The following is a 115,343-nucleotide window of genomic DNA, read 5'->3' on the forward strand; positions in this document are numbered from 1 at the left end:
TTTTCTCTCAGAATTCTTTCGGCGATGCTCACGGACAAGACTCCGATTTGGGTTTTGATGTCTGCCATAGCAGCATTTTTTTCCGCTTGGATGGATTGCCTTGCCGCTTCGATCATTTTTTCGCCTTCTATTTTGGCACTATCTTTAGCTTGGCTGATGATTTTATCTTTCATATCTCTTGCTTCCTTCAAGATGAGGTCTCTCTCGGCTCTTGCTTCGCGAATGATTCTTTCGTTATCTTCTTTCAAATGAGCCATTTCCTGCCTAGCCAATTTGGCCTGATTCATAGCATCGATGATGGAGGTCTCTCTTTCATCGATGGATTTCAGAATTGGTTTCCATGCAAACTTACCCAAGACGAACAGCAAGATCAAGAAAATGACAGATTGGATAATAAACAATCCGGATGAAAACTGATTAATTAATTCCATTATATAACTTAGATGATTTTTTTAAATTTAAATTAAAAATATTGCTGCAGCCAACCGCTGCAACAATATTTTTGGTTTTCAATTAGTTCACTGCGAACAATGCAGCAAATGCAACACCTTCTATAAGTGCCGCAGCAATAAGCATCACAGTTTGGATCCTTCCGTACTGCTCCGGTTGTCTGGCGATCGCTTCAAGAGCTGCCGCACCAATTCTTCCAATACCGATACCGGCACCAAGTACAGCTATACCTGCACCAACAATTTTAGGCATTTCCATAAAATATATAATTTAAAAAATTTGTTTCATTAATTTATTAATGAGCATGCTCGTGCTCTTCTACCGCCATCCCAATAAAAAGTGCAGACAGCATCGTAAAAATATAGGCCTGTAAAAACGCTACCAACACCTCCAGCAAATAGATGACAAACGTGAGAAAAGGGAAGGCAATTCCTGCAATCACATTTTTGAAAACATAGATCAACCCGATCAAGCTCATTATTACGATATGTCCGGCCGTCATATTAGCAAATAGACGGATCATCAATGCAAAAGGCTTTGTAATGGTTCCCAGCAATTCTATCGGCATCATAATCAATTTCATCGGCACAGGCACGCCGGGCATCCAGAAGATGTGCTGCCAGTAATCTTTATTTCCAGAAAAAGTCGTAATAAGATACGTCAAAACCGCCAGGAAAAATGTAATCGCAATATTGCCTGTGACGTTGATCCCGAAAGGCAACAAGCCTAAAATATTCAAAAATAAAATGTAGAAAAACACAGTCAGGAGATAACCCATATAGCGCTTGTACTTATGACCAATGTTTGGGATGGCAATATCATCTCTTATAAAAACCACCACCGGCTCAAAGAACTTGGCAACCCCTGCCGGCACCAAAGATTTCTTGTAAGACCTTGCCATTCCTACGAAAATAAACACCATCAACACAGACACCAACAAAATTATCAGAACACTTTTGGTGATGGATAGATCCAAAACTCTGTCCACAGTCGGGTGGTTGTTTTCATCGAGTTTTAAATCGCCCGAAGCGTCGGTTCTATAGATTTTTTCGTGATAAAGCTTGTAATATTTGCCTTTACTTTCTATCGGATATCCGTGTATAAATTCGCCACCTTTACCCTCAGCATTACTCATAAAAACATGAAAGCCTTCATCATAAATAATCACAGGTAGCGGAAAACCTATGTGATGACCCTCTTTATCAACCATCAACGTAAAATCATGAGCATCAAGAATGTCATGATCTATATACTCCTTGTTTTCTTGGGATATCTTCTCTTTTTCAGAAAGCGCAGAAGTTTCAGTCACAGCTCTACCCTGCTGATTACCAGCATTATCGTGCTGCGCAAAGGCGAGCACAAATGTCATAAAACTGTAAAATAAAATAGCCGTTTTCTTTAGCATTGATGATTTTTTTTCGTTGTGCAAAAATAGCTTATTTTTTTTCTTTTCAAGAATAAATTTACTGTTTTTTGTCATAATTAATAAGCTGTATTGCATAATATGTAATCAGCGCAGTAAGAACCAAATAAGGCAAAATAAAATGAAATTTGTAACCCGGGATTTCGTCAAAATGGAGTTTGTTTTTGATAAGATACATCAAAAAGAATTTTATTAAAATCAAACCCAGAACGGAAAGTCCCACAAATTGCGGCGCTGTCTTGTTGATAATCAAAAGAAGCGTTACCATCATCATAAAAATAAGACTGAGGAAAAGGTAGAACTTGATGATAATGACTTCGTCCAGATGAAACATAAACTTCCACAAACAAAAATGAATGATAAATGTCGAGAAAAACAAGACACTGATGACGGTATTTTTCCTGTTCTGCATCTACGGTAATATTCTTTTAATGGTAAGGCTAAAAAATTTCTCGCAAAATAGACCAACTGATTATTTATGTGCTTCGTTTTCTTCCTCTTTATTCAAAACTTCCAATCTTTTCAAAGTGGTATAAAGCGAAAGACAAAGCCCACTAAGGCCGATAACTAAAGCCAAAACACTAGAGCCGGTTTCGAAATAAAGATCCAACCGGTGACCTCCCCAAAAGGAAATCCCGATGATGAAGAGCATTTGGAAAACTATGGAAGAATAGAGCCCGTATTTCCGTAGCGCATTGGTGTTTCTACTTTGCTTGCCGTCCAAAATTATATTTTTTACAAAAGTAAACAATCTCGGCCAACTAAAACCTGATAATTATCTATCTCATTCTCAAAGCGAATGCGCCAAGGTTTTTAATTTTCAAGCTAAAATAAAATTATTTTTAATTATTTTTCCATTTTACGGTTTCCCGTAAGGAAATGTCATTTTATGTATTTACCTTTGTATCAAATTAATAATCGTAAGAACACAAGTGATGAATTATAAAGGGTTCCAAAGAGTCTGAAGGACAACTTTAGGCTCTTTTTATTTTCTTAGCATTTCGATATGGGGAATGTCGTCTTCCAAATATTTTTTCCCGGTCTCTGCAAATCCAAAAGCGGAATAAAACTTCAAAAGATAACTCTGTGCAGAAATCCGGATTTCGGCGGTACCCAACCGATTTTCTATAACCTCCAAGGCAAATTTTATCAACTGCTTTCCCAAACCACTGCCGCGCATCTTTTTGGTGGTGACGACCCTTCCTATAGATGCTTCGGGATATTTGATACCTTTGTCGAAAATCCTGCAGTACGCCAAAACTTCGTCCCCGTTCTCTGCCCATAGATGAAGCGCCAATTGGTCGTAATCGTCCAAATCCGCATACGGGCAATGCTGCTCTACGACGAAAACATTAATTCTGGCTTTGATGATTTCATAAAGTTCCGTCGTGGTAAGTTCCGAAAATGTTTTGATCTTCCACTCAATATTAGTCATCGAAACGCACTTTGTTTTTGATGAGAAACTGATTGGTATCTTGGATAAATTTGAGAATCTGCTCCGTTCCCGTTTTTTTTTCAGCAGACGTGACATAGATTTCCGGCAAGTCTTCCCAGGTTTTCAGAAGTTCCATTTTGTATGCATCCACATTTCTGTCTGCTCCGCCGGGTTTCAGTTTGTCGGCTTTGGTAAAAACGATGGAAAATGGGACGCTGCTCTCCCCACACCACTGCATAAACTCGAGATCGATTTTTTGGGGCGAAAGACGCGTGTCCACCAAAACAAAAAGATTGACCAGATTTTGCCGATTCAGGATATAATTGGTAATTAATTTTTCAAAATCCTTTCTCATATTTTTGGAAACTTTGGCGTAGCCGTATCCCGGCAAATCGGTAAGAAACCAGCTTTCATCCACCAAAAAGTGATTGATAAGCTGCGTTTTTCCCGGCGTTTGCGAGGTTTTCGCAAGATCTTTATGATTGGTCATAGCATTGATGAGCGATGATTTGCCCACGTTGGAACGTCCGATAAATGCATATTCCGGCAATGCCGGCTCGGGACAGTCTTGCCATTTTTGGCTACTTTTGACAAATTCTGCGCTTTTGATGACCATTTGTTTTTATATGAAAACCATCTACAAATCAAATTACTTTTGGATTAAAATTCAATGGCTTGATGGTTCGGAAGATTTATTAAGTTCAGATATTAATTCACTCTTTTTAGCCAGCTGTAGAGGATTTCATTGAACTCGTCGGGCTTTTCCATCATGGCCGCATGCCCGCATTTTTCGATCCAATATAACTCCGAGTTTTTAATGTACTTGTGCATATCTTCGGCCACTTCCGGCGGCGTCACATTGTCTTGCCTTCCCCAGATGATGCAGGTGGGGCAAGTTATTTTGGGAAGATCATTCAGCATATTGTGTTTGATGGCACTTCTCGCCAGCATCACCGTTTTGATGCCTTTCATTCGGTCATTGACAACAGCGAAAACCTCATCTACCAACTCATCGGTTGCGATAGCCGGATCGTAAAATACCTCCTGCGTCTTCCTTTTGATATACACTTTGTCGCTTTTTCTGGGGAAGCTATCTCCAAAAGTCCGTTCATACAAGCCGGAGCTCCCCGTTAAAACTAAATTCTGAACCAGCTCGGGTCGGGAGATCGTAAGAATAAGCCCAATATGTCCGCCCATAGAATTACCCACAACGGTTGCAGGTGTGCCAATGACATCGGTGATAAACTTGGCAACAAACTTCGAAATGGAAGTGAGATTGGTATTCAGAATGGGCAGGTCGTAGATTGGCAGTTGGGGGACGATCACCCTATAACCTTTCTCGGCAAAAAAATTAATCATTTTATCGAAGTTGCTCAGGCCTCCCATCAAGCCGTGCAGAAGCACCATAGGATGGCCTTCACCCGCTTCCACATAAGTATATTTCGTGTCTTTTTTGGTTTTAAAAATCATAATGCTATCTCGATCGCCGCTTAAAATACAAATAAAAGATTAATTTTTGTTTTGCACTTTATTAAAGCTAAATTTTAATTTATATTTAACACTCCTTTCAGTTCATCGATACGGTTGATGACCGGCATTGAGAATATTCCGCTGGTTCGCAGATATAGTTCGTAAAATGTTTTTGCCTTTTCCGCAAAGTCTTTTTTGCCTACTGCCATATAATGAAACATAAAAACATTCGCCAGCATTTCATAATAATGCGGATGGTCTTTTGGTTCGCGCAGTTTTACCATTTCTACGATTTCTTCAACGGATTTGGAGGATAAATCAGCAAAATCAATTTTGAAAATATCCTTCATCAAAGAATCGAAATCCAGTTCCTTCTGCATCAGACTTTCTTCCGGTTTCCCGAGAAGTAATTTTTCCAAAGCCTGCGTGAGTTGTCTTATTAATCTGAGTGTGAAATCTTTGTCCTGAATCATTTTAGAATTTTTTATCCGAAGAACAAATAGGCCAATATAATCGAAACAATGATGCCCACAAGATCTGCCAACAACATCGATCCCACTGTGTATCTTGTATCTCTGATGCCGACTGCGCCAAAATAAACGGCAATCACATAAAACGTCGTGTCGGAACTTCCCTGCAAAATGGCTGATAATTTCCCCGCGAAACTGTCTGCCCCGAAGGTTTTCATCGTGTCCACCATCATTCCTCGCGCACCGGAGCCCGACAAGGGTTTAATCAAAGCAGTGGGCAATCCGTCAACAAATCTGGTGTCCAGATGAGACGCACTCGCCATCCATTTCATACCGTCTATTATCACTTCGAAAACACCGCTCGTTCGCAATAAGGAAATGGCTATCAACATCCCTACCAAATATGGAATAATCTTGATGCAGACCCAAAAACCTTCCTTAGCACCATCGATAAAAGCATCAAATACGTTAATTTTTTTATAAACTGCGCCAACAACGATCGCTAAAAAAATCAATAGGATAATACCGTTGCTCATCACTTTGCTGAAAGAATCTAACTCGTCCTTACTCAATTGAACTAAATAAATGACCAGTAAGGCAATAAGGGCAGAAATACCACCAACATAAGCCAAAATAACCGGCTGAAAAAGATTAATTTTTTGTCTGATCGAAACAATTGTCATTGCGGCCAAAGTGGCGCAGAACGTCGCAATCATACACGGCAGGAAAATATCCGTTGGCGTCTGAGATCCCATCGAGGAGCGGATGGCGATGATGGAAACCGGAATCAATGTCAATCCGCTGGCGTGGAGACAGAGAAACATAATTTGCGCATTGCTGGCTCTGTCTTTATCGGGATTCAGGGTTTGGAGGCTTTCCATTGCTTTGAGTCCGAATGGGGTTGCCGCATTGTCCAGTCCTAATAGATTTGCGCTGAAATTCAGCATCATATGACCAAATGATGGATGGTTTTTCGGGATGTCGGGAAATAATTTGGAGAAGAAGGGCTGAATCAATCGGCTGAGGAAATTGATGCCGCCTGCTTTTTCGGCAATGCTCATAAAACCCATAAATAAGGCCATTATTCCTATCAATTTCAGACAGATATTGACCGCTGTTTCGCTGGTCCCGATGACGCCGTCGGTTGCTTGAATCCTATAAGTACTCACATTTTGAAGCGAGTCCATTTTGTAGTGAATATGACTTTCTTCAAAATCAGGATTAGCCTGCAAAGATTTCTGAATATGTGCTGGAAACCGAGCCAAAGGTTCCTGAGAGATTTGAATCGTATCGCCACCTTTTCCAACCACCATATCGTTGAAAATCTGCTTGTAGTGATCTGAACTCAAATATTTGACGGAAGCCACTGCAATCGCTACGATGATGAAGGCGGACCAAATCCTGCTTAGAACCATTGATTAACCTATTTTTTTAGTAAATGTATGAAAAAAGCAAGCTAAAAAGAAATTCCGCATAAAACCTTTATTATTCCAGATAGATAAGCTTTGTTTTGTCAACTTCTTCGTCGGCAGAAGTTATTAGAACGGCATCTTTCGCTTTTTTCTGAAGCTCTTCTATGAAGAAAGAACTTTCGAAGAATTGGCGGTGAACCCCCTGCAGGAGACTCATAAAATAATCCATTCCCACCCGATTGTTGTGAAGATCCATCTTAGTTTCCAATGCTTTGTTGGGGAACAATTCTTCGTGCATATCGGTAAGTTTTTGACACCATTTCAAAGCCTTTTCCGGCGAAGAAATTTTACAGAAATACATCATCATGAGGCAGCACCAATAGGCGTGGCGGAAAGCATTGCCTATGCCGCTGTTGGTACTGGAATTGGGGTACAGTTCCTTTGCTTTTCCGAATGCTTTCAAACTGGCATAAGTGTATAAAAACGCAAAAATAGGATGCTTGATCCCAATGGAAAAAACACGGAACAATTTACGAAAAGTCAGCGATCGTAAAGCTCTGAAAAATATGCTGATAAATCTCATAAAAAACTCTCCCAAAGCTGAGAGAGTAACTATTTTTTAGCTCATAAACCGAGGTTAATGATATTCGTGCATCAAAAGTTTGAAGGCTCGGGAAACGGACTGCTTGATTTCGGTTCTTTTCACAATGAAATCTACAAAGCCTTTTTCCTGCAAAAACTCCGAGGTTTGGAATCCTTCCGGAAGGTCTTTCCCTATGGTTTCGCGGATCACTCTTGGGCCGGCAAATCCGATCAAGGCGCCCGGCTCTGCCATGATGAGGTCTGCCGTCATGGCGAATGAAGCGGTGATGCCTCCAAAAGTTGGGTCTGTCAAATACGCGATGTAGGGCAAACCGGCATCCGAAAGCTGAACCAATTTGGACTGCACTTTTGCCAGCTGCATCAGAGAGTAAGCCGCCTCCTGCATCCTTGCACCGCCAGATTGGCAAATGATGATATAGGGCAACTTGTTTTTGATGCAATAATCTACGGCTCTGCGGATTTTTTCGCCCATCACAGATCCGAGAGATCCTCCGATAAATGCAAAATCCATACAGGAGACCACCATCTCGACGCCATCTACCTTTCCGGTTGCGTTTCGGATAGAGTCGGTGAGTTTGGTTTTGGATTTCACTTCTTTCAGGCGATCCGCGTAAGATTTGGTATCCTTAAATTTCAGCATATCCACGCTTTCCACATCGGCATCCAATTCTTTGAAGTTATGATCGTCAAAGAGCATATCGAAATATTCTTTGCTTCCGATTCTCACGTGGAAACCATCTTCCGGAGAGACGAAATTATTCGCTTTCAGCTGTTCGGCTTCTATAATTTTCCCGGTTGGCGTTTTGTGCCAAAGTCCTTTCGGGACGTCTTTTTTCTCCTCCGTAGAAGTCGTGATGTTCTGCGTTCTCCTTTTAAACCAATCAAATGCCATTTTCTTAGTATTTACGTAAAATGTATTAAGTAAACACTACAAAGGAAATGCGATTACACATTATACTTTGTACATTTTACTTTTTACAAAAAATTAAAGTGTGTTAATATTGTTCAGGTCTTCAAACGCCTGAGTCAATCTCTTGATGAAAGTTTCTTCGCCTTTCCTTACCCAAACTCTTGGATCGTAGAATTTTTTATTTGGCGCATCGGCTCCCGTCGGATTTCCGATTTGATGACGCAGATAATCGATTTTTTCTGTCATATAATCTCGGATTCCTTCTGTGTAGCCAAACTGGAGATCGGTATCGATGTTCATTTTTACAACACCGTAGCTGATCGCTTCGCGGATTTCCATCAAAGTAGATCCCGATCCGCCGTGGAATACGAAATTTACCGGTTTGTCTGCGGTTCCGAATTTTTGCTGGACATATTTTTGAGAATTGTCGAGGATTTTCGGGGTTAGTTTTACATTTCCCGGTTTGTACACGCCGTGAACGTTTCCGAAAGCGGCAGCGATGGTAAAATTGTCCGACACATTTTTCAGAACTTCGTAAGCGCGAGCTACTTCTTCGGGCTGGGTGTAGAGTTTGGCACTATCGATATCCGAGTTGTCCACGCCGTCTTCTTCTCCACCGGTTACGCCCAATTCTATTTCGAGTGTCATTTCCATTTTTGCCATTCTTTCGAGATATTTTGCAGAAAGTTCCAAATTTTCTTCGATAGGTTCTTCCGAAAGGTCGAGCATGTGAGAAGAGTATAGCGTCTTGCCGGTTTTCTTGTAGTGTTCTTCGCTGGCATCCAAGAGGCCATCTACCCAAGGCAATAATTTTTTGGCGCAATGATCTGTGTGCAGAATTACCGTCGCTCCGTAAGCTTCTGCCAAGGTGTGGATGTGCTTGGCGCCCGCTATTGCGCCGAGAACCGCCGCTCGTTGATTTTCGTTGCTCAATCCTTTTCCTGCGTTGAAGATGGATCCGCCGTTTGAAAATTGGATGATGATGGGCGCGTTCACTTTTGCGGCAGTTTCCATGGCTGCATTCACATTACTTGATCCGATGACGTTGGCCGCAGGAAGTGCAAACTGCTTCTCTTTGGCGTATTGGAATATTTCTGTTACTAAAGAACCGGTGGCAACTCCTGCCGGAAATTTTCTGCTCATTTCGATTTATTTTTAAAATTTTTTATGGACGGTAAAGTTACGAAATTATTAATTATTAGTATTCCGATTTTCACATATTAAGTAGAAGCCGCTATTCTTTTGTTAATTCCTTTTGTCATTTCCCCAAAGCAACTTTTGCCGAATGGTTTCATAGAAACTGAAATTTTTCGGTTTGATGAGAAATAGGGAGAAATCTGCTTTCTCAATGGTAATTTCGCTGCCGACTTGCATATGATAAAGTCGGGAATCTAAGGCCAATGTATATTCCTCGACACGGCTTTCTACGATTAATCTGATCTTGACATCATCTTTAACGATGAGTGGCCGAACGTTGAGATTATGCGGCGCAATCGGGGTGATGACGAAGTTGTCGTTAGCCGGCGAAATAATGGGTCCTCCGCAACTCAAGGAATAGGCCGTAGAACCAGTTGGTGTGGAAACGATCAAGCCGTCGCCCCAGAACACATTCAGGAAATAATCATTGATGTAAGATTCTACCGTAATCATCGAGGTCGTTTCCTTTCTGGACAAGCTGATGTCGTTGAGTGCGAAGGGAAAATCGATGTTGTTTTCTGTATTGGTGCTGATTTTGATGACCGATCTTTCGCTGATGTTGTAATTTTTGTCGAGAATGATAGAATCCAATTCGTCAAAAATCTGTTCTTTTCTGAAGTTTGCAAGGAATCCCAAACGTCCTGTGTTGACGCCGATAATGGGAATTTCGAGATCTTGGATGAAGGTCATCGCATTGAGAATGGTTCCGTCTCCGCCGAAACTGAAAACGATATTGACGTGTTCCCTCTCAAGTTCTTCTTTGCAGGAAAAAGTGTCGAATTCTTTAGAAAAATTGAGCCTTTCCGCCGTTTCTGCGTGCAAAATTACAGAGACATCCCTTATGGCCAGCTCGGTAATGAATTGGTTGAGGTACAGAAATGTATCTACATCTTTTTTTTGGGAATAGATGGCCGCCTTCATCGTTTATATTTCCAAAAATTTTTGAAAAAACCCGAAGCGGTCTTTCAGCAGTTCTTCTTTCTCATCGTCGTAGTGCTTGTTGACCACGTTGTAACCATATCTTTCGAAGGTCTCGTCTATGGAACTCAGATTTTCGTTGCTGATTTTGAGTGTGATTTCGATGCTGTCTTCTTTGATGGCGCTGATGAAGATTCCGTAGATTTTAGCATTGTTACTTTCCACGATCTGCGAAATTTCTGTCATCGAATAATGCAAACTATTGGTTTCGATCGTAAGAATCGCGCCACTTTCAGAATATAAAGGATATTTTGAAAACTCACTGAAGATGTCTTCGGAGGAAATATAACCCAGATATTTCTCTTCCTTAGAAATGACGGGGATAACATTGGCATTAAAAGTATGAAAAAGCTTGATGCTGTCGAGAATACTGTTGTCCTCGATGATCGCAAACCTTTCGTAGTGAATGCTAAGCGAATTCAATGTGCCTTCCGGGCTATCTTCTAAAAAAGGCTGGCTGAGACCTCCGAGGTAAACCCCCTTGCTTACGATAAAAACGTGCGAGTATCCGAATTCCTTGGCAGCCTCCGAAGCTTCTTCTATAGAGTCCTTGCCGGAGAAGACAGGGTAATCCTTGGAAATGTAGTCTTTTATAAACATTATGCTAATTTACAAAAATTCCGTTGCCGGCAAAGATTTTAAAAATTTTTATGAAATTTTATAAAAAGTATTGCTTTGTATTATCCAAAAAATATATCTTTGTCGCCTTTCATTTTTACTTTTTATTAGATTTATTTCAAACTGCGGCACTGTAAGGTGTTTGCAGTTTTTTTATTTTAGGCTTTCAAGGTTTTTGGCAAATTCCCACATTACAATGCCGCCGCAGACACTTACATTCAAAGAATGCTTGGTGCCCAATTGGGGAATTTCTAAGAAAATGCCAATGTTTGGAAGCGCTTCTTCGCTGATTCCATCGACTTCATTTCCTAAAATCAAGGCGTATTTTTGATCAGATTTAATTTTAAAAGCAGAAATTAATTGGCTGTCTGATGTTTGCTCAATTCCAATAATATTGAAGTTTTCTTTTTTAAGATTTTTAATCGCAACATTAATATCCTGCTCATAAATCCAGTCCACACTTTCCGTGGCGCCAAGCGCGGCCTTATGAATCTCTCGGTGAGGCGGGCGTGGCGTGATACCACACAAGACTACCTTCTCAACCAAAAAAGCATCGCCAGTTCTGAAGATCGCGCCCACGTTGTGCATGCTTCTCACGTTATCAAGGATAACAACCAATGGAATTTTCGGCGTTTTTTTGAAGGTATCAACGTCGATGCGCCCCAGCTCTTCGAGTTTTAATTTCTTTGTCACAATCAGGCTTTATTTATTATTAAATCCACGTTCCTCCCGATGTTTTTGGCAATAGATTCCATCGGAATATCATTTTCGTCATTGTTGAATGGATCTTCGATTTCTTCAGCAATCAGCTCTAGACTCATTAATACATAATAAACAAACATTGTAATCGGTATCATAAAATATCCGAGGTTCACGACATTCGCCACAGGAAGCGCCAAGACATAGAAAACAACAAATTTCTTGATGAATGAGGAATAAGAATAAGGAATCGGTGTGTTTTTGATCCTTTCGCAGCCACCGCAGACATCTAGAAAACCGGAAAGTTGGGCGTCAAGAAACAACATTTCCGTATCGGAGATTTTCCCTTCTTTTTTCATTTGATAAAGTTTTTTGGTCAGCAAGAAAATCACTTCTGCGGGTGGATGATGTTTCAATTCGTTGGCGAGATCGGCAAAATCTGCATCCAAAATTAAGCTTGTGGATTCCTTGGAAAGATGGCCTGCCAAGAAATGAGGAAAAAACTTGATATATTTTGCAATCTGAGCTTTTGTTTTAAAATCTTTTTCATCCAGAATTCCGCAAATCTTGATGATAAAGTTTCGGCTGTCATTGACTAGTTTTCCCCAGAGTTTTCGCCCTTCCCACCATCGGTCGTACGCCGTATTGGTCCTGAAAACCAATAGCATAGACAACACAAATCCCAGCAAAGAATGGAGCATACCGATATGGCTTACGGTTGATTTTGCAGTGAGCCGCAGATATTCGAGTTCGAAAAAATACACTGCAAGCGAATAGGCACCCACGAGCAATATTGATGGGAAAAGAATCTTCAAAGTATCTGATTTATGAAGACTCACCAGAATTTTGAGAAAGTTTTTGGTGTTGTAGGCGCGCATAAAGTGCTTTTGAGCACAAAGGTAACCGATATCAAATAAAAATTCGGATTTACGCTACAATTAATAAAGTTTTAAAACCGTTTCTGAAAATTATTTTTAAATTTAAACTTTTAAAAAATACGTGCCGGCTATGACAGAAAAATATGACCCCGAGGATAAAAAACGAGACGAAAGTCGAATAAATGCAGATGTATTCAGTAATAGATATAGAAAGTAACGGCGCGCCTTTCCGTAAGGAAAGCATCATAGAAATTGCGATCTATCGCTTTGATGGTCACGAGATTACAGACCAGTTTATCTCGCTCGTGAATCCGGAAGACGAGATCTCCGTTTTTGTTCAAAAGCTTACGGGAATCTCAGCGAAAATGGTTTTGACTGCTCCAAAATTTCACGAAATTGCAAAACGAGTGGTCGAGATCACGCAGGATTCTACCTTGGTTGGCCACAACATCGAGTTCGATTACCGAATGCTTCGCCAATCGTTCAAACGCCTTGGTTATGATTTCAAGATCAATACTTTAGACACAATTCCATTAGCCCAAAAACTGATTCCCGATGAGAAAAGCTATTCATTGAGCAAACTCTGCAAATCCATCGGAATTCCGCTCACAGAAGCGCACCGAGCGAGTGGTGATGCGAGAGCGACTTTGGATCTGTTTAAGTTGCTGATGATCAAAGATCAAAACAATGAAATCATCCAATCTCAACACGAAGAAAATCACGCGAAAAGTTATCTTAATAAAATCCAATCGCTAACAGAAGACCTTCCAAACGAGCGCGGAATCTTATATTTCCAAAATTCTGAAGGGAAAATCATCTATTCTGATGTCGTGGAAGACCTTTACAAATCTGCCAAAAAAATCCTTGAATCGGATTCAAGGAAATACAAGAACATTCAGGAACATTCAGTTCTGACTTCCTACGAACTGACGGGAACCGACCTGATTGCCAAACTGATGATGAAGAATAAAGGCATCAGTAAAACGCAACCTTTGCCTTTCGGATTGTTTCACAGAAAGAATAAATTCATTCTTGAGAAAATCAAAAAAGAGCAGGAAGAGAGACCTTATTTAAGATTCAAAAGTTTTACGCAAGGTTTGAAAGCCATCAATTACATCAAATCCAAACCGGAGTTGAGAGAAAATCTTGAAGAATTCACGCAGAAAATCAATCTTAAAAAAAGAAACGAAATCTGGACCTCATCCGGAAGAACTTTGGGCGAAAAGTCTTTCCTCATCTTAGAAAACGGAAAACTGACAGGATTTGGATTTTACGATTTGTATCATCAAATCCAATCTTTGGAGAAAATTAAAAAACTGATGCTGCCTGTTACCAGATTCTCTCAGGATTTGCAGAATGATTTGCAATTGGCGCTTTTGAGGAATGAGTTTGAGGTTTTGGAGTTGCCGAAAGTTTGATTTAAAAATAATTTCAAACACAAATATGATTATGAATTTTCTAAAAAAATTATTTGGAAAAGCTGAAAAGCCAGTAGCAAAGGAATTTTCTGAAGAATATTACGAATTGGACTATGAGCGGAAATTGCAAGGACTTGAAAATGTTCTTGGAAAAATGCACAACTTAGTTGGTCACGCCATCATTCCCTTTTCAGTGGGTGGAGCTGTAGATAAAAACCGAATCCTCGCAGCCCGACTTGAGTGGAAATTCTTTTTTGTGGCTGGAAAAGCGTGGGCAAAAAGATTGGGAACGGAAGGCGGAAAAGCTGCCCAAATAATTATAAAAACTTCATTAATCGACAAAATTACTTTTCAAATTTTTTGTAAATTCGTAGAAAAGATACAGCATTATGGAAACATTCGCAATGGAAAAACTGAAAATTACAACTTGGATTAATGGTTTGCAAGATAAAAATGTCTTAGATCAACTTATAAAATTGATGAACAGCAAAGCTTTCGATGCAGATTATGAAGCACAGTTAAGTGATGAGGAAAAGGTAGCATATTGGGAGAAAGTAGGCATCTCTGGTGATGAATTATTCGATTCCGTCAAAGAACATATCAAGACATTGCCTTGGAAAGAAAAATAATCTTTGCGCCCCAAGTCACGTCCTACTTAGTAGATTTAATCAATATTCTGTTCGAGAAAGAGTATTTTGGTTTTCCTAAAAGTGCGGAAGAATACGTTAATAATATTCGGAATTTTATTGAAGAAAAATTGGGTATTTATCCACCGAAAAGTACACCAAAAGAATGGCTAAAGTTTGGCGAGAATTATCTCCGCTACGAAGCCAATGCAAAAACAAGCTGGTATATTTTCTATTCACAAATTGGACAAACGTATTTCGTAAAATTTATTACAAACAGCCATTCCGGATTTTTATCGGAATTCAATATTTATTAAATCATGAATTTTTTTATATTCTCAGTAGTTATTAATTTGCGAAGGAGATTTAAGATTATAAAAAATTGCAAGGTTTACAGATAAACTCTAATTTTGCCAAAATTTTATCAACAACAAGCCATGCCATATTTTAAACAAAGCAAAATCGGAAAAAAGGGAGCTGTAAGGTTTTCCAAGGTTTGGAATGTCTAAGGAGTGGCGTGCATAAGATACTTATTGTGGCAGACTCTTTATACAAGAATCTGCCTTTTTATTTTTAAAAATCGAGATTATGACCAATCAGGACTTGCTAAGTATAGCAAAAGAATTCGGGACGCCCGTGTATGTTTATGACGTTAATTCCATCAGCGAGCAGTATAAAAAGCTGACCTCTTCTTTCTCGAAGACCACGCGTTTTTTCTACGCTGCAAAGGCTTTGACCAACATCAATATCCTGAAGTACGTAGAAAAACTGGGCGCTTCTTTGGATTGCGTTTCTATCAATGAGGTGAAATTGGGACTTAAAGCTGGTTTCTCCAACGAAAGAATTCTATTCACGCCAAATTGTGTGGATTTGGCTGAGATCGAAGAAGCAATGTCTCATAATGTTCATATTAATATTGACAATATTTCGATTCTTGAGCAATTTGGAACCAAATATGGTGGTGCTTATCCGATTTTTGTGAGAATCAATCCGCACATTTATGCCGGCGGAAATCACAAAATTTCGACCGGACATATCGATTCTAAATTTGGAATTTCGATTCACCAAATGCGTCATATCGAACGTGTGATGAAATCTACAAACCTGAATGTGGAAGGTCTTCATATGCACACGGGAAGCGAAATCAAGGATCCGGACGTTTTCCTCCAAGGTCTTGAAATTATGTTTGAGTTGGCAGAGCATTTCCCAAATCTGAAATATCTGGATATGGGAAGCGGTTTCAAAGTGCCTTACCAAGATGGCGAAATCGAAACAGACGTAAAATCGCTTGGGAAAAAAGTAGGAAACGCGATTAAAAAATATGAGGAAGAGACCGGGAAAAAATTCCAGCTTTGGTTTGAGCCTGGGAAATTTCTGGTAAGCGGCAGCGGTCATTTCTTGGTAAAATCGAATGTCATCAAACAAACCACTGCAACGGTTTTCGTGGGCGTCAATTCTGGTTTCAATCATTTAATTCGGCCGATGTTCTACGATTCTTATCACATTATCGAAAACTTATCCAATCCTAAAGGTCCGGAAAGAATCTACACGGTTGTCGGAAACATCTGTGAGACAGATACTTTCGCTTGGGATCGGAAAATAAATGAAGTAAGAGAAGGCGACATTATCGTTTTCAGAAATGCCGGAGCATACGGGTTTGAGATGAGTTCCAATTTCAACTCCCGACTGAAGCCTGCAGAAGTGATGTTCTTGGACGGAAAAGCGCATCTCATTAGAAAAAGAGACGAGTTTGAAGATCTGTTGAAAAACCAGATTGAAGTGTTGTAAATAAGTTGCAAATCGCTTCGGTTTGGCACAGATTTTCTTTCATCTTGAGAAATCAAAAACTATGAAATTACTATTACTCTCGGTAAGCTTATTGATGAGTTCCCTCGCTTTTGCCCAAAACAGCGATGTGGAAGAGTCTCTTAACATCGAAATTCCAATGATGGACAATTCCCTTAGCGCGGTGGCCTACAACGTTCGGGGAATTTATCAAATCAAAGACAATTCTTGCGACCCTTCTAAGTTCCAAACACTGAAATATCCCGGAGGCTCGGAGGCTTACATCAAAGATCTGAAAGAAAAATTGATGGAAAACGTGAACTGGAAAACCTATGTGATCAACGGTTTATTTTTTGTAAAAATGGATATCACCAAAGAGGGTGTTCTTTCGAAATTGGAGGCGGGACCAAAAGTTGAAAACAGCGAAGCGTTTCTAGAGGATCTGAAAGACGCGGTGAAGAAAGTCAACAAAACGTGGACGCCGGCCAAATGCAATGGCGATCCCATCCCTTCTAAAGCCATTGTCAAAATCGATTTTTCATCGATGGCTTACGATAATGCTTTTAATTAAGATTGTACAAAGTAAAAAACAGGATGAACAAAGTATAAACCGCCTTCAATTGGCGGTTTTTTTATTTTTTGGATAATTTGACGAGATATTGATCATTCTCATCTTCAAAAATCAATTCTGATTTCCATCCTTCGTCCGAAGTGATTTCCTCTAAGGTTTTGAAATCCAGATAAAGCCAACCGAACCAGTCTGTGAACTGCTTTTGATATTCGTATCTGCAAATTACTTCGCCGTAATATTTATCCTTCGGAAGTTCTTGATTTTCAAACATATAACCGATATCCGAAGAATCGAAAATTAAAATTCCGTTTTCATTGAGCAAAGTCTCAGCTTTTTTGAGGAATTTTCTAAAACCAATCAAATCTCCGCATAATCCTATTCCGTTCATCAATAACAAAAGTGTATCGAATTTCTCATCATCAAATTGGAAAACATCTTCGCAGATCACTTTTTTTAGACCCCTTTTTGTCATCACATCGCAAGCGGCCGGCGAGATTTCCAACGCCGTGACGTCCAGATTTTTGTTTTGCAAAATCAGCGCGTGGCTACCTGCGCCTGCACCGATATCCAGAGTTTTGCCTTTGCAAAGCCGAAGCGCTATTCTTTCGAGTTTTGGCAATTGTTTTTCGTTTCGGAAGTAGAGAGAAATCGGCATTTCTACTTTTGGGCCAAAAGTGTCGTGAACGTAGAGTTTTCCCCTGCCGGTTTTTTGGTAGAAATTTTTGATGGCAAGGCCCGGCAGATCTGTCATAGAAATTTATTCATAGATTTTGGTCAGTCCGTCCATATATTCGTACGCTGTCAAATCGAATTTGACCGGAACGATGCTGATGAATCCGTTTGCCAGAGCGGTTTCGTCGGCATCTTCAGACTCGTCCATATTGTTGAAGTATCCCGTGAGCCAGTAATATTTTTTTCCGTGCGGATTGGTTCTTTCGTCGAAGCTTTCTTCCCACTTGGCATTGGCCTGTTTGCAGACTTTGATTCCCTTTATTTCATCTTTCTTCAGATTTGGGATGTTCACATTCAGCACCACACCTTTGGGCATAGGATTTTCTAAAGTTTTGAGAATAATGTCTTTAACGAAATCCTCGGACTGATCAAAATCGGCTTCCCATTTCAAATCGGCTAAAGAAAAGCCAATGGACTGCAAACCTTCTACGCCCGCTTCTACCGCGGCAGACATCGTTCCGGAATAAATGACATTGATGGAGGAATTGGCGCCGTGATTGATGCCCGAGACTACCAGATCCGGTCTTCTTGGCAAGATTTTGTCCAAGGCCATTTTCACGCAGTCCACGGGCGTTCCGGAGCAAGAAAAATCCTTTTGCGGCCCGTCCAGATGCAGTTCTTCGAAACTCAAAGTAGAGTTGATGGTTATGGCGTGGCCCTTGCCGCTTTGCGGAGAGTTGGGCGCTACGACGATGACTTCGCCGATTTGATTCACTATGTTTACTAATTTTCTAATTCCGGGAGCTATGATGCCGTCGTCATTGGTTACCAGTATCAATGGTTTGTTCATAATTTCGTTTATTTTTTATCTTTTTACAAGATTTTCAAAAATATCTCAAAAATAACCAATTTATAACGAGTAAAATAAAATAAGGTGTTAAATTTGGTTTCGTTTTTGAATACCACCGTAACATTCAAAAGAAAAATTTGACTAATAAGTAAGTATCGATTAAATTTATGTTCAAGAAAATCAAGTTCAAAAAACTGCTGATGTTTGCGCCACTGATGACGCTGATGTTCTGTTTCAACTCGCCACAAAATGATGATGAAAAAATGCAAACCATAATGGTAAGCGTTAAAAATACTCTTTCATATCTGCATTACAGCCCCAAACCTATAAACGACGCCTATTCTCAGGACGTTTTTGATAAATATATGGAAGATGTGGACGCGTCTAAAAGATATTTCCTCCAATCCGACGTGGATGAGTTCAAAAAACATTATACAAAACTCGATGATTATCTGAATGATGGCAATCTCGTTTTTTATAAATTGACGATTGACAGGCTTTATCAGCGTGTAGATGAGATCGATAAAATGACTCAGGATATCCTTTCGAAACCTATTAATCTGGATGAAGATGACGAATTGATCCTCGAGCCCAAGAAAAGGACGAATCCTGCTGATGCCAAACAGCAGTACAACGAATGGAAAAAGTACATCAAGTACAACATCTTGCAGGAAATGGAAACGCTCACCAGCAAAGAAGAAGCCCAGAAAAAGAAAAAAGATTCTGTGATTGCCAACAAACTTCCTGATACCATCAAATATGCACCGCTTTCTATGGAAAAGAAGCGCGAAAAAGCTACCTTGGAAGTGAAAGATCTGATCACCGACTCTTTCCGAAGATTCAAGAAAAGAAAAAAAATGGACTGGTTCTCTGTTTATATGAATGCTTATACAGAAACATTTGATCCGCATACCAACTATTTTTCACCCAAAAATAAGGAGGAATTTGATATGCAATTCACCGGAAAAGTAATCGGAATCGGGGCGATCATTCAGGAAAAAAAGGGCTATCTCTACTTAGGACCGTTGACAATCGGAGCCCCAGCTTGGAAATCCAAACAATTATCCGAGGGCGATAAAATCTTAAAAGTGAAATCTAAGCCGGACGAAGAACCGGTAAATGTGGTCGGGATGCTGTCCGACGAGGCTGTGAGACTCATCCGCGGCGAAAAAGGCACACCCGTAACCCTGACCGTTGAGAAAAAGGACAAAACCGTAAAAGAGGTGACGATGATCCGCGAAGAAGTGGCGATAGAAGACACGTTCGCAAGAAGTATCATCGTGAATTCTAAAAGCGGCAAAAAATACGGATTCATCTATCTGCCAAGTTTCAATGTCGATTTTGCCGATCCGCAGGGCAGAAATGCCTCCGATGACATCAAAGCGGAACTTATCAAACTGAAAAAAGAAAATGTAGAAGGCATCATCTTGGATCTTAGAAATAACGGCGGTGGATCGCTAACCGAAGTGGGCGACATTATGGGACTGTTTATGAACGCGGGGCCTTATGTACAGGTCAAAGACGGGCGTGGCAAAGTGCAGGTTCTTAGCAACAAGTCCAATAGTCCTATCTGGACGGGGTCATTAATTATTATGCAAAACGAGTTATCGGCATCGGCATCGGAAATCCTTGCAGGGGCAATGCAAGATTACGGTAGAGCCGTCATCATCGGTTCACCAAGTTCTTTCGGGAAAGGCACGGTTCAGACCTTTGTCGATCTCAACAGATTCCTGAATACCAATGAAGACTTTGGCTCGCTGAAACTGACGATTCAAAAATTCTACAGAATCAGCGGAGAATCTACACAGAGAAAAGGAGTCGAATCTGACATCAAGATGAAAGATTTCTATACCTATGCTGAAATTGGAGAACGCTATGATCCTTATGCTTTGCCTTGGGACAAAATAGAAACCGCAAGCTATAAAAAGTTGGCTCCTCTTAATATTCCTCAACTAAGAGCAGAAATAGAAAAGCAACTCGCCAATAATAACAACTATAAGTTGCTGCAAGAATCTGCCGAATGGAAAGAAGCGCTGGACAAAGAGGAAACCATCACGCTCAATCAAACCAAATTCAATGAATTGATGAAAACGCGTAAAGCGCAGATCGAAAAGTTCAAAAGTTTGGACGACTTCAATAACGGACTGAAATTTACGTTGCATCCCGAAGAAGCCATCAGAATCAAAAAAGATGAGGCCTTTGCCAAAAAAACAGAAAACTGGAGAAAAAATCTGGAACGCGATTTCTATCTCGAGGAGACGGTGGATGCGTTATCCAAGATTAAATAAAAATCAAAAAGGCGATACTTCATCTGCGAAGTACCGCCTTTTTTTATGGGTGACTGAGGATTTTCTCGATGATTTTATGAGTGATCATATAAGTCGGTTTTACACCCGTAAGCCCCAGCCCGCCCGAAGACAGCGTGCTGCCGGTTTCCAAAGGATTGTCCGAAGCGTAATAAGCATACATCACAAAGAGATCCGGAGAAATGTGATGCCGAATTTTACTCGCCACCTGAATCGCTTTTTGGTAATGTGCTCCTTCCATTTCCAGCCCGATGGCCTTCCAAGAAGTGGTCATAAAGTAAGACAGAATGTCTTTATTTTGGAGCGATGTTCCCAAAACCGTCACCATTGGACCTTCAAAAGCTTTGATCTCATCGTCTGCAAAATCTTCTAGTTTCAGAGCATTTTCGAAGGTGTAATTATCGGCAGTTCCCTCGAAGATGTGCGCTGTCGGAATCATTATATCGCCTTTGCTTCCCGTCAGGATTCCGGCTTTTCCCATTATGGAAATCGATTTTACTTTCATCATATACACTTCCTCGTGAACTTCGTAGGGTCTCAATAATTCATCCATTACCTCAAAAGCCTGCTCGCCGAAAGCATAATCGAAAACCAAAATCACATCGTCCCCTGTATATTTTTGTCCCGCGAAAATTGTATTTTTAAGTTCCGTTTTCGTTAGATCGATGATTTGCACATCGATATTGCTACCGCTGTGATCATCGATGTAGATCATTCCTTCCTGCAAGGCGTGATCCAGCACTTTGGTCTGCAGCTCCTTGCTGTTGCTGATGTCTGCAAATAGCTTATAATCAACTTGGTTGTTTCCTTTTTTGCTAAGGGCGTCATTGGCAAATAACATATTTTTTACCGAGTGCATATTGGCGCTGATGATGTGAAGCGGACGCATATGCAGATTATTCTCTACCAAAACCTGCTTGATTTTATTGGCCCATTTTTCCCCGAAAAGGTGGTGACCAACTCTTTCCTGAAGAATAGAGGAGAAATAAATTTCGCGTTCGTTGATCTCTTTCCAATCCATCAGACTGACATGTCCCAGCTGGTAGATGATTTTGAATAAACGGTCGGGATTGCTTTCATCTCCAAAATTATTGTAGGCATCAAGCGTTTCGTCAAAAGTGCGTCCCAAAAAAGAGGATAAATGTATCAGGGCGACTTCTTTCTCTTTTCGGCTGTGCTTTTTCCCGCCTTTTGCCACTTCTTCTATGATTTTCCAAAGGCGCCTTGGGCGGCCTTCATCCTCCAAATCAAAACCCAAATTTCTGATTTTGTCGGCTTCCAAATAGAGAAACGTAAGATGTGTAAGGATGTCATATATTTCCGAACGGCCCAGCAGGACTTCGATATTCATTTGGTGTTCATCGATTCGGTAGCAGTTTCTTCGGCGCTTTTTCGGAACGATTGGTTCAAAACTTCCCTTATCAAAACCCTCGTCGGAAGTCAAGTGAATGAAAGAACACTCCTCGATGCCTTCGGGAAGACGGTCTAGAACATACAGCAATCCGTTCAGTTCTATTTTGTTGGGAATGCTCATGCTGCCGTAGATTTCGGGATTGATGACCATCAGGAGTTTTCTCAACGATTCCCCCGAAACGCCTGCAGGTTTGAAAAACCCACGGTAGAATAAGTGTCTCATCGAGATGTACAATCTTTCGATAGCTTCGGTGGTTTCTCTTGCTCGTGAATTTACCATATATTTGAAATTTTTATAAAAGTGTGCGAAGATACAAAATTTAAAATAAATTATATCATATTGATACTCAAATGATTAATCGATTTGATTGAAAATATTAAAGCCTTTGTTAAAATTAATCTTTCTCAAAAGGTTCTAAAAATAATTCCCGGAATAAATTTTATTCATATTCGGATAACAATCATTAAACAAAGCTTTTTTCTTTTTTTTAGAAATCATTAGATTTTTTTAGGGTTATCGGATCTTAAAGAAATTATTTGAATTGATACGGCTGCATTTTTTTAGGGGTTACATTATTTCGATTTATATTTTGTGTAAATTTGCCTCGTTAAAACAACAAAATTTTATGTCAACATTAAGATTTAAAGCCTTAGCCGAACTTCCGTTCCGAAATTACCGAAGAGATAATTTCGTAGAAGTTCCCGCAAAACTATCGGAATTGTTTTGTCAAAACGTCTTCTCCGAAGAAACGATGAGAGAATATCTTACCAAGGAGGCCTTCCAACTGCTGATGGAAGCTTCTAAAAAAGGAACAAAAATCCAAAGACACATCGCAGACCAAGTGGCTGTGGCTATGAAGGATTGGGCTATGTCCAAAGGCGTGACCCATTACACGCACTGGTTCCAGCCGCTTACGGGAGCCACGGCAGAAAAGCACGATTCCTTCTTCACACCCATCGAGGGTGGCCGGGCGATTGAGAGATTCAGTGGCGGGATGTTGATACAGCAAGAGCCGGACGCTTCCTCTTTTCCAAATGGGGGCATCCGAAATACTTTCGAAGCAAGGGGTTACACCGCCTGGGATCCAACGTCGCCGGCGTTCATTATGGGAACCACCCTTTGTATTCCATCGATTTTTATTTCTTACACCGGCGAAACCTTAGATTATAAAACACCGCTTTTGAGAGCGTTGAATGCGGTGGACGAAGCGGCTACCGACGTTATGAAATCTTATTTTGACAAGAATGTATCGAAGGTTTCTCCAACGCTGGGATGGGAACAAGAATATTTCCTCGTCGATTCAGCTTTGTACCAGTCCCGTCCGGATTTGGTTTTGACGGGCAAAACTTTGCTGGGGCATTCTCCGGCGAAAGGTCAGCAGCTGGACGATCACTATTTCGGCTCCATTCCTACCCGAGTGATGAACTTTATGAAAGATCTCGAAATCGAATGTATGAAACTGGGGATTCCCGTCACCACAAGACACAATGAGGTGGCTCCGAACCAGTTCGAGCTGGCTCCGATGTTCGAGGAAGTCAATGTGGCGGTAGATCATAATTCATTATTGATGGACATTATGGCGCGCATTGCCCACAAGCATCATTTCCATATCTTGTTCCACGAAAAACCATTTGCAGGCATCAACGGAAGTGGAAAACACAACAATTGGTCCCTGGGAACGGATACCGGTGAAAACCTTCTTAGTCCGGGAAAAAATCCTAAGAAAAATCTTCAATTTTTGAGTTTTTTTGTTAATACCTTGAAAGCCGTTCACGATTATGCAGATCTATTAAGAGCATCCATTGCCTCGGCCAGCAACGATCACAGATTAGGTGCCAATGAAGCACCACCGGCCATTATATCGGCTTTTATAGGAAGTCAGCTATCGGGCGTATTGGAAGAGCTGGAAAAAGTGACCGACGGAAAATTATCTCCCGAGGAAAAGACAGAATTGAAACTGAATGTGGTTGGAAAAATTCCTGAAATCCTTTTGGACAATACCGACCGAAACAGGACTTCTCCTTTTGCCTTCACCGGTAACAAATTCGAGATCAGAGCCGTAGGATCCTCCGCCAACTGTGCCGAAGTGATGACGGTAATGAATGTCATCGTCGCAAAACAATTGAAAACTTTTAAAACCGAGGTAGATGCACTAATAGAAAGCGGCCTCAAGAAAGATGAAGCCATTTTCAATATCCTGCGAGAATACATCAAACAATCGAAAAAGATTATGTTTGAAGGGGATGGATATTCCGACGACTGGGCTCAGGAAGCCAAGAAACGCGGTCTTAGCAACCTGAAAACGACACCGGAAGCACTAAAAAAAGAAATGGACAAAAAATTCGTTGCGCTGTATGAAGAATTGGGAATCTATTCGCACCGCGAGTTCGAGGCAAGGAACGAAATCAAACTCGAGAAATATTCTGCAGTCATAGACATCGAGGCACGTGTGCTGGCTGACATCGCGAGAAATCATATTATCCCTGCCGCGCTCAATTATCAAAACCGATTAATCGAGAACGTCAAAGGCCTGAAAGAAATCTTCAGTGAAAAAGAATTTAAGACTTTAGCCAAAGAACAGTTGAGCCTGATATCGGACATTTCACGAAACGTTTCCCAAATCAAATTGGGAGTTGATGAATTATTGGCGGCCAAAGAAATAGCGAAAAACACAGAAGGAAGCCAGCGACAAGCCGAGGAATACTGCAATAAAGTAATTCCTTTATTCGAAAATATTCGCGTTCCGTCGGATGCTTTGGAAATGATGGTGGACGATGAACTGTGGCCGATGACCAAATATAGAGAACTCCTATTTACGAAATAAAATAAATGTTAACAAATCTTAACTAAAAATTAAACCGCAAAGTCCAAATAAAGGCTTTGCGGTTTGTTTTTCTTTAACATTCTACTTGAGATTGTTAAAATATGTTAAACTAAAGCATTGCCATACCAAAATGAAGGAAGCTTCAGAGAGTAATGGCTAATTTTGCTATGCATCACAAAAAATCAACTCAAGTTTAACAAATAATTAAATATATATGAAGAAAAGAATTCAAGTTTATTTTTTATTTGTCGCCACATTTTTTTCGCTGCAATCTTGCGTTTCCAACTATGTGGTTTCTAATAATAAACCATACAAAACGGATGCCAATTTTGAATCTTTGGACATTAAAGCTGTTCCTAAAATTCAGGCCAATAAAGGACAACAAGTTCTGGCAGCCATTGCCAATACCAATGAGCAAATCAAAAGATCGGTGATAGAAAATGCCATCAGCTATAGCAACACCATTGATAACATCTTGTCTGAAGCGGAAAGCTACCTTGGCACACCTTACAGATATGGCGGAACTACCAGAAGAGGAATAGATTGCTCGGCATTCGTGCTGTCCGTTTTTGGTGCAGCAGCCGGGATGAATCTTCCTCGCGTAGCAGCAGCACAGTCTCAGGAAGGCGATTCTGTTGACAAAAAAGAATTACAAAAAGGAGACTTGGTTTTTTTCTCGCATCAAGGAAGCAGAATCTCACACGTCGGGATCGTCGAAGAAATTACCGCAGACGGACAAGTCAAATTCATCCACGCCGCCACCTCCAAAGGCGTGATGGTTTCATCATTGGATGATAATTATTGGGGTCCCAAATTCAGATTCGCAAAACGAATCGTAAAAGCAGACAGATTAAGTGTATTAAATAATTAGAGAACCTGGAGATATTCAGAAAGAACCTCAGATTGACAATTTCTGGGGTTTTTTGTTTTTGTATTATTCGATAATCAACGCTTCAATCTTCAACCGGGCAGCCTGAGTCTTCAGCTTCTGAATCAAGGCGTACAACTCGGGGAAGTCCGTAGAAATCTGCGTCCAGACCGTACTCAATTCAAAAATATTATCGATTCCCAAGAAAAGACTTTCCAAAAAGTGCGGTTTCCGCTGGATCAAACCTCGGAATCCGTAGGCACCCAAGACCTGCAAAAAGCGCATCAGCATCATCCAATGGAAAGATGATTTTAGCGCTTTTCTGTCGAATTCAGTTTGCCAAAAGGACAAATAATAATCCAGCATTTCTGCTTTGAAATCCTCCGGAAACTTAGCTTTGGCCTGATAGAGAAAGGAAATGACATCATAGCCGGCCGGACCCTCCATCGCACCTTGATAATCGATAAAAAAAACATCGTCCTTGTCATCCACCAAAATATTTCTCGATTGGAAATCCCGAATCATCAGCACCTTCGGGGCTTGCTTCTGAACGACCTCCGAGATCTTCTGGAACTCCTTCAGCAAAGTAGATTTGTGATATTCGATTTCCAAAACATCAATCAAAAAATTCTTGAAGTAATAGAGATCGTGCATTATCGGCAGGCTATCGTATCTTTCATATTCGAAACTGTGGCTGAAATCTGCTTTCCCCGCCGTTTTGGTTTGCAATTCATAGAGCGATTTCAGACTTTTTTGAACCAAATTTTTGACCCGATTGGATTCTTTTTCAGCGGAAATAATTTCGGACAAAGTCTTGCTGCCCAAAAATTCCTGAATGTAAAGATTTTTGTCTTCGTTGATCTTGAAGACTGTTGGCGTATTAAGATTCAGATCTTTGAGTAATTTTGAAAAGTAGAAAAAAGCTTCGTTTTCGCGAATGTTCTCGTTGTAAGTAACAAGATATTTTGTCCCTGCGGAAGTCGCAATGTAGTTAATCCTCGATGATCCGCTTTGCGGCAGTTTTTGGAACGAATCGGCATTGCGACCGACAAAATCTTCGAAAAATTTCTGATGTTGCATTATATTACAAAGTTAATTAATAATAGAATTTGAAACCACGGAAAATTGTATTTTTACCCTATGAAAGATTTTCTGCCGGTTCTGAAGATTTTGTTGAGATTCGTTGTTATCTACATTGTTTTTGTCATGCTTTATCAGTTTTATCTCAATCATTACGCCGTCCAAGTGGTAGATCCATTCACCAGATGGGTGGCCTGGCAGGTTGAGGTTGTACAGGATTTTTTGGGCTTTCCCACCCAATTGGTGGACAGTATGAAACTTCACAGCATTCTTTTCCTAACCAATGGGCAATTTACAACGAGAATGGTGGAGGGTTGCAATGTGATTTCGGTAGCCATTCTTTTTGCGGCATTTATTTTTGCTTTTTACAAAGGCGCAAAAACTTTTCTCTATGTTTTGTTGGGTCTTGTCATTCTTCACGTCCTGAATATTTTCAGAATTGCACTGCTGAATATCATTTATTTGAAATATCCGCAATACGAGAAAATGGGTCACGATTATCTTTTTCCTGCCATTATTTACGGCGGCGTCATCATTCTTTGGCTGGTTTGGATTCAGTTTTTTGCACTCAAGAAAGTCGAGAATGCTTAGGTGGATTTTGGTTTTCGTAGGTGTAGTTGGGTTGGTAGGCATCCGGGCATTGGAGGATAGGCTCTTTTATGATCCGTTTCTTTGGTATTTCAAATCTGCAGATCACGCGGCGGTTTTTCCGGATTACGAATGGGGCAAACTGATTTTAGGATATATTTATCGGTTTTTGCTGAACACCTTTTTCTCCCTTTGGATTATTCATTTTTTGTTTCAGAATAAAGAATGGACCTTGCAGGCTTTGGTTTTGATGGTTTTAATTTTCATCATTGTATTTCCACTATATTTGATTTGTATCGAGGAAAGATTCCGGTTTGGTTATCTCTTTGCGTTTTACATCAGAAGATTCGTGATTCAGCCTTTAACTTTGCTTTTAATCATTCCTATTTTTTACTATAGGAAAATAATTTCAGAACGTTAAATTATCAATGGTATGCTTGTCGCGCTGAGAAATGTTCTCGCCGTTCCATTCCACTTTTTTTACGAGTTCGTGCTGACGGACGGGACAGTTTTCGATTTGGCAAATCGGGCATGAAGTCGGCTTGCAATCGTCCATATGAAAATTAAATTCTACCACTCTTTCCGTATTTTCTACAATGATTCGGATCATTTCTTCCATTTCGTTGTGTGCGGTTCTCAAATCAAAATACCAAGGCAAAGTAATGTGAGCATCGATGTGAAGCCGGCTTCCAAATTGCTGAATTTTCATATTATGCACATCGATCCACTCCGGTTTCCGGTTTTGGTTGAGGAATTCCGCAAGTCTGCCAAGCATAGCAGGATCGGCTTCGTCCATAATTCCGCTGAGCGAGCGGCGCACGATCTTGTAACCAACGGTTATAATATAAACCCCGAAAAACAACGCAACAACCGAATCTATCCAAAAAATCTGTGTGAAGTAAACGATGACCAAACTTACCACAACACCCAACGTGGTAAAAGTGTCCGACTGCAAATGTCTCCCGGAAGAAATTAAAACCACCGAATTCTGCCTTTTTCCTATCCGAATCGAGACGTACCCCAAAACATAATTGGCAATGGCCGTTGTAGCGATAATCCAGATTCCCCAATCTAATTTATTGAGAATTTTTCCGGTGAGCAAACTGTTGCACCCTTCATAAATAATCATCAGACCTGCGATGCTAATCAAGGAACCTTCGATCGCCGAGGTGACAAATTCTACCTTTCCGTGTCCGTATGGATGATTGTCATCGCGGGGTTTGCCGCCAAGATACAGGGCATACAGTCCCATAAAGGCACTCACGATATTGACAATGCTTTCCATCGCGTCCGAAAAGACAGCATCGGAGCTGGTCATCTTCCAGGCAATTATTTTGCCGACAAAAAGTATGATGCCTACTGCAGCGATCCATTTCTGAAAAGCGATGCTGGTGTTTTGTGCCTTGCTGTTTTCCATTGTTAAAATAAAAAATCTTCGAGCTTTTTCGAAGATTCTTTGATTTTTGTTAGTTTAGACTAAGTTGTTTGCCACCAAATATTCTGCGATCTGCACGGCGTTGGTAGCGGCGCCTTTCCGAAGATTGTCTGCCACGATCCACAGGTTGAGCGTCTTGGGTTGCGAGAGATCTCTTCGGATTCTTCCTACGAAGACCTCATCTTTGCCTTCGGAATACAGTGGCATCGGATAATGGTTGCTTTTCACATCGTCTTGCAGCGTCACGCCGGGCATTTCGGAAAGAATTTGTCGCACTTCATCGATATCAAATTCATTTTCGAATTCGATATTCACGCTCTCCGAGTGCCCACCTTGCACGGGAACCCTTACGGCAGTTGCAGTAAGATTAAAAGTGTCGTCGCCCATAATTTTCTTGGGCTCTTTCATCAATTTGATTTCTTCTTTGGTGTAATCGTCATCTGCAAAAACATCGCAGTGCGGCAATGCGTTTTTGAAGATTTGATACGGATAGACTTTCTCGGGATTTTCGCCTTTAATCTCGGCATTTAATTGATCTACTGCTGCTTTGCCGGTTCCCGTTACCGATTGATAGGTGGAAACGATAACCCTTTTGATGTCATATTTCTGATTGAGCGGATGCAGCACCATTACCAGCTGGATGGTAGAACAATTGGGGTTGGCGATGATTTTGTCTTCCTTGGTCAAAACGTTGGCATTGATTTCCGGAACCACCAATTTCTTCGTGGGATCCATTCGCCAGGCAGAGGAATTGTCGATAACGACGGTTCCGACTTCGGCAAATTTTGGTGCAAATTCCAGGGAAGTATTTCCGCCGGCTGAGAAGATGGCGATCTCGGGTTTGGCTGCGATAGCATCTGTCATGCTGACGATGGTCAATTCCTTGTCTTTGAACTTGACCTTTTTGCCAACAGATTTTTCCGAAGCTACTGGAATTAATTCGGTAATCGGAAGGTTTCGCTCTTCCAAAACCTTCAGCATCACTTGTCCCACCATTCCGGTTGCGCCTACTACAGCTACTTTCATTTGTTTTATGATTAATTAATAATTAATGATGATGGCTCCGACATTTGATTAATTAACTCCGAAAACCCTTGCCCAAGGGAAGGCGAACACAAAAAGCGCGACAGCTACTAATCCTAATGATACAACAGGGATGGTCAATTTGTCGTTTGTTTTCAGCTTTTTGTTGATGATTGTCATCACAACTGCGGCGATCAGCATCGAGAAAGGATGTTCCACATAGGTAAATCTAAGATCGGCATTTTTCATCACGGCTGCCATATCGAGGCCTTTTGTAATGTTGGTAATCAGCATCACAATTCCTACAAGAAACTGCACGTGGAAGAAGATCATCGTGAAGAGGGTCACTTTTCGCAAGGCTTTCGAAATATTGCCGCTGTAACCAAACATCGTGACGAGCAGAAGAACTACAAAAGCGGCCACCAGCAAAAGCTCGAGGTAGGCAAAACCGCGGTGAGCCTGCAATAGAATGTTGTAAATGTCCATATTAAAAATTTTGAATGACAAAGATAAAAAAAATCCCGACAGAGGGGATTTGTGATGATTAAAAATTTTATTTAGAAGTTGAATGATACGGATGCTGACCAAGTGGTGCCAAATCCGTAGAAAACTTCGTTTGCCACATCGATCCCGTCATAGGTCGTTCCGGCAGCATTGCTATCTCCTTGGTGAATATTGGTATAGGATTCTTGAATATAGTAAGTGTCAAACAAGTTATATACATTTCCTCTAATTGTAAATGACTGCTTATCGTTCAGAGGAATCATATAGGATGCGCCCAAATCTACCAGACCAAAGCTAGGTAATTTCAACGAACCCTTGTCTGCGGCCTCTTGAGTTCTGAAGTTAAGCACATTTAGATTAGCATAAAGATTATCTGCATATCTGTACTGTGCATTGAATTTGAAGTTTTTGAAGGGCGTGACATCGAGGCCTACTGCGGCAGTGGTTTGAGCATAATTTCCTACTTTAACTTTGTCCAGATACAAGGTGGAGGTTGCCGGTTCTGCGACTGTATTTCCGTTCGTGTCCATCGGTTCGTTGTTGTCATTAAACAAATTACCTTGCGCATTGCCGTCATATTTCCAGTCACCTATTGAGAACATTCCTGTCAATGCAAACATCTCATTGATTTTCGCATTCATATCGATCTCGATTCCTTGGTGGATTTCGGTAATCCCTGTGATGTTGGAATAACCTCTTACACCGTTGACAGTCTCACTTCTTCTGAGGAATCTATCTTTCCAAGAAGTATTGTAAAGGTTGACATTGGCATTGAAGAAAGAAGAGCGGAATCCGTAGCCGGCTTCTACACCAAAGATTTTTTCATTGGTTAAATAGGGGTTGACAAGGTTTTGGTTATTTGGGAAAACGGCATTAAAGAAAGGCTGCTTGGAGTAATAGCCGACATTTGCGAAAACGTTGTGATTTTCATTAATGTTGTAATTGGCACCTCCTTTAACGTTATATCCCACGATATCCTCGAAGCCGGTTTTTGTATGCAGGGTTCCGGCGGTGACCACGGTTCCGTCTTTGATAAAGTTATCGATTCTTTGGAAGCTTTGGTTTGAAACCGCTCCTTGTACAAATACAGAAAGGTCGTCATTAGAATATTCAAGTTGACCAAAACCGCCATACCACAAGACTTCACCATCGTTGCTATAGCCTATTCTGTCGGCAATTGGGTCAATGCTTCCGCCAAAAGGATTCCAGTCCGGTCTTGGCTCGTAAACAGTAGAAACGTAGTTGGGCGGGATATTTTTGTTTGAAGTATCTTTATAGGCGGAAGCACCCAAAAGATCGCTAACAACTTGATAATGATAACCTTATAATATCTGGTGTCAATACCTACGCTAAAATTGAAGTTATCCGTAATCTTGTGGTTGAAGTTGGAGATCAAACCAAACCAGTTATGTGAATTGACGGATGATCTTCTGATAAGCTGTCCTGCATCAGGATTTGAAGCTTCGTTTGCTGCGACCACCGCATCCCAGTTGTAAAGCCCGGTAGTTGCATCTCGGAAAGCACTTAGTCTTTTTCCTCCTACACTTCCTAGATCTCCGGTACCACCTCCCCTACCAAAAGAAGCATAAACCACGGTATTCAATTTGGAATCTTCACTCATCGTATAATCCCAGTTCAAAGACATGATGGGTTTATGATAGTAGTTTACTCTGTTGGAATATTCTCTTCCGTTCAAATATCCCCAATCCGCATTGTATCTTCTGTCCGGTTTTCCATCGGAACCATATTTTAAAAGTTCAGAAAGCTTGATCTGGTAAGCTCTTTGGTTGTGTTCTTGAGGAGCTCCTGTGAAAGTGAATTGAAAGTCATGTTTTTGGTTAGGCTGAAAACCCAGTGCGAAATAATAATTATAACCTTCAAATTTGGTTCCGTCAGCATAAGTGTTTCCTGCTGTTCTAGACAACAAAAAGGACGAAGACCATCCTTTATTGGACTTACCTGTGTTGTAAGCAAAGGAAGATTTGTAATATCCGTCATTTCCAACGCCGGCCGTTACAACACCGCCTTGCTTTTTATCGGCTGATCTTGTAAAAACGTTGATGGTTCCGCCCACTGAAGCGATGGCCAATTTGGAAGAACCCAAACCGCGCTGCACTTGGATTGCCGAAGTTACATCGGAAAGACCTGCCCAGTTTGACCAATAAACAGCCCCGTTCTCCATATCGTTCACGGGCATACCGTTTATCATCACCGCAATATTAATTTGGTCAAATCCACGAATACCAATTTTGCTATCTCCAAAACCACCACCCGATTTTGTAGCATAAACGGAAGGCGTGGTGTTTAAGATTTCAGGGAATTCTTGGTTACCAAGTCTTTCGACAATTTGTGCTTCTTTGACTGTGGAAACTGCCACAGGCGTCTTCCTGTCTTTTGCGATGTCAGCAACGCCTGTCAGCACAACTTGTTCGATGTCATTACTCTGTGTCAGTGTATCCTGAGTAGTTTGGGCGAAGTAAAAACTTGCCGTACTCATCGTCAGCATAAGGACCAATGCCGGTTTTTTCGATAACATTTTCATTCTTTTAAGATTTTATGTCGCAAAAGTCTTAAAAAAATAGTCAGTATCTGTTAATAGAATGTTAAATCTGTAAAGCCTTGAGACTGAGGTCGATATTGCTATAAGAATGGGTCAAGGCGCCCGCTGAGATAAAATCTACCCCTGTTTTTGCCACCAAATTTAACATATCACGCCCGATTCCGCCGGAGGCTTCTGTTTCGGATTTCTTGTTGACGATTTTTACGGCTTCTGCCATCATTTCTACCGGCATATTGTCAAACATTATCCGGTCGGCGCCAACCGCCACGGCTTCTTTTACTTCATCGAGACTCCTCGTTTCGACCTCGATCTTAAGTTTTAGCTTGTTTTTTTTGACGTAATCTCTCGCCATTTTCACCGCATTGGTAATGCTTCCGTTGTAATCGATGTGGTTGTCTTTCAGCATTATCATATCGTACAATCCGAATCTGTGATTGGTTCCTCCGCCGATGGCGACCGCCCATTTTTCGCATACACGGAAATTGGGCGTAGTTTTTCTGGTGTCCAGAAGTTTTGTTTTGGTTCCGATCAATCGGGAGTTCCAGTCGTGCGTCATCGTTGCGATGCCGCTCATCCTTTGCATACAGTTGAGAACCAATCTTTCTGTGGACAGAATTGATCTTGCTTTTCCCGAAACTATAAAAGCGATGTCACCTTTCTTTGCCGGTTCGCCATCCTTAATGAACACTTCTACTTTTAGATTTTTGTCAAAAAATTTAAAAATAATTTCTGCCAATTCTACTCCCGCAAGGATGCAATCTTCTTTTACAATAAGCTGTGCCTTTTGCTCCAGGGCTTTTGGAATGGTGGAAAGCGTAGAATGGTCACCGCTCTGTATATCTTCTTCCAAAGCTGTTTTGATGAATTCTTTCAGGACTTTGTCGCTGGCGTAGGCGGGTCTCTTCATTTGGTGTGGATGTTCTTATTAAGCTCATTTTCAATTTCTTCAATGCTTGGGAGGGAAGATTTAAGGTTTTCGGGCAATATTTTTCTTAATTCGTAGGAAGAAATTCCCAAGGGTTTGTGCAAATCTGTCAAAGAATATTCTGCAATAATGTCATCTTTCGTTTTGCAAATTATCAATCCAAGCGTTGCATTGTCCATTTCGTCACGCAATTGTTTTAGTATATTTCAGTTAATTACTCATTGATTACAAGCGGTTTCGTAGCCAAATCCTTATTATAAAACGCCCCTTTATTCTCTTTCATTTCTAATGATTGCTTGATAATCAAATAAGAAACATTCACAAGATTCCTCAATTCCGAAAGCTGTGGCGAAAGGATAGAATAGTTATAAAGTTCAGTTACCGCTTCATAGATTTCGCGCTGTTTTTTCTTCGCGAGTTCCAGTCTCGCATTGCTTCTCACAATGGCGACCAAATCGCTCATCATTTCCTGAAGTTGTTTTCGGAGGTACGTTATCAGAACCATTTCGTCCATCATTTTCATCCCTTCGTCATTCCATTCCGGGACAGCCTTGAGGTCATCAAAATTAAAATCGTTTTCTTTTAAAAGTTCGACTGTTTTCATCGCTGCATTATGCCCGAATACCAAACCTTCTAATAATGAATTGGACGCCAACCGATTGGCGCCGTGAAGTCCGGAATTGGTACATTCGCCCACTGCAAACAGATTTTTGATGGAGGACTGTCCATCTCTGTCAATTTCAATTCCGCCCATCAAATAATGGCAAGCCGGCACCACGGGGATCGGTTCTTTCATCGGATCTATGCCCTCATCCAGGCATTTTTGATAAATATTTGGGAAGTGATGGATGAATTTTTCCTTGTCCATTTCGCGACAGTCCAAGCCAACGTAGCTGTCTCCGCTGATCTTCAGTTCATTGTCGATTGCTCTTGCAACGATGTCTCGGGAAGCCAATTCTTCTCGCTCGTCATACTTGTGCATAAAGCGCTTTCCGGATTTGGTTCTCAATTTTGCCCCATCCCCGCGCACAGCTTCCGAAATCAGGAAGAGCATTCCCTCTCTTTTGGAGTACATCGCCGTCGGGTGGAACTGGTAGTATTGCATATTGGAAACCTTGCCGTGCGCTCTGTGAACGAAGGCGATTCCGTCTCCAGTAGCAATAATGGGATTGGTCGTGTTTCTGTAAACGTGGCCTGCGCCGCCCGTCGCAACCAATGTAATTTTGGCCGTTATTTTTTTTATTTTTTTGTTGTTCTCGTCTAGGATATAAGCGCCGTAGCAGTCGAGGTTTTCTTTATCGAATTCCTTATTGGGAACGTGGTGCTGGGTAATGAGATCGATGACATAATGGTGCGCCAGCAATTCGATATTCGGAGAGTTTTTTACGGTTTCCAGCAGCGCTCTTTCGATCTCAAAACCGGTGATGTCTTTGTGATGTACAATTCGGTTTTCCGTGTGTCCGCCTTCTCTTCCGAGGGCATATCGGCCTTTTTCCTGATCGAATTTGGCGCCCCATTCCACGATTTCATGGAATCTTAGCGGTGCTTCTTCCACCACCATTTTTACGATTTCGGGGTCATTGATGTAATCTCCTGCCCGCAGTGTGTCGTCTATATGTTTTTGGAAATTATCTTTGGTGAAATCTGTAACCACTGCCAGGCCGCCTTGTGCATATTTGGTGTTGCTTTCATCTTCGTTGGCTTTGGTCACGATGATGATCTTTGTCTCCGGCAATTGTTCGGAAATCTTGATGGCATAAGAAAGGCCTGAGATTCCGGAACCGATGACGAGAACGTCTGTTTTTATCATTATATATTATGAAATTGAAAGATTAAAATTACAGAAATTTGATGAATTTATCCGCAGGTTTTCTCACTTTTTTGAAATCTTGGAAAGGATCGTCTGCTGCGCGATAGCCCAGAGCCAGAACAACGGTAATTTTTTCGCTTTTCTTATCAACGTCCAAAAACTCTTCCAAGAGGTCGGCTTTGAAACCTTCCATAGGGCAACTGTCGATCTGTTCCAGTGCCGCAGCCATTATAAGAGAGCCCAGAACGATGTAGCTTTGCTTCTCGGCCCAACTTTCCATTTCTTTCGGAGTCAGCGTTTCCAAAAGGACATTGATGTTTTTTCTGAAAGCCGATAGTTGCTCCAAAGTGACGCCGCGCTCGTTGATAATATGACTGAAGTAATTGTCCACATACGCTTTATTAATATTAGTCTTAGAAACCAAAACAATGAGGTGAGAGCACGTTTTGATCTGCGACGGATTGTAAAAAGCCGGCACCAACTTCTGAATCGTCGCTTCATTCTCAACGACTAAAAGGTGATAAGGCTGAAGTCCTTGTGAACTGACCGACAGGCGGCCCGCTTCCAGAATATTGTTCAGTTTTTCCGACGGAATTTTCTTTCCATCAAATTTCTTTACAGAATATCGCCAGTTAAGTGCATCCAAATAATTCATTGATCAAAGATAAGGATTTGTGGATTAGATTGAAATATCAAATATTTTCATTCAATTTTTTTATGCTGCGCGCAGAAAAACCTTTATTGGAAAGCCTTTCTTTCATTTTTTCTTTAATCGATTTCAAATCAAACCATTAGCCAACAATGTGATAAAATGAAAAAGTTATAAACATTAAGTATAATTGTGGGCAAAAGTGGTAAAATGTGGTAAAATTTTATATAAATTTGCTCCAAATGAAAAACTTCATTGGGACATACGAGTGCAAGATTGATGACAAAGGGCGCATCAAACTGCCTGCTTCGCTTACGAAGCAGATGGAAAATTTTGCCGATCAACCATTTATCGTCAAGCGATCGGTGTTCCAAAAATGTCTGGAAGTCTATCCGATGGCGCCGTGGGACCAACTGATGGAGAAGATTAATGCGCTGAATCGTTTTGTAAAGAAAAACGCAGACTTCGTCAGAATGTTTACCGCCGGGGTGAAAACAGTGGAAATGGACAATGTGGGTCGTTTGCAAATCAGCAAAGATCTGACGCAGTATGCGAACCTCAGCAAGGAAATCGTGATTACAAGCGCCGGCGAATTGTTTGAAATTTGGGATAAAGAATCCTACGAACAAGTCATCGTGGTAAGCGAAATGGATTTTGCAAATCTCGCCGAAGATGTGATGGGAAATTTAGATTCTAAGAACCAAGAATAAAGAAAAGAGCTGTCAACCGACAACGATCAACTAAAACCTAAAAAATGTATCACAATCCGGTCTTGCTCCAGCAGAGTGTCGATGGTTTGGTTACCAATCCAGACGGGATTTACGTGGATTGCACTTTCGGCGGCGGCGGCCATTCCCGCGAAATTCTCCGCAGGCTTTCTGAAAAAGGAAAGTTGTACGCTTTCGATCAGGACTTGGATGCTCTGAAAAACAATATTGATGACCCCAGATTCACGCTTATCAATCAGAATTTCAGGTTTTTGGAGAATTCGTTATTGGCTTACGGCGTCACGAGCGTGGACGGAATTTTGGCCGATTTGGGTGTTTCTTCGCATCAGTTTGATGAGGCTCAGCGGGGATTTTCCATCCGAAGCAAGGCGCCTTTGGATATGAGAATGAATGTGAGGCAAAATATAGATGCTAAGAAAATCATCAATGAATATGAGGAGGAAGATCTGGCGAATGTGCTATACAATTATGGCGAATTAAGGGAATCCAGAAAGTTGGCCAGAGAAATCGTTCATCACAGAAAAACTAAAAAAATCAATACGACGGATGATTTGAAATCACTTTTCAGCTACATCCCGGCTTTCAAACAAAATAAATTCTTCGCTCAGATTTTTCAGGCGATAAGAATTGAAGTGAATCAGGAATTGGAGGCATTGAAAGAGTTATTAATTCAGTCCTATAAAGTTTTGAAACCGGAGGGCCGATTGGTAGTGATTTCCTATCATTCTTTGGAAGATCGGTTGGTAAAAAGATTCCTGAAAAACGGAATGTTCGAGGGCGAACCAAAGCGTGATATCTACGGGAATTATAAAAAAACTTTTGAACTACTGAAAACAAAAGCAACCGTCCCCGATGATAAAGAAATAGAAGAAAACTCACGCGCAAGAAGCGCAAAAATGAGAATAGGAACAAAATTATAGTTGATGATTTTTAGTAGATGGTTGTTGGAGAAATTCTAAATCTAACAACTGTCAACCGACAACAAACAACCAAAAAATGGCAAAATTAACTCAAAGCAAACAGAAGAAACTCACTTTTATGGACATCATAAAGGGGAATTTTCTTAACCGCGATGAGGTAAAAGCCCATTATAAATATTTTCTCTTCATCTTCGGACTGTTGCTGATAATGATCTACACCAATCACCACGTGAACACCAAAATAGAGCGTATCAACAAGTTGAAAGAAGAAACAGAAGAATACAAATCCCGAAATGCCTACGCACAAAGCAGGCTGATAAAAATAAGAATGGAATCCGAGTTGGGAAAAGAAATGGTGCAGGATTCACTCGTGAGCTTAGACAGCCATCCACTCAAATTATTGATAAAACCAGACAGTACCGATGAGAAGTCCGAATAACGATTACCAAAAGAAACGCGCCAACGCACTCAAGTGGGGCTACCTTTTTGTGCTCGGAGCCTTCTTTTTGTTTGCGGTTTTTTTAGCAAGAATTTTAGTGCTTCAAAACACCAATGTGAAGGAGTTTGAAGACAATTATATCAGCAAAAACTATCGCGAAGCCACTCTGAAAGCCGCCCGCGGAAATCTCTATGCTTCGGACGGATCGATCTTGGCCACCACCGTGATGCGCTACGATATCTATCTGGATTTCAAATCGATGAGAGATACTATCTACACCAACAATATTGCAGCACTGACGGATTCTCTCAGTAAAATGTTCGACAAGCCGAGAAGCTATTTCCGCGCAAAACTGGATGCTCAGAACCAAAAAAATAATCAATATTACCTTTTAGCAAGAGGTCTGGACTTCGATGAGTACGATAGAATAAGGAAATTTCCGATCTTCAAAAAAGGCAAGAACAAAGGCGGTTTCATCGTCGAAAGAAATTTTCACAGAGAATTGGCTACCATTCAAATCGGTTCCGGCACCATCGGCGCAGACAATGGCGAATCCAAATCGGGGCTGGAAGGCGCATTCAGCAAATATCTGACAGGAATAGACGGGAAAAGACTGGAACAGAGAATCAACGCAACCCAATGGAAACCAATCGATTACTGGAAGGTTCGCGAGCCTGTTGACGGGCAGGATGTTTACACTACTTTGGATCTCAGGATTCAGGATATTGCGCATACAGCCTTGGAAAATCAACTGATCAAATTTGACGCCGATCACGGAAGCGTTGTCGTGATGGAAGTGCAAACCGGTAAAGTCCGCGCAATGGTCAATTTACGAAGAACCGAACCGGGGATGTATGTCGATGCATACAATTACACTGTAAAAGACGCTCAGGAACCTGGTTCCACCTTTAAAACAGTTTCCCTTTTAGCCGCGATGGACGATGGTTTTATTGATGAAAATACGAAAGTCAACATCGGAAACGGCGTGTGGACTTATGCCGGACAGCGGATTTCCGATGGCCACGGCGGTGGCACTTATGACGTGAGCGATGTGTTGGCAAAATCCAGCAACGTGGGCGCAGCGAAGATCATTACAACGCATTATGCCGACAAGCCGGAAGTTTTCATCGACCATTTGAAACGTTGGAAAATGTTTGACAAAATGCAGATCGAATTGCCCGGAATTGCAAAACCCTCGATCCAGACGCCTCAAAGCAAACGATGGAACAGAGCCACTTTGGCATCATTGGCTTACGGCTATTCATCGAGTTTTCCGCTGCTGCAGCTTGTGACTTTTTATAACGGGATTGCCAACAAGGGCAAGATGGTAAAGCCGCTTTTCATCGATAAAATAATGAAAGACGGAAATATTCTGTATGAAGCAAAACCGGAAGTGATGGTGAAGAAAATGGCGTCCGACAAAGCCATCGAAATGATGACTAGTGCGCTAACCAAAGCTGTAGAAAAAGGAACGGCGAAAAGCATCTATACCCCGAATCTGAAAATTGCCGGCAAAACTGGTACGGCGCGAATTTTATATTGGCTGCCCGGCCCGATGCGCTATCAGGCTTCGTTTGCGGGTTTTTATCCTTCCGACAATCCGAAATATACGTGTATCGTGGTCGTCAATCAGCCGGATACGTCCAAGGGATTTTATGGAGGATCGGTTTCGGCACCGGTTTTCAAAGAAATTGCGGGAAAAACTTTCCTTAAAACGCCTTTGAATGTGGAAAAAGAAATGTTGGTGGAGCGTAAAGTGAACCTCAACAAAATGGTGGAACCAAATGTGAAACTCACTGTCAAAAGAGATTCGATGCCAAACGTCGTGGGAATGATTGGGAAAAATGTCATTCCGCAATTGGAAAATTTGGGTTACCGTGTTGATTATAAAGGCGTTGGCAAGATTAAAGGACAATTTCCCGCGGAAGGCTCTTACATTGGTAAAAATCAACGAATATATTTGGAACTCCAGAATTAAAATTTATGAAAAAGTCCCAACGGGACGGCTTAGCAAAGAATAGGATGAAATCCTATTGACGTTAAGGAAATTAAAAGATTTATTACAAAGAATAGGACGAAATCCTATCAATAAAAATGAAATTAAAAGATTTATTACAAAGAATCACGATCTTAGAAACCATTGGAACTCTGGAAAGAGAAGTGTCCGAAGTGGTTTTCGACAGCAGAAAAGTTGTGGAAAATTCTTTGTATGTAGCTGTGAAAGGAACGGTTTCCGACGGCCATTCCTACATCAATTCCGCCATCGATAAAGGCGCGAAAGTGATCGTTTGCGAAGAACTGCCTTCAGAAATTAATGGCGAGGTGACTTATATAAAAGTTGAAGATTCTTCCAAAGTATTGGGCCATTTGGCTTCTAACTTTTACGGAAATCCTTCTCAAAAATTAAAAGTAATCGGCGTTACCGGAACCAACGGAAAAACGACCGTGACGACTTTGCTATTCGACATTTTCAAAACCTTGGGTTATCAATCTGCTCTGATTTCGACGGTTGAATATAGAATTGGGGACGAAATTATCCCATCTACTCACACAACACCAGACGTCATCAGATTAAATCAAATGTTGGCAAAGGCAGTTGAAATGGGTTGTGAATATGCTTTTATGGAAGTGAGTTCGCACGGCATCGTCCAAAACAGAACGGAGGGCTTGCATTTCAAGATCGCAGGTTTTACCAATATCACGCACGACCATTTGGATTATCACAAAACGTTTCAGAATTACATCTATGCTAAGAAAAGATTCTTTGACGAATTGGAAGATTCTGCGATTGCCATCACGAATGCTGATGACAAAAACGGCTTGGTAATGCTTCAAAACACCAAAGCCAAGAAGAAAACCTTCGCCTTGAAAACGATGGCAGATTTCCACGGAAAGGTGCTGGAAGTGGATTTCAACGGAATGCTGCTGAATTTTAACGGAAAAGAATTCTGGACAACCTTGACCGGGAAATTCAACGCCTATAATTTACTGTTGGCCTACGGAATTGCTTTGGAATTGGGAATGAATGAAGATGAGGTTTTGCAGGCCATTTCTATGCTTCACCGCGTCAACGGACGTTTCGAAACGATAAAATCCGACAGTGGCATTTTCTTCGTCGTCGATTATTCGCATACGCCGGATGCGTTGGAAAACGTGCTGGACAGCATCAACGAGATCAGAACCAAAAACGAAAGGTTGATCTGCGTTTTCGGTTGTGGCGGCGACAGAGACAAAACCAAACGTCCGGAAATGGGAGACATTGCTACGAAAAAATCCACTTTGGCGATCATTACCTCGGACAATCCAAGGACGGAAGATCCTGCTCAAATTATCAAAGAAATTGAAGCGGGAATTCAGCCGCAGAATTTTAGCAAGTACACTTCGATTCCTGACAGAAGAGAGGCGATAAAAATGGCCATCAAGTTTGCTGAGCCAAAAGACATCGTTTTGGTGGCGGGCAAAGGCCACGAAACGTATCAAGAAATCAACGGTGTGAAACATCATTTTGATGACAAAGAGACGATTAGAGAACTATTAAAATTAATGGGAAAGTAAAATTAATGTAGTAATGGCAGAATTGGATAAAATATATCTATTTAGAATGACACATATTGAGAATATTCCTCATATTCTTCAGTGTGGGATTACTCATTCCGATTCTCCAAATGCTAATCCTGACTTTGTCCCAATTGGCGATAATAGTTTGATTAATACAAGAAATAATTTTTTATTAGATAATGGAAAACTTCTAGGAGAATATATTCCTTTCTATTTTGGAGTTAGAACACCAATGTTATATGTGGTTCAGAAAGGATTTAACCTTGTAATTCCAACTCCCGCAGAGAATATTGTCTATTGTGTGAGTTCAGTTCAAAAAATTATGGAACAAAATGCTGATTTTGTGTTTACAAATGGACACGCAGTTGATGGATTTTCGACTCAATATAATGTTTCAGATATTAAGAATATAGATGAAATTATTGATTGGAATGCTGTAAATGCAAAATATTGGAAAGACGAAAATGATTTGGATAGAAAAAGAAGAAAGGAAGCAGAATTTTTAGTTCTTGGAGATATTGATAAAAAAGCAATTCTAGGTTATGTTGTTTTTAATGAAAATGCAAAAAGAAAAATGGAGGCCTTTGGAATCAAGGGTAATCAAATTAGTGTTAAACCTAACTATTATTTTTAAATATGATACACTATATAACAGGTAATTTATTAGAAAGTGATGCTGAGGCTTTAGTAAACACAGTGAATACAGTTGGTGTAATGGGAAAAGGTATTGCATTACAATTCAAAAATGCCTTCCCGAATAATTACAAAAAGTATTCTGAAGCCTGTAAAAATAAAGAATTAAATGTAGGTCAGCTTTTGGTAACTGAAGAAAATGTTCTGTCAGGAAAGAAGACGATCATAAATTTCCCAACTAAAACTCACTGGCGTTTACCTTCAGAGTATAAGTATATCGAAGCTGGATTAGTAGAATTAGTTAAAGTAATCAAAGAAAAAAATATAAAATCAATTGCTATTCCACCATTAGGGGCTGGAAACGGTGGTTTGGATTGGAATAAAGTTAAACCAATTTTAGAAAAATATTTATCGCAAACCGAAGCAGAAGTGCTTATTTATGAACCGAATGCAACGATAACAGAAGTCTTAAAAAAAGAAAGAGTAAAACTGACGCCTGCGAGAGCAATGCTTTTATCAGTTCTATATGATTTAGCTAAAAATGGTGAATTTGTTTCAGAATTTGCATCAGAAAAAATCGCCTATTTTTTACAAAATTTTGGAGCAAAGGATGCTTTTAAGTTAGAATTTAAGCAAAATTTTTATGGACCATATTCAGGAAAAGTAAAACATGTTTTACATTATTTGAACGGAAGTTATATTATGGGATATAGCTCAAAAGATAAAAGACCTTTCGAAGAATTAAGAATTGTTATGGAATCTGAAAAAGAAGTGGATGAATACCTATCCAAACCAGAAAATAATGAATATAAAGCTATAGCAGAAAAAACAAAAGCATTTTTGTCAGGTTTCTATTCTGCATTTGGATTGGAGTTACTTTCAACAATAGATTTTATTATGAAAGAGAAAAGTATTACTGAGGAGAAAGAGGTTATTAATTATTTGGAAAACTGGAGTAATAGGAAAAAGACAATGTTCACAAATCCTCAGTTTGTAAGAATTGCAATGAATAAATTAAACTAAGACGAATGCTATATTATCTATACGAATATTTAACCGCTCACGATATCCACATTCCCGGTATGAACTTGTTCAAATACATTTCGTTCCGTGCGGCAATGGCCGTGTTGCTATCGCTCATCATTGCGCTGGCTTACGGAAAACGGATAATCAATTTCCTTCGAAAAAAACAAATGGGCGAATTGGTACGGGATCTCGGTCTGGAAGGGCAAAAGCAGAAAGAAGGAACGCCAACGATGGGCGGACTGATCATCATCTTGGCAACCATCATTCCTGTTTTGTTGTTTACCAGAATCACCAATGTTTACATCGTTCTTTTAATTATTTCCGTCTTATGGATGGGCGCCATCGGATTTTTGGACGATTATCTCAAAAAAGTGAAAAAGAACAAAGATGGATTGAGCGGTCAATTCAAAGTGATTGGCCAGGTCGGTCTGGGCCTGATTGTCGGCATTACGATGTATTTTCATCCAGACATCACAGTGAAAAGAAAATATGCCGATGCAGGCGTCATCAATAGAAATAATGTAGAACAAAACTTTATGCCTGAGGAGAAAATCCCCGTTTCCACATTGCCTTTTACCAAAAACAACGAGTTCGACTACAGCGGCATTCTCTTTTGGATGGATGATGCCAAAGCGCACGAATGGGCCTGGATCGTCTTCATCCCGATTGTGATTTTTATCGTAACGGCAGTTTCCAACGGTGCGAATATTACCGATGGTATCGATGGTCTCGCAGCCGGAACGAGCGTCGTTATTTTATTGACCTTAGCATTTTTTGCCTACCTCTCCGGAAATATCATTTTTGCAGATTATCTCAATATTATGTTCCTTCCGCATATGGGCGAGACCACCATTTTTGCCCTCGCTTTGGTGGGTGCCGTCATCGGATTTTTCTGGTACAACACTTATCCGGCGCAGGTTTTTATGGGCGATACGGGCAGTTTGATGCTGGGCGGCGTGATCGCCGTTTTGGCAATTATCCTGAGAAAAGAATTGCTGATTCCTGTCTTGTGTGGGGTTTTCCTGATAGAACTCTTGTCAGTAATCCTGCAAGTTTGGGTGTTCAAATACAGAAAAAGAAAATATGGGTTGGAATATGCCCAAAACAATAGATTATTCAAGATGTCGCCGTTGCACCATCATTTTCAGAAAGAAGGTTTCCACGAAAGCAAAATCGTGAACCGAATGATCATCTTGGGCGTAATGCTGGCAATCATTTGCTTAATCACTTTAAAAACTAGATAGGGAATTGTAAAATGTAAAAAGTATAATGTACAACGTATTTTTTACAGAATAAATTAAAAATTAATCACCAAATGATGCGCAACTTAAAAGTCATTTTACTTTGTACATCATACATTTTACAACAAAAATAATATGAGAGTAGTAATACTTGGTGGCGGAGAAAGCGGTGTGGGTGCAGCTTATTTAGCAAAGGCCAAAGGCTTTGATGTGTTTCTTTCGGATATGGGAAGGATCCGCGAAAATTACAAAAAAGAGCTCGATGAACTTGGGATTGATTATGAAGAAGGGAAACATTCGGAAGAGAAAATCCTCAACGCCGACTGGATTATAAAAAGCCCGGGCATCCCCAAAAAAGCTGATATGATTCAAAAGATTCAGGAAAAAAGAATCCGATTGTCATCGGAAATCGAGTTTGCATCGGAGTTTACAGATGCTAAAATCATCGCAATCACCGGTAGTAATGGGAAAACCACAACGACGTCTTTGATTTATTATATTTTAAAAGAGGACGGTTTCAACGTCGGACTCGGCGGCAACATCGGAAAAAGCTTTGCAAAGCAAGTCGCCAAGGAGAATTTTGATTATTATGTTTTGGAAGTGAGCAGCTTTCAATTGGATAACATTCAAAACTTTAGGCCCTATATTTCTTTGCTATTGAATTTGTCTAAGGATCATCTGGATCAGTACAATTACAATTATGAAGAATATGCTTTGGCAAAGTTCAGAATAGCAGAAAATCAGGATGCCGATAACTTTTTTATCTATAACAAAGATGATGAAATGAGCAAATCTCTTCTCGGCAAGCTAAACTTGAAAGTGACCAAAGTCCCTTTCTCAATGACAGAAAAATTAGAAAAAGGCGCGTATGCCATCGATGAGAATTTTGTAGTAAATGTCAATGACGGTTTCACAATGAATATCAACGAATTATCCTTGATCGGAAAGCATAATGTCGCCAACAGCTTGGCTGCAAGCATCGCCGGCAAGTTGCTGGAAATCAGCAATCAAAGTATTAGAAATTCTTTAATGACTTTCCAGGCGGTTGAGCACAGATTGGAACCTGTGGCAGAAATCAGAGGCGTCAAATACATCAACGACAGCAAAGCAACCAACGTGAACGCTACCTATTTCGCCTTGGAAAGCATGAAACAGCCGGTCGTTTGGATCGTCGGCGGAAAAGATAAAGGAAACGATTATTCAGAAATCGAAGATCTTGTCAAAAGAAAAGTGAAAGCCATTGTCTGCTTAGGAATTGACAATCAAAAGATTATCGATTTTTTCAAAGACAAAAAAACGAAAATCTACGACACATCGAGTATGCAGAAAGCCGTGGAAGTTTCCAAATCTATTGCGGAGAAAGGCGATGTGGTTCTTTTGTCGCCGTGTTGCGCAAGTTTCGACCTATTCAATGGCTACGAAGACCGAGGAAATCAGTTCAAAAAAGAAGTATTAAACGAATTAATTATTAACAATTAAAACCCACCCGATTGTAAAAAGAATTGGGATAGGATTATGGAAAACCAAAATACAGATAACAAATTTGAGCTGCTGAAAGGAGACAAAGTCCTTTGGTCGGTGATCATTTTGATCTCCCTGCTTTCGGTATTTCCGGTTTATTCTGCCAGCTCCAATTTGGAATATATTGTCAACAACGGCACCACAACCGGCCATGTTCTCAAGCATATTATTTTCGTTTTGATAGGTTTGGGAATTATGCGTTTCGTAGGAACTGTGAAGTACGAATATATCGGAAAACTGAGTTCTATTCTGCTTTTGTTTACGATTGGTTTACTATTGATTACGATGTTCACGGGCCAAAAAATCGAAGGAGCAAGTGCTTCTCGCTGGCTCAAGATTCCGGGAACACCGATTTCCTTCCAGCCCTCGTCGTTTGCCTATCTGATGCTCGTCATCTATCTCTGCCGATATCTTTCCAAGCGGGTCAAAAGAGAGCGGGTTCCGCTGGAGAATATCATTTATATTTTCGGTCCTATTCTGATTGTATTTGGCTTGGTGGTCAAAGACAATGGCTCCACCGGAATGATGATCTTGCTCATTTCCATCGCGATTCTAATTATCGGACAGTTGGATTTCAAATACATTGCGGGATTTATCGTCACCGCTGCTCTATTCATCAGTATGTTTTTGTTTGTGGCGCTGAAGACGGATTTGATCAAAAGCAATCGCGTCCACACGTGGATGAGCAGGATCGAAGTTTTCTTTGACGGAAAAAAAGTGAATGAAATCGATAATGAAGTCGATAAAGCCAAAAACTATCAAGTCAACCAAGCCAAAGCAGCCATTGTTCACGGCGGTTTCAACGGCATTGGACCGGGAAAGAGTGCATTAAAACAGACCTTACCACAGTCGGTTTCCGATTTTATTTTTGCCATCATCGTAGAAGAATATGGCTGGATGGGCGCATTTGTGCTCATCGGTCTTTATATGATTATGATTATTAGGATTGTGATGATTGCCAGCAAGATGCCTGCGTTTTTCGGCACCTTGCTGGTTTTGTCCATCGGACTAATGATCTTCGTCCAATTATCGATGAATATTGCCGTTGCCATCAATCTGATTCCGGTTACAGGTCAACCTTTGCCGCTGATCAGTTATGGCGGAACATCGATGTTGGTAACTTACATTCAGTTGGGAATCATTCTCAATGTCAGTTCGCGAATCCAGGTTTATGACGAAGAAGGACTGGGCAAAAGACAGAGTTTGGAGGAAATAAATGATATTGCTTAATGAACAAAAAACTAAAAATATTACTTAGCGGCGGCGGAACCGGTGGACACATCTTTCCGGCGGTTGCCATTGCTCAGGAGATCCAGAAAAGATTTCCCGACGCTGAGTTTTTGTTCATCGGCGCCAATGGCAAAATGGAAATGGAAAAAGTGCCGCAAGCCGGATTCAAAATCGAAGGTTTGAACATCGCCGGATTCGACAGAGGAAATCTTATGAAAAATCTCGGACTGCCCTTCAAAATTGTTTCCAGTTTGCTTAAGGCAAAAAAAATTATTAAAGATTTCAAACCGGATTTTGCGGTTGGCACGGGGGGGTTCGCCAGCGGACCAGCCTTGTACGTTGCGGCGCAGATGGAGATTCCGACTTTCATTCAGGAACAGAATTCTCTGCCCGGAAAAACCAATGTTTTCAATGCAAAAAAAGCGAAAGCAGTTTTTACGGCTTATCCCGATATGGAGAAATATTTCTCGGGAACGAAAACTTTTTTCCTGGGAAATCCAATTCGGCAAAATATCATTACTGATTTGATTGATAAGGATTTGGCGAAGGAAAAATTGGGCTTGAACCAAAATAGATTAACCATTCTTTCCGTCGGAGGTTCGCTTGGTTCCAGAACCTTGAACCACGCTTGGGAAGCCAATTTAGATAAATTAAAGGACAAAGGATATCAACTGATCTGGCAAACCGGGAAAAGCGATTATCAAAATATACTTGATAGATTACAATCTGACAACCATCAACCATCAACCGACAACCAGATACTCGTGAGAGAATTTATCAGTGATATGGCTTTGGCATATTCCGCAGCAGACGTGATAGTTTCCAGAGCCGGCGCGATTGCAATTTCGGAATTGGCCGTTGCGAAGAAACCGATTCTGTTGGTGCCATTCCCGTTTGCGGCAGAAGATCATCAGACCAAAAATGCTTTGACCTTGGTGGAGAAAAATGCAGCGAGAATGGTAAAAGACGATGAAATGAAGGATAAATTCTGGCAGACACTTCTGGAAATCTGCGAAGATGACAATCTCAGGAAAGAAATGTCACAGAATCTTGAGTTTTTTGCCAAACCAAAAGCGACGGAAGAGATTGTCGATGAGATTTTAAAAAACTTAGATATAAAAATATAAACCAAGCGATGGGCATCTTAAATAAATATCAAAACTTCTATTTCGTTGGCATCGGCGGGATCGGGATGAGTGCGCTCGCAAGATATTTCCATGCCAATGGCAAAAGAGTTTTGGGATATGATAAGACCGAAACCAAACTCACCGCTGCTCTAGTTTCCGAAGGAATTGATATTGCTTTTGAAGATGTCATTAATGAAAAAATCAAAAATTTAGACAAAGAAAATACGCTCGTCATCTATACGCCAGCCATCAAAAAACTGGGCATTTTGGATTATTTCGCAAGCGAAAGTTTTGAAATCCTAAAACGTGCAAAAGTTCTCGGACTAGTTACCGAAAACACAGATTGCATCGCCGTTGCAGGAACGCACGGCAAAACTACGACCTCCACTTTGATCGCGCATCTCTGCAAAGAAGCCAATTTGCCTTCGTCGGCATTTTTGGGAGGCATATCGGAGAATTTCAAATCCAATTTCGATTACAACGGAAACCAATTCTCTGTTGTTGAAGCCGATGAATACGACAGAAGTTTTCTTAATCTGTCGCCGGATTGGGCGGTCGTCACTTCAATTGATGCAGATCATTTGGATATTTATGGAGACAGAATTCAGATTGAAGAAGGGTTCCGCGCCTTTGCAACGTTGGTTCCGGATGATCATCGGCTTTTTGTGAGAAAAGGAATTGCCATCGGGCGAGGTCATTTGACTTACGCCGTGAACGAGGAAGCGGATTATTATTCCGATAATCTGAGAATGGATCACGACAAAATCTATTTCGATTTCCACACGCCAACGGAAGAAATCGAAGATTTTGTTTGGGAAATTCCGGGCATTCATAATGTCGAAAACGCAACCGCTGCTTTGGCAATTCTTAGCAATCTGGGGGTCGATTTCGAAACTTTGAAGAAGGCCATTGCCAGTTTCAAAGGCATCAAAAGAAGATATACAAAGCATATTTTCGACAATGGGAAGATTTATATCGATGATTATGCGCACCACCCAACAGAGCTGAATGCCGTCATTGGTTCGATAAAAACCTTTTACCCGACTAAGAAACTGCTGGTGGTTTTCCAGCCGCATTTGTTCAGCAGAACGAGAGATTTTGCGGAGGATTTTGCTCGAAGTTTGGAAAAGGCAGATGACCTATTGCTACTGGATATTTATCCGGCAAGAGAACTTCAGGAAAAATATGAAGGCATCACTTCGGCGTGGTTAGCAGAAAAAATTGAAATTGAAAACAAAAAAGTCTGCTCGTTGCAAGAGGCTTTTAAATTAATAAAAGAAAAGGAATTTGATGTGCTTTTGACCGTCGGAGCCGGAAATATCGACACACTTTATGATGGCATCGTAGAGTGGCTAACGAGGGTTTGATTTAAACGCAAGGTTCGCAAAGAGATTTTTTAAATATTGAAAATATGCTTCGGGCGCAAAGGCGTTTCACTCAGCAAATGAAGGTGCAAGGGAAATCAATTTTAACAAAAAAACTTAGAGCTTCTTGAATTAAAAAAATATGACAGAAAACGAAATTTCAAGTATTGTATTTGATGCGGGAATGAAAATTCATCGCAAACTTGGAGTTGGTCTTTATGAGAATGTTTATGAAGAATGTTTGAATTACGAACTTAAAGAAAGAGAATTGATTGTCGAAAGACAAAAAGATATTAAAATTGAGTATGAAAATTTAACAATTGAAAGAGCATTTAGGGTTGATTTATTAATTGAAAACAAATTGATTATCGAGGTAAAAGCAGTTTCGGAAATTAATGATTATCATTTTTTTCAACTTCTAAATTACTTGAGATTGACAGAATTAAAATTGGGAATGATTTTAAATTTTCACTCAACATTATTTAAAAATGGAGTGAAAAGAGTGGTAAATAAACTATAAACAGAATTGCTGAGTGAAACGCCTTTGCGAACGAAATTAATCAGCATTAATGAAAAAAAATCTTAGCGTTGGTTGCGTTAAAATAGAGTGAAAAGAGTGGTAAATAAATTATAAGTAGAATTGCTGAGTGAAACGCCTTTGCGAACGAAATTTATCAGCATTAATGAAAAAAATCTTAGCGTTCATTGCATTAAAAGAGAGTAAAAGAGTGGTGAATAAACTATAAACAGAATTGCTGAGTGAAACGCCTTTGCGAACGAAAATAATCAGCATTAATGAAAAAAAATCTTAGCGTTCGTTGCGTTAAAAGAGAGTGAAAAGAGTGGTAAATAAACTATAAACAGAATTGCTGAGTGAAACGCCTTTGCGAACGAAATTAATCAGCATTAATGAAAAAAAATCTTAGCGTTCGTTGCGTTAAAAGAGAGTGAAAAGAGTGGTGAATAAACTATAAACATAATTGCTGAGTGAAACGCCTTTGCGAACGAAAATAATCAGCATTAATGAAAAAAATCTTAGCGATCGTTGCGTTAAAAGAGAGTGAAAAGAGTGGTGAATAAACTATAAACAGAATTGCTGAGTGAAACGCCTTTGCGAACGAAATTAATCAGCATTAATGAAAAAAAATCTTAGCGTTCGTTGCGTTCAAAAAAAAGAAAGAAAATGAAAAACAAGTGGAGAATATTGAAAATACTCGTGACAGCGGTCCTTTTTGGATTTCTGCTCAGTTTCTCCTTGAAGCGTTTCAACGATGCCAAGATGGAAAATGTCTCTATCAATATGATCCAAAGCAAAACGCCGGTTTATTTTGTGGATGAAAAGGATATTAAAGAACTCGTAAAACAATATAATCCAACGAGGAAAGTCGGCGAAATTGATATTCCGGAATTGGAGAAGAAAATTAACCAAATCCCGTTTGTGGACAGCGCCAATGTTTATCTAAACCTGAACGGAAACCTGAATGTTGACATCAAACAAAGGGTTCCGGCCTTCAGGCTCAATAAAAATGGAAGAGATTTCTATGTGGATAAAAACGGGGTCGAGTTCCCGATTTCAAGTAACTTCTCGCTACCCACTATGTTGGTAATGGGCGATGTGCAAGCTTCGGAATATATAAAACTAGGGCAATTGATAGAAAAGATCGATGGAGATCCATTTAGCAAAAAGTTTTTCATCGGAATTACCAAGGAAAAAGGAAATTATAATTTGCTGACCAGCGAAGGACATTACAAGGTGGAAATCGGCGATCTCAATCATATCGATTTCAAAATGACCGGTTTCAAAACTTTTGTCGAAAAATACCTGATCAACCAAAATCCGGAAAAATATAAAAAGATCTCGCTGAAATACGACAATCAAATCGTGACCACGCTGAATCCTTATTTTAAAGAAAACGACAGCATTCTCAGAAATGCAAGCAAAATAGAAATCCAAAAAACGAAAGAAAACACCGCACAAACGACGGCATCTACTCCTGCAAAAACCCAGGTGAAAGAACAAAAACCAGAACCGAACCCCGAGAAAAAAATAATTGTCAAAGCGGAACCCGCAAAAACGGAAACCAAAAAAGTAGAGAAAAAACCGGAAAAGAAAACTTCTGTCAAAAAGAAAGAAACAACTGCCAAAACAACTGAGAAGAAGAAAAAAGCAAGAGTAATTGTAGAATAATCAAAAATAAAAAGTCCTTGGCTTATTTGGAATGCCTTTGCAAAGGTAAACGCATTTCCAAAAACAACAAAGAACTTGCGACTTTGAATTAAATAAATTTTAGAAAAATCAAATCGAGCATATAATGGAAAATCAAGACTATTCAGTAGGTCTGGACATAGGGACAACCAAGATTGTCGCCATTGTCGGAAGACGAAACGCTCACGGGAAAATCGAAGTTCTAGGCGTGGGCAAAGCAAAAAGTTTAGGTGTTCACAAAGGAATCGTGAACAACATTTCGCAAACCATCAACTCCATCAAGTCCGCAGTGGCAGAAGCACAATCCAGCGCCGGCGTGCCTATTCATAAGGTGACGGTGGGCATTGCAGGCAAACACATCCGCTCTCTGCAGCATTCGGATTACATCATGAGAGATCATCCGGATCAATATATTACAGAAGAGGATATCGAAAAACTAAAAGACCAGGTGAAGAAGCTGGTAATGCTTCCGGGGGAAGAGATTATCCACGTTTTGCCTCAGGATTATAAAGTGGATTCCGAAGGCGAAATCCAAGAACCGATCGGGATGCACGGCAAAAGATTGGAGGCCAATTTCCACGTGGTGGTGGGGCAGATGGGGTCTATCCGAAACATCGCAAGATGCGTTCGCGAAGCCGGTCTCGAGATGGAAGCCTTGACCTTGGAGCCGCTGGCATCCTCCGAGGCGGTTCTCACAAAAGAAGAAAAAGAAGCGGGCGTGGCAATCGTTGATATCGGCGGTGGAACTACGGATATCGCTATTTTCAAAGACAATATTATCCGCCATACCTGCGTGATTCCGTACGGCGGCGGCATTATTACAGACGACATCAAGGAGGGATGTTCAATCATCGAGAAACATGCCGAGCAACTGAAAGTAAAATTCGGATCATCGGTTCCCGAACTTGAGAAAGACAGCACTTACGTCACGATTCCGGGCTTGCACGGCCGTCCGGATAAGGAAATTTCGCTGAAAGCCCTGGCTCAAATTATCAATGCGCGTGTAGAAGAAATTCTCGAAATGGTGAATACAGAACTGAAAGCGTACGGCGCTTTTGAACAAAAGAAAAAACTCATCGCAGGCATCGTTTTGACAGGCGGTGGATCAAACCTCAGAAATCTTCGCCAGTTAGCAAACTACATCATGGGATTCGACAGCAGAATAGGATTTGCCAATGAATATATTGCCAACGACAAGAACCAATATCTAAAAGGTCCGGAATTTGCCACTTCCATCGGTTTACTGATGGAAAGCCTTAAAATCAGAGATAAGAAATCTCCAACGCAAGAGGAAATCATCGAAGAGTTGAAGCCGCAAAACGAAAATGAAATTCGAGATCATGAGCCGGAAATTCTGACGCAGCAACAAACTCAGGCAGAGACAGTTGCGCGGCGAAAAGAAGAAGTAAAAAGAAACAGACCCACCTTCGGACAATCCATTTTGGATAAGGTGAAAAAATTCTTTGAAGAGGTAGAAGAGTAACGATAATGATCAATTGTAAAATCGTTGAAGTGCATAACTAAAAAATAAACAATTTTACAAATCAGCAAATTAATTAAACCAACGATTTTACAAATAAATTAAAAAAAACAAACTACAATGGACAATATAACGAATACACAAGGTTTTTCCTTTGACCTGCCAAAAGGAAATTCCTCCATCATCAAAGTCATCGGTGTTGGCGGGGGCGGCAACAACGCTTTGAAACATATGTACGAAAAAGGAATCTACGGCGTGGATTTCGTAATTTGCAATACCGATGCCCAAACCTTGGACAACAATCCGGTGTCGAACAAGGTGCAATTGGGAATCTCTATGACCGAAGGTCTCGGAGCCGGCGCAGATCCTGAAGTTGGAGAAAAAGCCGCCATCGAAAGCATAGACGAGATCAAAGCGGCAATGGGTCAAAATACAAAAATGGTTTTCATCACTGCCGGAATGGGCGGCGGAACAGGTACCGGCGCCGCTCCCGTGATTGCAAAAGTCGCAAAGGAAATGGGAATCCTTACCGTTGGAATCGTCACCGTGCCTTTTAGTTTTGAAGGCAAAAGAAGATTAGATCAAGCGGAAGCCGGCCTCGAAAAATTGAGAAATAATGTCGATTCCTTGATTGTTATTAATAATGACAAGCTAAGACAGCAATTTGGAAATCTCGGATTCAAACAAGGCTTTGCAAAAGCCGACGAAGTGCTGACTAATGCTGCGAAAGGAATGGCAGAGGTGATTACCGGCTATTTCGATGTCAATATCGATTTCCGCGATGCCAAATCTGTACTGCAAAATTCCGGCACGGCTCTGATGTCCACCGGTATTGCAACCGGCGAGAAAAAAGCCGAGGAAGCCGTGAAAAAAGCATTGGATTCGCCATTATTGAATGACAACAAAATCACCGGTGCCAAAAATGTTCTGCTGCTCATCAGAAGCGGCGTTTCCGAAGTGACGATGGATGAGATCGGTGTCATTATGGACTACATCCAGAAAGAAGCAGGCAACACGGCAGACATTATTTTTGGCGTCGGGACAGATGAAGAACTGGGCGACGCAGTCAGTGTTTTGGTAATTGCAACCGGATTTTCCAACGATGATAAAAAACACACAGGAACTACAGAAACCATCAAATATGCTTTGGAAGACAGGCCGAATTCCTTTTCGAGAAACAGAGAATCCCCATTCAAAAGCACACTACGGGAAGAGCCCAAACCATCCGATACAGGGAAAAACTTCTTCCGTTTAGAAGATGAAGATGATTTCGGAATTTCTAATTTCCCAATCAACACCCTCGCCGAGAGCTTGCTCGAAGAACCGATTGCTGAAACCGAAACTTTCATACGGGAGGAGTTGCCAACCAATTCTGACCATTCCGACGACGACGTCCAAGAGTACAACCTCTTCAACTTCGAGGAGGAATTGACGGAGGACTTCGATTGGCAGAGCCAGGCTTTCATTTTCGACATCGAAGACAAGCCCACCTCTCCATCACAAGACGAAGCAAGCGAAAAACCCATAGAAGTTACTTTTACGATGCAAGAATCTGCCGAAGAAAAGGAATTTCCCATCATCGAGAAAGAAGCAACAGCCGACAATTCTTCGTTTGACGATGTGATAAATGATGCAACAGAAAAAGAAATTTCAGAAAAACAATTAGACGACGCTCCAGCCCATAGCTTTTCTTTTTTAGCAGACACCAAAGAAATCAAAGAAGAAGACGAAATGTCGGAACCCGCTGCGGAAACTGATAACGGCTTTACCTTTGTCAACAAAACGCCGGACGCGTCCAAGGCTGTGGAAAGAAGAAATAAGCTGAAAGAATTCAATTCCCGTTACCAGCAATTGGACAACGAAAATGTTTTCGAGACCGTTCCTGCTTTCAAAAGGAAAAACATCATCATCGATGGTGCCAACGCCTCCGAGCAGAATATCAATACATTTTTGTCCGACGATAAGGGCAATATGCAACTGAAAGAAAATCGTTTTCTTAATAAAGATGTAGATTAATCTAGTTGATGGTCTGTGGTTGATGGTTGATCGGATTTAATAAAATAAAGAACCATCAGCCATCGCACAAGAAGCGTTAACCAAAATTTAAAAAACAATGAGTTTAGAAATCACCATAAACGAGGCGATAAAAACCGCCATGAAAGCGAAAGACAAAGTAGCGCTGGATTCTCTCCGAGCCGTGAAAGCGCAGATATTACTATTGAAAACCGAAGCTGCCGGCGCAGAAGTTACGCCCGAGCAGGAAATTGCCATTTTGCAAAGAATGATCAAGCAAAGGAAGGATTCGTACGAACAATTTACCGCGCAAGGAAGAACCGATCTTGCCGCTGTGGAAGAAGCCCAATCCAAAGTGATCGAGAAATTTCTCCCGCAACAACTTTCGGAACAGGAACTGGAATCTGAAATCAAGAAAATCATTTCTGAAACCGGCGCAGAAAGTATTAAAGATTTGGGAAAAGTAATGGGCATTGCATCCAAAGCATTGGCCGGAAAATCCGACGGAAAAAGCATTTCCGAAATGGCCAAAAAGCTTCTCGGATAAATTGTAAGTGACCGTCGATAAATGATCGTAGATTTTTTATACCTATCATTGATAGATGGTCATTAATTTGGATTAAGGATATACAAAATATGCATATCGATTTGATTGAGGCCCAAAATCAAGATATTTTGGGCTTTTTGTTTTTGAAAGACTTATTTTTCTATAGATTTGATGGCGATTTATTTTAGCGGCAGAATGACCAAGCATTTTATTTTTCTCATTACATTTTTCTCGATAATCTTAAATTCTGCACAAAGCCCCATTCCTCTGGTTCACCATACAACCAATTGGTTTGGTCCCAATGCCAATCCGGTTCCTGACTTTACCGATGCCACCATTCCTCAAAAAACCACATTGACAGTCTTGGGCGATGTCTATTTTGGACACGGCGACAATACTCAGAGTATCAACCTAAAAATAGAAGCACCACTCATTGCGAGCAAAGTGTCGGTAAAAGTATGGATGGTACCCTTCGAGAACTATAAGGTGAGTGATGAAGTGTTTCAGAAAAGAAATATGCAAGGGGAAAAATCGGGAACGGCGAGTGGTGATTTTTATGTCCAGACCAGGATTTCTCTCGCCTCAGAAAGAAAATACCGGCCGGCAATCATTCTGAATGCGACCCTGAAAACAGCTTCCGGCACCGGCTTCAAAGACAGACGCTTCTTCAATACCGCAGGATATTATTTCGATACCGAGATTGGAAAATCGCTCCATCTTCATAGTCCTTTTTTGAAAGAAATAAGACTGATTGGCAATTTCGGATTCTTCTCTTGGGACGTGCAAACTCCGGGACTCAATGTGCAGGACGACGCGATTATGTATGGTGCAAAACTCATCCTCCGCAATGACAAAATCGGTTGGGAAAACACCTATTCCGGCTATTCCGGATGGCTGAGAAGGGTTCCGGATTATGGCGACAAGCCGGTGGTCTTCGCATCGAGATTTAATTATTATCACAAAAGTTTCACCGCATTTTTGCAATATCAAAATGGAATCCGGTATTTTCCTTACGATCAGATCAGAATAGGAGCCAGCATTCCTTTGGATTTTCTAACGCCAAATTTTTTTAAAAAAGACGAAATCCCGAGGCAATAGATTTTGGATATTATATTAATAGAATGATTAGTCGGGGAATCGATTACAATTGATTAAATTTGCAGTTCAACAATTTAACTTTAAAAATATATTGATATGTATCCAGAGGATTTAGTATTGCCAATGAAGGCAGAACTTACAGATAAAGGGTTTCAGGATCTTACAAATCCGGAACAGGTAGACGAAGCACTTAAGCAGGAAGGAACCACACTGCTTGTTATTAATTCGGTTTGCGGATGTGCGGCGGGAGCAGCAAGACCGGGGGTTTTATATTCTTTGACGGGAGAGAAGAAACCCGATCATTTGGTAACCACATTTGCGGGATTTGATACCGAAGCGGTGGCCGAAGCAAGAAGGCTGCTAGCGCCGTTCCCTCCGAGCTCGCCTTGTGTCGCGCTCTTCAAGGATGGAGAGTTGGTGCATATGTTGGAAAGACACCACATTGAAGGAAATCCTGCGGGTGCCATTGCGGCGAATCTTCAGGCAGCGTACGAGGAATACTGCTAAAATCAAAAACCAAAATAGAAATATTTTGGTTTTTTTGTTTCTCGATGGAAGCAATCGAATTTATTATTTTTTAAATTTGCAAAAAGTAAAAAATGTCAGACCACCAACCCAGTTATCTGTTTTCCACCAGAACAAGCCACAAGTTGGCCGAAAAAATCGCTCACAGCTATGGTCAACCGCTGGGAAAAATTAATTTTCAACACTTCAGCGACGGCGAGTTTGAGCCCGTTTTGGAACAATCGGTACGAGGTTCAAGAGTTTTCCTTATTGGATCTACATTTCCCCCTGCAGATAATCTACTGGAATTGTTGCTCATGATCGATGCTGCGAAAAGAGCATCTGCCAAGAACATCACAGTGGTAATCCCCTACTACGGTTTGGCGAGGCAAGATAGGAAAGACAAACCTCGGGCGCCTATCGGTGCAAAGCTGGTCGCCAATCTTTTGATGGCCTCAGGAGCTACAAGAATTATGACTATGGATCTTCATGCCGATCAAATCCAAGGCTTCTTTGAAATCCCCGTAGATCACCTGTACGCATCCAGCATTTTTGTAGACTACATCAAATCGCTTCAGCTGGATAACCTTACCATCGCTTCTCCGGATATGGGCGGAGCCAAAAGGGCAAAGAATTATGCAGGGCATCTGGGCGCAGACGTCGTGATTGCGTACAAAGAAAGAAAAAAGGCAAACGTGATAGAAGAAATGTTTCTGATTGGCGATGTGACCGATAAAAACGTCATCCTCATCGATGATATGATCGACACTGCCGGCACACTTTGCAAAGCGGCAGATATCCTGCTGGAAAAAGGCGCAAAATCTGTAAGAGCTATGGCCACGCACGGCGTCCTATCCGGAAATGCCTATGCCAATATAGAAAACTCAAAATTGCTGGAAGTCATCGTCACGGATTCTATCCCTCTTAAAGAAGGTCTCTCTACGAAAATAAGAGTACTCTCTTGCGCATCTCTGTTTGCAGATGTGATGAAAATGGTTCATCAAAACAAATCCATAAGTGGCAAGTTTATAATTTAAAAAAAAATTGATATCTTTGCAGCCTTATAATTTTAATCAAAATGAAATCTATTACAATTCAAGGTACAAAAAGAGAAAGCGTGGGCAAAAAGTCTACCAAAGCTTTACGCGATGCTGAATTAGTTCCTTGTGTTGTTTACGGAGGTACAGAACCATTGAATTTTTCTGCTGAAGAAAAATCTTTCAAAGGCTTGGTATACACTCCTGAAGCACACACGGTATCTATTGAAGTTGACGGACAAACGATCCCTGCAGTTCTTCAGGACATCCAGTTCCACCCGATTACAGACAAGATCCTCCACGCGGATTTCTATCAGTTGAGCGAAGACAAACCGGTTATCATGGAAGTTCCCGTACGAGTGACCGGTCGTTCCAAAGGCGTTGTGGCCGGTGGTGTTCTTAGACAAAACTTTAGAAAACTAAAACTAAAAGCAATCCCTGCGAACTTGCCGGATGAAATCGTTGTGGATATTACACCGCTCAAGATTGGAAACAAACTATTTCTTGAAAGTCTAAAAAATGACAAATATACATTTATGCATCCGGATAATGCAGTAATTGCTGCAGTTAAGATGTCTAGAAATGCCGGTAAAAATACGGCAGCCGGCGATGACGAGGATGAAACAGTAGCAGAAGAAACCTCCGACGCTGCAGAATAAATTTATATCTAATTTCAGAAAAATTGAACCGTCTATTTTTAAAATAGGCGGTTTTTTTTATATTTGTAATTAACATTAAATCAATTTTTATGAAAAAACTTTTATTCGCTGCCTTATTAGCCTCAGCTATGGGGAATGCACAGTCTTCTATCTTTACGGAGAATTTTGAAGACATTACGGATTTGCAAACCGCGGGATGGACTTTGTACAACGACTCCAACACGCCTTACGGGAGTTACGCAACACTATTTACGAATGCCTGGGAAATAGTCTCGTGGAGCGGAGAAAGTGGTAATACAGTCGCCAGTTCGCCATCTTGGTTTACTACCGTGGCACCGGCAGATCGCTGGCTTGTTTCCCCTGCAATCACAATCCCCGCAAACAATTCTGCAACACTGGAATTCTTTGCCAGATCTCACGATACCAGCCCTTACGATGATGGTTTCAAACTGAAAATCTCTACCACGAATACAGCTAAAACATCCTTTACGGACATCCTGGCTGTAGACCATGCAGTGAACGCTCCCATTGCAGATCAAACACCTTTCCAGATCGATTTATCCTCTTATGCCGGTAAAACGGTTTACTTAGCCTGGGTCAATGATTACACGAACGGGAATCTGCTTAGTATCGACGACATCAATATTACGACAACACTTTTGGCTGTGGATGATATCAATAAGAAAGATGTGACACTGTATCCAAATCCAGTTGTAGATTATTTCAAAATCAATAATACAAATAATGTGGTTGCAGTCAAGATTTATGACCTGTCCGGAAAAGCCGTGAAAAACATTCCGGCGTCCGTGGACAATAAATTCGATGTTTCTGATCTTGAAAAAGGAATTTATACCATCGCGATAGAAACGAAATCCGGAATCGTGAACAAGAAGATCATCAAGAAATAATAGCATAAAAACATTTGTAACAAAGGCATTTCGAGCAGAAATGTCTTTTTTTATTTCCATTCCAAAAATTCTTATATTTGTAAGAATGGCAACCAAAGCACTTTTCAACTCTGTCGTCAATTGGTTTATCCGTCAAAGGATCGATCAAATTGAGCATTTTATAAAATATCCCGTAGAAACGCAGGAAGGACTATTGTTTTCCCAACTCTTCAATGCAGAGGAGACGGAGTATGGTATGAAGTACGGCTTCAGCTCCATTTCCAATTACAGAGACTTTCGGAAAAAAGTTCCCGTGGTATCTTACGAAGATTTTGAACCCTACATCGAAAGAGCAAGACAGGGACAAAAAGATGTGTTTTGGCCGGGCGTCATCAAGCAATTTGCCAAATCCTCGGGAACCACCAATGCTAAGAGCAAATATATTCCCATCACAGCCGAGAGTTTGGAAGATTGCCATTACAAAGCCGGCAAGGATTTGATCTCGATGTACGTAAATAATCATCCGGAAAGTGAACTCTTTCAGCACAAAAATCTCCGCTTGGGCGGAAGTGCCGAGATGTATAAAGACTTCAATACCAAGTTCGGAGATCTGTCTGCCATATTGATCGAGAATCTCCCATTTTGGGTCGAGATCATCAATACGCCTTGCAAAAAAACGTCTCTGATGACAGAATGGGAAAGCAAAATGAAAGCCATTATCCGAGAAGCCAAAAACGAAGACGTCGGCAGTCTCACCGGCGTGCCGAGCTGGATGATGGTTCTGCTGCAAAGGACTTTGCAGGAAACCGGGAAGGCTTCGATTTCGGAATTATGGCCCAATCTGGAGGTATTTTTCCACGGCGGCATCAGTTTCAAACCCTATAAAAATCAGTACAAAGAAATCATCGGAAAGGATATCCACTATTACGAAATCTACAACGCTTCCGAAGGTTTTTTTGCCATCCAAGATCAATTAGGAAGTGATGAAATGCTTTTGATGTTGGATTACGGCGTCTTTTACGAATTCATTCCGATGGATCAATATTTTGAAGGTAGCCGCGATGCTATTCCAATTCAGGACGTAGAAATCAATAAAGATTATGCCCTCGTCGTCAGCACCAACGGCGGACTTTGGCGATACCTGATCGGCGATACCGTCAAGTTTACATCGGTCAATCCTTATCGCATCAAAATATCCGGCAGAACGAAACATTACATCAATGCCTTTGGCGAAGAACTAATGATAGACAATGTCGAATCTGCTTTGAAAATCGCTTGTGAACAATTGGATGCAGAGATTTCCGATTACACGGGCGCTCCGGTTTTTATGACCAACCAGTCAACAGGCTGCCACGAGTGGATCTTCGAATTCACCAAAGAGCCTGCAAGTCTGGAAGAATTTGCCAAAGTTTTTGACCGCTCTTTGAAAACCCTCAACTCCGACTACGAAGCCAAAAGGTACAACGACATCACCCTGAAAAGCCCCATCGTGCATCGCGCAAAACCCAATCTTTTTTACGAATGGATGGCAAGCCGTGGCAAACTCGGCGGGCAAAATAAAGTTCCTCGCCTGAGCAACGACCGCCAATATATCGAGCCACTGCTGTCATTGAACCAAAATTGATTTTTTTTCAAGTTCCAATGAAATTGAAGTGACGGACTTGCTCAAACTGGTAGCCCCGACCGCTTATCCTATCAACTCTTTCGCCTGAGAAATCGCAGCTTCCGTAATCTTGGATCCGGAAATCAACTGTGCAATTTCCTGCAGTTTTTCTGCTTCAGACAGCTTTACGATGGTCGTTTTCGTGACGGTATTGTCGTCAAATTTCACCACTTTGTAGTTCTGCTTGCCTTTGGCGGCCACTTGCGCGAGATGCGTGATGACGATCAGTTGAAGATTCTGAGACATTTCCTGCATCAGTTTTCCCGTTTCTTCGGCGATTCTTCCGGAAACTCCGGTGTCTATTTCGTCTAAGATCAAGGTCGGAAGTTCATTGTTTTCTGCCATTATTTTTTTGATGGCCAGCATCACCCGCGAGCGCTCGCCGCCGGACACGGCGTTTTGGATTGGCTTCAAAGCGAAACCCGGATTGGCTTGAAATAATATTCGAATGCTGTTTTTTCCGTAAAGATTATAAGCCGGAGAAGCGGCTAAATCGATTTTCAAAATGGCTTTTTCGAGACCCAAATTCGAAAAAATGGCTTTGGCTTTTTTTTCCAAATCACCGGAGAACTTTTTTCGATTTTCTGATAATTTTTGAGCGAGATCACCAAGATTTTTCTCAATTAATTGAAGGTTTTTCTCCTTCTCTATAATTTGATTTTCAATGAGTTCCAGAGAGTTTTGCCCAGCCGACAGTTCCTCTCGTATTTCCAAAAGACCTTCGACACTGCTTACCTGATGTTTCAGAAAAAGCGCATTCAACTTGTTGACGACGGTTAATAATTGTTGCAAAAAATTGGGATCTATTTCAAGATTTTCGGCTTTATTTTCAATATCGATATAGATGTCCTTCAGCTCCAGATAAGTCGCCTCCAACCTTTGAGCCAGTTCTTGATAATCCGAAGAAAGATCCGACAGCTTAGAGATTTTGTTTTTGACCTCAGAAAGATTGCTTAGGATTCCAAAATCTTCCTGAGTCAGTTTGATAAGCACTTCCGAGAGATTGTCGGCAATCTGATCTGCATTTTCCTGCGTCTGCAGTTGGTTCTGAATCTCGTCAAAATCCAAATCATCCAACTGCATTTCTTCTAATTCTGATAGGAGAAAGTTTTTGTAATCCGATTCTTTGTTGCTCTCGGCAAGCGCGTATTTTAGGCGTTCAATTTCCTTTTTTGTTTTATCGTATTGTGCATAGGAAGCCTGATAATCTGCCAACAACGATTTATTTTTTGCTAATCCGTCGAGAATGCCAAATTGAAAATGCTCCGTAAAAAGATCCGATGTTTCGAACTGCGAATGAATATCAATCAATTGGGACGACAATTCTTTGAGAACATCCAGCGTTACGGGAACATCATTGATGAAGGCTCGGGATTTCCCTCCGGGAGAGATTTCTCTGCGGATAATGGTTTTTTCTTCGAAGTCCAGATCTTTTTCTTCAAAGAACTCTCGGAACTTGTCGCTGATTTGGAATTCCGTTTCGACGATGCTTTTGACGTCGGATTTTGCAAAGGATTTGGCATCGGCTCTTTCGCCCATTATCAAACGCAGTGCGCCAAGAATGATAGACTTTCCTGCGCCGGTTTCGCCCGTGATGACCTGCAGGCCTTGCCCGAGATCGATCTCAAGCCTGTCGATCAGCGCAAAATTCTGAATGAAAATTCTTGAAAGCATTCTTCGATAATAAGTTGGTTAAATATGGGCAAGGATTACACCGCTGCATTGTTAAACTCTTCATAGGCGTTCGTTTTCATAATGTCAATTTTAAAATCTCCATTTTTGTCTTTCATAATTATAACACTATCAAAACCTAATTTGTCTAATTTTTCCATTGTCGCCAATTCTCCTTCTTTGAGTTGTAAAACTTTACGCAAAAGCCAATCAGACAAAGCTTTGTTTGGGTTTGTCATCAATGCTTTTGAATTTTCTTGACAAACCTTTGCAGAAAAAATTTCTCCTGTTGGAATCTGCAAATTGAAAATTTTGTCTCTTGGCGGAAAGAAATTTGGATATTTTCTGTGCAATTCCGCAGGAATTGGAATGTAAATTTCTCCAAAAACTCTTTTTCTTCCATTTGCATTCCATTGATTTAAACCGCTTCGTTCAAAAATATATTTCTCTTGTTGTCGCATACCATAAAGTGGCAAGATCACATAATTGTCGCCTTTTACAAGTTTATCGGTTGCTACTTTTATATCTCTGTTTTCCTCGAATAATTCGAGTAGCAAAGAATATGGGTCGGCAATTATATCAATTGGTAAACGAAACGCATTTTTTGGAATAATAAACTTTCTAAAAAGTGTACTTTTTGAATAATTGAAAGAATATAAATTATTTCCATCCTCAAATTGTAAACTTGCTTTATTATCTTTTACAGAATGAATATTTGCAATGTCAATTGTATTATAATCAGTTTCGTACAGCAAAAGTTCCTTCTCTTTCCTCGCGACAATGTGATAAAGTGAACTTTCAATATTGTATAATCTGTTTGCTAAATTTATTCTGTCATTTCTGAATTCACCCAACTTAAATGCGAGTTCTTTGCCTTTAAAATCTTTTAGAACTCTTGAAAGTGAATTAAATTCAGCAACTTTCTCTGTGCTGTTGTTTGTGCTACAAGTAAAGGTTTTCAAACCAATACCAATTGAATTATAATTTGCATCAAAAGCCGTGTCAGAACGAGAAAGATTTCCTGCATCAAAACTTCTACAGAAAATATTTTCTGCAACACGATAATTAATGAAAGGAATTGCACTTTCACTGAACAAACCCGAAAGTTTTGAAACTGCTGAAAGCAGTTTCAAATAGTTTCCGTTTTTTTCTATGTCAATTTCTGCAAACGATTTCATCATTAATCAACACTTTTTGATAAATGAAATAAATTTTCATTACTATCAGTCATTATTTCAATTATAGAATAATAAGTTTTTTTGGGGGGGGGTTAATTTATTTGATTTGAAAAAATCATTAATAACCATATATTCTAGATTCGACAAATAGTCATTGAACCGTGATTAGTCTCTTTTCAGAATAATTATATGGGCAAAATCCATCGTGCTTAATTACTAAATCGAATGTCTTATTTTTATCAACATCTAAAATTTGTAATCCATAAATATTTTTTGGAAGATTTTCATCTATTAAATTGAAATCCAAATTTAGTAATTGAGTATTTTCCATAATTATAAAATTTTAATTATTTGATTTGCAATTCTTTCAACTAATGTTGTAGTTACAGAATTTCCTGCTTGCATATAAAGTTTACTATTTGCAAGTTTTGGAATAATATATTTTTCAATTGGATAACCTTGAAAAGCAAAACATTCTTTTGGTGTAAGCTTTCTGATTCCAAAATCATCTTTTATCAATGGAACATTATGACCACCAGAACCCATATTTGCGGTTAATGTTGGACAAAGATTGCTTTTGTTTTCTCTTGCATAAACTCTTCTCCATTGATAAACTGTATCTTTTGAAATCATTGTTTTTACTAATTCAGGATAATATTGATGGTCTTTTTTGTAATAAAAAATATCATCTTGTTTTTCTTTATCCACAAAATCGTGAATTGTTTTTGTTAATTTGATTGGTTTAGGAAACTCAAATTTCGCATAATTTTTCACTTGTTTTGGATCAAAAGCAACGATAAAAATTCGTTCACGATTTTGTGGAATATTTGCGTAAGTTGCTGTATTAAGAACTTTTGCAAATGTTTTATATCCCAATTTTTGTTCAAGTGTTTCTATGATTGTTTTAAATGTATTGCCGTTGTCGTGCGAAACGAGATTTTTTACATTTTCTAAAAAAACAACCTTGGGTCTGTGTTTTTCTACAATTTGCTCAATGTCAAAAAACAAAGTTCCTCTTGTGTCTGCAAATCCTTTCCGATAACCAGCAATAGAAAATGCTTGGCAAGGGAAGCCCGCACATAAAACATCAAATTTTTCAGGAATATAATTTTTGTTTCGCTCTTTTGTTATGTCGCCAAATGGAACTTCTCCAAAATTTTCTCTGTATGTTTTTTGGGCTTCATTATTCCATTCGCTGGTATAAACACATTTGCCACCAACATTTTGTAATGCTAATCTAAAACCGCCAATTCCTGCAAAAAGGTCAATAAATTTAAAAAAATACCTTTCAGGAGTTGGAAAAGGAACGTTTTCAACTTCAAATAAAAGTTGTTGCAAAGCATCTTCTGCAACAATTGACAGTTCAGTTTCAGCTTTTTTATATTCTAAGAAATTTCTTAAAGTAGAAAGTGCATCTTTTTCGTAATGCTTTTTGATGCCATTATTGTAATTGTGGAGATAATGTGTCAAAACGGCTTTGTCTTCAATGCCTTCAACAAGTCTAATTTGATAGTTATTGCCATCAAATTCATTAACACTTATTGTCTCTTTTAATCTCATTATTTTGTAACTAAAACTTGAAAGAAAGTTAAGAAAAATCAAGTAATTTTTGCGATCTAATTATTATATGTCATCTGCTTTTTATCTATTTCCACTTATTCCATTTGCTGTCGATGTCTTTGGGCGCAAAGGTACTCATCAAAGTTCTGAGTTCGCTGATGTTGACCGAGGCATTGTTTCCATAATTGAAAATATTGAAGATCTCGGTGCTTTTGGTTTCCAGAAAAATATTGAAGGGATAGTTCATCTGAAAATTGTTTTCATAAAACCTCAGCTGCAATAGCGATTCTGCAATGGTTTTTTTTGCCGTCGACGGATCTGCTTTGGCCAAATTATCGAGGCCGGCGCGATGGTAGCTGTAATAGACCGTCCGCAGTGTAGAACTGTTTTCGTTTTGCAATCCGGAGATCAGCGCGCCCCGATTTCTCTGGCTCTCGATTTGGTTCCAACCTTCGTAGTTTTGATTCTGAGAATTTTGTGCCACTTTCAGGGCTTTGTCAAACCACGGCTGTCCGCCTTTTAGCTGGAAACTGTCGCCATCGTAGCCCAAGATCAGATAGACGTAGAAGCTGATGACGTCGATGAGGTTTTTGCCGGAAAACTGTCTTTCGTTGAAGACCAGATTTTCGTTTTCGTTGTATTCAAAAGCAAAATTGGTGTCGTTGATATTGATCAAAGGCGATTCGTATTGGGTATTGAAAACAGGGCGAGTGGCCTGCACCACCAAACTTCCTTTGAAACTATTACTGGATGGGCGTTCGGAAATGACCATTGCAAAGTTGCATTTTATTTTTTCGAAGTTTTGAAGTTTCTTACCTGTCCAGCTCGTATTATTGATGAAATCGCGCAAGGATTTTTCCAACGTACGGAAAACCTGCGTATTGCTGCCCGCAATCTGCTGGGAGTTGATCTGCACATTGGCCAAAAGCTCCTGCGAAAAGGCAGTTTGGGCGAAGAACAGAGCACAAATGATATAGAATAGTTTTTTCATTCGGGATTCAAAATGTTTGTAAATTTAGGGAAAACTATGTCAATATGAGTTAGCGCTTGCCCAAAATTTCTTTGATATTATTTCACCAATTACAACGGAAAATCGGCTTTTTTCTTACAATTTTTCTTCAATAAAGTCTAAGATGTCTTTTGCCACCGCTTCTTTTGATTTTAAAGAAAAGGATCGCTCTTCTGCCGGCGTGAAGATTTTGATTTTATTGGTTGTGTTTGCAAATCCCGCACCTTCGTCCCGAAGCGAGTTTAGGACGATCATATCAAGATTTTTCCTAATCAATTTTTCCTTTGCATTTTGCTCTTCATTTTGAGTTTCCAGCGCGAAGCCCACGAGAAACTGTTTGGACTTTTTTTCGCCCATTGTTCCGAGGATATCTTTATTTTTGATTAATTCGATGGTGAGTTCGCTTTCATTTTTCTTAATTTTCTCCGTTGCCTTTACTTTCGGTGCATAATCTGCCACTGCGGCGCTCATTATCGCAACATCCACAATTTCATAATATTGGAAAACCTCGTCAAACATTTCTTGTGCCGAGGTCACGTGGAGAAGTGTAATATTTTTAGCAGCGATTTTTTCAGCCGACGGCCCTGAAATCAAAATGACTTCTGCGCCTCGTCTGGCGGCTTCTTTAGCCAAATCAAAACCCATTTTTCCGGAAGAATGATTGCCGATAAACCGCACAGGATCTATGTTTTCATAAGTTGGTCCGGCGGTGATTAAGAATTTCTTTCCGGAAAAGCTTTCCGCATCGGAAAATTGCTTTTCTAAAACGGAGAGAATTGTGGACGGTTCTGCCAATCTGCCTTGTCCGACAAGTCCGCTGGCCAGTTCTCCAAATTCTGCCGGGATGATTTGGTGTCCGAAACTTTCAGCAGTTTGTAAATTGCGGATTACAGTGGGGTGGGCATACATATCGAGATCCATAGCCGGTGCGATCACGACGGGGCATTTTGCCGACATATAAACGGCCATTAGAAAATTGTCGCAGATTCCTGATGAAATTTTGGCTAAGGTGTTGGCCGTGCAAGGCGCAATCAGCATCAGATCTGCCCACAGAGCCAGTTCCACGTGGTTGTTCCACGTTTTGTTTTCGTCATAAAAATTGGTATAGACTTTATTCTTTGAAAGCGTAGAAAGCGTAAGCGCCGATACAAAATCTGTTGCAGATTTCGTCATTACAATTTTTACTTCTGCACCCGATTTTAGAAGATCGCGAACGAGAAAGTTCATTTTGTAAGCAGCGATTCCGCCGGTAATTCCAAGGATTATTTTTTTGCCTTGCAAGCTCATTTTTGAGGTGATTTTTATTAACGAAAGTATTAATAATTTTGGTAACAAAAAAACCGTCTTGCAAAGTAACGCTTTAGCAAGACGGTTTTAATATTTTCGAATCGGAGGATTAATTTTGCTCGTCGGTCTTTCTGTAATAGATCTCATCGTCCAGCCATTCTCGGATTGCAATGGAGGTTGGCTTGGGCAATTTTTCGTAATGCTTGGAGATTTCTATCTGCTCTCTGTTTTCAAAAACTTCTTCCAGCGTAGAGTTGTGAACAGCGAATTCGTCTAATTTGCTATGCAGTTCTGCGCGAAGTTCGGCATTGATTTGTTCCGCTCTTTTACCCATAATGACGATCGCTTCGTAGATGCTGGCGGCTTTTTCTTCGATTTTATCTCTGTCGTAAGTGATGGTGCTTATTTCTGCTTTTGTATCTTTAATGCTCATTAGACGGATTATTTAGGATTGCAAATATACAAATTATCTTTTAAACCTGAAAGTCGCTTGAGGTTCCGGCGCATTAATCTTTGCGCTGTCTCTTCTCGCAATTTCGGCGGACTTTTGCATTTTAATTTGATGGGTTTCCTGTGCCAACTCTTTTTTCTCAGTTTCTTTGGTATCTGCGTTTTTTACTTTTTCTTCATATTCTGCTTTTCTTTTCTCGACTTCCGTCTCTAATTGGGCAAATTTGACTTTCTCGGCTTCCAATTTTACGGAAAGATCGTCTGCCGTTTTAGAATATTCGGAATTTGGCAGTTCGTTCGCTACTCTTTTGGCATAAGATGCCGCAGCGTTTAGTCGTTCTTTTTTCAGGTCATAAACAGAGTTGACGGCCAATTCATATTTGGATTTCATAACATAATCGTAGATCTTCGGCCGCAGCTTGGTAGCGGGAAAATCCTCCAAGACGTTTTCGAAAGCCACAATAGCCGCTTTATATTCGCCCATTTTGTAGTATTGTTTCGCATTTTCGAAGGCTTTGAACTCCAATTTGTAAGTGAGCTCATCCACCAGCTGATTGATATTTTTGGCACGCTCAGAATCAGGAAATTCGTTCAAAAAATTTTGCAATTCCGTAATGGCAGATTCTGTATTGCTCTGATCCAGATTATACTGCAAAGAGCCTTCATAATAGCACAGTGCCGCCAGATAAGCCGCTTCTTCTTTGCGTGGATCTTGCGGGAAACTGATGACAAAGTTCTTGAATTGGTTGGCTGCCAATCTGTAATTTTTGTCATAATAATTGGCATAAGCTGAATTGAAAACCACATTGGGCGCATCATCGGTGCCAGCCACCAAATTGGGTAGGCGGTCATACAGCGCCAAGGCATCGGTCCATTTTTTCTTCGCAAATTTGTCGTTTGCAACTTTTAATATAAAATCTTTATCGGCACTCTTCATCGCCTGGTCCATTTCTGTTTTGCAAGACAGCAAAATTACAGACAACACTATTAAACTAATATATTCCTTCATAATTCCCGTCAGAATAAATCTGACCTTTGATTGTAATTAATCTGCAAAATTAAAACTTTTTTTTTCAAAACTTTTTTTTTATGAAAGATTAACGTTTTCTTTTTGCCCACTGAAGAATAAGGCGGGACGAATTATGGATCTCCACAATATATAAGTTCCATTATCTGATCCGTCGCTTCTGACATCTCAATAAATAGTGTAATTTTGCAAATTACAAGATTTTAAATGAAAAACATAAGAAATTTCTGCATCATTGCACATATCGATCACGGTAAAAGTACTTTGGCAGATCGCCTTTTGGAATATACCCACACCGTAACTTCCCGAGAATTGCAAGCGCAAACCCTCGATGATATGGATTTGGAAAAAGAACGGGGAATTACCATAAAATCCCACGCCATCCAAATGGATTATGAATACAAAGGCGAAAAATATATACTCAATCTTATCGATACCCCTGGTCACGTGGATTTTTCTTACGAAGTTTCCCGTTCTATCGCCGCTTGCGAGGGAGCGCTTCTCATTGTGGATGCCGCGCAAAGCATTCAGGCACAGACGATTAGCAACCTTTATTTGGCTTTAGAAAATGACTTGGAAATCATTCCGATTCTCAATAAAATTGATCTGCCCTCTGCCAATCCGGAAGAAGTGACAGACGAGATTATGAATCTTATCGGTTGCAAATACGAAGACGTTTTGCGCGTTTCCGGAAAGACGGGCGAAGGCGTTTATCATCTTTTGGAGCAAATCGTGGAGAGAATTCCGCCTCCGAAAGGAGATGAAAATGCACCGCTTCAAGCCCTGATTTTTGACTCTGTTTATAATCCATTTCGTGGAATTGAAGCTTATTTCAAAGTGGTGAACGGCAAGATTTCTAAGGGAGAAAAAGTGAAGTTTATGGCAACCGGCAAAGTGTATGAAGCCGATGAAGTAGGAACGCTGAAGTTAAAACAGGTTCCAAAATCTACCATCCACTGTGGCGATGTAGGCTATATCATTTCCGGAATTAAAGACGCCAGAGAAGTGAAAGTAGGAGACACCATTACCTCGATGGCAAATCCGGCAACCGAGGCGATAGATGGTTTTGAGGATGTAAAACCGATGGTTTTCGCAGGAATTTATCCTATAGAATCCGAAGATTTCGAAGAATTGAGATTGTCTTTGGAAAAATTGAGATTGAATGATGCTTCTCTCGTCTTCGAGCCCGAAAGTTCTGCGGCGCTGGGTTTTGGTTTCCGTTGTGGTTTCTTGGGAATGCTGCACATGGAAATCGTACAGGAGCGTCTGGAAAGAGAATTCAATATGAACGTCATTACCACTGTTCCGAACGTTTCTTACATTGGCTACACCAAAAAAGAACCAAATAAACCGATTCTCATCAATAATCCGTCGGAATTGCCGGATCCAAGCATTTTGGATCGCGTGGAAGAACCTTATATCAAAGCGACCATCATCACCAAATCTGATTTTGTAGGTTCGGTGATGACGCTTTGCATAGAAAAACGCGGCGAAATTGTCAATCAGTCCTACCTTACCGCAGACCGCGTAGAATTGGCATTCAATATGCCTTTGGCCGAAGTGGTTTTCGATTTTTATGACCGATTAAAATCGATTTCCAAAGGCTATGCGTCTTTTGATTATCATCCTATTGGTTTCCGACCGTCAAAGTTGGTAAAAATGGACATTTTGATTAATGGTGATATGGTGGATGCTCTTTCTTCGTTAATTCACGATAGCAATGCGTATTATATCGGGAAAAAAATGTGCGAAAAACTGAGAGAATTGATTCCTCGCCAACAGTTTGATATTGCTATTCAGGCAGCGCTTGGTGCAAAGGTAATTGCCCGAGAAAATGTGAAAGCGCTAAGAAAAGACGTTACCGCAAAATGTTATGGTGGGGATATTTCCAGAAAGCGCAAACTTTTGGAAAAACAGAAAGAAGGAAAGAAAAAGATGAAACAAATCGGCAGAGTGGAGGTTCCACAGTCTGCATTTATGGCAGTTTTGAAGTTGAACGATTAATGGCGTGATTTGCATTTACGCTTGCGTTGCGAAATAAATCTCAATCCATTCTGAATTTTCGGGATGGATTTTTTTCTGCCGATCCTCCAAAATCTATTTCTTTCTGTCAATGCAAAAAGTATTTGGGTACTTAGCATTAATTAATCAAAAAAAATCCGCCTCAGATCATGAGGCGGATTCTATTAATATTTAGAAATTAAATTACTAATTATCTTCTTCTTCTAGTAGGTGTTCTCTTTTTCACTACTTTTTTCTCAACTACCGGAAGATCTGATTTTTGAAGAGATTCCCAAGCAGCGCGGTTTACAGCTTCAACTACAACTTTTCTGTCGGCTTGTCTTTCCGCATCAGATGCAGTTTCAGGTACTTTGGCATCTCGTTCTCCTACTCCGGTTGATTTCAACTTATTAGGATCTACGCCTTGAGCTTCTAGGGCTGCAACTACAGCGGCTGCTCTTTGTCTAGAAAGTTTCAAGTTATATTCTGCGGAACCTTTTGCGTCTGTATGACCAGTTACTAAGAATTGTCCATCTGTAGATCCTTTAAGGATGCTTGCAGCTTGTGCAATCGCACCTGCAGACTCAGGTCTTAGCGTCGCTTTGTTAAAATCAAACAATATGTTGGTAAGAGCACCCGTAGCTTCAAGGGCATATGCTTCAGCCGGTTTTGGACAACCTTGGTATTCTGCAAGACCAGGGACTGTAGGGCAAGCATCATCTTTGTCTAATACACCATCGCCGTCTGTATCTGGCCAAGGACAACCTTTGTTTTCTGCTGGACCAGCAACGTCAACACAAGCATCATCTTTGTCTAACACACCGTCTCCGTCTGTATCTGGCCAAGGACAACCGTTATTTTCTTTAGGTCCTGCTACATCTGGACATTGATCGTCTTTATCTGGAACGCCATCGCCGTCGGTATCAGGACATCCTTGGAATTCCGGTAATCCCGGTGTATCCGGACAAGCATCTTCTTTGTCTGGGATGCCGTCTTTATCTCTATCTGTATTTCCGAATCTAAATAATAAGGATGCAGAAGCTTGCCAAAAGTTAGCAACATTGGACTGATCTACAGGAGTTGTCACGTAATCTCCTTGAATACCCAAACCAAAGTTTTTAGTCACCCAGAAATTGATACCTGCGCCTGTACTTACGGTAAAATGGTCTGCTTTTCCTGTGGTGTTATCATCACCATCATAAACATTGTATACTTCTCCGGACTTAGTATCTGTTTGTGGAAAAGTAAGGTTTGTATAATCGTGTCTCAAGTAGTTGGCACCAACTCTCAAATAAGGATCGAACCAAGACTCTTCGTCCCATAAAAGACCTGCGGCTTTGACCTGAATACCAAGACCGGTCATCAAGAAGAACTCTTTGTCCATTCCGAATCTCTTGTTGTCCACGTTACCTACGGTAGTTTGCCAATCTAGCACTAAACCTTTTCCAAGGCTTCTTGCAACCGTCAACTTAGAAAGTGGCGGTGTAATTAAATACTTCGATACCCCGAATAAGTTTTCTTCAAAATTGTTGAATGAGAACGTATTGCTGAAATTGTTTCTTTGAGCAACGTGATTCACTCCATGAGCACCTACGCCTATAACCCAAGGATTGGTAGTAGTCTGCGCAAAAACAGAAGAGGCAACAGTAAGTGCCAAAGCTGTAATTCCTAATTTTAGATTTTTCATAGAATTAAATGATTAAATAATTGATAATGCAAAATAAATATAATTTTTCTTTATAAACAAAGTTTTTTTAACTTTTCTTTAATATCCTCTGGATATTTACTTTATTCTCCCGGTCTTTGATAGCTTCTCGTTTGTCAAACAGTTTTTTGCCCTTTGCCAAGGATATGAGAAGCTTTGCTTTCCCCCTATCATTTATATAAAGCTTTAGCGGGATTATCGTATTGCCAACATCGTTTAACTTTTTTTTAAGTTTTTGCAATTCGTATTTATGCATTAGCAACTTCCGTTCCCTTTTTATTTTGTGATTGTAAAAAGTTCCCAATTTATATTCGTCTATCATCATATTAATGATGTACAATTCCCCGTCTATAAACTGACAAAAGCTTTCCGCGATGGATGCTTTGGAAGAACGCAGAGATTTTATTTCTGTGCCTGTCAAAACTATTCCGGCTTCATATTCTTCCAGTATTTCGTATTCGAAGCGGGCTCTTTTGTTAAAGATATTTACGGTTTTTTCGATTTTCATTCTGTTAAATTATTATAAGAAGGTGCCATTTATCATCCCAACTTATTTTCGTAATTTTGCGCAAATTTACAAAACTATATGTTAACAGTATCTAACTTGTCATTACAGTTCGGAAAACGGGTGCTTTTTGATGAAGTCAATATAAAATTTACCAAAGGAAACTGCTACGGCATCATCGGGGCCAACGGCGCCGGAAAATCAACCTTTCTAAAAATATTAAGCGGAAAACAGGATCCTACATCCGGAAGCGTCTCGCTGGAAAGCGGCAAAAGAATGTCTGTTCTGGAGCAGGATCACTTCGCTTACGACAATTTTACCGTTCTGGAAACCATCCTTAGAGGCAACAAAGCACTTTTCGATATCAAAGAAGAAATGGACGCCCTCTATGCCAAAGAAGACTTCTCCGACGAAGACGGCATCAAAGCCGGAGAACTCGGCGTGATCTACGAAGAAATGGGCGGATGGAACGCAGAAGCAGACGCTCAAACCTTACTCTCGAATGTCGGCATCTCCGAGGATATGCATTATCAATTGATGGGCGAATTGGAGAATAAAGACAAAGTAAGAGTTCTTCTTGCCCAGGCTTTATTCGGAAATCCGGATGTGCTGATATTAGATGAGCCCACCAACGATTTGGATATCGCAACCATCGCTTGGTTGGAAGATTTCTTGGCAGATTACGAGAATACAGTCATCGTCGTGTCGCACGACCGCCACTTTCTAGACACCGTTTGTACGCACATCTGTGATTTGGATTACGGCAAGCTCAACCTTTATACCGGCAACTATACTTTCTGGTATCAGGCTTCGCAGCTGGCAACCAGACAAAGAGCACAAGCCAACAAAAAAGCCGAAGACAAGAAAAAAGAATTGCAGGATTTCATCGCAAGATTCAGCTCCAACGTCGCCAAAGCAAAGCAAGCAACTGCGCGCAAAAAAATGATCGACAAGTTGAACATCGATGATATCAAACCATCTTCCAGAAGATATCCGGCGATTATTTTTGAAACAGAAAGAGAAGTGGGCGATCAAATATTGGATGTAAAAGGTCTTGAAAAAACCAAAGACGGCGAATTACTGTTTTCCAACATCGATCTCAACCTCAAAAAAGGCGACAAAGTGGCAGTGCTATCCCGAAACTCTCTTGCCATCACAGAATTTTTTGAAATCCTGGCCGGCAATGCGCCTGCCGACAAAGGCACCTTTGCTTGGGGCGTCACCACAAACCAATCCTATATGCCTTTGGACAATACCGGTTTTTTTCAGGACGACATCAACTTGGTAGACTGGTTGCGTCAGTTTACAAAAAATGATGAGGAGCGCCACGAGGAATTTATGAGAGGTTTCTTGGGAAGAATGCTTTTCTCCGGAGACGAAGCGCTGAAATCTTGCAAAGTCCTTTCCGGAGGAGAAAAGATGAGATGCATGTTCAGCCGAATGATGCTTCAGAAAGCGAATGTTCTGCTGCTGGACGAGCCTACCAATCACTTAGATTTGGAAAGCATCACAACTTTGAACAACTCATTGAACAACTTCAAAGGCAATATCCTTCTGTCTTCTCACGACCACGAATTGCTTGGAACTGTTTGTAACAGAATCATAGAACTGACACCCAAAGGCATCATCGACAGAGATATGACCTACGACGAATATCTATCTGATAAAAAGATTAAAGAACTGCAGGAGCAAATGTATTCGTAGAATAATACCGGCTCTTTCCAAACAGCCCTTTCAGAATTTTGAAATTTGAGAGGGCTTTTTCGATTCTCGAAATTCAATTCCTCTACAAGGTTTTTTCCTGCTCATATTTATCCCTTAAAATTAAAAATAAATCAAAAACTATTTTTAATTTTAGAAAAATATATCCACCTTATGAATTTTGTCAAATATGTTCTATTATTTCTGATGATGCCGTTATTGGCATTCTCTCAGAACAAAGATCCGCGCTATCAGCCAAAGCCTTACGTAGAACTGAAACACCCCGAATGGAGCAAGAACGCCACCATCTACGAAGTCAACATCCGGCAATACAGCAAAGAAGGCACCTTCAAAGCTTTCGAAAACGATCTACCACGGATCAAGAAGCTGGGCATCGATATTATCTGGCTAATGCCCATCCATCCTATTGGCGAGCAAAACAGAAAAGGAAGTCTGGGCAGCTACTATTCGGTGAAGGATTTCAGAGCCGTGAATCCGGAATTTGGAACCTTGGCAGATTTTAAAAATCTGGTAGATAAAATCCATTCGATGGGAATGTATGTGATCATCGACTGGGTGGGAAATCACTCCGCCTGGGACAATCCGCTCGCCAAACAGCATCCGGATTGGTACACGAAAACCCGGGAGGGCAACTTCCAACCAACGCCGTGGTACGATTGGGACGATGTCATAGATTTCGATTATGACAATCCCGATCTGCGGCAATATATGACAGAATCTCTGAAATATTGGGTCAAGGAAACCAACATCGACGGTTATCGTGCCGATGCTGCCGGTTTTATCCCGACCGACTATTGGGATGATGCCCGCCAGCAATTGGATGCGCTGAAACCTGTTTTTATGCTTTGCGAATGGGAATCCCGCGATCTGATGAAGCACGCATTTGATATGAGCTACTCGTGGAGCTTATTTGACAAAATGAAAGATGCTACTACGGGAAATAAAGGAATTGCCGGTCTTGTAGAATATTTGGCGCACGACGTGAATACTTTTCCAAAAGACGCCTACCGAATGACCTTTGTGGACAATCACGATATGAATTCCTGGAACGGAACGCCGCAGAAGAATTTCGGAAAAGGTCTGGAGACCGCTATGGTTTTTGCCTCGGTTGTCAACGGGATGCCGCTTGTTTATAATGGTCAGGAAGCCGGTTTGGATTATAGTCTTAAGTTTTTTGATAAAGACCCCATCGTCTGGAAAGAAAGCAAATACTACGGAATGTATCAGAAATTATTTGATCTGAAACATAAAAATCAAGCCCTTTGGAACGGACATTGGGGCGGAGAGATGATTCGCGTGACCAACGATCATATTAGCGAGGTGATCTCTCTCTATCGTGAGATGAACAAAGACGCCGTGTTGGCCATCTATAATTTTTCCGATAAAAATCTTCCAACAAATTTGGACACCAAATATTATAAGGGTGAATATAAAGAACTGTTCACGGGGAAAATCTATCAAATTGATTCTCAAAACACCAGTTTGACCCTGAAACCATGGGACTATTTGGTTTTGGTAAAGAATTGACACCTTTCTCCCAAGCAAACCGCAGATTGAAAATAATCTGAAAAAATTTCTTTTATGATATGATATTCAAAAAACAGCTTCACTCAGACGAGGCTGTTTCTGTCTGCATAATTGAGTTTGAAGAAAATAAAAGTCATGATCGAAAATGCCAAAAGCGAACTTCCACCATAACTGAAAAACGGCAGCGGAATCCCAACCGTCGGGAAAAGACCCAAAACCATTCCAAGATTAATGGCAAAATGGATCAGCAGAATCGAGGCAAAGCAATATCCAAAAACACGATTGAATGTAGATTTCTGCTTCTCGGCCAGATAATAAATCCTGCCAATAAAAACCGAGTAACAAAGAATCAAAATGGTGCTACCCACAAAACCCCATTCTTCCCCAACCGTGCAGAATATATAATCCGTCTCCTGCTCTGGCACAAATTTGCCTTGCGTCACGGAACCTTGCTTGTAGCCTTTACCCGTCAATCCGCCGGAGCCAATTGCCGTTTTTGAGTACAGCAAATTATAGCCGGAGGTGTCGCGGAAGGCCTTTTCGCCTTTGTACAAAACTTCAATTCGCTCGCGCTGATGCTTTGGCATTTTGGAAAGAACGTAATTGGAAGAATAGGATAATCCACTCAGAAGCCCGACTGTAAAAACAATCCCGATGATGAGCATCAGATTTCCTTGAACCTTATAAAAATTAAAAAAAACATAGATCCCCGCAAGGATAAGAATGGCAATGGTGACATACAAAGGATTGACCGCAATAGCAACGAGAAAAACAAAGGCTAAAATAAAAATAATCCCAAATATCCAGCCTGAAAGTCCTTCTCGGTAAAGCGCGATCAGGAAAGCAAAAAACACCAACAATGAACCAATATCGGGAATCAGCAAAACCACAACGCCGGGAATTGCCACGATGCCCAAAGCTGTGTATAATTTCTTGTTATTTTTGATGTTGAAATCGGGATTCGAAACGTAGTTGGCAAGCATCAAAGCCGTTCCGATTTTGGCAAACTCAACAGGTTGCATGGTAAATCCCCCGAATTTATACCAGTTCTTCTGACCCAAGATCTCGGTTCCGAACGGGAATAAACCGATCAATAGCAAAATGCCGCCCACATATATAACAGCCGACAAATTCTCGAAGAATTTGGTTCTCATCAAAAATATGAAAACACCCACCACGAGTGAGATGGCAAAAAACATCAACTGCTTGCCGCCCAATTTGGCGTCTACACTGTTGATATTAATAATAGCGAAGACGCAAAGCGCGAGGTAAAGCCCCATACCCAACTTATCGATTCCTTCTGCCCATTTCATTTTGCATTATTTTTTAGAGGTTTTACTTTGGCACTGTCTTTCTTCAATTTTCTATTTTCGATGGCCTGCACGCTATCTTTGATTCGTTTCAGTTTTGCGGTATCTTTTGGAGGCTCTTTGTACCAGCCTTTTCGTTTCATTTCTGCGATGTATTGGCGGCGATATTCGGGCATGAAGCTGGCATTGATCATTTTTTTATAGAGATTTTCTCTTTTCACTTCTCCGGTGATGTACTTCTCTGCGACGACGGTACAAGCCGGTCCGGCCCAAGTAGCGCCAAAACCGGCATGCTCCATTACGGCCACGACTACTATTTTTGGCTTGTCCTTAGGAGCAATCAAAACAAAAATAGAATTATCTTTTCCTTGAGGCACCTGCGCCGTTCCTGTTTTTGCCAATTGGGTAAAATCTTTGGATCTCAGGCTTCTCCCTGTTCCCCGCAGCATTACGGCTTCCATGCCTTCGAGCACCACGTTGTAATAATGCGGATTTTGCACCAGCGTGAAATGTTTTTTCTTGAATCTGGGATCCGGATTGGGCTTGCCGTCGATGCTCTTCACAATATGTGGTGTGTAATACCAGCCTTTATTCGCAATAGCCGCCACGAAGTTTGCCATCTGCAAAGGTGTGAGAAGCACATCGCCCTGCCCCATCCCGTTGTACAACGCACCGGTCGGCATCTCGTCCCAGTTTTTATAATCTGTCCGTTTGGAGCCGCTTGCTTCGTAAATAGCTTTCATTCTTTTTTCGTAGAACTCTCCGGATGGGATTCTGCCTTTGGCGCCTACCGCCAAATCATTATTGAGATATTCTCCCACACCAAAACTGTTGATGATTTTTTTCCACTCATCGACGCCTCTCGACGGATTTCCCGGATATTTTTTGATAATGGCCAAGTAGGCGTACGTAAAATAGCAATTGCTGGAAACCTGTATCGATGGGATGAGCGGGTCTGCGCCGCCGTGACCTCTGATCCTTTTTCCGCGGTAATAAAATCCCCTTCCGCACGGGAATATCGTCTTGTCTGTGATGACACCCATTTCCAAAGCGCTGAGCGCCGTCAGCAACTTAAAGGTAGAGCCCGGCGGATAAGCCGCTTGGATAGATCTGTCGAAGGTGGGTTTGTTTTCATAGATGGTATCGTTGGCAAGTTTGTAAAGATTTTGGGATTTATTGGGTCCGGTAAAAAGATGGGGATCGATGTCCGGGCCCGTTGCCAATGTCAGAATTTCACCGTTGTTGGGATCCAGCGCTACGATTGCCCCGTGCTTGTTCACCAGCATTTCCTCTGCCATTCTTTGAAGATCGTAATCGATGGTCAAAGTCAGGTCTTTACCGGTAACCACTTCCTTATCCAGCGCTCCGTTTTTATACGATCCGATGCTCCTTTGGCGGATATCTTTTTGGATGTACTTCATCCCCTTTTCGCCTCGAAGTTCCTTTTCATAGGATTTTTCGACACCGCTTTTGCCGATAAAGTCGCCCGGCAGATAGTAAGTAGAGTCTTTCTTGATATCATTATCATTGACCTGATTGGTATATCCCAAAAGATTTCCAGAGGTGCTGACTTCATATTGCCTCTGCGGTCGCGGAACAATGCTGAAAGCCGGATATTTGAAGATCAGCTCCTGAACTCGCGCCATTTCCTCGCGGGTTAGATTTTTCCTAAAAGTCATCGGCGTCAGCTTCGAATAATATTTCTCTTTTTCGATATCCTTAATTGTAGCAATGAAATCGGACTTCGTTATTCCTAATAATCTGCAAAATCCGATGGTGTCGAAGTCGGGTCTTAATAGTGCGGCCGTGTAGGAGATTTCGAACGAAGGCTGATTGCCAACCAATATTTTTCCGTTTCGGTCGAAGATGATGCCACGCGGCGGAATGATATATTCTATTTTTATGGAAGTATTCGCAGCGTTCAAAGCATATCGATCCGTAAATAGTTGTAAATAAGATAGCCTCGCAATGAAAATCACTGCAATGACGGAAAGGGCGAGAATGATCTTGATATATTGTGACTTCATAAGCGCTTCCTTATTTTAAAAGGACATCTGCAATCGCGGGTTCAAAAAATCTTGGAGTTTTTATCGATTTTCTGGCATCAAACTTTTTGCTTGATTTTAAAAGCCAATGCGTAAGCCAATATAAATACAAACGAAATTATACTGGTCATTGTTACATTCAACAAAATTTCAAAAAATCTTTCGAATTTGAAAAATTCTATGTACTGTACCAAAAGTTGATGAATGAAGATGCTGCTGAATATAAAAAACAAGAATTGCGACCATTGGATACTTTGGAACGAGAAAAAATCGGTGGTTGTGTCGGTAGAGGTGCGGAATATTAGCGTTCTGAAGTAGGCAATTGCCGTGGTTGCAAAAGCATTAATCCCCCAAGTATATAAAAAAGCGTCGATGGATAATCCCAATAAAAAACTTAATGTCAGAAATTGATATCTATTTCTGAAAAACGGGTAGAACATTACAAAGACCGGATAAACCACGGGGATATACTTGCCAAAAAGCGCAATTCTGTTGAGAATAAAAATCTGAAAAGCCGTCAGCAAAGCAATCAAAGCCAGATCTGAGACAAGGTTTCTACTGATCATCTTTTTTAATTTGAACTTTTAAGGAATCCTCTATTTTCTGAACCTCCGATTTTTTTATGTTTCGCACTACATAGATTTTACTCAGCCTCCCCATTTTTTCGCTTAGTTCTACGGCGATTTTCCAAAAACCGGTTTTGCTGTCCACTTCGTAGCCCGCCACTCTTCCGATCATAATCCCTGCAGGGAAAATAGAAGATTTACCATCGGTGACCACCGTGTCGCCCACCTTCAGCGGAACGTATTTGGGAATGTCGGAGAGCGTCATTGTTCTGGTGTCGTCGCCTTGCCAAGTTAATGTACCGAAGTAACCGGACTTTTTGAGCGCGGCACTGATTTTAATTTTATTGACACTCAGAATCGACTTCACCAGAGCGTAATTATCCGTTGTATTGATCACGATGCCGGCAATCCCTCGCGGGGCGATGACGCCCATATTGGCATTTACGCCGTGCAGGCGGCCGCGGTTGATCGTGAAATAGTTATCTCTTCGGTTGATACTGTTGAAGACCACTTCGCCGTCCACAAAAGTATAAATCTGTCCGCCGCCAATGGTGTCATAGACTCTTCTGAAATTTGGTTTTGCCGATACATCTTTTCCATAAAGCTCCAGCATCAAAGCTCTGTTTTGCGCCACGAGATCTTCATTGATTTGCTTCAGTTTCAGGTAGGAAGTCCCTTCATCAATGTAGCCAGATACCCAAGAGTTCAGCGCTGCCGTCTTTGCAGCGATGAAACTTTGCTGCATCGAGTTTTTGCTGAAAATAAGCACAATTGCAACCAATTGCAAGAATGCAAAGTACACAAACAAAGCATTCTTAGAAAAAAATCTCAGCAACGCACCCATCTAAAACTTGAGAAAAATCTTAATTATTTGATCAGAAAATTGAATTTGTCCATATTTTTAAGAGCAATTCCGGTACCCCTTACCACGGCTCTCAAAGGATCCTCTGCAACGAAAACCGGCAAACCCGTTTTTCTGTGAATTCTATCGGCGAGGCCTCTTAGCAATGCGCCTCCGCCTGCAAGATAGATGCCTGTTTTGTAAATATCGGCGGCCAACTCCGGAGGAGTGAGGGAAAGCGTTTCCATCACCGCATCTTCTATTCTGATGATCGATTTGTCGAGCGCTTTTGCAATTTCTTTATAGTTGACCATGATTTCTTTCGGTTTTCCAGTAATCAGATCCCGTCCTTGCACCGGAATATCGTCGATAGGAACGTCTAATTCTTCCACTGCAGACCCCACTTCTATTTTGATTCTTTCGGCCGTTCTTTCTCCTATGTACAGGTTATGATGCGTCCTCAGGTAGTAAGCAATATCATTGGTAAAAACATCCCCTGCTATTTTTACAGATTTGTCGCAGACGATTCCGCCGAGAGCAACCACCGCAATTTCTGTGGTACCGCCACCAATATCGATAATCATATTTCCTTCCGGCTTCTGAACATCGATGCCCACACCTATTGCCGCAGCCATAGGCTCATAGATCAACCTCACTTCTTTGGCATTTACTTTCTGTGCCGAGTCTCGAACTGCTCTTTTCTCCACCTCGGTAATTCCGGAAGGGATGCAGATCACGATTCTGAGCGCGGGCTGAAAAAGTTTGCCCTTGATGCCGGGTATCTGTTTGATAAATTCCTTGATCATATGTTCCGAAGCCTGGAAATCTGCAATGACGCCATCTTTCAGCGGTCGGATGGTCTTGATGTCCTCGTGCGTCTTGCCTTGCATATGTTTCGCTTGTTCTCCCACAGCAATCGGCTTGCCTGTTGAGCGTTCTATCGCCACAATAGAAGGCTGATCCACCACTATTTTGTTGTTGTGTATGATCAGTGTATTCGCCGTTCCCAAGTCAATCGCAATCTCTTGCGTAAACATATCCATTATACCCATTTTGTTCAGTAATTATTAAGTTTACAAAGATATAAATTTACACGCATTCTCTATCTTCTATTCAAAATAATTTGGTTAAATTTTCCTTAAATATTTCCGCCGATTATTTAGCCGGATTATGCTGACTATCAACTTGAAACCCAAATAATTCTAAGTTTTCATCAAATCTTCGAAAGCATTAAACTCATCGCAGCATCCGTAGCCTATTTATAGATTTTATCAATTTTAAATGTGCGGTTCGGAAAGCTTCTTTATATTAAATATTGTAAATTTGCAGACTGAAAATGGGCACTAAAAATAAATTTCATCAAACCTCAGATCTTGCCGTTCTCAGCATCAGCTACGAAAAAGCCGATGCCGAAACCCGAGGCCGATTTGCCTTTTTTGATGAACATATTAAATCGTTTGTCAATCAGATTCATGAACAGGATTACGGCGATGCATTCGTGGTTTCTACTTGCAACAGAACCGAAATTTATTCCACCACGAAAAATTATTTGCGCATAGCAGAACTCTATTGCGACACGGTGGGCGTATCGCTATCGGAATTTCTCAAATATGTGAATGTCTTGCAAAGAGAAGAGGCATTGCTTCATCTTTTCCGCGTGGCCGCAGGTTTAGAAAGCCAGATTATCGGCGACTTTGAGATTGTTTCGCAGATCAAAAACGCCTATCACCGATTCAAAACTTATAAGGACTTTTCGAATCCTTATCTGGAACGTGCCATCAATGCCGCCATTCAGATTTCGAAAAGAATTAAAAACGAGACGGGGATTGGCACAGGCTCGGCCTCCGTTTCCTATGCCGCCGTACATTATATTTTGAACAATATCAATCAAATTTACGACAAAAATATCCTGCTTTTGGGCGCAGGAGAAATTGGGCAAAACACCATTGAAAATTTAGTAAAACACATCCTTCAGCCCAAAATTAAAATCGCCAACCGATCTTTCGAAAAAGCCGAAAAAATCGCCGACAAGTACAAACTGCCTCAAATCGATTTCGATAACTTCCCCGAAGAATTACACCAAACTGATGTTTTAATCGTGGCTACAGGTGCTCAGAAATTTATAATTGATGAAAGTAATTTCCCCAAAAATAAGGAAATGCTCGTGATCGATCTTTCTATCCCGAATAATGTGCAGAAAGAAATTGGATATTTGGACAAGGTGACCTTGATTGATGTGGATCAGCTTTCCCGAAAAATCAATGCCACTATGAACCAACGCAAAAAGGAAATCCCAAAAGCAGAAGCAATTATCAAAGAAATGGCCAAGGAATTTGCGACCTGGGAGAAGAAAAGAAAGTTGGCCCCGCAGATCAATCATTTCAAAAATTCTTTGAAGAGAATTGAGGAAAATGAGATGCACAACATCCACAAGAAATTCCATTATGCCAAAATCGAAGATATGGAACTTTCCAACAACCTGATCCAGAAAATCACCAATCGATTTGCAAAATATATCATAGAAAACCCTTCCCGTGCAGACGAAATCACAAAATTGATGGAAGATATTCTCGATATTCACAAAAACGAAGCCGATGAAAACCGTACGAATAGGATCTCGCAATAGTCCTTTGGCAATTTGGCAAGCAGAGGCGGTGGCTGCCAAACTTCAAAGTCTGGGTTTGCAAACCGAGATCGTCCCCATCATCAGTTCCGGCGACAAAAATCTATCGCAACCGCTTTACGCCTTAGGAATCACGGGCATTTTCACCAAAGATTTGGATCTGGCTTTATTGAACAATGAAATTGACATTGCCGTGCATTCCTTAAAAGATGTTCCGACGATTTTGCCCGAAAATATTCACATTTCGGCAGTCTTGGAACGGGATTTTCCGGAGGATGTTTTGGTAAGAAATAAAGATGCACAACCTTTGGAACTGAATGTGCTGAAAATCGCGACCAGCAGCTTGAGAAGACGTGCTTTTTGGCTCAAGGAATTTCCCGAAACCCAGTTTGCGGACATCCGCGGAAATGTCCAAACCAGAATCAAAAAATTAGAAGACGGCATTGCCGATGCCACGATTTTTTCCTTAGCCGGAATCAAACGAATGAATCTGGATGTGGAATATGAACAAATTCCGTTTCTATTGCAAGCGCCCTCGCAAGGTGTGGTTGCAATCGCCAGCAAAATTGATAATCAAGAACTTAGCGAAATTTTAAAATCGATTTCTCACAAGGAAACCGAGATTTGCATTACGATCGAAAGAGAATTTCTGAAGACCTTAGAAGGTGGTTGCACGGCGCCCATTGGCGCAAAAGCTGAATTGGTGGGCAAGCAAATTCGCTTTGTGGGCAGGCTGTGTTCGCTCGACGGGAAAAACTGCATAGATACAGACGAGATTTTTGATTGGAATGAGTCTGAGAATTTTGGAGAGAAACTCGCTTTGAAAATTCTGGAAAACGGCGGAAAGGAATTGATGGACGAGATTAGAAAAAGATTTTAGTTGGTTTCAGCGCCGCGGCGCAAGAGCTATTCATTTAAAATGTTTTAAGTCACCAAATTAAAAATTTACGACTTCCTTGTTATTAACGTCGATTATTAAAATTTTTGCACCTTTGCTATCAAAAACACAATATGAAACTTCTTTTTACAAAATCATTGGATCCGCAAAAAGTTGCCGAGAAATTGGGAACGACGGTGGCGATGGATTTTGTTGAAGCTATCCAGACAAAGGTCATTAAAACGAAAGCATTCGACTTGAAAAATCATTCTCTGATTTTCACGAGCGCAAGCGGCGTGCGTGCCTTCTTCGAAAATGGTTTTGTGCCAAAGGAGATTTTAGCGGAGAAAAAATTTAATAAAATCTACGCCGTTGGTTCGCAGACGAAAAAGGCACTGAGGAAACACAATTTTGGGACTTTCAAACTGTGTAAAAATGCGAGCGAATTGTCAAAGTTTATTACAGAAAATTCTGTTTGCGAGAAGTTTCTGCATTTTTGTGGCGATCTGGCTTTGGATGTTTTGGATGAGAAATTGCCCTTGCAAAACGTTTCGTACAAGAGAATCCAAGTGTACAGAACCGAATTGCTTTATCCGAAAATTTGTGAGAAATATCAGGCGGTGGTCTTCTTCAGTCCGAGCGGAGTTCGTAGTTTTGCGAAATTCAATAGTTTTGAGGATCTTAAGATTTTTTCCATTGGATCTACCACGACTTCGGAATTGGAGAAATTGACGGAAAATAAAATAATTACAAGCCAAGAAAATACCTTAGCAGATTTGTTGGATTTGATTTCTAAGGCAAATTCAACTGCCGGCGAAACTGATTTGAAAGATTAGATGCCGAATTTTGCGAAGCGCGCCCCGACTTGAACGGAGCTCTTTTTCTTTTTTTGAAAAAAAAGAAAAAAGCGGGAGTGGAAGGCGGATAAAGGCGCCCAAAAAATTTAATAAAATGATAAAGAACACCCTATATTTGAAGGCCTTGCGAGGCGAAACCGTGGAAAGACCGCCCGTTTGGATGATGAGGCAAGCGGGAAGATACCTGCCGGAATTCATGGCGTTGCGGGACAAATACGACTTTTTCACAAGATGCCGCACGCCGGAATTGGCCTCGGAAATTACCGTTCAGCCCATCAGAAGATTCCCTTTGGACGCGGCGATTTTGTTCTCCGATATTTTGGTAGTTCCGCAAGCGATGGGCATCGATTTCCAAATGAAAGAATCTGTGGGACCTTGGATAGAGAAGCCCATTAGAACTGCCCAACAGGTTGACGATGTGATAGTTCCGGATGTCAACGAAACATTAGGTTACGTTTTCGATGCGATAGAAATGACTTTGGAGAAGCTGGACAACGAGATTCCGCTGATCGGGTTTGCGGGCAGTCCTTGGACTATTCTTTGCTATTGCGTGGAGGGAAGAGGCAGTAAATCCTTTGATATAGCAAAATCTTTCTGTTTTTTGCAACCGGCGGCGGCGCACCAATTATTGCAGAAGATCACGGAGACCACGATTGCTTATTTGAAAAGAAAAGTGGAGAAAGGCGTTTCGGCGGTTCAGATTTTTGACAGTTGGGGTGGCATGCTTTCGCCGGCAGATTATCGTGAGTTTTCTTGGCAATACATCCATCAGATTGTGGAAGCGCTCGCGCCGCTGACGCACGTGGTGGTTTTTGGGAAAGGTTGTTGGTTCGCGCTGGAAGAAATGGCGGAATCCAAAGTCTCTGCTCTGGGCGTTGACTGGACGATAACGCCGGAATTGGCGAGAAAATTTACCCACGATTCTGTCTCTCTACAGGGTAATCTGGATCCTGCGAGGTTGCACTCGTCGCCGGAGACGATTCGGAAAATGGTTCACGAGATGATTGACCGCTTTGGAAAAGACAAATACATTGTAAATCTCGGACACGGGATTCTGCCCAATATTCCGGTTGAAAATGCGGAAGCTTTTATTAAGGCTGTTGTCGATTGGAAAGAATAAAAAAACAGAGCAAGAAACTCTGTTTTTTTTTGGTCTTTATTGTGCCGGTTTTGGATCTGCCGTATTGAGTGGCTGCATTGGCTGCGTTGCCGAAGAATTGTTTGGCATCGTGGTATTTGGAGATTGCAACGTTCCGGTGTTTGGCACGGTCTGATTTTGATTTTGATTTGGCTGGATTGTATTAGGACTGCTCTGCGTTGCTCTATCCGAAGGCGCTGATGTATCCATTCTGTTGCTAGACCCGTCTGTCTCCGCCGGGGTTTTTACTTTCATCTCTGTGCTGGTTGCCGGCGTTTGCGACATTTTCGCACTACTATCTTTTTTTGTGGTTTGTGCAGTGGCAAACATTGTTCCCAACATTATAAAAGCGACTGCTGCGATTGACTTTTTCATAACAATTTTATTTAATGATTTTAGTCATTAAAGCCAAATATCAAACCAACTTATGTAAAATTTATGAACTACTGTGATTTTTAACAAAATTTTAAAACATTACTTTTCCAAGGCTTTTCTCAATCTTTCTACAAAGATGTAGGTTGCGGGACAGATCAACGTGTTCTGAATCGTCAAATTATTGATCTGATAAATCTTCTTGCGGTCGGTGTGAGGATATTCGCGGCAAGCTTTCGGACGCAGCTCATAAATGGAGCAGGTGTTGTCGTCATTTAGGAAAAAGCAAGGCAAATTTTGAAGAACTTTGTCCTGATCTTCATCCACTTTCAGAAATTTAGCTTCGAAGTCCGCCGGTTTCATCCGCAAGTGTTTGGAGATCCGCTCGATGTCTTTCTCTGTGAAGAGCGGGCCTGTGGTTTTGCAGCAATTGGCGCAGCTAAGGCAGTCGATTTCTTTGAAAGTTTCCTCGTGGGTTTCCAAAGTCAGATAATCCAGATTTTTCGGCGGTTTCTTTTTGAGACTGTCCAGAAATTTTCTGTGATCTTTTTGTTTCAGTTTTGCTTGCTTTTTATAGAATTCGAGATCCATCTTGCAAAATTAGTTTATTTTAATAACAGAACCCGAGGACAACAAGCAAGTCTTGAAGCAGGTATCTTCCTCATCTTTATAGGACTTGCAAAAGTTGTAACCGGCAATCTATCCAATCGGTAAGCATGTGAAAAAGCAATCCCACACCTATGATCCTTGGAATCCCTTTGAAAAAAAGGAGCAAAACATAAATTCCCATCGCCCAATAAGTATGAAGAAAATGGAAATTGATACTGCAACGATTCGGGGAAAAAACAGGCGTGCTGAGCAGGTGATCTGCATCTACGAGCATCGTCGCAAGGAGGATGAAGTAAGTTTTTTTCCAATTCTTCCGAAAAAAGACATAAGCAATAATCACCGGAAAAATAAGATGCAGGAAATAATGCACAAACGGCCTGAAATAAGAATAATCCATTATATCTCTGCTTTGTGGAAAGATTTGTTCTTTAACATTTGATTTTAAAATTTGTCCGAAGTTTAGGCATTTTCTCTTAATGCTTTCTCTTCAGTCGCAATCTTCTTCGGGTTCGCCACTTTACCAATCGTTAAACCTTGAACGACAATGGAAAAAACAACCACACAATAGGTGATGCTGATAATAATTTCGTTGTATTGATTCTGAGGAATTGATAACGCCAAAGCAATGGAAACACCCCCACGGATGCCGCCCCAAACCAGAACTTTTACCGTTTGAGGACTAAATCTGTATTTGAAAGCCATAAATTTGGTGGGAACAAATATGGCAATCCAGCGCGCTATCAACACAATTAAAATGCAAATTGCGCCCGCCACGAAATATTCGTTTAAATCTCTGATTAACAGTAACTCGAAACCTATAAATAGGAAAAGAACAGCATTCATAATTTCGTCGATCAATTCCCAAAATTTTATCAGATAATCTTGCGTTTGAGATTTCATCTTAAAACTTTCACTGAAGTTTCCAAGAAACAGTCCTGCCGCAACCATCGCTAAGGGTGCCGAAATATGCAAGCCGTGAGCAATTAAATAACCTCCCATTACCACTGCAAGTGTAATCAAAACAGAGATAATATAATCATCTACGACACGCAATGCCCGCACCGCAGACCAGCCCAAAAGCACGCCCAAAAGCAAACCACCTCCCGCTTCGCGCAGCAAAAGGAGTCCAACGCTTTCGGCATTCAACACCATATCTCCGCCCGCTGCGAGTTGCAAAACCACAGAGAAAACCACCACAGCCATACCGTCATTGAATAAAGATTCTCCGGCCACTTTGGTTTCTAAACTTTTGGAAACATTGGCCTGCTTCAAAATGCTAAGCACTGCCACGGGATCTGTGGGCGAAATCAGCGCTCCAAATAGCAAGCAGTAAATAAATGGCATCGATATCCCAACAAATGGAAGCAAATAATAACTACCAAATCCGACTGCGAATGTCGAAATAACCACGCCAACTGTCGAAAAGATCACCACTGGCCCGAACTGTTCCCGAAGGTCTTTGATATTAATATGAATACCGCCGGCAAATAGAAGAAAATTAAGCATCGCGCCCATCAGAAGTTCTGTGAAATTAAAACTCCTGATTAATTGTATTAGATGGGTGGTCGTTTTTGGCAAAAAATGATCGCCTGACGCCACCAATGTGACGGAGACTACAATAGCAATGACCATAATCCCAATGGCGCTTGGCAGTTTCAGAAGCCTATGATTAAGATAAGCAAATAGCGCCGCTAAAACGATAAGAACAGAAAATGAGTAATATAACTCCATTATTTTGTTGTTTCTTGATGATTAACAGTTGATGGACTTTCTGATACAATCGAAAGTGCCCTGCTCAGTTTTATTCTTCATCCTCAAAATATTCAAACAACAAATCATTGTACGGGAATCGGGAAATATGAATCCTATGAACCTCATCGTAGATCATTTTTTTCATTTCGGGGAAGTTTTCCTTCGTCAAAGCCGAGACAAAAACCGTTGGATATTTGGATTTTGCCATCCAAGTCTTGGTCCATTCTTCCAAAGGAATATTTTTGTGGGAGCCCGGCGTCAGGTCATCCTCCTCCTTTTTCTCATAACTGAAATCGTCTATTTTATTGAAAACCATTATCATAGGCTTGCGGTGTGCATCGATTTCCTGAAGGATTTCGTTCACAGAATTGATATGATCTTCGAAACTTTCGTGAGAAATATCGACCACGTGGATCAGCAAATCTGCCTCGCGAACCTCATCCAAGGTAGATTTGAAACTCTCCACCAGCTGAGTCGGCAATTTTCTGATGAACCCGACAGTATCTGTCAAAAGAAAAGGCAGATTCCCAATCACCACTTTGCGAACCGTGGTATCGAGCGTCGCAAACAGTTTGTTTTCAGCAAAAACCTCAGATTTGGACAAGGCGTTCATCAAGGTAGATTTCCCAACGTTGGTGTATCCGACGAGGGCAACGCGCACCATTTTTCCGCGGTTGTTGCGTTGCGTTCCCATCTGTTTATCGATGACTTTCAGCTTATCTTTCAAGAGATTGATGCGGTCTCGGATGATCCGTCTATCGGTTTCGATTTCTGTTTCGCCCGGGCCTCGCATCCCGATTCCTCCTTGCTGCCTTTCAAGGTGCGTCCACATACGGCTCAATCGAGGTAGAAGATATTGATACTGAGCCAATTCCACTTGAGTTCTTGCGTATGAAGTCTGCGCACGTTGGGCGAAAATATCCAGAATCAAATTCGTTCGGTCCAGTATTTTAATATCCATCTCGCGTTCCAGATTTTTAAGTTGAGACGGCGACAATTCGTCATCAAAAATCACGGTTCCGATGTCGTTTTCCTTTACAAAATCGCGGATTTCCTCCATTTTTCCTTTCCCGACAAATGTTTTGGAATCCGGCTGGGCTAATCTTTGGGTGAAGCGTTTGGCGACCGTGGCACCGGCTGTGTAGGCCAGAAACTCCAGCTCGTCCATATATTCTGTCAGTTTTTCCTCGCTTTGGTTTTGGGTGATAAGGCCTACCAAAACCGCTTTTTCGTACAGATGCTCTTTTTTTTCTAGCATTTATAATTTTATAATTTCTGATTCCGACAAGGTACTATTTTTCAACAAAAAAACCAAAGTTCATCTCTGGTTTTTATATTTCTGATTTAAATCTAAAATATTATTGTCCCGGCTAAGACAAAGTTGCTGTTAAAGTTTTTTCGAAACTGAAAGCCACGCTTACCGGGCATTTTTCTTTTGCCTCATTTGCGATTTTCTGGAAATCCGCTTCAGAAATTCCGGGCACTTTTGCGCTTAATGTCAGTTCTGATAATGAGATTTTTCCATCGGTTAGGCTTATTTTGCAATCGGTTTCCAAACTTTCCGGCGTGTAGCCTGCTTCCGATAGCAGAGAAGAAGTCATCATCGTGAAACAGCCGGCGTGTGCAGCGGCCAAGAGTTCTTCAGGATTGGTTCCGACGCCTTCTTCAAATCGGCTTTTGAATGAATATTGAGTTTGATTAAGTGTGGTGCTCTGCGTTGTCAGCACGCCGCTTCCTTCTTTTATTGTGCCTTTCCAGACTGCTTTTGCACTTCTTTTCATAATTTTTATTTTAAGTAAATGGATTTGTCGTTGATCTTTGGGTGGACTTGCCTAATTTCTTATCCAAATTCATACCAACAGATTTAAAATAATGTTTAAATTAGCTTCATTAAAATAATTCACTATGAAAAAAATATTTTTGGCACTCACATTTTTATTGAGCTTTGCCCAAATGAGAGCGGATGAAGGAATGTGGCTTCTGATGCTCATCAAACGTCTCAACGGTGTCGATATGCAAAAACAAGGTTTGCACCTCACACCGGAAGAAATCTACTCTGTCAACAACTCCAGTTTGAAAGACGCCATCGTCAGTTTTGGAGGTTTTTGCACCGGCGAGCTGGTTTCCGGTCAAGGTTTGATTTTTACCAATCACCACTGCGGCTACGACGCCCTTGCGGCAGCCTCTACACCCGAAAAAGATTACTTGAAAAATGGCTTTTGGGCTATGAAACCAAAGGAAGAATTCCATGCAAAAGGACTATACATCCGGTTTCTGGTGAGAATGGACGACGTCTCTGCAAGAATCAATGCAAAACTGAACAACAATATGACGGCGGCAGACCGAAAAGCGGTCATTGATGCCGAATACAAAGCCATCCAAACAGAAAATTCCGAGAACGGAAAATATACCGTGGTCGTAAAAGATTTCTTCAACGGAAATGAGTTCTATTATTTTGTTTATCAAGACTATAAAGATATTCGCTTGGTTGGTGCTCCGCCTTCTTCTTTAGGAAAATTTGGCGGCGATACCGACAATTGGGAATGGCCAAGACACACGGCAGATTTTACGGTTTTCCGCGCGTACGCCGATGCCAATGGCAATCCGGCGGAATATTCGGAGACCAACGTTCCTCTTAAACCGAAACATTTCTTACCAGTTTCCCTTAGAGGCTACAAGCCGGGAGATTTCACGATGATTCTCGGATATCCCGGGCGAACCAACCGATACTTGACTTCCTACGGCATCGAGCAGATGGTGGACAAAGATTATCCGGCGTGGGTGGAAGCTTCCAAAGCAGCAATGGATGTCATGAAAAAGTATATGGATCAAGACAAATCTACGCAGCTGGACTATGCATCGCAGTATGCCAGCGTGGCGAATTATTGGAAAAACAGACAAGGAACCATAGACGCTGTGAAGAAAAACGGAACCATTGCCGAGAAACAAAAAATAGAACAAATCTATACGCAATGGGCTGCGCAATCTCCAAATGAGCAAACCTATTTTAGCGTGCTACCTGAAATCAAAGCTTATTATGAGCAAATATCGGATAGAAATGTCGAGCGAAATTATGCTTCGATTTTGCAAAGAAATGCGCATTATATCGGCAACACTTTTCAATTGGGAAATCTTTTCAAAACTTATGCCGACCAAGATGCTGCAGGAAAAACTGCGATGAAACCGAAAGTCCTCGAGGCCGTAGAAAAAGCTTACGACGGCTTCCACGACAATGTAGAGGGCGATATGCTGGTAGCGCTGACCTCGCTTTACAAAGCTCGGGTTCCCAAGGATGTTGCATCGCTCACCATTGCGGCAGCAGATGTAAACAGTCTTTCAACTATGGCTTACGAATCTATTTTTGCCAATAAAAAGTCTGCTCTGGCTTTTGTAGAAAACCCCGATCGTCTGAAAATTGATGCCGACAAACTAAGACAATTCGTAAACGGCATTGTCGAAGATCAAAAATTGAGCATTGAAAAATATGCGAAGGTGGAGGATAATTTTGCCAAAAACAGCCGACTTTTCTTGGACGGCCTCCGAAAAGCACAGCCCGAAAAAGTATTCTACCCCGATGCGAACTCGACGATGCGATTGACTTATGGAACCGTTCAAACCCTCCCAATCAGATCGGACCGAAACTACGAAGGCATCAAAGAAAATTATTATACCGATATGAACGGAATGGTTGCCAAATACAAAAAAGGCGATGAGGAATTTGACCTTCCGAAAAAAGTTTTAGATATGGCCAAGAAAAAAGATTACGGGCAATATGCAGACAAACAGGGATATATGCCGATTAATTTCTTGTCCAACAATGATATCACAGGAGGTAACTCGGGCTCGCCGATCATCGATGGAAACGGCCACTTGCTGGGTCTTGCCTTCGACGGCAATAGCGAGGCCTTGAGCGGCGACATCGTTTTCGAACCCAATTTGCAGAGAACCATCAACGTGGATGTGCGATATGTCCTTTGGGTAATCGACAGATACGCCGGTGCTACCAGACTCATCAGCGAGCTGACTTTGGTGAAATAACATTTATGTTACTATATCATATCTAAGCCACCTTTTTTGGTGGCTTTTTGTTCAATATTAAGAATGGGAAACATCAGATTTTGGATGTGCGTTCCAACTAAAATAAGAATCTCTTATGAAAATCGAAATGCCTTTACCTTACCGCATCGAAGTTATCGAATCCAAAAAATTGGCGGGTTTTAGTCTCAAAACATCTTTCCAAGAAGACAAAACGCCAATTGTGTGGAAGAAATTGATGATGAGAAGAAATGAAATAACCAATCGAATCTCTGACCAATTATTTTCACTCCAGATATATCCTGAGAATTTTACGCCCGATCAATCCTTTTTAAAATATGCACTGGCGGAAGTTTCCGATTTTGACCATATTCCAAATGATTTTGAGTCATTTAGATTAAATGGCGGAAAATATCTTGTTTTTGAGTACATAGGAAAAGCAGAAAAGGGATCGGAAATTTTCGGATCTATCTTCCAAAACTTTATTCCTGAAAATAATTTCTTGATTGACGACAGACCGCATTTTGAAATTTTTAGGGAGGATTATAATCCAAACAATGATTCTGCAGAAGAAGAAATCTGGATTCCTATTAAATGAATCTTTAATGGATCATTCCAAAATCTGTGCAGCGTGGTCTTTCGTTTTTACTTTATCAATAATTTTTGTGCAAATTCCGTTTTCATCAAATACAAAAGTCGTTCGCACGATTCCCATAAACTCTTTTCCCATAAACTTCTTGCGCTGCCATACTCCAAATTTATCGATGATGTCGCGGTTTTCGTCCGCAATAACGTCAAACGGCAAGTCATTTTTATCGCTGAAATTCTTCTGACGTGTCACAGAATCTGCACTCACGCCAAGCAACTGATAGCCTTTCTGCTTCAACATCGCATAATTGTCTCTCAGGTTACAGGCTTCCGCCGTACAGCCCGGCGTGCTGGCTTTGGGATAAAAGAAAACCACCAGTTTTTTTCCTTTTAGTTTTTGAGAATCTACGGGTTCTCCGTTTTGATTGGTTCCGATAAACTCGGGTAAAGAATCACCAAGCTTCAACATAATTTCTATTTTTGTACCACAAAGTTAGCATCAAAATGACGAAAAAGCAAAGGGCAAAGACAGTTCAGCAAGAATTAGAAAAATTATATCCCGAAGTTCCCATTCCGCTGGATCACAAGGACGCTTATACTTTGATGGTTGCCGTTGCACTTTCTGCGCAGACGACGGATAAAAAAGTGAACCAAATCACGCCCCGACTATTTGCTGTTGCCGACACGCCCGAGAAGATGGCAAAACTAAGTGTCGAGGAAATCCAAGAATTGATCAAAGAAATCGGACTTTCAAATTCCAAAGCAAAAAACCTGAAAAAGATGGCGGAAGTCTTGGTAGAAAAGCATAATTCCGTTGTTCCGCAAACTTTTGAAGAACTGGAGGCGCTAGCCGGTGTGGGTCACAAGACGGCTTCGGTGGTGATGAGCCAAGCGTTCGGATTTCCCACTTTTCCGGTGGACACCCATATCCACCGACTGATGAAGCAATGGAAACTGAGTTCGGGCAAAAACGTGGCAGAAACGGAGCGCGACGCAAAACGCCTTTGGCACGAAAGCGTTTGGAATAAGTTGCATCTGCAAATCATCTATTACGGCCGCGAATATTCGCCGGCAAGAGGAAGTCGGGAGAAAGATTTTTTGACCAGGATGCTTTTTGAGAAGTAATTATTTTCTTTCCTTTGCCCAAAGGTTCATCTTGCGTTCCAAGACTTGAAGTGGCAGGCAGCCTTGGCTGAGAACCTCATCGTGGAAATCTGCAATATTGAATTTGTTTCCCAGTTCTTTTTTATACTTTTCCCTCAACTCCCGGATTTTCATAGCGCCTATTTTATAGCTCAAGGCTTGGCCGGGCAGCGCCATATAACGCTCTACTTCTGCTGTTGCGCTGGCTTCGTCGTAAGCAACATTGCTCAGGAAATACTTGATGGCTTCTTCGCGCGACATTTGTCCCGTGTGGATGCCAGTATCGACTACCAGGCGGACTGCCCGCAACATTTCGTCGCTCAAAGCGCCCATTTTTTGATAAGGATCTGTGTACAGCCCCAGCTCGGGTCCGAGCGATTCGCAGTACAACGCCCAACCTTCGCCATAAGCGCCAATCCAGCCAAATCTCATAAACTTGGGCAACTTCAGATTTTCCTGTTGCAGAGAGATTTGATAATGATGTCCAGGGATGGCTTCGTGGAGGAAAAGCGATTCCATACCCGAGGTTACGTTGAATTTTTTGGGAACAGGAATCGGAGTATAAAAAATTCCGGGGCGCTCTCCGTCCGGGCTCCCTTGGATATATTCGGCACTGGCGGTGGCTTCGCGGTATTTTTCCGTCTGACGGATTTCGAACGGTGTTTTGGGAGTGACATTGAACAAATTTTTCAGTTTCGGTGTGATCTTGTCCAAGATGGATTGGAAGCCGGCCAAAACTTCTTTCGTCGTCTTGTAAGGCATCGCTTTAGGATCGTTTTTTATGAAATCGAAGAATTCCGTCAGCGAGCCTTTGAACCCAATCTGAGTCATCACCATTTCCATTTCCTTGCGAATTCTGGCCACTTCTGCAAGACCTATTTGGTGAATCTCATCCGGTGTTTTATCGGTCGTCGTCCAGCTTTTTACGTAATAATTGTAGGCGTTTGCGCCTTTGGGCAATGCGTTGTAGCCATCTGTGGATCGGGCTTTTGGCAAATATTCATTCTCGAGAAATTCGGCCATTTTGAGATAAGCGGGGATTAGTTTATTTTGGATGGCATCCCGGTAAAGCCCCGCATATTTCTCCGTTGTTTCTGGTGCGAAATTTTTTGGCAGGTTTCTGATCGGGCCATAGAAGATGTTTTTTTCCATCTTGGTGGTCGTAATTTCTTCCGCCTTCATCTGGGAAATCATTTTTAAAACTAAAGCTCTGGGTAGCACCACCTTGTGCTCTATGCCGGCTCGGAAGTTTTCGATGGCAGAATCCATCCAGACCGGGAAAAGCTCTATTCTTTTCAGCCAATTGTCGTAATCTTTTTCGGTTTTGAAGGGCTGAATGCCGCTTCCGCTTCCCAACATTGGGAAATCCAATGGCAAGCCGCTAAACTGTGTGAAAGGGATGTACTCCGGATGGTGGGCGTAGCGCTCCTGTTTGTCGATCAGTGTGTATTCCAAAACATCGAAAACCACTTTCTGGTCATTATTAAGACGATGGTAGTCCACGATCTTTAACTGATTAAGAACTGAATTATAAAACGCAATTTCTTTTTTGATGAACTCCGGACTGATGTTGTTGGGGAGCTGATCGTTGTATCTTTCATCACCTTGCGAAGTGGCTTCTAAAGGATAAAGCTTGAGATATTCTTCATAATATTGTGCCGCGATCGTATCAAGGTCGGCCGAGCCGAAACCCGTGTTTCCTACGAATGGCGAATCGGTTTTTTTACAGGACATCACAAAAAGTAACAAAATAAAAATAAAGTAGTGACCGCAGGATTTCATTTTAAATTTTTAAGCTTTGTAAAGATAATATTTTAATGAATATAAAAAATGCAAGCCTTCTTTTTTCAGGACTTAAACTTTCAAATTAATACAATATCAAGCTTTTATGAAATAGAATGAATATTAAGAAATTTTTTTAACAAAAATTTTTCACATTAATTCAATTTTTTATCTTTGTTCAACACTTTTAGCAAAAACATATCATAATTTATTATCCTTGAATAATGAAAGGAATATTGAAGATCTATCATCCGGAGGAAACTATGAAGTATTTCATCAAAAGTACTTATTGCAAGGCGGTTTACATTAATGCACAGAATTTTCTGGAAGTAGAGATTATCACAGATGACTCTTTGGATCACGTGGACGACGACTCTTTACAATACAATTTCCCACAACTATCATTAGACATCATCGATTTTCCGGTAGCCACGTCCGAATTAAGCGGGCAAACTTTTTTAGTTGAGGATACGGAGGAAGACGTCTATACAGAAGTGGATCTTTTCGATGACGAAGAAGCTTTTCTATTTGATAATGAACTGAAATTCGACACCAACGAAAGCGGCGACCTTCAGCTTTATTGGACGGGCAACATTACCGACTTCTACACCGGTGCCAAAGATCCGATTCCCTTCAAGCTGAAATGCCACTTCCGCCCAGACGAGATAGAAATTGACGACTAATTTTTCCCGAAAGTAATATTTTATGTTAACCAATCGTTATAAAGCTAAAGTTTATAACGCAAACGAGTTTTTCCTATGTATCAGGATTTGGATGATATTATTTTCGAAGACCGGCATAAGGCTTACGGCGCATACGCTTTTCGCAAACATTATAATTTTACGCTAACCAAGGCTTTGGTGGTCGGCATTTTCATCTTTTCAGTCTTGTTTTTTCTTCCGGCCTCATTCATCAAATCGAAAAAAATAACTGCCGTAGAAAGCGAAAGCATCATCCCTATGGAACTCACGGAGATGCGCATCAACTATGGAGATAACCGAAATGGCAAAGGATTGGACGAACCCAAAAAACAAGAAGGCAGTCCTGCTCCTGCAGTAGAAAAAGAAACAAAAGAAATTGAACCCGAAGTTGCCAAAACATCGAAAGAAAAAACCGACAAAGAAATTCCTGAAAATACCGTCCCTATCCCAACAAGGACGAAAACCCCAGCAGTAGCAGGCAAAAAAAGCATCGAGAAAAGCAATTCGCCCGCTGCAGCTAATTCTACCAAAAACATAACCGGCAAAACCAACGCCAAAGGCGACATCAAAAAAGAGAATGCCAGCGGAGACGGGCGCGGAAATGCCGCTATCGGAAACCTTCTGAAAGGACGAGGAACGAAAACCGGCACACAAGGAAACGGAACAGGAGCGGGAAACTACGGCGATCCGCTCGGCGGCGATGGCGACGGAACCAGCCTGATTGGCGTGGACAGAAAATTGATTGGTTTCATCCCCGGTACGATGGGCAGAGGCGGTACACAGCCGAAGCACGACTGCACTGCCAGCGGAAGCATCAGCATTGCCTACACGGTGGACAAATCCGGCAAAGTAACTTCTGCCAAGCGCCTCGCAGGCACGGCGGATCCTTGTATTATGAACACTGCAATAGCTTGGGTAAAGCAATACGTAAAAGCAGAAACCGCCTCTGTGTCGTCCAAGGGAACCTACAAGATTGTCTTTTAAAATTGAATTAGTTTTTGTTCAATTTTTAATTAATCCTTTCTGATTTATCCCTCAGTTATTCATAAATTTGACCTAGTAAAAATATAACATGCAAACTATGGCAGATATCGATATTTCTATTTGGGAATTCCTTTTTGGTGGAGGTTTGCTGAGCGTTGTCGTCATCGCGATTCTTCTATTTTGCGGAATTGCCGCCATCGTTTTTTTCGCGCAGAAATTGTACCAGCTCAACCGCGAAAACGAGGTTGATCCTTATTTGCTAAAAAACGTGAATGATCTCTTGAATGACGGCAGAATCCAGTCCGCGGTAGATTTTTGCAGGAGAGACAACTCCCCCGAGTCGAGATGCGTGGAAAAAGGGCTCTCACGACTTGGAAGGCCTGTGGGCGAAATTGCCAACGCGATGGAAACTCAGGCTCAAATAGAACTGCAAAAAGCCGAAAAAAATATCGGCTTCTTGGCAACCCTTTCCGGCGCAGCGCCAATGCTCGGTCTGCTGGCCGGTGTTTTGATTTTAGTATTTACTTTTGTGGAATTGTCTAAAACCGGAACCGTAATCTCGCAGAATCTCTTGGCTGCAGAATTTATCAAAGCGCTGGCTCCCACGGTTGTTGGATTGGTTGTCGGGCTTTTATCTTATATTTTTCATAATATTTTGGTTGCAAAAGTGGATTATTTATTGATGAAAATTCAGTTTCATACCAATGAGTTTTTGGACATCATCAACAAGCCGGCTTAAGTAAGAAATTGGCTTTTAGAAGTCAGACTGATAATCATTTTAGATACTTTTATAAATGAAATTCCGAAGGAAAACCAAAAAATTATCAGGATTGCCGGCTGCATTTTATGTGGTGGCGCTTATGTTTTTTATACTGTTGTTTTCCTTCAATTCGCTTTATTACAAAACGCCTGAAAAACCAAAACCAGTCGTTATTACAGCTCCAAAACCGGCAACAGAACCTACAAAAGACTCGGTCCTACAACCGGAAATCTATGTTCCGGATGTTGAAGTTTTACCATCAGATACCGTTCCCTTAGCCCAAGAAATTGTGCCGGTAAAAGAAGAAAAGAAAACCGTTGCTAAAGCCGAAAGCGCTGCCGCTGAAAACAACAAAACAAGCACGAAAGACGATAAAAATATAGCTTCGACGACAGATTCTAAGGGCGAGAAAATTACCAAAATTGGAAAAGACAGAATGCTCACCAATTTCATCCCCGGAACAATGGGTAAAGCGGGAAAATTGCCGGCTCACAATTGTAAAACCAAAGGCCAGTTGGTAATGTTCATTACCATCGACAAGGCGGGAAACGTGACAAGTGCGGGCCGGAGCAGCGGCATTAAAGATCCTTGCAATATCACGGCTGCTGTGATTTGGCTGAAAAAATACGTGAAAGCCAAGAAGTCCCAAAATGTTTCTCAGGGAACTTATACGATTGTTTTTTAGCGTTTTTTGATTCTTAAAATTATATATAATTCTTTTTCGTATTATGACCTCACAAGATTATAACGAAGCGGTCGAATGGCTTTTTGCGCAAGCTCCCAATTATCAAAGAGATGGTTCTTCAGCCTACAAACCTGGACTTGAAAACATCAAAAAACTTTGTGACTTTTTCGGAAATCCTCAGGAAAAAATAAAAACGATTCATATTGGCGGGACCAACGGAAAAGGTTCTACGAGCAATATGCTGGCATCGATACTTCAGGATTGCGGTTATAAAATCGGGCTTTATAATTCGCCACATTTGATAGATTTTACGGAGCGGATAAAAATAAATGGTGAGAATTGTGACCAAGAATTTGTTTATAATTTTATCTTGAAACTGCAGGAATTACCGAGCGAAATTCAGCCTTCCTTTTTTGAATTCACCACCATAATGGCTTTCGAATATTTTTACCAAAAAAAAGTTGACTTTGCCATTATCGAAGTTGGCTTGGGAGGGAGACTGGACTCTACAAATATTATCAAACCTTTGGTTTCTGCTATTACTAATGTTCAATTGGATCATCAGGATCTTTTGGGCGAAACGATTGAGGAAATCGCTGCGGAAAAAGCGGGAATCATCAAAGATTATATTCCTGTAATTTCCGGTGATGAAAAAGATTCTGTGAAAGAAATTATCATCAAAAAAGCCACTGAATTGAACTCCAAATTCATCGATGCAACGCTGATTAACAGTTCTTTGGAGTCTGATCTCAAAGGAAAATATCAAAAAAAGAATATCCGTGTGGTATTGGCTTTGGTGGATGAACTGAGAAAGCAAGGTCTGAAAATTACCGACGAAAATGTACCCATTGGTCTTTTAAATGTTTACAAAAACACCCACTTCCTCGGCCGCTGGTTTGAGTTTTCGCAAAACCCCCTGACCATCTGCGATACCGGCCACAATAAAGATGGCTTGGAAGAAGTTTTCAATCAATTAAATGACTATCCACAGCACAAGCACATTGTTTTGGGCTTCGTAAATGATAAAAAAATAGATGAAGTTTTGGACATTCTGCCGAAGAATGCCGATTATTATTTCGTAAAACCTTCGGTGAACCGTGGCAGGCATCCGGAAACATACCAGCATTTGCTGATCAGGACCGGTCTTTCTTATCAGATTTTTGAAAATGTGCAAGATGGTTATCTTTCTGCGAAAAGCGAATGTCAATCGAATGATATGATTTTCGTGGGTGGCAGCAACTTTGTGGTGGGCGAATTTTTGGAAAAAAATTTGCGGCATTATTTATAATGTGTATATTTGCACCACTCAAAACGGAAAGCCGTTGCGGGCTCTTAGCTCAGTTGGTTCAGAGCATCTGGTTTACACCCAGAGGGTCGGGGGTTCGAATCCCTCAGGGCCCACCAAAAGGATACTGAAGCCTTTTCTAAAAATTTCAGGGCTCTTAGCTCAGTTGGTTCAGAGCATCTGGTTTACACCCAGAGGGTCGGGGGTTCGAATCCCTCAGGGCCCACAAATCTCTCACGGCTGAGGGATTTTTTTATATCCAATCTTTATCGTAATGAAAGATTCCTGTTATTTCCTTACCTATATCTATCTTCTGTTAATAAATTTACGGCAATATTAAACTTTGTTAAAACTTGCCATTTTAAAATTTTTATAACATATTTTTGTACGATTATTGATTTAGTCTATCAATTCTTGGAGATACTTTTGGTTAATCTGATAATTGCAACAACTGTAAATTTATTATGATGGCAAAAACGTACAACGATATTTTCGAGAACAACAAAAAATGGATCGAAAGCAAACTGGCAGGCGATCCCGAATATTTTCACAATTTGGCTAAAACGCAAAATCCGGATTATCTCTACATTGGATGCTCGGACAGCAGGGTTACAGCAGAAGAACTGATGGGCGCACAGCCGGGCGATGTGTTTGTACACAGAAATATTGCCAATGTGGTCAACACTTTGGATATGAGTTCTACGGCCGTCATCCAATATGCAGTTGAGCATCTGAAAGTGAAGCACATCATCGTCTGCGGTCATTACAACTGTGGCGGCGTCAAAGCAGCGATGACGCCTCAAGATCTTGGGCTTCTGAATCCGTGGTTGAGAACGATTCGAGACGTGTATCGGCTGCATCAGCAAGAACTAGACGCGCTGGACGGCGATCAAAAATACGACCGACTTGTGGAGCTGAATGTGCAGGAGCAATGCATCAACGTTGTCAAAATGGCCTGTGTGCAGGAACGTTATATTCTGGAGGAGTATCCCATTGTTCATGGTTGGGTTTTCGATCTTAGAACAGGCAAGATTATCGATTTGGAAATCGACTTTGAAAAGATATTGAAAAACATCCAGAAAATCTACGACCTCACAGATTCCGACTGGGTAATGAGAAAAAAGAATAACAAAAATCTGATATAAGATTGCTAGATGAAGTACTGGAGTATCATTACTTTAACGATTTTTATCAACTTTACGGCGCTCCCCGGGATTGCTGCAATCTTTGGTTGGGAGCTGCCGAGAACCAATGTTATTATCAACGAGGAAGAAAACCACGCCAATTCTTTTGTTCTTTACGAAAAAAGCATTCCGAAAACCTTAGATATCAACGACTTTCTGAAATTCCTTGAATCAATTCCTCAGAAGGCGGCTACGCCGAGGTGGAAAATCCATATTTATTTTCCTCCTTGCCTTAATATTTTTTCTCCACCGCCGGAGGCTTAGTTCACCATTTGTTTTTCCTATAAAATATTATTTCTGTTTGTTTTTTAAACGAACAGCATTCTTGTATTAAGTCTCACAAAAAAATTTATAGAAGAATTGGTCACCGTATCAATGACTTCTGCTATATCGTTATGCAAAAATCAAAATCTTTAATTGGAGGGATCAAAGAGAATTTCCCCTCTGGTCTTGTCGTTTTTCTTGTGGCTTTGCCTCTTTGTTTGGGGATCGCCTTAGCCTCCGGAGCACCGCCCTTGTCCGGCATCATTTCGGGTATTGTTGGGGGTATTGTTATTGGGCTTATCAGCAACTCCAACATTTCCGTTTCCGGTCCCGCTGCGGGCTTAACAGCGATTGTTTTTGATGCCATTACAGATCTTGGCGCATTCAACCTTTTTCTTTGTGCAGGGATTGTGGCCGGTATTATTCAATTGATTCTGGGATTTATCCGAGCCGGCAGCATCTCGAATTACTTTCCTAATAACGTAATAGAAGGAATGCTCGCCGGTATCGGAATCATTATTATTCTGAAACAGATTCCGCACGCCTTGGGATTTGATAAGGATTATGAAGGACACGAATCTATTTTTGACAAAGGCCTTAATTTTGGCTATTTCTTGGAATTATTTGCTGCTATCCATCCCGGAGCCATCGTAGTGACGATTGTCTCTGTGGGCATTCTTTTAGCCTGGGATCACATTCCTGTTCTTAAGAAACTGAAACTTTTGCCCGGCGCATTGGTAGCTGTAATTGCGGGAATTCTCATCAATGAATTCTTTAAAATGACAGATAGCCCGTTGGCTATTTCCGGAGATCACTTGGTTGTATTGCCCACTCCTTCGTCCTTAGAAGACTTCAAAAACCTGATTACCTTTCCCGACTTCAGCGGATTTACAAATCCGAAAGTTTGGATTGCCGGTGCTACTATTGCAATCGTGGCGTCTATCGAGACCTTGCTTTGCATAGAAGCATCCGACAGACTGGATGTTCGAAGGCGCATCACCGATACCAATCTGGAACTTAAGGCCCAAGGCATTGGAAACCTCGTCAGTTCCTTGATAGGAGGATTGCCAATGACCTCTGTGGTGGTGAGGAGTTCTGCTAATGCCAATGCCGGCGCGACCTCCAAGTTATCGACCATTATCCACGGCGTTTTGCTGCTGATCTGTGTCTTATCGATTCCCACGATATTGAACCTCATTCCTTTGGCTACTTTGGCTGCGGTTTTAATATTAATAGGCTACAAACTGGCAAAACCGGCGACTTTCAAGCATTTCTGGAGAAATGGGAAATATCAGTTTATTCCTTTTCTGGCAACCGTTCTCGCAGTCGTCTTTACAGATTTGCTGAAGGGCGTTGGTATCGGGCTGTTGATTTCCGTTTTCTATATTTTACAGGGAAATATGAAACGTGCTTACTATCTGAGCCGAAAAACCCTGGACGAAGCGGACGAGATTACCATCAAATTAGCGGAAGAAGTCTCCTTTCTGAATAAAGCCGCCATCAAGAAAACTTTGAAAAACATAAAACCCGGCTCCAAGGTCATTATTGATGCAAGGACAACCTCCTACATTACCACCGATGTTTTGGAGATGATTCAGGAATTTGCCAATATACGGGCAAAAGAAGAAGACATAGACGTGGAATTAATTGGCTTCAAGACGTCCTACAGAGACTACGCAAGTGATCAAGATTCGCACGTGGTCGTCACTCACAGAAGGGCAATGTAAAATGCGCGAAAGCACAAAAACTCACAAAAGAAAAATCAAAATTTCTGGAAGAGAAAAAGATAACTTCTAATTCATTTCTTTTAAGAATTTTTGAGCAGTTTAATGGGAAAGACCTATTGTACTTTTTGCGGTTTAAATAATTAATCATCAACACTTTATCAAAATTAAAAAATATATATGAAAGCACATACTTTCGAAACACAAGCGACAATCACGCCTGAGAAGGCATTAGAAATATTAAAAGAAGGAAACGGGAGATTCGTCAACAATCTGAAGGCGAACCGAGACCTGCTGGCACAAGTCAATGACACCCGGGAAGGCCAATGGCCGTTTGCAGTCATTTTGAGCTGCATAGACAGCCGAACTTCTGCAGAATTGATATTCGATCAAGGTTTGGGAGATATTTTCAGCGTAAGGATCGCCGGTAATTTTGTAAATCAGGATATTCTTGGATCTATGGAGTTTGGGTGTAACGTGGCAGGATCCAAACTGGTTGTCGTTCTGGGTCACACCAAATGTGGCGCTTTGAAAGGTGGATTAGATGCAGAGCAAATTGAACCTATGGGAATGGAAAACCTCAACCATTTGATTGGCCATTTCGATCCCCTCATCAAAGGCATTATCCAAGATGGTGAAGAGCGTTCTTCAAAAAACGAAGATCTTCTGGAAAGGCTGAATCAGCAAAATGTAAAACACACCATCGAGGAGATTCGCAATAATAGCACTACGCTCAAAAACCTTGAAGACGAAGGAAAAATCAAGATTGTTGGCGCCAATTATGATGTGGAAACCGGCGTGGTGACTTGGATATAAACATTTTCTTGTTCATATAAAGTTAGGTTAGCGAGCTGGGTATTTTTATCCGGCTTGCTTATTTCCCGTTAAAAGCTGTCATCGTATTTTGGGCGCCTGCAAAGACGAAAGACAATGCCGCTTCGGCAAATTTTTCGATGCGTTCCGGAAGTTTCTCTTTTTCGCCGACGCTCCACTGTCCCAGAACGTAATTTATTTGCTCGCCTTCTTTGAATTCGGCAGCAATCCCAAACCGAAGTCTTGCATAGAGATTGGTATTCAAGATGGTTTCAATGTTTTTGAGTCCGTTGTGGCCGCCGTGACTGCCTTTCATTTTCAGCCGCAAAGTGCCAAAAGGCAAGGCTAAATCATCGGTAATGATTAGAATATTTTCTAACGGAATATTCTCCTTCTGCATCCAAAATCGGACGGCATTTCCAGAAAGATTAACGTAGGTATCCGGCTTCAGGACAAAGACTTTTCGGCCTTTGTATTTACCTTCGGCAAGAAGCCCAAAGTTGGCTGATTTGAAAGGCGCTTCCAGCTTTTCAGCTATTTTGTCGGCTATTTTGAAACCGATGTTGTGCCGGGTTTCGGCATATTCTTCTCCTTTATTCCCTATGCCGACAATAAGATATTTCATTTCACAAAAAATTTAATATTGGAAAGAAATATATTGGTCTCCCACAGTGCTCCCGGTAAGATAATTATCGCTGTCATAGGTTTGTACAAAAGTAGTGACCCGGGGCGGAGCGGCTGACTTGGAAACTGTGATTTTCTCAGCATTATTAGCCGAAAGAATATTGCCATTTTCGGGCGCCAGACCTATCAAACAAAGATTATATGCCGGAGGAAGCAATTTGTAGGGCGACTTTTTCGTATCATAACCGAAGGAAACCGTCTCCGTCTCGGAACTCATTTCCAAATCTCCTGTTACCGCATTATAAACGCCGTTTTTGGTCACAGACTGCGTCATATTTTCTCCCTGAAATACAAAAGTGGTTTCATAATAAGATTTTACGGGCGTGGCACCCACCGATTCCTGGATAGCAACGATTTTCGATAGTTTGCCTGCCACAAAACTGTACGTCGCAGTTATTTTCCCTATGCCCGTCACGTTGGTAATTACCTTAGAAAGATTGGCTCCCGCATATTCGAAGTCCGATGTTTGGTTAGGACTGAATATTTTTGAAATCTGGTCGCTGCCGGTGTAAGAAATGCTGTGAACAGCGCCTGAATTATCTTTGAAAGACAACAATTTCGCGCCTGAATATGCAAAGCTGATATTTTGATCTTCAAATTGACCGGCATCGTTCCTCAAGTGGGATGTCATTTGTTTCAACTGCTTGGCCGCCGCAATATTTGTCGGAATATAATGAACACCTATCAGATAATCACCATTCAGATCTTGATTCGGATCACAGGATGCAACTACAATTAGGGTAGATAAACAATATAATAGATTTTTCATTTGATTTTTTATGCTTGCAAAGTTAATTGATTAAATATCTTTCATTCCAAGATTCTGCTCAAAACCAGATTCACCTCATCCACATCGGTCACGTTCTCCTTTCGCATCATCAGCTGGTTGTTCTTTTCTTTCAACGTGGCTTCCTTTGGATTTTGTGTGAGGTATGCAATAATTTTTTTGAATTTCTCGCTTTGGTAGAATTTATCCTGAGGATTCTGCGGAAAATACCCGAGAAACACTTTGTTCTTGACCACCAATTTATCAAATCCAATTTCTGCGGCCAGCCATTTCAGCTGCACAGATTTCAGGAGATTAACGGCTTCTTCGGGCAATTCTCCGAATCGGTCTTTCAACTCATTTTCGAATTTTTGAAGTTCATCTGCATTTTGGATTTCAGCCAATTTCTGATACAGCGATAATCTTTCTTCTGTGGAACTCACGTAATGATCCGGCAGCATCAGCTCCAAATCTGTGTCGATATTGACTTCTTTATTGGATTTGAACAATTTCTGACGATCTTCTTCGTTCTCGAAAAGATTTTCAAAATCCTCATCATCCCGAAGTTCTTCCAAAGCTTCCTGCATTATTTTCTGATAGGTTTCGAAGCCCATCTCGTTGATGAAGCCGCTTTGCTCCGCGCCCAGCAGATCGCCTGCACCACGGATTTCCAAATCTTTCATAGCAATCTGAAAACCGCTGCCCAAATCCGAAAATTGCTCGATAGCCTCCAATCGTTTTCTGGCATCAGAGTTCATCATATCAAACGGCGGCGTTATCAAATAGCAAAATGCCTTTCTGTTGCTCCGCCCCACCCGCCCGCGCATCTGATGGAGATCTGCCATCCCAAACCGGTGCGCATCGTTGATGAAAATGGTATTGGCATTCGGCACATCCACGCCACTTTCGATGATGGTTGTTGCTACCAGCACGTCGTATTTTCCGTTCATAAAATCCAGCACGTTCTGCTCCAGCTGCTTGCCTTCCATCTGCCCGTGGCCGATGACGACTTTGGCATCGGGAACCAATCTTTGGATGAGTCCTGCGATATCTTTCAGATTTTCAATCCTGTTATTAATGAAATAAACCTGACCATCGCGTTGGATCTCGTACGAAATGGCATCCCTGATAATCTCTTCGTTGAAACCTATAATGTGTGTTTCCACAGGCTGGCGGTTAGGCGGTGGCGTTTTGATCACCGAAAGATCGCGCGCTGCCATCAAAGAGAATTGCAAGGTCCTGGGGATGGGTGTTGCGGTCAAGGTCAGCGTATCGACGTTGGTTTTCATCGTCTTTAATTTATCTTTTACAGAAACGCCAAATTTATGCTCTTCATCAATGATTAATAAACCCAGATTTTTGAATTTCACCTTCTCCGAAGCCAACTGATGGGTTCCTATCACGATGTCGATTTTCCCGTCTTTGAGTCCGGCGATCGTTTCAGATCTTTGTTTCGCTGTTCGGAATCGGTTGAGATACGAAATATTGACCGGGAAATCCTTCAGCCGTTCTTTGAAACTTCTGTAATGCTGGAACGCAAGAATGGTTGTGGGAACCAGCACCGCGACCTGCTTGCTGTCTGTTGCCGCCTTGAATGCTGCCCGGATTGCGATTTCTGTTTTTCCAAACCCTACATCGCCACAGATCAGCCGATCCATCACGCCCTCGTCCTCCATATCTTTTTTGACATCCAAAGTCGCTTTTTCCTGATCCGGCGTATCTTCGTAAACGAAACTGGCTTCCAGCTCATTTTGAAGATAAGAATCGGGCGAGAATTGAAATCCTTTGGCTGTTTTCCGTTGCGCGTACAGCTTAATCAAATCAAATGCAATTTGCTTTACTCGCGCTTTTGTCTTTTGTTTTAGGGATTTCCACGCCGGAGAACCGAGTTTGCTCAGGACGATTTCTTTGCCTTCCGGTCCGTTGTATTTTGAGATTTTGTGAAGGGAATGAATGCTGACATATAGGAGATCGCCGTTTTTGTACACCAATTTGAAACATTCCTGAATTTTCCCATCATTGTTCACCTTTACCAATCCCATAAATTTTCCAATGCCGTGATCGATGTGGGCAATGTAGTCGCCCACTTTCAAAGACATCAGATCCTTCAACGTCAGCTGTTCCGATTTGGCAAAACTGTCTTTGGATTTGTAGCGCTGGTAGCGGTCGAAAATCTCGTGATCGGTGTAGATCAAAATCCGATGATCCAAATCCACAAAACCTTGATGAAGTTCGGATTTGAAACTTTTGAAAGGAATCTCGTGCTCCAGTTCTTCAAAAATCGATTGCAATCGTTCGCGCTGCTTCTCCGAGGAAAAAGAAATCCACGTGTCGAAACCTTGATCTTGTTTTGCCTCCAGATCTTCAATGAGTAATTCGAAATTCTTGTGAAAACTCGGTTGCGGTTTTTGATTGAGCTGCACCGAAACGCTGTTGGAAAAAGGCAAAAGCTGAGAATGATGACGATGCGAACTGAAATCGATGGTCTTAAAACTGGTGAGCTTGCTTTGGAAATCGTTTTCGGAGATGAAAAGTTCCTGCGGCGTGCTGTGCTTGATATCTTTGCTGAGCCTCCCGAACTGATCCAATGCTTTCTCATAGAAATTCTTAACCTTGGCAAAACCGAGATCGAGATTTTTCGTAACCACAAAACTGTCCTTGGCAATAAGATCGAAGAATGAAACTTTGCTGCCGGAAACCGAAAAATTCATGTTGGAAACCAGCTGGAATTCCTTGATTTTTTCCATCGACAGTTGCGTTTCTATGTCAAAAGTCCGGATGCTTTCCACCTCGTTTCCAAAAAAGGTGATGCGGAAGGGTTTCTCACTCGAGAAGGAAAAAACATCGACGATCCCGCCACGAACAGAAAACTCGCCGGGCTCGGAAACAAAATCAGTCTGGTTGAACTGGTAATGCGTCAGCAACTCATCTACGAAATCAAAATCCAGGCGATCTCCGACTTTGATCTGATGAGAAATGGCTTTGAAATCTTCTTTTTTCAGTACTTTTTCGGACAATGCGCCTACATAAGCCACGATGACTTTGGGAGATTTTCCCGAATTAAGCTTATTGATGACTTCGGTTCTGAGAACCAGATTGGCATTTTGCGTCTTCTCGACTTGGTAAGGCTCCAGATGTGTTGCCGGGAAATAAAGTACATTTTCTTTCCCAAGCAAGTCTTCCAACTCCGAACTCGCATACAGCGCATCTTCCTTATCATCTGTGAGAAAAAGGATGTTTTTTTTGTGTGTCAAAAACAATTCTGCGGCGAAAATTGAGGTGGAAGATCCGGCGCTTCCTTTTATAGAAATATGATGATGAGTTTCTAATTGCGAAAAAATCTCTTTTCCAAATTCTTTCTGAAGCAAGCTTGGAAGCAGATTTTCGTTGATTTTTTTTAATACCATCTTGTAAATAAGCGGTTATGTTTTGTTATAAAATTTCTATATCCTTCACCTCATTAGCCGAGATCGACAGCGGCAAATCGGCTAATTCGTTGGATTATGATTTCACGTGAAAAAATATAAAATTCTTGGTGTTTAAAATTTGTACAATTAAATGTGTGTAAACAGGAAAACGATTCCGAGCGCGTTCCCGGAATCGTAATTCTTTGCAAAGATACTATTTTTCAGAAAAATTAGTTTTAATTTTACAATTCCCAAACATTCGAAATTGAAATTGTCTTTAAAAATATGGTTCGGTTTCTGCTTTATGGTGCTAATCTTCATGCAATGCAAAGAAGATGAAGCCAATACTTTCCGGGCGTATGCAGAAGGGAAATTCACTTATACAGACGGGAAGTTTCTTCAGGATCCGATTCATCTGATTAGTAACAAAAAAATCATTGCAGAATCTTACCCCAAGGAAAGCGGAACTTTTGTCTTGGCAGGGCCGTATGAAAAAGGAACATACAAACTGCAACTGAAAAAATTCAAAATAAAATCTTTTTCCACCGAAACGGTCGGTTGCAAAATCTCTGCCGACTCTTTGAGTATCGAGATTCCCGATGGCGTGACTTATATTATCTTTAACGATATTACCCTAAAATGATAAAAAAAGGGGTTTTGTTTTTTATTTTACTGTTCTCCATTTCTATGCCGGCTCAGCGCAGGAAACGAAGTTGGACCGAGAATGTTACATTTTCCGTGGATCCTCACGTGAAGGTGATGACGTCTCCTGGCAACAATTTTTTAGGCGATGCTTTCGACTATTTCTATGGTTTCGGGCTCGGGCTCAATGCTAATCTGTATCGTAATTTTGGTTTGGGAGTAGAATACACCTACTTTTTGGCCAACTTGAAGAAACCCGAACTTTCGGGCTATCTGGGCGCGCCATCTATGAATAATTTTGACTGGTACCTCTTTCATAAGGATAAGATCTCGGAAGCTTTTTCCGTGGAAGAAAGTTTGGGATACAGTACTTACCGAATGAAAAGTCCTTTCTTGGACGGCTCCGGTAAATTTTCAGAAGGCAACGGGGGGCTTAACTTTGGCGCAAAGGCTGTCTTGGTTTTGGATGCCGAAGGTTATCAAGCTGTCGTTTTTGGCGCCAAAATTAATTTTTATAATGCCAAAATTGGAAATCAAAATCCCGATATCGAAAAATTTTATTCCGAAGCCACTTTATTGAACTTCAGCGCGGCCTATCGGATTACTTTTTAAGCCAGTTTGGATTCTGCTTTAAATTCAACAGTAAAAAAATTCGGCTTTCTGATAAACAAAAAACGATCTTCTGCGCAAATGATAATTCTGTTATCACTTTTTGTGCAACATCATTTTTTTAAGAAATTTATAAGACCTCTTGATTATTTGGTTCGCGATTTGTTTATGAAATATTACAATCTGAAAAATCCAATGTCATGAATAATCCGGAACCTATGCTTACACTTTCTCAAGTGATGGAAAAGCTGAGACAAAAAGGAATTACCAAAGAAATTCTGATGAACGAAGACAAACAATTCGTCCTGCGTGATGAAGGAATCGTTTACAAGCCCGAAGACCTTAAAATCATAAAAACTTACAGGTTCGAAGGCGCCAGTGACCCGGCAGACAACGCGGCATTATACCTCCTCGAGGATGTCTATGGCAACAAAGCCATGATTATAGATTCATACGGTGCCAACAGTAATTATAGTGGGCCGGAGTTTGATGAATTTTTGAAAAAAATAGAAGAAGACGAGGAAAAAGAAGAATACGATTTTTAGAATTCCGTTTTTACTTTTTTATAGAAACCCTGCCTTGTAACAAGACGGGGTTTTGTTTTTAGATTTTGATGATCACCAAGGTTTTCTTGAGTCCGTCTTCGATACCCTTCCAGTACAAGTTGAAGAAGGATCTTTGTTTATTTCGCACCACGTTGACATCTACCGATTCGGGGAATTTCTGAGAATCTTTCTTTACCAACAAGTTGGCCACGCCGGTCACGAACTTCTTTTTCTTTTGCGTGTCTTTGTCGAGAACCGTCACTTTCAGATCTTCGTGCGTTATTTTGAATTTGCCGTTCATCATATCATTATTACCCTTGAAATCATAACTGAGACTCGTAATCTTGCCCGTGGCGGTGATATGCAAATAGGGTTTGATGAATGGCGAGATGTCTGGCGCCGGCAAATCCTTGATGTAGCCGCCGATCGTAAAATTGTCCTGCAGATCTGCCGTATCGAATTTCCAGTCCACCAGCATTGGCGACGAATCCATAAAATGACAAGTGATATGGATGGGAACTTTGGTTTCTGCGCCTTTCTTTTTATTAGAATTAAGATTTTTGACGTTCATATTGAAGCGCGTAAAGATCACTTTCCCGGGTCCGTTGGAGTCCGGTTTGTCTTCTTCGTACACGAGCTTGGAGTTTGTAAGATTCAGATTATCAACTATCAAAGGGAATTTTATGGTTCGTAGCAACTTGGAATATAGCAGTTTTTCTTTGGGATTGTCTTTTGGGATTTTGCTCCGGAAGATGTTGGCGTCCACTTGGTTCAATCTCGCAGATTTCAGATGGACATCCAATTCTTTTTCGTAAGTCCAATGGAGACCGGAAAGCAAGATTCTGCCGGCCTTGATATTGAACTGATCGTTCTCCATCGGAATGGTTTTCACAAACTGGGCGCGCGACATCTTAGGGATCATTTTAAAATTCACCAAATCAACCACTTGTGGCGTTAAACTAAAACTTGCCAATGTCAAATTATAATATTTTCCGGCATCGTAGAAAAATGTATTCCCGGTGATTTTGTAATCTGCAAATTTGAGCGGTAATTTATTTTTAGACGTTTCTTGGTCTATGACGAACTCCTTCACATTCGCATCAAATTTTGCGAGGCTAAGAAATCTTTTACCATAGCCGTCCAAAAGCGAAAATTGTCCGTTCCTGATGTCCACATTTGTAAAATTAAAATCGATGCCCTTCTTGCTCTTCTGATTGGGTTTCTTAATGACTTTCTGCAAGCGATTCTGAATAACGAATTGAGGATTAAGGAAATAGGCATTTGTCAAATTAATTCTGGTTCTTTCTACCAGCACATCGTCGAACGAAGCTTTTTTGCTTTTGATGCTGAAAAGACTTTTTTGCTGGGTAAACCGCTTTTCCCAGTCTTTAAAATCTAAAACCGACTTCAGTTCAAAATCGCTGATTTCCAAATGACCATCTGCGGTGCTTAAATCCTCCGACGTGACGATATAAACATCGCTGATCCTAAGAAAAAAGTCCTTAGCAGAAATATTGTAGCTATCAAGAGTAAAAGGTAGCTCGTCCGGATTATCACTGAGTTGCAGATTGTTGACCCCAAGATTAAGATTTTTGGAAGAGAAAACCTTCGTGCGCTCGGCTCTTATTACTTCGATATTTCCCTTTGTAATGTCAATATTTCTGATGACAAAGGGCATCCTTTCCTTTGCAGAATCTTTGGTTTTGGGCTCGGCAAGCCGAATTTTTAGATTAGGATTGGTAAGCCGTACAGAGTTGGTATTGATTCTCTTGTTTTTT

At 41.0% G+C, this 115,343-nt stretch carries 111 protein-coding genes, 2 tRNA genes and 1 pseudogene (2 of these 114 running past the window's edge); 58 read left to right on the top strand and 56 right to left on the bottom strand.

Annotated features, from left to right (window positions below; translation table 11 throughout):
* From DTW91_RS00780 to DTW91_RS00860, 17 genes are all read right to left on the bottom strand, one after another.
* On the bottom strand, positions 1-431 hold the 5' portion of the coding sequence (locus DTW91_RS00780; protein ID WP_125201515.1) for a F0F1 ATP synthase subunit B. It extends 67 nt beyond the left edge of the window; only the first 431 of its 498 coding nucleotides appear in the window; it begins with the start codon at positions 429-431; its stop codon lies beyond the left edge, outside the window.
* Between the two features lie 82 nt (positions 432-513).
* The gene (atpE, locus tag DTW91_RS00785; RefSeq protein WP_125201516.1) at positions 514-708 is read right to left on the bottom strand and encodes an ATP synthase F0 subunit C; all 195 of its coding nucleotides are present in this window, start codon (positions 706-708) and stop codon (positions 514-516) included.
* Between the two features lie 37 nt (positions 709-745).
* Positions 746-1,855: a F0F1 ATP synthase subunit A gene (gene atpB / locus DTW91_RS00790; RefSeq protein WP_125201517.1), complete on the bottom strand. Its 1,110-nt coding sequence runs from the start codon at positions 1,853-1,855 to the stop codon at positions 746-748.
* A gap of 58 nt (positions 1,856-1,913) precedes the next feature.
* Positions 1,914-2,285 (bottom strand): hypothetical protein, encoded by a 372-nt coding sequence (locus DTW91_RS00795; protein WP_125201518.1) that lies wholly within the window; start codon positions 2,283-2,285, stop codon positions 1,914-1,916.
* Positions 2,286-2,345: 60 nt separating this feature from the next.
* Positions 2,346-2,597, bottom strand: a complete 252-nt coding sequence (locus tag DTW91_RS00800) for an AtpZ/AtpI family protein (protein ID WP_125201519.1) — start codon at positions 2,595-2,597, stop codon at positions 2,346-2,348.
* A gap of 261 nt (positions 2,598-2,858) precedes the next feature.
* Entirely contained in the window at positions 2,859-3,308 is a 450-nt protein-coding gene (locus DTW91_RS00805; protein ID WP_125201520.1) for a GNAT family N-acetyltransferase, read from the bottom strand.
* Positions 3,301-3,924 (bottom strand): ribosome biogenesis GTP-binding protein YihA/YsxC, encoded by a 624-nt coding sequence (yihA, locus tag DTW91_RS00810; RefSeq protein WP_125201521.1) that lies wholly within the window; start codon positions 3,922-3,924, stop codon positions 3,301-3,303. Before yihA ends, DTW91_RS00805 begins: the two co-directional genes overlap by 8 nt.
* A 92-nt stretch (positions 3,925-4,016) precedes the next feature.
* Positions 4,017-4,778 (bottom strand): alpha/beta fold hydrolase, encoded by a 762-nt coding sequence (locus DTW91_RS00815; RefSeq protein WP_125201522.1) that lies wholly within the window; start codon positions 4,776-4,778, stop codon positions 4,017-4,019.
* A 74-nt stretch (positions 4,779-4,852) separates the two neighbouring features.
* A complete protein-coding gene (locus DTW91_RS00820; RefSeq protein ID WP_125201523.1) occupies positions 4,853-5,251 on the bottom strand; it encodes a hypothetical protein in 399 nt (132 codons plus the stop codon).
* An 11-nt stretch (positions 5,252-5,262) separates the two neighbouring features.
* Positions 5,263-6,663: a nucleoside recognition domain-containing protein gene (locus DTW91_RS00825; protein ID WP_125201524.1), complete on the bottom strand. Its 1,401-nt coding sequence runs from the start codon at positions 6,661-6,663 to the stop codon at positions 5,263-5,265.
* A 70-nt stretch (positions 6,664-6,733) separates the two neighbouring features.
* On the bottom strand, positions 6,734-7,189 hold the full coding sequence (locus DTW91_RS00830) for a DUF6973 domain-containing protein (RefSeq protein ID WP_317125999.1): 456 nt from the start codon (positions 7,187-7,189) through the stop codon (positions 6,734-6,736).
* 108 nt (positions 7,190-7,297) lie between these two features.
* Positions 7,298-8,155 carry an acetyl-CoA carboxylase, carboxyltransferase subunit beta gene (accD, locus tag DTW91_RS00835; RefSeq protein ID WP_125201526.1) on the bottom strand — a complete coding sequence of 286 codons (858 nt, stop codon included), beginning with the start codon at positions 8,153-8,155 and terminating at the stop codon, positions 7,298-7,300.
* 93 nt (positions 8,156-8,248) lie between these two features.
* A complete protein-coding gene (fbaA, locus tag DTW91_RS00840; protein ID WP_125201527.1) occupies positions 8,249-9,316 on the bottom strand; it encodes a class II fructose-bisphosphate aldolase in 1,068 nt (355 codons plus the stop codon).
* Between the two features lie 102 nt (positions 9,317-9,418).
* Complete coding sequence (locus DTW91_RS00845) at positions 9,419-10,291, bottom strand: NAD kinase (protein ID WP_125201528.1); 873 nt, start codon at positions 10,289-10,291, stop codon at positions 9,419-9,421.
* Between the two features lie 3 nt (positions 10,292-10,294).
* Positions 10,295-10,948 (bottom strand): CBS domain-containing protein, encoded by a 654-nt coding sequence (locus tag DTW91_RS00850; RefSeq protein WP_125201529.1) that lies wholly within the window; start codon positions 10,946-10,948, stop codon positions 10,295-10,297.
* A gap of 171 nt (positions 10,949-11,119) precedes the next feature.
* Positions 11,120-11,659, bottom strand: a complete 540-nt coding sequence (locus tag DTW91_RS00855; protein ID WP_125201530.1) for an RNA methyltransferase — start codon at positions 11,657-11,659, stop codon at positions 11,120-11,122.
* Positions 11,660-11,661: 2 nt separating this feature from the next.
* Positions 11,662-12,543 carry a bestrophin family protein gene (locus DTW91_RS00860; RefSeq protein WP_125201531.1) on the bottom strand — a complete coding sequence of 294 codons (882 nt, stop codon included), beginning with the start codon at positions 12,541-12,543 and terminating at the stop codon, positions 11,662-11,664.
* Between the two features lie 188 nt (positions 12,544-12,731).
* On the opposite strand from DTW91_RS00860, the gene DTW91_RS00865 reads away from it, so the two are divergent.
* The 6 genes from DTW91_RS00865 (at position 12,732) to DTW91_RS00890 (ending at position 16,943) form a co-directional block, all read left to right on the top strand.
* The gene (locus DTW91_RS00865) at positions 12,732-13,961 is read left to right on the top strand and encodes a PolC-type DNA polymerase III (protein WP_125201532.1); all 1,230 of its coding nucleotides are present in this window, start codon (positions 12,732-12,734) and stop codon (positions 13,959-13,961) included.
* A gap of 31 nt (positions 13,962-13,992) precedes the next feature.
* On the top strand, positions 13,993-14,397 hold the full coding sequence (locus DTW91_RS12775) for a hypothetical protein (RefSeq protein ID WP_228412600.1): 405 nt from the start codon (positions 13,993-13,995) through the stop codon (positions 14,395-14,397).
* Positions 14,351-14,590: a hypothetical protein gene (locus DTW91_RS00875; protein WP_125201533.1), complete on the top strand. Its 240-nt coding sequence runs from the start codon at positions 14,351-14,353 to the stop codon at positions 14,588-14,590. Before DTW91_RS12775 ends, DTW91_RS00875 begins: the two co-directional genes overlap by 47 nt.
* Positions 14,575-14,904: a hypothetical protein gene (locus DTW91_RS00880; protein WP_125201534.1), complete on the top strand. Its 330-nt coding sequence runs from the start codon at positions 14,575-14,577 to the stop codon at positions 14,902-14,904. Before DTW91_RS00875 ends, DTW91_RS00880 begins: the two co-directional genes overlap by 16 nt.
* A gap of 271 nt (positions 14,905-15,175) precedes the next feature.
* Entirely contained in the window at positions 15,176-16,375 is a 1,200-nt protein-coding gene (lysA, locus tag DTW91_RS00885) for a diaminopimelate decarboxylase (RefSeq protein ID WP_185144713.1), read from the top strand.
* Between the two features lie 61 nt (positions 16,376-16,436).
* Positions 16,437-16,943 carry a hypothetical protein gene (locus DTW91_RS00890; RefSeq protein WP_125201536.1) on the top strand — a complete coding sequence of 169 codons (507 nt, stop codon included), beginning with the start codon at positions 16,437-16,439 and terminating at the stop codon, positions 16,941-16,943.
* 61 nt (positions 16,944-17,004) lie between these two features.
* Here the strand turns inward: DTW91_RS00890 and DTW91_RS00895 are convergent, their stop codons facing one another.
* Both DTW91_RS00895 and surE read right to left on the bottom strand, forming a co-directional pair.
* Entirely contained in the window at positions 17,005-17,694 is a 690-nt protein-coding gene (locus tag DTW91_RS00895) for a class I SAM-dependent methyltransferase (RefSeq protein WP_125201537.1), read from the bottom strand.
* 6 nt (positions 17,695-17,700) lie between these two features.
* Positions 17,701-18,465, bottom strand: coding sequence for a 5'/3'-nucleotidase SurE (gene surE / locus DTW91_RS00900; RefSeq protein ID WP_125201538.1), 765 nt, complete (start codon positions 18,463-18,465; stop codon positions 17,701-17,703).
* 167 nt (positions 18,466-18,632) lie between these two features.
* Here surE and DTW91_RS00905 point away from each other — a divergent pair, with 167 nt between their 5' ends.
* Positions 18,633-20,753, top strand: coding sequence for a carboxy terminal-processing peptidase (locus tag DTW91_RS00905; protein ID WP_125201539.1), 2,121 nt, complete (start codon positions 18,633-18,635; stop codon positions 20,751-20,753).
* Positions 20,754-20,796: 43 nt separating this feature from the next.
* Here the strand turns inward: DTW91_RS00905 and DTW91_RS00910 are convergent, their stop codons facing one another.
* Positions 20,797-22,464 (bottom strand): DUF6909 family protein, encoded by a 1,668-nt coding sequence (locus DTW91_RS00910; RefSeq protein WP_125201540.1) that lies wholly within the window; start codon positions 22,462-22,464, stop codon positions 20,797-20,799.
* 346 nt (positions 22,465-22,810) lie between these two features.
* On the opposite strand from DTW91_RS00910, the gene DTW91_RS00915 reads away from it, so the two are divergent.
* Together DTW91_RS00915 and DTW91_RS00920 are read left to right on the top strand one after the other, a co-directional pair.
* Positions 22,811-25,009, top strand: coding sequence for a glutamine synthetase III (locus DTW91_RS00915; protein WP_125201541.1), 2,199 nt, complete (start codon positions 22,811-22,813; stop codon positions 25,007-25,009).
* Positions 25,010-25,223: 214 nt separating this feature from the next.
* Positions 25,224-25,880 (top strand): C40 family peptidase, encoded by a 657-nt coding sequence (locus DTW91_RS00920; RefSeq protein ID WP_125201542.1) that lies wholly within the window; start codon positions 25,224-25,226, stop codon positions 25,878-25,880.
* Between the two features lie 63 nt (positions 25,881-25,943).
* On the opposite strand, the gene DTW91_RS00925 is transcribed toward DTW91_RS00920, so the two are convergent.
* Entirely contained in the window at positions 25,944-26,957 is a 1,014-nt protein-coding gene (locus DTW91_RS00925; protein ID WP_125201543.1) for an aminoglycoside phosphotransferase family protein, read from the bottom strand.
* Between the two features lie 60 nt (positions 26,958-27,017).
* Between DTW91_RS00925 and xrtF the strand changes: the two genes are divergently transcribed.
* A complete protein-coding gene (gene xrtF, locus DTW91_RS00930) occupies positions 27,018-27,548 on the top strand; it encodes an exosortase family protein XrtF (protein ID WP_125201544.1) in 531 nt (176 codons plus the stop codon).
* Positions 27,541-27,966 (top strand): exosortase F system-associated membrane protein, encoded by a 426-nt coding sequence (locus DTW91_RS00935; protein WP_125201545.1) that lies wholly within the window; start codon positions 27,541-27,543, stop codon positions 27,964-27,966. The genes xrtF and DTW91_RS00935 overlap by 8 nt, the downstream gene beginning before the upstream one ends.
* On the opposite strand, the gene DTW91_RS00940 is transcribed toward DTW91_RS00935, so the two are convergent.
* From DTW91_RS00940 to DTW91_RS00975, 8 genes and pseudogenes are all read right to left on the bottom strand, one after another.
* Positions 27,955-28,962: a cation diffusion facilitator family transporter gene (locus tag DTW91_RS00940; RefSeq protein ID WP_125201546.1), complete on the bottom strand. Its 1,008-nt coding sequence runs from the start codon at positions 28,960-28,962 to the stop codon at positions 27,955-27,957. The genes DTW91_RS00935 and DTW91_RS00940 overlap by 12 nt on opposite strands.
* 54 nt (positions 28,963-29,016) lie before the next feature.
* The gene (locus DTW91_RS00945; RefSeq protein WP_125201547.1) at positions 29,017-30,006 is read right to left on the bottom strand and encodes an aspartate-semialdehyde dehydrogenase; all 990 of its coding nucleotides are present in this window, start codon (positions 30,004-30,006) and stop codon (positions 29,017-29,019) included.
* Between the two features lie 48 nt (positions 30,007-30,054).
* On the bottom strand, positions 30,055-30,489 hold the full coding sequence (locus DTW91_RS00950) for a hypothetical protein (RefSeq protein WP_125201548.1): 435 nt from the start codon (positions 30,487-30,489) through the stop codon (positions 30,055-30,057).
* A 71-nt stretch (positions 30,490-30,560) separates the two neighbouring features.
* Positions 30,561-33,049 (bottom strand): annotated as a pseudogene (locus DTW91_RS00955) (TonB-dependent receptor).
* Positions 33,050-33,110: 61 nt separating this feature from the next.
* The gene (gene nadC, locus DTW91_RS00960) at positions 33,111-33,974 is read right to left on the bottom strand and encodes a carboxylating nicotinate-nucleotide diphosphorylase (protein WP_125201549.1); all 864 of its coding nucleotides are present in this window, start codon (positions 33,972-33,974) and stop codon (positions 33,111-33,113) included.
* Positions 33,971-34,183 (bottom strand): PDDEXK nuclease domain-containing protein, encoded by a 213-nt coding sequence (locus DTW91_RS00965; RefSeq protein WP_228412601.1) that lies wholly within the window; start codon positions 34,181-34,183, stop codon positions 33,971-33,973. The genes nadC and DTW91_RS00965 overlap by 4 nt, the downstream gene beginning before the upstream one ends.
* A 23-nt stretch (positions 34,184-34,206) precedes the next feature.
* Positions 34,207-35,802: an L-aspartate oxidase gene (nadB, locus tag DTW91_RS00970; protein ID WP_125201550.1), complete on the bottom strand. Its 1,596-nt coding sequence runs from the start codon at positions 35,800-35,802 to the stop codon at positions 34,207-34,209.
* A 28-nt stretch (positions 35,803-35,830) separates the two neighbouring features.
* The gene (locus DTW91_RS00975; protein ID WP_125201551.1) at positions 35,831-36,457 is read right to left on the bottom strand and encodes an NAD(P)H-dependent oxidoreductase; all 627 of its coding nucleotides are present in this window, start codon (positions 36,455-36,457) and stop codon (positions 35,831-35,833) included.
* A gap of 236 nt (positions 36,458-36,693) precedes the next feature.
* Here DTW91_RS00975 and mraZ point away from each other — a divergent pair, with 236 nt between their 5' ends.
* The 23 genes from mraZ (at position 36,694) to DTW91_RS01090 (ending at position 62,293) form a co-directional block, all read left to right on the top strand.
* Positions 36,694-37,161: a division/cell wall cluster transcriptional repressor MraZ gene (gene mraZ / locus DTW91_RS00980; RefSeq protein ID WP_125201552.1), complete on the top strand. Its 468-nt coding sequence runs from the start codon at positions 36,694-36,696 to the stop codon at positions 37,159-37,161.
* Positions 37,162-37,205: 44 nt separating this feature from the next.
* Positions 37,206-38,099 carry a 16S rRNA (cytosine(1402)-N(4))-methyltransferase RsmH gene (gene rsmH, locus DTW91_RS00985; RefSeq protein ID WP_125201553.1) on the top strand — a complete coding sequence of 298 codons (894 nt, stop codon included), beginning with the start codon at positions 37,206-37,208 and terminating at the stop codon, positions 38,097-38,099.
* 76 nt (positions 38,100-38,175) lie between these two features.
* Positions 38,176-38,538 carry an FtsL-like putative cell division protein gene (locus tag DTW91_RS00990; RefSeq protein ID WP_125201554.1) on the top strand — a complete coding sequence of 121 codons (363 nt, stop codon included), beginning with the start codon at positions 38,176-38,178 and terminating at the stop codon, positions 38,536-38,538.
* Positions 38,522-40,516, top strand: coding sequence for a penicillin-binding transpeptidase domain-containing protein (locus tag DTW91_RS00995; protein ID WP_125201555.1), 1,995 nt, complete (start codon positions 38,522-38,524; stop codon positions 40,514-40,516). The genes DTW91_RS00990 and DTW91_RS00995 overlap by 17 nt, the downstream gene beginning before the upstream one ends.
* 116 nt (positions 40,517-40,632) lie before the next feature.
* Complete coding sequence (locus DTW91_RS01000; RefSeq protein WP_125201556.1) at positions 40,633-42,093, top strand: UDP-N-acetylmuramoyl-L-alanyl-D-glutamate--2,6-diaminopimelate ligase; 1,461 nt, start codon at positions 40,633-40,635, stop codon at positions 42,091-42,093.
* A gap of 13 nt (positions 42,094-42,106) precedes the next feature.
* Entirely contained in the window at positions 42,107-42,730 is a 624-nt protein-coding gene (locus tag DTW91_RS01005) for a DUF4433 domain-containing protein (RefSeq protein WP_125201557.1), read from the top strand.
* A gap of 2 nt (positions 42,731-42,732) precedes the next feature.
* A complete protein-coding gene (locus tag DTW91_RS01010; RefSeq protein ID WP_125201558.1) occupies positions 42,733-43,752 on the top strand; it encodes a macro domain-containing protein in 1,020 nt (339 codons plus the stop codon).
* 5 nt (positions 43,753-43,757) lie between these two features.
* Positions 43,758-44,999: a phospho-N-acetylmuramoyl-pentapeptide-transferase gene (mraY, locus tag DTW91_RS01015; RefSeq protein WP_125201559.1), complete on the top strand. Its 1,242-nt coding sequence runs from the start codon at positions 43,758-43,760 to the stop codon at positions 44,997-44,999.
* 132 nt (positions 45,000-45,131) lie between these two features.
* On the top strand, positions 45,132-46,475 hold the full coding sequence (gene murD, locus DTW91_RS01020) for a UDP-N-acetylmuramoyl-L-alanine--D-glutamate ligase (RefSeq protein WP_125201560.1): 1,344 nt from the start codon (positions 45,132-45,134) through the stop codon (positions 46,473-46,475).
* 36 nt (positions 46,476-46,511) lie between these two features.
* Positions 46,512-47,747: an FtsW/RodA/SpoVE family cell cycle protein gene (locus DTW91_RS01025; RefSeq protein ID WP_125201561.1), complete on the top strand. Its 1,236-nt coding sequence runs from the start codon at positions 46,512-46,514 to the stop codon at positions 47,745-47,747.
* The gene (murG, locus tag DTW91_RS01030) at positions 47,747-48,874 is read left to right on the top strand and encodes an undecaprenyldiphospho-muramoylpentapeptide beta-N-acetylglucosaminyltransferase (RefSeq protein WP_125201562.1); all 1,128 of its coding nucleotides are present in this window, start codon (positions 47,747-47,749) and stop codon (positions 48,872-48,874) included. Before DTW91_RS01025 ends, murG begins: the two co-directional genes overlap by 1 nt.
* Before the next feature lie 8 nt (positions 48,875-48,882).
* A complete protein-coding gene (gene murC, locus DTW91_RS01035) occupies positions 48,883-50,241 on the top strand; it encodes a UDP-N-acetylmuramate--L-alanine ligase (protein ID WP_125201563.1) in 1,359 nt (452 codons plus the stop codon).
* Positions 50,242-50,380: 139 nt separating this feature from the next.
* The gene (locus tag DTW91_RS01040; protein ID WP_125201564.1) at positions 50,381-50,758 is read left to right on the top strand and encodes a GxxExxY protein; all 378 of its coding nucleotides are present in this window, start codon (positions 50,381-50,383) and stop codon (positions 50,756-50,758) included.
* A 663-nt stretch (positions 50,759-51,421) separates the two neighbouring features.
* Positions 51,422-52,426, top strand: a complete 1,005-nt coding sequence (locus tag DTW91_RS01045) for a cell division protein FtsQ/DivIB (protein WP_228412602.1) — start codon at positions 51,422-51,424, stop codon at positions 52,424-52,426.
* Positions 52,427-52,550: 124 nt separating this feature from the next.
* Positions 52,551-53,927: a cell division protein FtsA gene (gene ftsA / locus DTW91_RS01050; protein ID WP_125201565.1), complete on the top strand. Its 1,377-nt coding sequence runs from the start codon at positions 52,551-52,553 to the stop codon at positions 53,925-53,927.
* Between the two features lie 117 nt (positions 53,928-54,044).
* Positions 54,045-55,940, top strand: a complete 1,896-nt coding sequence (gene ftsZ / locus DTW91_RS01055; RefSeq protein WP_125201566.1) for a cell division protein FtsZ — start codon at positions 54,045-54,047, stop codon at positions 55,938-55,940.
* Between the two features lie 97 nt (positions 55,941-56,037).
* Positions 56,038-56,484: a GatB/YqeY domain-containing protein gene (locus DTW91_RS01060; protein WP_125201567.1), complete on the top strand. Its 447-nt coding sequence runs from the start codon at positions 56,038-56,040 to the stop codon at positions 56,482-56,484.
* Positions 56,485-56,679: 195 nt separating this feature from the next.
* Positions 56,680-57,582 carry a hypothetical protein gene (locus tag DTW91_RS01065; protein ID WP_125201568.1) on the top strand — a complete coding sequence of 301 codons (903 nt, stop codon included), beginning with the start codon at positions 56,680-56,682 and terminating at the stop codon, positions 57,580-57,582.
* 96 nt (positions 57,583-57,678) lie between these two features.
* Positions 57,679-58,089 (top strand): BrxA/BrxB family bacilliredoxin, encoded by a 411-nt coding sequence (locus DTW91_RS01070; RefSeq protein WP_125201569.1) that lies wholly within the window; start codon positions 57,679-57,681, stop codon positions 58,087-58,089.
* A gap of 92 nt (positions 58,090-58,181) precedes the next feature.
* Positions 58,182-59,123 carry a ribose-phosphate pyrophosphokinase gene (locus DTW91_RS01075; protein ID WP_125201570.1) on the top strand — a complete coding sequence of 314 codons (942 nt, stop codon included), beginning with the start codon at positions 58,182-58,184 and terminating at the stop codon, positions 59,121-59,123.
* A 41-nt stretch (positions 59,124-59,164) separates the two neighbouring features.
* Positions 59,165-59,782, top strand: a complete 618-nt coding sequence (locus DTW91_RS01080; RefSeq protein WP_125201571.1) for a 50S ribosomal protein L25/general stress protein Ctc — start codon at positions 59,165-59,167, stop codon at positions 59,780-59,782.
* A gap of 89 nt (positions 59,783-59,871) precedes the next feature.
* A complete protein-coding gene (locus DTW91_RS01085) occupies positions 59,872-60,690 on the top strand; it encodes a T9SS-dependent choice-of-anchor J family protein (protein WP_125201572.1) in 819 nt (272 codons plus the stop codon).
* Between the two features lie 85 nt (positions 60,691-60,775).
* Positions 60,776-62,293: a GH3 auxin-responsive promoter family protein gene (locus tag DTW91_RS01090; protein ID WP_125201573.1), complete on the top strand. Its 1,518-nt coding sequence runs from the start codon at positions 60,776-60,778 to the stop codon at positions 62,291-62,293.
* A gap of 63 nt (positions 62,294-62,356) precedes the next feature.
* Here DTW91_RS01090 and DTW91_RS01095 read toward each other — a convergent pair whose 3' ends face one another.
* The 8 genes from DTW91_RS01095 to DTW91_RS01130 form a co-directional block, all read right to left on the bottom strand.
* Entirely contained in the window at positions 62,357-64,006 is a 1,650-nt protein-coding gene (locus DTW91_RS01095; protein WP_125201574.1) for a DNA repair protein RecN, read from the bottom strand.
* Between the two features lie 35 nt (positions 64,007-64,041).
* Positions 64,042-65,184 (bottom strand): restriction endonuclease, encoded by a 1,143-nt coding sequence (locus DTW91_RS01100; protein ID WP_228412603.1) that lies wholly within the window; start codon positions 65,182-65,184, stop codon positions 64,042-64,044.
* Positions 65,185-65,332: 148 nt separating this feature from the next.
* Positions 65,333-65,512 (bottom strand): hypothetical protein, encoded by a 180-nt coding sequence (locus DTW91_RS01105; RefSeq protein ID WP_125201575.1) that lies wholly within the window; start codon positions 65,510-65,512, stop codon positions 65,333-65,335.
* A 2-nt stretch (positions 65,513-65,514) separates the two neighbouring features.
* Entirely contained in the window at positions 65,515-66,741 is a 1,227-nt protein-coding gene (locus tag DTW91_RS01110; protein ID WP_228412604.1) for a DNA cytosine methyltransferase, read from the bottom strand.
* Between the two features lie 85 nt (positions 66,742-66,826).
* Positions 66,827-67,732, bottom strand: coding sequence for a DUF4835 family protein (locus tag DTW91_RS01115; RefSeq protein WP_125201576.1), 906 nt, complete (start codon positions 67,730-67,732; stop codon positions 66,827-66,829).
* Positions 67,733-67,846: 114 nt separating this feature from the next.
* Entirely contained in the window at positions 67,847-69,037 is a 1,191-nt protein-coding gene (gene coaBC / locus DTW91_RS01120; RefSeq protein ID WP_125201577.1) for a bifunctional phosphopantothenoylcysteine decarboxylase/phosphopantothenate--cysteine ligase CoaBC, read from the bottom strand.
* Positions 69,038-69,146: 109 nt separating this feature from the next.
* The gene (locus DTW91_RS01125; protein ID WP_125201578.1) at positions 69,147-69,470 is read right to left on the bottom strand and encodes a DNA-directed RNA polymerase subunit omega; all 324 of its coding nucleotides are present in this window, start codon (positions 69,468-69,470) and stop codon (positions 69,147-69,149) included.
* A gap of 33 nt (positions 69,471-69,503) precedes the next feature.
* On the bottom strand, positions 69,504-70,496 hold the full coding sequence (locus tag DTW91_RS01130) for an outer membrane protein assembly factor BamD (RefSeq protein ID WP_125201579.1): 993 nt from the start codon (positions 70,494-70,496) through the stop codon (positions 69,504-69,506).
* A 225-nt stretch (positions 70,497-70,721) separates the two neighbouring features.
* On the opposite strand from DTW91_RS01130, the gene lepA reads away from it, so the two are divergent.
* Entirely contained in the window at positions 70,722-72,518 is a 1,797-nt protein-coding gene (gene lepA, locus DTW91_RS01135; RefSeq protein WP_125201580.1) for a translation elongation factor 4, read from the top strand.
* A gap of 208 nt (positions 72,519-72,726) precedes the next feature.
* Here lepA and DTW91_RS01140 read toward each other — a convergent pair whose 3' ends face one another.
* Together DTW91_RS01140 and smpB are read right to left on the bottom strand one after the other, a co-directional pair.
* On the bottom strand, positions 72,727-74,202 hold the full coding sequence (locus tag DTW91_RS01140; protein WP_125201581.1) for an OmpA family protein: 1,476 nt from the start codon (positions 74,200-74,202) through the stop codon (positions 72,727-72,729).
* Between the two features lie 67 nt (positions 74,203-74,269).
* Positions 74,270-74,728, bottom strand: a complete 459-nt coding sequence (gene smpB, locus DTW91_RS01145; protein WP_125201582.1) for an SsrA-binding protein SmpB — start codon at positions 74,726-74,728, stop codon at positions 74,270-74,272.
* 78 nt (positions 74,729-74,806) lie between these two features.
* On the opposite strand from smpB, the gene DTW91_RS01150 reads away from it, so the two are divergent.
* Together DTW91_RS01150 and DTW91_RS01155 are read left to right on the top strand one after the other, a co-directional pair.
* Positions 74,807-76,429: an ABC-F family ATP-binding cassette domain-containing protein gene (locus DTW91_RS01150; protein ID WP_125201583.1), complete on the top strand. Its 1,623-nt coding sequence runs from the start codon at positions 74,807-74,809 to the stop codon at positions 76,427-76,429.
* 171 nt (positions 76,430-76,600) lie between these two features.
* A complete protein-coding gene (locus tag DTW91_RS01155; protein ID WP_228412605.1) occupies positions 76,601-77,974 on the top strand; it encodes an alpha-amylase family glycosyl hydrolase in 1,374 nt (457 codons plus the stop codon).
* A gap of 83 nt (positions 77,975-78,057) precedes the next feature.
* Here DTW91_RS01155 and rodA read toward each other — a convergent pair whose 3' ends face one another.
* The 5 genes from rodA to DTW91_RS01180 all read right to left on the bottom strand — a co-directional run bounded on the left by rodA (position 78,058) and on the right by DTW91_RS01180 (position 83,788).
* Positions 78,058-79,287: a rod shape-determining protein RodA gene (gene rodA / locus DTW91_RS01160; protein ID WP_125201584.1), complete on the bottom strand. Its 1,230-nt coding sequence runs from the start codon at positions 79,285-79,287 to the stop codon at positions 78,058-78,060.
* Positions 79,284-81,311 (bottom strand): peptidoglycan D,D-transpeptidase FtsI family protein, encoded by a 2,028-nt coding sequence (locus DTW91_RS01165; RefSeq protein WP_125201585.1) that lies wholly within the window; start codon positions 81,309-81,311, stop codon positions 79,284-79,286. The genes rodA and DTW91_RS01165 overlap by 4 nt, the downstream gene beginning before the upstream one ends.
* A gap of 77 nt (positions 81,312-81,388) precedes the next feature.
* Positions 81,389-81,895, bottom strand: a complete 507-nt coding sequence (locus DTW91_RS01170; RefSeq protein ID WP_125201586.1) for a rod shape-determining protein MreD — start codon at positions 81,893-81,895, stop codon at positions 81,389-81,391.
* On the bottom strand, positions 81,885-82,739 hold the full coding sequence (mreC, locus tag DTW91_RS01175) for a rod shape-determining protein MreC (RefSeq protein ID WP_125201587.1): 855 nt from the start codon (positions 82,737-82,739) through the stop codon (positions 81,885-81,887). The genes DTW91_RS01170 and mreC overlap by 11 nt, the downstream gene beginning before the upstream one ends.
* Positions 82,740-82,762: 23 nt before the next feature.
* A complete protein-coding gene (locus tag DTW91_RS01180) occupies positions 82,763-83,788 on the bottom strand; it encodes a rod shape-determining protein (protein ID WP_125201588.1) in 1,026 nt (341 codons plus the stop codon).
* A 284-nt stretch (positions 83,789-84,072) separates the two neighbouring features.
* Here DTW91_RS01180 and hemA point away from each other — a divergent pair, with 284 nt between their 5' ends.
* From hemA to hemE, 4 genes are all read left to right on the top strand, one after another.
* Entirely contained in the window at positions 84,073-85,362 is a 1,290-nt protein-coding gene (gene hemA, locus DTW91_RS01185; RefSeq protein WP_125201589.1) for a glutamyl-tRNA reductase, read from the top strand.
* Positions 85,331-86,239, top strand: coding sequence for a hydroxymethylbilane synthase (gene hemC / locus DTW91_RS01190; RefSeq protein ID WP_125201590.1), 909 nt, complete (start codon positions 85,331-85,333; stop codon positions 86,237-86,239). The genes hemA and hemC overlap by 32 nt, the downstream gene beginning before the upstream one ends.
* Before the next feature lie 131 nt (positions 86,240-86,370).
* Positions 86,371-87,072: a uroporphyrinogen-III synthase gene (locus DTW91_RS01195; protein ID WP_125201591.1), complete on the top strand. Its 702-nt coding sequence runs from the start codon at positions 86,371-86,373 to the stop codon at positions 87,070-87,072.
* Between the two features lie 115 nt (positions 87,073-87,187).
* Positions 87,188-88,213 carry a uroporphyrinogen decarboxylase gene (hemE, locus tag DTW91_RS01200; RefSeq protein WP_125201592.1) on the top strand — a complete coding sequence of 342 codons (1,026 nt, stop codon included), beginning with the start codon at positions 87,188-87,190 and terminating at the stop codon, positions 88,211-88,213.
* A 36-nt stretch (positions 88,214-88,249) separates the two neighbouring features.
* Here the strand turns inward: hemE and DTW91_RS01205 are convergent, their stop codons facing one another.
* The 6 genes from DTW91_RS01205 to DTW91_RS01230 all read right to left on the bottom strand — a co-directional run bounded on the left by DTW91_RS01205 (position 88,250) and on the right by DTW91_RS01230 (position 92,745).
* Positions 88,250-88,606, bottom strand: coding sequence for a hypothetical protein (locus tag DTW91_RS01205; protein ID WP_125201593.1), 357 nt, complete (start codon positions 88,604-88,606; stop codon positions 88,250-88,252).
* Between the two features lie 99 nt (positions 88,607-88,705).
* Positions 88,706-89,194, bottom strand: a complete 489-nt coding sequence (locus tag DTW91_RS01210; protein WP_125201594.1) for a YkgJ family cysteine cluster protein — start codon at positions 89,192-89,194, stop codon at positions 88,706-88,708.
* Positions 89,195-89,270: 76 nt separating this feature from the next.
* Positions 89,271-89,609, bottom strand: coding sequence for a DUF6122 family protein (locus DTW91_RS01215; protein WP_125201595.1), 339 nt, complete (start codon positions 89,607-89,609; stop codon positions 89,271-89,273).
* 62 nt (positions 89,610-89,671) lie between these two features.
* The gene (locus DTW91_RS01220; protein WP_125201596.1) at positions 89,672-90,943 is read right to left on the bottom strand and encodes a cation:proton antiporter; all 1,272 of its coding nucleotides are present in this window, start codon (positions 90,941-90,943) and stop codon (positions 89,672-89,674) included.
* Between the two features lie 70 nt (positions 90,944-91,013).
* Positions 91,014-92,222: a GTPase HflX gene (gene hflX, locus DTW91_RS01225; RefSeq protein ID WP_125201597.1), complete on the bottom strand. Its 1,209-nt coding sequence runs from the start codon at positions 92,220-92,222 to the stop codon at positions 91,014-91,016.
* A gap of 112 nt (positions 92,223-92,334) precedes the next feature.
* Positions 92,335-92,745: an OsmC family protein gene (locus DTW91_RS01230; protein ID WP_125201598.1), complete on the bottom strand. Its 411-nt coding sequence runs from the start codon at positions 92,743-92,745 to the stop codon at positions 92,335-92,337.
* A 124-nt stretch (positions 92,746-92,869) separates the two neighbouring features.
* On the opposite strand from DTW91_RS01230, the gene DTW91_RS01235 reads away from it, so the two are divergent.
* Both DTW91_RS01235 and DTW91_RS01240 read left to right on the top strand, forming a co-directional pair.
* Entirely contained in the window at positions 92,870-95,002 is a 2,133-nt protein-coding gene (locus tag DTW91_RS01235; RefSeq protein WP_125201599.1) for a S46 family peptidase, read from the top strand.
* Positions 95,003-95,117: 115 nt separating this feature from the next.
* A complete protein-coding gene (locus tag DTW91_RS01240; protein ID WP_125201600.1) occupies positions 95,118-95,597 on the top strand; it encodes a GyrI-like domain-containing protein in 480 nt (159 codons plus the stop codon).
* A 12-nt stretch (positions 95,598-95,609) separates the two neighbouring features.
* Here DTW91_RS01240 and bcp read toward each other — a convergent pair whose 3' ends face one another.
* Positions 95,610-96,056: a thioredoxin-dependent thiol peroxidase gene (gene bcp, locus DTW91_RS01245; protein ID WP_125201601.1), complete on the bottom strand. Its 447-nt coding sequence runs from the start codon at positions 96,054-96,056 to the stop codon at positions 95,610-95,612.
* Between the two features lie 35 nt (positions 96,057-96,091).
* Here bcp and nth point away from each other — a divergent pair, with 35 nt between their 5' ends.
* Positions 96,092-96,712, top strand: coding sequence for an endonuclease III (gene nth, locus DTW91_RS01250; protein WP_125201602.1), 621 nt, complete (start codon positions 96,092-96,094; stop codon positions 96,710-96,712).
* Here nth and DTW91_RS01255 read toward each other — a convergent pair whose 3' ends face one another.
* Complete coding sequence (locus tag DTW91_RS01255; RefSeq protein ID WP_228412606.1) at positions 96,713-98,464, bottom strand: DUF885 domain-containing protein; 1,752 nt, start codon at positions 98,462-98,464, stop codon at positions 96,713-96,715.
* Between the two features lie 272 nt (positions 98,465-98,736).
* On the opposite strand from DTW91_RS01255, the gene DTW91_RS01260 reads away from it, so the two are divergent.
* The 11 genes from DTW91_RS01260 to DTW91_RS01310 all read left to right on the top strand — a co-directional run bounded on the left by DTW91_RS01260 (position 98,737) and on the right by DTW91_RS01310 (position 106,915).
* On the top strand, positions 98,737-99,195 hold the full coding sequence (locus DTW91_RS01260) for a hypothetical protein (RefSeq protein WP_125201604.1): 459 nt from the start codon (positions 98,737-98,739) through the stop codon (positions 99,193-99,195).
* Positions 99,196-99,270: 75 nt separating this feature from the next.
* Entirely contained in the window at positions 99,271-100,197 is a 927-nt protein-coding gene (locus DTW91_RS01265) for a ferric siderophore ABC transporter substrate-binding protein (protein WP_228412607.1), read from the top strand.
* 97 nt (positions 100,198-100,294) lie between these two features.
* Positions 100,295-100,936, top strand: a complete 642-nt coding sequence (locus DTW91_RS01270; protein ID WP_185144714.1) for a MotA/TolQ/ExbB proton channel family protein — start codon at positions 100,295-100,297, stop codon at positions 100,934-100,936.
* 55 nt (positions 100,937-100,991) lie between these two features.
* Complete coding sequence (locus DTW91_RS01275; protein ID WP_125201606.1) at positions 100,992-101,642, top strand: hypothetical protein; 651 nt, start codon at positions 100,992-100,994, stop codon at positions 101,640-101,642.
* Positions 101,643-101,685: 43 nt separating this feature from the next.
* Complete coding sequence (locus DTW91_RS01280; protein ID WP_125201607.1) at positions 101,686-102,930, top strand: bifunctional folylpolyglutamate synthase/dihydrofolate synthase; 1,245 nt, start codon at positions 101,686-101,688, stop codon at positions 102,928-102,930.
* Positions 102,931-102,968: 38 nt separating this feature from the next.
* Positions 102,969-103,046: transfer RNA gene (locus DTW91_RS01285), tRNA-Val, on the top strand.
* Positions 103,047-103,078: 32 nt separating this feature from the next.
* Positions 103,079-103,153, top strand: a tRNA-Val gene (locus tag DTW91_RS01290).
* A gap of 241 nt (positions 103,154-103,394) precedes the next feature.
* Entirely contained in the window at positions 103,395-104,072 is a 678-nt protein-coding gene (locus DTW91_RS01295) for a carbonic anhydrase (RefSeq protein ID WP_125201664.1), read from the top strand.
* Positions 104,073-104,081: 9 nt separating this feature from the next.
* Positions 104,082-104,375 carry a hypothetical protein gene (locus DTW91_RS01300; protein ID WP_125201608.1) on the top strand — a complete coding sequence of 98 codons (294 nt, stop codon included), beginning with the start codon at positions 104,082-104,084 and terminating at the stop codon, positions 104,373-104,375.
* A 131-nt stretch (positions 104,376-104,506) separates the two neighbouring features.
* On the top strand, positions 104,507-106,102 hold the full coding sequence (locus tag DTW91_RS01305) for a SulP family inorganic anion transporter (protein ID WP_125201609.1): 1,596 nt from the start codon (positions 104,507-104,509) through the stop codon (positions 106,100-106,102).
* 177 nt (positions 106,103-106,279) lie between these two features.
* The gene (locus tag DTW91_RS01310; RefSeq protein WP_125201610.1) at positions 106,280-106,915 is read left to right on the top strand and encodes a carbonic anhydrase family protein; all 636 of its coding nucleotides are present in this window, start codon (positions 106,280-106,282) and stop codon (positions 106,913-106,915) included.
* Positions 106,916-106,973: 58 nt separating this feature from the next.
* Here DTW91_RS01310 and pth read toward each other — a convergent pair whose 3' ends face one another.
* Genes pth through mfd form a run of 3 tightly spaced genes read right to left on the bottom strand, consistent with a single transcriptional unit; the run spans position 106,974 to position 111,769 of the window.
* A complete protein-coding gene (gene pth, locus DTW91_RS01315; protein ID WP_125201611.1) occupies positions 106,974-107,537 on the bottom strand; it encodes an aminoacyl-tRNA hydrolase in 564 nt (187 codons plus the stop codon).
* A 12-nt stretch (positions 107,538-107,549) separates the two neighbouring features.
* Positions 107,550-108,365 (bottom strand): hypothetical protein, encoded by an 816-nt coding sequence (locus tag DTW91_RS01320; protein WP_125201612.1) that lies wholly within the window; start codon positions 108,363-108,365, stop codon positions 107,550-107,552.
* 41 nt (positions 108,366-108,406) lie between these two features.
* Complete coding sequence (mfd, locus tag DTW91_RS01325; RefSeq protein ID WP_125201613.1) at positions 108,407-111,769, bottom strand: transcription-repair coupling factor; 3,363 nt, start codon at positions 111,767-111,769, stop codon at positions 108,407-108,409.
* A gap of 304 nt (positions 111,770-112,073) precedes the next feature.
* Here mfd and DTW91_RS01330 point away from each other — a divergent pair, with 304 nt between their 5' ends.
* From DTW91_RS01330 to DTW91_RS01340, 3 genes are all read left to right on the top strand, one after another.
* Positions 112,074-112,412 carry a hypothetical protein gene (locus DTW91_RS01330; protein ID WP_228412608.1) on the top strand — a complete coding sequence of 113 codons (339 nt, stop codon included), beginning with the start codon at positions 112,074-112,076 and terminating at the stop codon, positions 112,410-112,412.
* A complete protein-coding gene (locus DTW91_RS01335) occupies positions 112,409-113,023 on the top strand; it encodes a hypothetical protein (protein ID WP_125201615.1) in 615 nt (204 codons plus the stop codon). Before DTW91_RS01330 ends, DTW91_RS01335 begins: the two co-directional genes overlap by 4 nt.
* A gap of 197 nt (positions 113,024-113,220) precedes the next feature.
* Complete coding sequence (locus tag DTW91_RS01340) at positions 113,221-113,565, top strand: hypothetical protein (protein ID WP_125201616.1); 345 nt, start codon at positions 113,221-113,223, stop codon at positions 113,563-113,565.
* Positions 113,566-113,623: 58 nt separating this feature from the next.
* Here the strand turns inward: DTW91_RS01340 and DTW91_RS01345 are convergent, their stop codons facing one another.
* Positions 113,624-115,343, bottom strand: partial view of a hypothetical protein gene (locus DTW91_RS01345; protein WP_125201617.1) — the 3' portion only. Its footprint extends 293 nt past the window's final position; 1,720 of the gene's 2,013 nt are visible here — the last part of the coding sequence; its start codon lies off the right edge, out of view — the gene reads right to left on this strand; the stop codon is at positions 113,624-113,626.

This window comes from Chryseobacterium sp. SC28 (assembly GCF_003932955.1).
In the GTDB taxonomy this organism is placed as follows: Bacteria; Bacteroidota; Bacteroidia; order Flavobacteriales; family Weeksellaceae; genus Epilithonimonas.

Bases quoted from the DNA above. Each gene is read 5' to 3' on its own strand.
- atpE (WP_125201516.1), bottom strand. From the start codon at position 708: ATGGAAATGCCTAAAATTGTTGGTGCAGGTATAGCTGTACTTGGTGCC.
- atpB (WP_125201517.1), bottom strand. From the start codon at position 1,855: ATGCTAAAGAAAACGGCTATTTTATTTTACAGTTTTATGACATTTGTG.
- DTW91_RS00795 (WP_125201518.1), bottom strand. From the start codon at position 2,285: ATGCAGAACAGGAAAAATACCGTCATCAGTGTCTTGTTTTTCTCGACA.
- DTW91_RS00805 (WP_125201520.1), bottom strand. From the start codon at position 3,308: ATGACTAATATTGAGTGGAAGATCAAAACATTTTCGGAACTTACCACG.
- yihA (WP_125201521.1), bottom strand. From the start codon at position 3,924: ATGGTCATCAAAAGCGCAGAATTTGTCAAAAGTAGCCAAAAATGGCAA.
- DTW91_RS00815 (WP_125201522.1), bottom strand. From the start codon at position 4,778: ATGATTTTTAAAACCAAAAAAGACACGAAATATACTTATGTGGAAGCG.
- DTW91_RS00820 (WP_125201523.1), bottom strand. From the start codon at position 5,251: ATGATTCAGGACAAAGATTTCACACTCAGATTAATAAGACAACTCACG.
- DTW91_RS00825 (WP_125201524.1), bottom strand. From the start codon at position 6,663: ATGGTTCTAAGCAGGATTTGGTCCGCCTTCATCATCGTAGCGATTGCA.
- accD (WP_125201526.1), bottom strand. From the start codon at position 8,155: ATGGCATTTGATTGGTTTAAAAGGAGAACGCAGAACATCACGACTTCT.
- fbaA (WP_125201527.1), bottom strand. From the start codon at position 9,316: ATGAGCAGAAAATTTCCGGCAGGAGTTGCCACCGGTTCTTTAGTAACA.
- DTW91_RS00845 (WP_125201528.1), bottom strand. From the start codon at position 10,291: ATGAAGGCGGCCATCTATTCCCAAAAAAAAGATGTAGATACATTTCTG.
- DTW91_RS00850 (WP_125201529.1), bottom strand. From the start codon at position 10,948: ATGTTTATAAAAGACTACATTTCCAAGGATTACCCTGTCTTCTCCGGC.
- DTW91_RS00860 (WP_125201531.1), bottom strand. From the start codon at position 12,543: ATGCGCGCCTACAACACCAAAAACTTTCTCAAAATTCTGGTGAGTCTT.
- DTW91_RS00865 (WP_125201532.1), top strand. From the start codon at position 12,732: ATGTATTCAGTAATAGATATAGAAAGTAACGGCGCGCCTTTCCGTAAG.
- DTW91_RS12775 (WP_228412600.1), top strand. From the start codon at position 13,993: ATGAATTTTCTAAAAAAATTATTTGGAAAAGCTGAAAAGCCAGTAGCA.
- DTW91_RS00875 (WP_125201533.1), top strand. From the start codon at position 14,351: ATGGAAACATTCGCAATGGAAAAACTGAAAATTACAACTTGGATTAAT.
- lysA (WP_185144713.1), top strand. From the start codon at position 15,176: ATGACCAATCAGGACTTGCTAAGTATAGCAAAAGAATTCGGGACGCCC.
- DTW91_RS00890 (WP_125201536.1), top strand. From the start codon at position 16,437: ATGAAATTACTATTACTCTCGGTAAGCTTATTGATGAGTTCCCTCGCT.
- DTW91_RS00895 (WP_125201537.1), bottom strand. From the start codon at position 17,694: ATGACAGATCTGCCGGGCCTTGCCATCAAAAATTTCTACCAAAAAACC.
- surE (WP_125201538.1), bottom strand. From the start codon at position 18,465: ATGAACAAACCATTGATACTGGTAACCAATGACGACGGCATCATAGCT.
- DTW91_RS00905 (WP_125201539.1), top strand. From the start codon at position 18,633: ATGTTCAAGAAAATCAAGTTCAAAAAACTGCTGATGTTTGCGCCACTG.
- DTW91_RS00910 (WP_125201540.1), bottom strand. From the start codon at position 22,464: ATGGTAAATTCACGAGCAAGAGAAACCACCGAAGCTATCGAAAGATTG.
- DTW91_RS00915 (WP_125201541.1), top strand. From the start codon at position 22,811: ATGTCAACATTAAGATTTAAAGCCTTAGCCGAACTTCCGTTCCGAAAT.
- DTW91_RS00920 (WP_125201542.1), top strand. From the start codon at position 25,224: ATGAAGAAAAGAATTCAAGTTTATTTTTTATTTGTCGCCACATTTTTT.
- DTW91_RS00925 (WP_125201543.1), bottom strand. From the start codon at position 26,957: ATGCAACATCAGAAATTTTTCGAAGATTTTGTCGGTCGCAATGCCGAT.
- xrtF (WP_125201544.1), top strand. From the start codon at position 27,018: ATGAAAGATTTTCTGCCGGTTCTGAAGATTTTGTTGAGATTCGTTGTT.
- DTW91_RS00935 (WP_125201545.1), top strand. From the start codon at position 27,541: ATGCTTAGGTGGATTTTGGTTTTCGTAGGTGTAGTTGGGTTGGTAGGC.
- DTW91_RS00940 (WP_125201546.1), bottom strand. From the start codon at position 28,962: ATGGAAAACAGCAAGGCACAAAACACCAGCATCGCTTTTCAGAAATGG.
- DTW91_RS00945 (WP_125201547.1), bottom strand. From the start codon at position 30,006: ATGAAAGTAGCTGTAGTAGGCGCAACCGGAATGGTGGGACAAGTGATG.
- DTW91_RS00950 (WP_125201548.1), bottom strand. From the start codon at position 30,489: ATGGACATTTACAACATTCTATTGCAGGCTCACCGCGGTTTTGCCTAC.
- nadC (WP_125201549.1), bottom strand. From the start codon at position 33,974: ATGAAGAGACCCGCCTACGCCAGCGACAAAGTCCTGAAAGAATTCATC.
- nadB (WP_125201550.1), bottom strand. From the start codon at position 35,802: ATGATAAAAACAGACGTTCTCGTCATCGGTTCCGGAATCTCAGGCCTT.
- DTW91_RS00975 (WP_125201551.1), bottom strand. From the start codon at position 36,457: ATGAATTATTTGGATGCACTTAACTGGCGATATTCTGTAAAGAAATTT.
- mraZ (WP_125201552.1), top strand. From the start codon at position 36,694: ATGAAAAACTTCATTGGGACATACGAGTGCAAGATTGATGACAAAGGG.
- rsmH (WP_125201553.1), top strand. From the start codon at position 37,206: ATGTATCACAATCCGGTCTTGCTCCAGCAGAGTGTCGATGGTTTGGTT.
- DTW91_RS00990 (WP_125201554.1), top strand. From the start codon at position 38,176: ATGGCAAAATTAACTCAAAGCAAACAGAAGAAACTCACTTTTATGGAC.
- DTW91_RS00995 (WP_125201555.1), top strand. From the start codon at position 38,522: ATGAGAAGTCCGAATAACGATTACCAAAAGAAACGCGCCAACGCACTC.
- DTW91_RS01000 (WP_125201556.1), top strand. From the start codon at position 40,633: ATGAAATTAAAAGATTTATTACAAAGAATCACGATCTTAGAAACCATT.
- DTW91_RS01005 (WP_125201557.1), top strand. From the start codon at position 42,107: ATGGCAGAATTGGATAAAATATATCTATTTAGAATGACACATATTGAG.
- DTW91_RS01010 (WP_125201558.1), top strand. From the start codon at position 42,733: ATGATACACTATATAACAGGTAATTTATTAGAAAGTGATGCTGAGGCT.
- mraY (WP_125201559.1), top strand. From the start codon at position 43,758: ATGCTATATTATCTATACGAATATTTAACCGCTCACGATATCCACATT.
- murD (WP_125201560.1), top strand. From the start codon at position 45,132: ATGAGAGTAGTAATACTTGGTGGCGGAGAAAGCGGTGTGGGTGCAGCT.
- DTW91_RS01025 (WP_125201561.1), top strand. From the start codon at position 46,512: ATGGAAAACCAAAATACAGATAACAAATTTGAGCTGCTGAAAGGAGAC.
- murG (WP_125201562.1), top strand. From the start codon at position 47,747: ATGAACAAAAAACTAAAAATATTACTTAGCGGCGGCGGAACCGGTGGA.
- murC (WP_125201563.1), top strand. From the start codon at position 48,883: ATGGGCATCTTAAATAAATATCAAAACTTCTATTTCGTTGGCATCGGC.
- DTW91_RS01040 (WP_125201564.1), top strand. From the start codon at position 50,381: ATGACAGAAAACGAAATTTCAAGTATTGTATTTGATGCGGGAATGAAA.
- DTW91_RS01045 (WP_228412602.1), top strand. From the start codon at position 51,422: ATGAAAAACAAGTGGAGAATATTGAAAATACTCGTGACAGCGGTCCTT.
- ftsA (WP_125201565.1), top strand. From the start codon at position 52,551: ATGGAAAATCAAGACTATTCAGTAGGTCTGGACATAGGGACAACCAAG.
- ftsZ (WP_125201566.1), top strand. From the start codon at position 54,045: ATGGACAATATAACGAATACACAAGGTTTTTCCTTTGACCTGCCAAAA.
- DTW91_RS01060 (WP_125201567.1), top strand. From the start codon at position 56,038: ATGAGTTTAGAAATCACCATAAACGAGGCGATAAAAACCGCCATGAAA.
- DTW91_RS01065 (WP_125201568.1), top strand. From the start codon at position 56,680: ATGACCAAGCATTTTATTTTTCTCATTACATTTTTCTCGATAATCTTA.
- DTW91_RS01070 (WP_125201569.1), top strand. From the start codon at position 57,679: ATGTATCCAGAGGATTTAGTATTGCCAATGAAGGCAGAACTTACAGAT.
- DTW91_RS01075 (WP_125201570.1), top strand. From the start codon at position 58,182: ATGTCAGACCACCAACCCAGTTATCTGTTTTCCACCAGAACAAGCCAC.
- DTW91_RS01080 (WP_125201571.1), top strand. From the start codon at position 59,165: ATGAAATCTATTACAATTCAAGGTACAAAAAGAGAAAGCGTGGGCAAA.
- DTW91_RS01085 (WP_125201572.1), top strand. From the start codon at position 59,872: ATGAAAAAACTTTTATTCGCTGCCTTATTAGCCTCAGCTATGGGGAAT.
- DTW91_RS01090 (WP_125201573.1), top strand. From the start codon at position 60,776: ATGGCAACCAAAGCACTTTTCAACTCTGTCGTCAATTGGTTTATCCGT.
- DTW91_RS01095 (WP_125201574.1), bottom strand. From the start codon at position 64,006: ATGCTTTCAAGAATTTTCATTCAGAATTTTGCGCTGATCGACAGGCTT.
- DTW91_RS01100 (WP_228412603.1), bottom strand. From the start codon at position 65,184: ATGATGAAATCGTTTGCAGAAATTGACATAGAAAAAAACGGAAACTAT.
- DTW91_RS01105 (WP_125201575.1), bottom strand. From the start codon at position 65,512: ATGGAAAATACTCAATTACTAAATTTGGATTTCAATTTAATAGATGAA.
- DTW91_RS01110 (WP_228412604.1), bottom strand. From the start codon at position 66,741: ATGAGATTAAAAGAGACAATAAGTGTTAATGAATTTGATGGCAATAAC.
- DTW91_RS01115 (WP_125201576.1), bottom strand. From the start codon at position 67,732: ATGAAAAAACTATTCTATATCATTTGTGCTCTGTTCTTCGCCCAAACT.
- coaBC (WP_125201577.1), bottom strand. From the start codon at position 69,037: ATGAGCTTGCAAGGCAAAAAAATAATCCTTGGAATTACCGGCGGAATC.
- DTW91_RS01125 (WP_125201578.1), bottom strand. From the start codon at position 69,470: ATGAGCATTAAAGATACAAAAGCAGAAATAAGCACCATCACTTACGAC.
- DTW91_RS01130 (WP_125201579.1), bottom strand. From the start codon at position 70,496: ATGAAGGAATATATTAGTTTAATAGTGTTGTCTGTAATTTTGCTGTCT.
- lepA (WP_125201580.1), top strand. From the start codon at position 70,722: ATGAAAAACATAAGAAATTTCTGCATCATTGCACATATCGATCACGGT.
- DTW91_RS01140 (WP_125201581.1), bottom strand. From the start codon at position 74,202: ATGAAAAATCTAAAATTAGGAATTACAGCTTTGGCACTTACTGTTGCC.
- smpB (WP_125201582.1), bottom strand. From the start codon at position 74,728: ATGAAAATCGAAAAAACCGTAAATATCTTTAACAAAAGAGCCCGCTTC.
- DTW91_RS01150 (WP_125201583.1), top strand. From the start codon at position 74,807: ATGTTAACAGTATCTAACTTGTCATTACAGTTCGGAAAACGGGTGCTT.
- DTW91_RS01155 (WP_228412605.1), top strand. From the start codon at position 76,601: ATGAATTTTGTCAAATATGTTCTATTATTTCTGATGATGCCGTTATTG.
- rodA (WP_125201584.1), bottom strand. From the start codon at position 79,287: ATGAAATGGGCAGAAGGAATCGATAAGTTGGGTATGGGGCTTTACCTC.
- DTW91_RS01165 (WP_125201585.1), bottom strand. From the start codon at position 81,311: ATGAAGTCACAATATATCAAGATCATTCTCGCCCTTTCCGTCATTGCA.
- DTW91_RS01170 (WP_125201586.1), bottom strand. From the start codon at position 81,895: ATGATCAGTAGAAACCTTGTCTCAGATCTGGCTTTGATTGCTTTGCTG.
- mreC (WP_125201587.1), bottom strand. From the start codon at position 82,739: ATGGGTGCGTTGCTGAGATTTTTTTCTAAGAATGCTTTGTTTGTGTAC.
- DTW91_RS01180 (WP_125201588.1), bottom strand. From the start codon at position 83,788: ATGGGTATAATGGATATGTTTACGCAAGAGATTGCGATTGACTTGGGA.
- hemA (WP_125201589.1), top strand. From the start codon at position 84,073: ATGGGCACTAAAAATAAATTTCATCAAACCTCAGATCTTGCCGTTCTC.
- hemC (WP_125201590.1), top strand. From the start codon at position 85,331: ATGAAAACCGTACGAATAGGATCTCGCAATAGTCCTTTGGCAATTTGG.
- DTW91_RS01195 (WP_125201591.1), top strand. From the start codon at position 86,371: ATGAAACTTCTTTTTACAAAATCATTGGATCCGCAAAAAGTTGCCGAG.
- hemE (WP_125201592.1), top strand. From the start codon at position 87,188: ATGATAAAGAACACCCTATATTTGAAGGCCTTGCGAGGCGAAACCGTG.
- DTW91_RS01205 (WP_125201593.1), bottom strand. From the start codon at position 88,606: ATGAAAAAGTCAATCGCAGCAGTCGCTTTTATAATGTTGGGAACAATG.
- DTW91_RS01210 (WP_125201594.1), bottom strand. From the start codon at position 89,194: ATGGATCTCGAATTCTATAAAAAGCAAGCAAAACTGAAACAAAAAGAT.
- DTW91_RS01215 (WP_125201595.1), bottom strand. From the start codon at position 89,609: ATGGATTATTCTTATTTCAGGCCGTTTGTGCATTATTTCCTGCATCTT.
- DTW91_RS01220 (WP_125201596.1), bottom strand. From the start codon at position 90,943: ATGGAGTTATATTACTCATTTTCTGTTCTTATCGTTTTAGCGGCGCTA.
- hflX (WP_125201597.1), bottom strand. From the start codon at position 92,222: ATGCTAGAAAAAAAAGAGCATCTGTACGAAAAAGCGGTTTTGGTAGGC.
- DTW91_RS01230 (WP_125201598.1), bottom strand. From the start codon at position 92,745: ATGAAAAGAAGTGCAAAAGCAGTCTGGAAAGGCACAATAAAAGAAGGA.
- DTW91_RS01235 (WP_125201599.1), top strand. From the start codon at position 92,870: ATGAAAAAAATATTTTTGGCACTCACATTTTTATTGAGCTTTGCCCAA.
- DTW91_RS01240 (WP_125201600.1), top strand. From the start codon at position 95,118: ATGAAAATCGAAATGCCTTTACCTTACCGCATCGAAGTTATCGAATCC.
- bcp (WP_125201601.1), bottom strand. From the start codon at position 96,056: ATGTTGAAGCTTGGTGATTCTTTACCCGAGTTTATCGGAACCAATCAA.
- nth (WP_125201602.1), top strand. From the start codon at position 96,092: ATGACGAAAAAGCAAAGGGCAAAGACAGTTCAGCAAGAATTAGAAAAA.
- DTW91_RS01255 (WP_228412606.1), bottom strand. From the start codon at position 98,464: ATGTCCTGTAAAAAAACCGATTCGCCATTCGTAGGAAACACGGGTTTC.
- DTW91_RS01260 (WP_125201604.1), top strand. From the start codon at position 98,737: ATGAAAGGAATATTGAAGATCTATCATCCGGAGGAAACTATGAAGTAT.
- DTW91_RS01265 (WP_228412607.1), top strand. From the start codon at position 99,271: ATGTATCAGGATTTGGATGATATTATTTTCGAAGACCGGCATAAGGCT.
- DTW91_RS01270 (WP_185144714.1), top strand. From the start codon at position 100,295: ATGGCAGATATCGATATTTCTATTTGGGAATTCCTTTTTGGTGGAGGT.
- DTW91_RS01275 (WP_125201606.1), top strand. From the start codon at position 100,992: ATGAAATTCCGAAGGAAAACCAAAAAATTATCAGGATTGCCGGCTGCA.
- DTW91_RS01280 (WP_125201607.1), top strand. From the start codon at position 101,686: ATGACCTCACAAGATTATAACGAAGCGGTCGAATGGCTTTTTGCGCAA.
- DTW91_RS01295 (WP_125201664.1), top strand. From the start codon at position 103,395: ATGGCAAAAACGTACAACGATATTTTCGAGAACAACAAAAAATGGATC.
- DTW91_RS01300 (WP_125201608.1), top strand. From the start codon at position 104,082: ATGAAGTACTGGAGTATCATTACTTTAACGATTTTTATCAACTTTACG.
- DTW91_RS01305 (WP_125201609.1), top strand. From the start codon at position 104,507: ATGCAAAAATCAAAATCTTTAATTGGAGGGATCAAAGAGAATTTCCCC.
- DTW91_RS01310 (WP_125201610.1), top strand. From the start codon at position 106,280: ATGAAAGCACATACTTTCGAAACACAAGCGACAATCACGCCTGAGAAG.
- pth (WP_125201611.1), bottom strand. From the start codon at position 107,537: ATGAAATATCTTATTGTCGGCATAGGGAATAAAGGAGAAGAATATGCC.
- DTW91_RS01320 (WP_125201612.1), bottom strand. From the start codon at position 108,365: ATGAAAAATCTATTATATTGTTTATCTACCCTAATTGTAGTTGCATCC.
- mfd (WP_125201613.1), bottom strand. From the start codon at position 111,769: ATGGTATTAAAAAAAATCAACGAAAATCTGCTTCCAAGCTTGCTTCAG.
- DTW91_RS01330 (WP_228412608.1), top strand. From the start codon at position 112,074: ATGGTGCTAATCTTCATGCAATGCAAAGAAGATGAAGCCAATACTTTC.
- DTW91_RS01335 (WP_125201615.1), top strand. From the start codon at position 112,409: ATGATAAAAAAAGGGGTTTTGTTTTTTATTTTACTGTTCTCCATTTCT.
- DTW91_RS01340 (WP_125201616.1), top strand. From the start codon at position 113,221: ATGAATAATCCGGAACCTATGCTTACACTTTCTCAAGTGATGGAAAAG.